The sequence below is a fragment of the Nitrosomonas sp. genome (assembly GCA_031316255.1).
Taxonomy (GTDB): domain Bacteria; phylum Pseudomonadota; class Gammaproteobacteria; order Burkholderiales; family Nitrosomonadaceae; genus Nitrosomonas.
In genome coordinates this window covers 3,575,412-3,690,754 of record JALDQW010000001.1, presented here as the reverse complement: position 1 = coordinate 3,690,754, position 115,343 = coordinate 3,575,412, and the positions used below count along the sequence as shown (strand labels likewise).

The 115,343-nt window shown below is 46.5% G+C and carries 115 protein-coding genes, 1 tRNA gene and 1 riboswitch (2 of these 117 cut by a window edge); of the genes, 47 read left to right on the top strand and 69 right to left on the bottom strand.

Features of this window, described 5'->3' with window-relative positions:
* From MRK00_16440 to MRK00_16355, 18 genes are all read right to left on the bottom strand, one after another.
* On the bottom strand, position 1 holds a 1-nt sliver of the coding sequence (locus MRK00_16440; protein ID MDR4518960.1) for a hypothetical protein. The gene continues 512 nt to the left of window position 1, outside the view; only 1 of the gene's 513 nt is visible here; its start codon straddles the left edge of the window (only 1 of its three bases is visible, at position 1); its stop codon lies off the left edge, out of view.
* 21 nt (positions 2–22) lie between these two features.
* Entirely contained in the window at positions 23–430 is a 408-nt protein-coding gene (locus tag MRK00_16435) for a DUF1320 domain-containing protein (GenBank protein MDR4518959.1), read from the bottom strand.
* 3 nt (positions 431–433) lie between these two features.
* Positions 434–634 carry a hypothetical protein gene (locus MRK00_16430; GenBank protein ID MDR4518958.1) on the bottom strand — a complete coding sequence of 67 codons (201 nt, stop codon included), beginning with the start codon at positions 632–634 and terminating at the stop codon, positions 434–436.
* A gap of 51 nt (positions 635–685) precedes the next feature.
* The gene (locus tag MRK00_16425) at positions 686–1,627 is read right to left on the bottom strand and encodes a major capsid protein (protein ID MDR4518957.1); all 942 of its coding nucleotides are present in this window, start codon (positions 1,625–1,627) and stop codon (positions 686–688) included.
* Between the two features lie 42 nt (positions 1,628–1,669).
* Complete coding sequence (locus tag MRK00_16420) at positions 1,670–2,011, bottom strand: DUF2190 family protein (GenBank protein MDR4518956.1); 342 nt, start codon at positions 2,009–2,011, stop codon at positions 1,670–1,672.
* Positions 2,012–2,063: 52 nt separating this feature from the next.
* Positions 2,064–3,116 (bottom strand): hypothetical protein, encoded by a 1,053-nt coding sequence (locus tag MRK00_16415; GenBank protein ID MDR4518955.1) that lies wholly within the window; start codon positions 3,114–3,116, stop codon positions 2,064–2,066.
* Between the two features lie 56 nt (positions 3,117–3,172).
* Positions 3,173–3,628 carry a phage virion morphogenesis protein gene (locus tag MRK00_16410; GenBank protein ID MDR4518954.1) on the bottom strand — a complete coding sequence of 152 codons (456 nt, stop codon included), beginning with the start codon at positions 3,626–3,628 and terminating at the stop codon, positions 3,173–3,175.
* Positions 3,625–3,786, bottom strand: a complete 162-nt coding sequence (locus tag MRK00_16405) for a hypothetical protein (protein ID MDR4518953.1) — start codon at positions 3,784–3,786, stop codon at positions 3,625–3,627. The genes MRK00_16410 and MRK00_16405 overlap by 4 nt, the downstream gene beginning before the upstream one ends.
* Positions 3,786–5,300 (bottom strand): hypothetical protein, encoded by a 1,515-nt coding sequence (locus tag MRK00_16400; GenBank protein ID MDR4518952.1) that lies wholly within the window; start codon positions 5,298–5,300, stop codon positions 3,786–3,788. Before MRK00_16400 ends, MRK00_16405 begins: the two co-directional genes overlap by 1 nt.
* 116 nt (positions 5,301–5,416) lie before the next feature.
* Complete coding sequence (locus MRK00_16395) at positions 5,417–5,815, bottom strand: M15 family metallopeptidase (protein ID MDR4518951.1); 399 nt, start codon at positions 5,813–5,815, stop codon at positions 5,417–5,419.
* Positions 5,815–6,036: a hypothetical protein gene (locus MRK00_16390; GenBank protein ID MDR4518950.1), complete on the bottom strand. Its 222-nt coding sequence runs from the start codon at positions 6,034–6,036 to the stop codon at positions 5,815–5,817. Before MRK00_16390 ends, MRK00_16395 begins: the two co-directional genes overlap by 1 nt.
* A gap of 232 nt (positions 6,037–6,268) precedes the next feature.
* A complete protein-coding gene (locus tag MRK00_16385) occupies positions 6,269–7,768 on the bottom strand; it encodes a DUF935 domain-containing protein (GenBank protein ID MDR4518949.1) in 1,500 nt (499 codons plus the stop codon).
* A complete protein-coding gene (locus tag MRK00_16380) occupies positions 7,758–9,320 on the bottom strand; it encodes a hypothetical protein (GenBank protein MDR4518948.1) in 1,563 nt (520 codons plus the stop codon). Before MRK00_16380 ends, MRK00_16385 begins: the two co-directional genes overlap by 11 nt.
* Positions 9,317–9,859: a DUF3486 family protein gene (locus MRK00_16375; GenBank protein MDR4518947.1), complete on the bottom strand. Its 543-nt coding sequence runs from the start codon at positions 9,857–9,859 to the stop codon at positions 9,317–9,319. Before MRK00_16375 ends, MRK00_16380 begins: the two co-directional genes overlap by 4 nt.
* Positions 9,860–9,871: 12 nt before the next feature.
* On the bottom strand, positions 9,872–10,186 hold the full coding sequence (locus MRK00_16370; protein MDR4518946.1) for a cytoplasmic protein: 315 nt from the start codon (positions 10,184–10,186) through the stop codon (positions 9,872–9,874).
* Positions 10,183–10,518, bottom strand: a complete 336-nt coding sequence (locus MRK00_16365; protein ID MDR4518945.1) for a hypothetical protein — start codon at positions 10,516–10,518, stop codon at positions 10,183–10,185. Before MRK00_16365 ends, MRK00_16370 begins: the two co-directional genes overlap by 4 nt.
* The gene (locus tag MRK00_16360) at positions 10,518–10,703 is read right to left on the bottom strand and encodes a hypothetical protein (GenBank protein MDR4518944.1); all 186 of its coding nucleotides are present in this window, start codon (positions 10,701–10,703) and stop codon (positions 10,518–10,520) included. The genes MRK00_16365 and MRK00_16360 overlap by 1 nt, the downstream gene beginning before the upstream one ends.
* 6 nt (positions 10,704–10,709) lie before the next feature.
* Entirely contained in the window at positions 10,710–11,240 is a 531-nt protein-coding gene (locus tag MRK00_16355) for a hypothetical protein (GenBank protein MDR4518943.1), read from the bottom strand.
* Between the two features lie 211 nt (positions 11,241–11,451).
* Here MRK00_16355 and MRK00_16350 point away from each other — a divergent pair, with 211 nt between their 5' ends.
* The 4 genes from MRK00_16350 (at position 11,452) to MRK00_16335 (ending at position 13,766) form a co-directional block, all read left to right on the top strand.
* On the top strand, positions 11,452–11,943 hold the full coding sequence (locus tag MRK00_16350) for a DUF1353 domain-containing protein (protein ID MDR4518942.1): 492 nt from the start codon (positions 11,452–11,454) through the stop codon (positions 11,941–11,943).
* A 7-nt stretch (positions 11,944–11,950) separates the two neighbouring features.
* The gene (locus MRK00_16345; protein ID MDR4518941.1) at positions 11,951–12,121 is read left to right on the top strand and encodes a hypothetical protein; all 171 of its coding nucleotides are present in this window, start codon (positions 11,951–11,953) and stop codon (positions 12,119–12,121) included.
* 136 nt (positions 12,122–12,257) lie between these two features.
* Positions 12,258–12,971 carry a PEP-CTERM sorting domain-containing protein gene (locus MRK00_16340; GenBank protein MDR4518940.1) on the top strand — a complete coding sequence of 238 codons (714 nt, stop codon included), beginning with the start codon at positions 12,258–12,260 and terminating at the stop codon, positions 12,969–12,971.
* 18 nt (positions 12,972–12,989) lie between these two features.
* On the top strand, positions 12,990–13,766 hold the full coding sequence (locus MRK00_16335; protein ID MDR4518939.1) for a hypothetical protein: 777 nt from the start codon (positions 12,990–12,992) through the stop codon (positions 13,764–13,766).
* Positions 13,767–13,860: 94 nt separating this feature from the next.
* On the opposite strand, the gene MRK00_16330 is transcribed toward MRK00_16335, so the two are convergent.
* The 18 genes from MRK00_16330 to MRK00_16245 all read right to left on the bottom strand — a co-directional run bounded on the left by MRK00_16330 (position 13,861) and on the right by MRK00_16245 (position 26,149).
* Positions 13,861–14,292 carry a hypothetical protein gene (locus tag MRK00_16330; GenBank protein ID MDR4518938.1) on the bottom strand — a complete coding sequence of 144 codons (432 nt, stop codon included), beginning with the start codon at positions 14,290–14,292 and terminating at the stop codon, positions 13,861–13,863.
* Positions 14,293–14,608: 316 nt separating this feature from the next.
* The gene (locus tag MRK00_16325; protein MDR4518937.1) at positions 14,609–14,857 is read right to left on the bottom strand and encodes a hypothetical protein; all 249 of its coding nucleotides are present in this window, start codon (positions 14,855–14,857) and stop codon (positions 14,609–14,611) included.
* A gap of 55 nt (positions 14,858–14,912) precedes the next feature.
* Complete coding sequence (locus MRK00_16320; protein MDR4518936.1) at positions 14,913–18,533, bottom strand: hypothetical protein; 3,621 nt, start codon at positions 18,531–18,533, stop codon at positions 14,913–14,915.
* A gap of 44 nt (positions 18,534–18,577) precedes the next feature.
* Positions 18,578–18,856, bottom strand: a complete 279-nt coding sequence (locus MRK00_16315; GenBank protein ID MDR4518935.1) for a hypothetical protein — start codon at positions 18,854–18,856, stop codon at positions 18,578–18,580.
* The gene (locus MRK00_16310) at positions 18,856–19,215 is read right to left on the bottom strand and encodes a hypothetical protein (GenBank protein ID MDR4518934.1); all 360 of its coding nucleotides are present in this window, start codon (positions 19,213–19,215) and stop codon (positions 18,856–18,858) included. The genes MRK00_16315 and MRK00_16310 overlap by 1 nt, the downstream gene beginning before the upstream one ends.
* The gene (locus tag MRK00_16305; protein ID MDR4518933.1) at positions 19,212–19,562 is read right to left on the bottom strand and encodes a hypothetical protein; all 351 of its coding nucleotides are present in this window, start codon (positions 19,560–19,562) and stop codon (positions 19,212–19,214) included. The genes MRK00_16310 and MRK00_16305 overlap by 4 nt, the downstream gene beginning before the upstream one ends.
* On the bottom strand, positions 19,559–19,993 hold the full coding sequence (locus MRK00_16300; GenBank protein ID MDR4518932.1) for a hypothetical protein: 435 nt from the start codon (positions 19,991–19,993) through the stop codon (positions 19,559–19,561). The genes MRK00_16305 and MRK00_16300 overlap by 4 nt, the downstream gene beginning before the upstream one ends.
* Positions 19,990–20,454 (bottom strand): regulatory protein GemA, encoded by a 465-nt coding sequence (locus tag MRK00_16295; GenBank protein MDR4518931.1) that lies wholly within the window; start codon positions 20,452–20,454, stop codon positions 19,990–19,992. The genes MRK00_16300 and MRK00_16295 overlap by 4 nt, the downstream gene beginning before the upstream one ends.
* Before the next feature lie 92 nt (positions 20,455–20,546).
* Positions 20,547–21,014, bottom strand: a complete 468-nt coding sequence (locus MRK00_16290) for a hypothetical protein (protein MDR4518930.1) — start codon at positions 21,012–21,014, stop codon at positions 20,547–20,549.
* Positions 21,011–21,229 carry a hypothetical protein gene (locus MRK00_16285; GenBank protein ID MDR4518929.1) on the bottom strand — a complete coding sequence of 73 codons (219 nt, stop codon included), beginning with the start codon at positions 21,227–21,229 and terminating at the stop codon, positions 21,011–21,013. Before MRK00_16285 ends, MRK00_16290 begins: the two co-directional genes overlap by 4 nt.
* Positions 21,226–21,876: a DUF3164 family protein gene (locus MRK00_16280; GenBank protein MDR4518928.1), complete on the bottom strand. Its 651-nt coding sequence runs from the start codon at positions 21,874–21,876 to the stop codon at positions 21,226–21,228. Before MRK00_16280 ends, MRK00_16285 begins: the two co-directional genes overlap by 4 nt.
* A complete protein-coding gene (locus MRK00_16275; GenBank protein MDR4518927.1) occupies positions 21,873–22,061 on the bottom strand; it encodes a hypothetical protein in 189 nt (62 codons plus the stop codon). Before MRK00_16275 ends, MRK00_16280 begins: the two co-directional genes overlap by 4 nt.
* Positions 22,058–22,228, bottom strand: coding sequence for a hypothetical protein (locus MRK00_16270; GenBank protein MDR4518926.1), 171 nt, complete (start codon positions 22,226–22,228; stop codon positions 22,058–22,060). Before MRK00_16270 ends, MRK00_16275 begins: the two co-directional genes overlap by 4 nt.
* Before the next feature lie 11 nt (positions 22,229–22,239).
* The gene (locus tag MRK00_16265; GenBank protein ID MDR4518925.1) at positions 22,240–22,479 is read right to left on the bottom strand and encodes a hypothetical protein; all 240 of its coding nucleotides are present in this window, start codon (positions 22,477–22,479) and stop codon (positions 22,240–22,242) included.
* Positions 22,476–23,195: an ATP-binding protein gene (locus tag MRK00_16260; GenBank protein ID MDR4518924.1), complete on the bottom strand. Its 720-nt coding sequence runs from the start codon at positions 23,193–23,195 to the stop codon at positions 22,476–22,478. The genes MRK00_16265 and MRK00_16260 overlap by 4 nt, the downstream gene beginning before the upstream one ends.
* A gap of 17 nt (positions 23,196–23,212) precedes the next feature.
* Positions 23,213–25,435, bottom strand: a complete 2,223-nt coding sequence (locus MRK00_16255; protein MDR4518923.1) for a helix-turn-helix domain-containing protein — start codon at positions 25,433–25,435, stop codon at positions 23,213–23,215.
* Between the two features lie 8 nt (positions 25,436–25,443).
* The gene (locus tag MRK00_16250) at positions 25,444–25,905 is read right to left on the bottom strand and encodes a hypothetical protein (protein MDR4518922.1); all 462 of its coding nucleotides are present in this window, start codon (positions 25,903–25,905) and stop codon (positions 25,444–25,446) included.
* A 10-nt stretch (positions 25,906–25,915) separates the two neighbouring features.
* Positions 25,916–26,149, bottom strand: coding sequence for a DNA-binding protein (locus MRK00_16245; GenBank protein MDR4518921.1), 234 nt, complete (start codon positions 26,147–26,149; stop codon positions 25,916–25,918).
* A gap of 143 nt (positions 26,150–26,292) precedes the next feature.
* On the opposite strand from MRK00_16245, the gene MRK00_16240 reads away from it, so the two are divergent.
* The 7 genes from MRK00_16240 (at position 26,293) to MRK00_16210 (ending at position 31,052) form a co-directional block, all read left to right on the top strand.
* Positions 26,293–26,811 carry a hypothetical protein gene (locus tag MRK00_16240; protein ID MDR4518920.1) on the top strand — a complete coding sequence of 173 codons (519 nt, stop codon included), beginning with the start codon at positions 26,293–26,295 and terminating at the stop codon, positions 26,809–26,811.
* Between the two features lie 880 nt (positions 26,812–27,691).
* Positions 27,692–27,779 (top strand) — tRNA-Leu (locus tag MRK00_16235).
* Positions 27,780–27,989: 210 nt separating this feature from the next.
* Complete coding sequence (locus MRK00_16230) at positions 27,990–28,229, top strand: Arm DNA-binding domain-containing protein (protein ID MDR4518919.1); 240 nt, start codon at positions 27,990–27,992, stop codon at positions 28,227–28,229.
* A 71-nt stretch (positions 28,230–28,300) separates the two neighbouring features.
* Positions 28,301–28,597, top strand: coding sequence for an IS66 family insertion sequence element accessory protein TnpB (locus MRK00_16225; protein MDR4518918.1), 297 nt, complete (start codon positions 28,301–28,303; stop codon positions 28,595–28,597).
* On the top strand, positions 28,585–28,935 hold the full coding sequence (tnpB, locus tag MRK00_16220) for an IS66 family insertion sequence element accessory protein TnpB (GenBank protein MDR4518917.1): 351 nt from the start codon (positions 28,585–28,587) through the stop codon (positions 28,933–28,935). The genes MRK00_16225 and tnpB overlap by 13 nt, the downstream gene beginning before the upstream one ends.
* 62 nt (positions 28,936–28,997) lie before the next feature.
* Positions 28,998–30,578: an IS66 family transposase gene (locus MRK00_16215; GenBank protein ID MDR4518916.1), complete on the top strand. Its 1,581-nt coding sequence runs from the start codon at positions 28,998–29,000 to the stop codon at positions 30,576–30,578.
* Positions 30,579–31,052 (top strand): hypothetical protein, encoded by a 474-nt coding sequence (locus MRK00_16210; GenBank protein ID MDR4518915.1) that lies wholly within the window; start codon positions 30,579–30,581, stop codon positions 31,050–31,052.
* A gap of 232 nt (positions 31,053–31,284) precedes the next feature.
* Here MRK00_16210 and MRK00_16205 read toward each other — a convergent pair whose 3' ends face one another.
* Positions 31,285–31,992, bottom strand: coding sequence for a polysaccharide deacetylase family protein (locus MRK00_16205; protein MDR4518914.1), 708 nt, complete (start codon positions 31,990–31,992; stop codon positions 31,285–31,287).
* Positions 31,993–32,142: 150 nt separating this feature from the next.
* A complete protein-coding gene (locus MRK00_16200) occupies positions 32,143–34,356 on the bottom strand; it encodes an iron-containing redox enzyme family protein (protein MDR4518913.1) in 2,214 nt (737 codons plus the stop codon).
* 594 nt (positions 34,357–34,950) lie between these two features.
* Here MRK00_16200 and MRK00_16195 point away from each other — a divergent pair.
* Complete coding sequence (locus MRK00_16195; GenBank protein ID MDR4518912.1) at positions 34,951–38,157, top strand: hypothetical protein; 3,207 nt, start codon at positions 34,951–34,953, stop codon at positions 38,155–38,157.
* A gap of 508 nt (positions 38,158–38,665) precedes the next feature.
* Here the strand turns inward: MRK00_16195 and MRK00_16190 are convergent.
* From MRK00_16190 to MRK00_16170, 5 genes are all read right to left on the bottom strand, one after another.
* Positions 38,666–40,516 (bottom strand): carbamoyltransferase, encoded by a 1,851-nt coding sequence (locus MRK00_16190; GenBank protein MDR4518911.1) that lies wholly within the window; start codon positions 40,514–40,516, stop codon positions 38,666–38,668.
* 245 nt (positions 40,517–40,761) lie between these two features.
* Positions 40,762–41,670 carry a sel1 repeat family protein gene (locus MRK00_16185; protein MDR4518910.1) on the bottom strand — a complete coding sequence of 303 codons (909 nt, stop codon included), beginning with the start codon at positions 41,668–41,670 and terminating at the stop codon, positions 40,762–40,764.
* A 163-nt stretch (positions 41,671–41,833) separates the two neighbouring features.
* Positions 41,834–42,460 carry a tail fiber protein gene (locus MRK00_16180; protein MDR4518909.1) on the bottom strand — a complete coding sequence of 209 codons (627 nt, stop codon included), beginning with the start codon at positions 42,458–42,460 and terminating at the stop codon, positions 41,834–41,836.
* 260 nt (positions 42,461–42,720) lie between these two features.
* Positions 42,721–45,147 (bottom strand): SAM-dependent methyltransferase, encoded by a 2,427-nt coding sequence (locus MRK00_16175; protein ID MDR4518908.1) that lies wholly within the window; start codon positions 45,145–45,147, stop codon positions 42,721–42,723.
* A 9-nt stretch (positions 45,148–45,156) separates the two neighbouring features.
* Positions 45,157–45,912, bottom strand: coding sequence for a protein-L-isoaspartate(D-aspartate) O-methyltransferase (locus MRK00_16170; protein ID MDR4518907.1), 756 nt, complete (start codon positions 45,910–45,912; stop codon positions 45,157–45,159).
* A gap of 294 nt (positions 45,913–46,206) precedes the next feature.
* Between MRK00_16170 and MRK00_16165 the strand changes: the two genes are divergently transcribed.
* The 3 genes from MRK00_16165 (at position 46,207) to MRK00_16155 (ending at position 50,492) form a co-directional block, all read left to right on the top strand.
* Positions 46,207–46,605 (top strand): hypothetical protein, encoded by a 399-nt coding sequence (locus tag MRK00_16165; protein ID MDR4518906.1) that lies wholly within the window; start codon positions 46,207–46,209, stop codon positions 46,603–46,605.
* A 373-nt stretch (positions 46,606–46,978) separates the two neighbouring features.
* Positions 46,979–47,986, top strand: a complete 1,008-nt coding sequence (locus tag MRK00_16160) for a hypothetical protein (protein ID MDR4518905.1) — start codon at positions 46,979–46,981, stop codon at positions 47,984–47,986.
* A gap of 652 nt (positions 47,987–48,638) precedes the next feature.
* Positions 48,639–50,492: an ATP-binding cassette domain-containing protein gene (locus tag MRK00_16155; protein MDR4518904.1), complete on the top strand. Its 1,854-nt coding sequence runs from the start codon at positions 48,639–48,641 to the stop codon at positions 50,490–50,492.
* Between the two features lie 47 nt (positions 50,493–50,539).
* Here the strand turns inward: MRK00_16155 and MRK00_16150 are convergent, their stop codons facing one another.
* The 9 genes from MRK00_16150 to fliL form a co-directional block, all read right to left on the bottom strand.
* On the bottom strand, positions 50,540–52,036 hold the full coding sequence (locus MRK00_16150; GenBank protein ID MDR4518903.1) for a DUF4139 domain-containing protein: 1,497 nt from the start codon (positions 52,034–52,036) through the stop codon (positions 50,540–50,542).
* A gap of 34 nt (positions 52,037–52,070) precedes the next feature.
* The gene (locus MRK00_16145) at positions 52,071–54,062 is read right to left on the bottom strand and encodes a hypothetical protein (protein MDR4518902.1); all 1,992 of its coding nucleotides are present in this window, start codon (positions 54,060–54,062) and stop codon (positions 52,071–52,073) included.
* A gap of 203 nt (positions 54,063–54,265) precedes the next feature.
* Positions 54,266–55,063, bottom strand: coding sequence for a flagellar biosynthetic protein FliR (fliR, locus tag MRK00_16140; protein MDR4518901.1), 798 nt, complete (start codon positions 55,061–55,063; stop codon positions 54,266–54,268).
* 98 nt (positions 55,064–55,161) lie between these two features.
* Entirely contained in the window at positions 55,162–55,434 is a 273-nt protein-coding gene (fliQ, locus tag MRK00_16135) for a flagellar biosynthesis protein FliQ (protein ID MDR4518900.1), read from the bottom strand.
* A 19-nt stretch (positions 55,435–55,453) separates the two neighbouring features.
* The gene (gene fliP, locus MRK00_16130) at positions 55,454–56,212 is read right to left on the bottom strand and encodes a flagellar type III secretion system pore protein FliP (protein MDR4518899.1); all 759 of its coding nucleotides are present in this window, start codon (positions 56,210–56,212) and stop codon (positions 55,454–55,456) included.
* A 30-nt stretch (positions 56,213–56,242) separates the two neighbouring features.
* The gene (gene fliO, locus MRK00_16125) at positions 56,243–56,569 is read right to left on the bottom strand and encodes a flagellar biosynthetic protein FliO (protein ID MDR4518898.1); all 327 of its coding nucleotides are present in this window, start codon (positions 56,567–56,569) and stop codon (positions 56,243–56,245) included.
* A gap of 123 nt (positions 56,570–56,692) precedes the next feature.
* Positions 56,693–57,187, bottom strand: a complete 495-nt coding sequence (gene fliN, locus MRK00_16120; GenBank protein ID MDR4518897.1) for a flagellar motor switch protein FliN — start codon at positions 57,185–57,187, stop codon at positions 56,693–56,695.
* Positions 57,188–57,203: 16 nt separating this feature from the next.
* Positions 57,204–58,181 carry a flagellar motor switch protein FliM gene (fliM, locus tag MRK00_16115; GenBank protein ID MDR4518896.1) on the bottom strand — a complete coding sequence of 326 codons (978 nt, stop codon included), beginning with the start codon at positions 58,179–58,181 and terminating at the stop codon, positions 57,204–57,206.
* Between the two features lie 12 nt (positions 58,182–58,193).
* The gene (gene fliL / locus MRK00_16110) at positions 58,194–58,673 is read right to left on the bottom strand and encodes a flagellar basal body-associated protein FliL (protein ID MDR4518895.1); all 480 of its coding nucleotides are present in this window, start codon (positions 58,671–58,673) and stop codon (positions 58,194–58,196) included.
* 388 nt (positions 58,674–59,061) lie between these two features.
* Between fliL and MRK00_16105 the strand changes: the two genes are divergently transcribed.
* Genes MRK00_16105 through MRK00_16095 form a run of 3 tightly spaced genes read left to right on the top strand, consistent with a single transcriptional unit; the run spans position 59,062 to position 63,674 of the window.
* Positions 59,062–61,260: a M20/M25/M40 family metallo-hydrolase gene (locus MRK00_16105; protein ID MDR4518894.1), complete on the top strand. Its 2,199-nt coding sequence runs from the start codon at positions 59,062–59,064 to the stop codon at positions 61,258–61,260.
* The gene (locus tag MRK00_16100) at positions 61,260–62,891 is read left to right on the top strand and encodes a gamma-glutamyltransferase family protein (GenBank protein MDR4518893.1); all 1,632 of its coding nucleotides are present in this window, start codon (positions 61,260–61,262) and stop codon (positions 62,889–62,891) included. Before MRK00_16105 ends, MRK00_16100 begins: the two co-directional genes overlap by 1 nt.
* A gap of 12 nt (positions 62,892–62,903) precedes the next feature.
* Positions 62,904–63,674, top strand: coding sequence for an N-formylglutamate amidohydrolase (locus MRK00_16095; GenBank protein ID MDR4518892.1), 771 nt, complete (start codon positions 62,904–62,906; stop codon positions 63,672–63,674).
* A 27-nt stretch (positions 63,675–63,701) separates the two neighbouring features.
* Here the strand turns inward: MRK00_16095 and MRK00_16090 are convergent, their stop codons facing one another.
* The 4 genes from MRK00_16090 to MRK00_16075 form a co-directional block, all read right to left on the bottom strand.
* On the bottom strand, positions 63,702–64,244 hold the full coding sequence (locus tag MRK00_16090; GenBank protein ID MDR4518891.1) for a hypothetical protein: 543 nt from the start codon (positions 64,242–64,244) through the stop codon (positions 63,702–63,704).
* Between the two features lie 16 nt (positions 64,245–64,260).
* A complete protein-coding gene (locus tag MRK00_16085; GenBank protein ID MDR4518890.1) occupies positions 64,261–64,839 on the bottom strand; it encodes a hypothetical protein in 579 nt (192 codons plus the stop codon).
* Positions 64,840–65,041: 202 nt separating this feature from the next.
* Positions 65,042–65,422 (bottom strand): hypothetical protein, encoded by a 381-nt coding sequence (locus MRK00_16080; GenBank protein ID MDR4518889.1) that lies wholly within the window; start codon positions 65,420–65,422, stop codon positions 65,042–65,044.
* Positions 65,419–65,625 (bottom strand): DUF2934 domain-containing protein, encoded by a 207-nt coding sequence (locus MRK00_16075; protein ID MDR4518888.1) that lies wholly within the window; start codon positions 65,623–65,625, stop codon positions 65,419–65,421. The genes MRK00_16080 and MRK00_16075 overlap by 4 nt, the downstream gene beginning before the upstream one ends.
* A gap of 206 nt (positions 65,626–65,831) precedes the next feature.
* Between MRK00_16075 and MRK00_16070 the strand changes: the two genes are divergently transcribed.
* The 4 genes from MRK00_16070 (at position 65,832) to MRK00_16055 (ending at position 70,344) form a co-directional block, all read left to right on the top strand.
* Positions 65,832–67,379: a PAS domain S-box protein gene (locus MRK00_16070; GenBank protein ID MDR4518887.1), complete on the top strand. Its 1,548-nt coding sequence runs from the start codon at positions 65,832–65,834 to the stop codon at positions 67,377–67,379.
* Complete coding sequence (locus MRK00_16065; GenBank protein ID MDR4518886.1) at positions 67,376–68,008, top strand: response regulator; 633 nt, start codon at positions 67,376–67,378, stop codon at positions 68,006–68,008. Before MRK00_16070 ends, MRK00_16065 begins: the two co-directional genes overlap by 4 nt.
* A gap of 83 nt (positions 68,009–68,091) precedes the next feature.
* Positions 68,092–68,616 carry a DUF4231 domain-containing protein gene (locus MRK00_16060; GenBank protein ID MDR4518885.1) on the top strand — a complete coding sequence of 175 codons (525 nt, stop codon included), beginning with the start codon at positions 68,092–68,094 and terminating at the stop codon, positions 68,614–68,616.
* A 45-nt stretch (positions 68,617–68,661) separates the two neighbouring features.
* Entirely contained in the window at positions 68,662–70,344 is a 1,683-nt protein-coding gene (locus MRK00_16055; GenBank protein ID MDR4518884.1) for a hypothetical protein, read from the top strand.
* A gap of 137 nt (positions 70,345–70,481) precedes the next feature.
* Here MRK00_16055 and MRK00_16050 read toward each other — a convergent pair whose 3' ends face one another.
* A complete protein-coding gene (locus MRK00_16050; GenBank protein MDR4518883.1) occupies positions 70,482–71,075 on the bottom strand; it encodes a hypothetical protein in 594 nt (197 codons plus the stop codon).
* A gap of 423 nt (positions 71,076–71,498) precedes the next feature.
* Between MRK00_16050 and MRK00_16045 the strand changes: the two genes are divergently transcribed.
* Positions 71,499–72,209 (top strand): dienelactone hydrolase family protein, encoded by a 711-nt coding sequence (locus tag MRK00_16045; GenBank protein MDR4518882.1) that lies wholly within the window; start codon positions 71,499–71,501, stop codon positions 72,207–72,209.
* 80 nt (positions 72,210–72,289) lie between these two features.
* Positions 72,290–73,375, top strand: coding sequence for a GGDEF domain-containing protein (locus MRK00_16040; protein ID MDR4518881.1), 1,086 nt, complete (start codon positions 72,290–72,292; stop codon positions 73,373–73,375).
* Between the two features lie 34 nt (positions 73,376–73,409).
* On the opposite strand, the gene pyrC is transcribed toward MRK00_16040, so the two are convergent.
* The gene (pyrC, locus tag MRK00_16035) at positions 73,410–74,465 is read right to left on the bottom strand and encodes a dihydroorotase (GenBank protein ID MDR4518880.1); all 1,056 of its coding nucleotides are present in this window, start codon (positions 74,463–74,465) and stop codon (positions 73,410–73,412) included.
* Positions 74,466–74,810: 345 nt separating this feature from the next.
* Here pyrC and MRK00_16030 point away from each other — a divergent pair, with 345 nt between their 5' ends.
* From MRK00_16030 to flhC, 3 genes are all read left to right on the top strand, one after another.
* Positions 74,811–76,529 carry a GGDEF domain-containing response regulator gene (locus MRK00_16030; protein ID MDR4518879.1) on the top strand — a complete coding sequence of 573 codons (1,719 nt, stop codon included), beginning with the start codon at positions 74,811–74,813 and terminating at the stop codon, positions 76,527–76,529.
* Between the two features lie 305 nt (positions 76,530–76,834).
* Positions 76,835–77,158, top strand: coding sequence for a flagellar transcriptional regulator FlhD (flhD, locus tag MRK00_16025; protein ID MDR4518878.1), 324 nt, complete (start codon positions 76,835–76,837; stop codon positions 77,156–77,158).
* Between the two features lie 29 nt (positions 77,159–77,187).
* Positions 77,188–77,724 carry a flagellar transcriptional regulator FlhC gene (gene flhC / locus MRK00_16020; GenBank protein MDR4518877.1) on the top strand — a complete coding sequence of 179 codons (537 nt, stop codon included), beginning with the start codon at positions 77,188–77,190 and terminating at the stop codon, positions 77,722–77,724.
* Positions 77,725–77,744: 20 nt separating this feature from the next.
* On the opposite strand, the gene MRK00_16015 is transcribed toward flhC, so the two are convergent.
* Positions 77,745–78,941: a pyridoxal phosphate-dependent aminotransferase gene (locus tag MRK00_16015; GenBank protein ID MDR4518876.1), complete on the bottom strand. Its 1,197-nt coding sequence runs from the start codon at positions 78,939–78,941 to the stop codon at positions 77,745–77,747.
* 83 nt (positions 78,942–79,024) lie between these two features.
* On the opposite strand from MRK00_16015, the gene uvrB reads away from it, so the two are divergent.
* The gene (uvrB, locus tag MRK00_16010; GenBank protein MDR4518875.1) at positions 79,025–81,055 is read left to right on the top strand and encodes an excinuclease ABC subunit UvrB; all 2,031 of its coding nucleotides are present in this window, start codon (positions 79,025–79,027) and stop codon (positions 81,053–81,055) included.
* Between the two features lie 2 nt (positions 81,056–81,057).
* On the opposite strand, the gene MRK00_16005 is transcribed toward uvrB, so the two are convergent.
* The 6 genes from MRK00_16005 to MRK00_15980 all read right to left on the bottom strand — a co-directional run bounded on the left by MRK00_16005 (position 81,058) and on the right by MRK00_15980 (position 85,564).
* On the bottom strand, positions 81,058–81,405 hold the full coding sequence (locus MRK00_16005; protein MDR4518874.1) for a hypothetical protein: 348 nt from the start codon (positions 81,403–81,405) through the stop codon (positions 81,058–81,060).
* 93 nt (positions 81,406–81,498) lie between these two features.
* Positions 81,499–82,326 carry an RNA methyltransferase gene (locus MRK00_16000; protein MDR4518873.1) on the bottom strand — a complete coding sequence of 276 codons (828 nt, stop codon included), beginning with the start codon at positions 82,324–82,326 and terminating at the stop codon, positions 81,499–81,501.
* A gap of 63 nt (positions 82,327–82,389) precedes the next feature.
* Positions 82,390–83,691 (bottom strand): histidinol dehydrogenase, encoded by a 1,302-nt coding sequence (gene hisD, locus MRK00_15995; protein MDR4518872.1) that lies wholly within the window; start codon positions 83,689–83,691, stop codon positions 82,390–82,392.
* 44 nt (positions 83,692–83,735) lie between these two features.
* On the bottom strand, positions 83,736–84,380 hold the full coding sequence (gene hisG, locus MRK00_15990; GenBank protein MDR4518871.1) for an ATP phosphoribosyltransferase: 645 nt from the start codon (positions 84,378–84,380) through the stop codon (positions 83,736–83,738).
* Between the two features lie 21 nt (positions 84,381–84,401).
* Positions 84,402–85,040 (bottom strand): superoxide dismutase, encoded by a 639-nt coding sequence (locus MRK00_15985; GenBank protein MDR4518870.1) that lies wholly within the window; start codon positions 85,038–85,040, stop codon positions 84,402–84,404.
* A gap of 92 nt (positions 85,041–85,132) precedes the next feature.
* Positions 85,133–85,564: a biopolymer transporter ExbD gene (locus tag MRK00_15980; GenBank protein MDR4518869.1), complete on the bottom strand. Its 432-nt coding sequence runs from the start codon at positions 85,562–85,564 to the stop codon at positions 85,133–85,135.
* Between the two features lie 159 nt (positions 85,565–85,723).
* Between MRK00_15980 and purE the strand changes: the two genes are divergently transcribed.
* From purE to MRK00_15965, 3 genes are read left to right on the top strand one after another with little or no spacing between them, the layout of a single operon-like run.
* Positions 85,724–86,212, top strand: coding sequence for a 5-(carboxyamino)imidazole ribonucleotide mutase (gene purE, locus MRK00_15975; GenBank protein ID MDR4518868.1), 489 nt, complete (start codon positions 85,724–85,726; stop codon positions 86,210–86,212).
* A gap of 32 nt (positions 86,213–86,244) precedes the next feature.
* Complete coding sequence (locus MRK00_15970; GenBank protein ID MDR4518867.1) at positions 86,245–87,375, top strand: 5-(carboxyamino)imidazole ribonucleotide synthase; 1,131 nt, start codon at positions 86,245–86,247, stop codon at positions 87,373–87,375.
* A gap of 5 nt (positions 87,376–87,380) precedes the next feature.
* A complete protein-coding gene (locus MRK00_15965) occupies positions 87,381–88,274 on the top strand; it encodes a phosphoribosylaminoimidazolesuccinocarboxamide synthase (GenBank protein ID MDR4518866.1) in 894 nt (297 codons plus the stop codon).
* Positions 88,275–88,470: 196 nt separating this feature from the next.
* Here MRK00_15965 and MRK00_15960 read toward each other — a convergent pair whose 3' ends face one another.
* Complete coding sequence (locus MRK00_15960) at positions 88,471–89,265, bottom strand: response regulator (GenBank protein MDR4518865.1); 795 nt, start codon at positions 89,263–89,265, stop codon at positions 88,471–88,473.
* Between the two features lie 286 nt (positions 89,266–89,551).
* On the bottom strand, positions 89,552–90,853 hold the full coding sequence (locus tag MRK00_15955) for a CAP domain-containing protein (GenBank protein ID MDR4518864.1): 1,302 nt from the start codon (positions 90,851–90,853) through the stop codon (positions 89,552–89,554).
* 632 nt (positions 90,854–91,485) lie between these two features.
* On the opposite strand from MRK00_15955, the gene MRK00_15950 reads away from it, so the two are divergent.
* From MRK00_15950 to cobO, 16 genes are all read left to right on the top strand, one after another.
* A complete protein-coding gene (locus MRK00_15950) occupies positions 91,486–91,878 on the top strand; it encodes a hypothetical protein (protein ID MDR4518863.1) in 393 nt (130 codons plus the stop codon).
* 68 nt (positions 91,879–91,946) lie between these two features.
* Positions 91,947–92,189 (top strand): hypothetical protein, encoded by a 243-nt coding sequence (locus MRK00_15945; GenBank protein MDR4518862.1) that lies wholly within the window; start codon positions 91,947–91,949, stop codon positions 92,187–92,189.
* A gap of 63 nt (positions 92,190–92,252) precedes the next feature.
* Positions 92,253–92,669: a cupin domain-containing protein gene (locus MRK00_15940; protein MDR4518861.1), complete on the top strand. Its 417-nt coding sequence runs from the start codon at positions 92,253–92,255 to the stop codon at positions 92,667–92,669.
* A 162-nt stretch (positions 92,670–92,831) separates the two neighbouring features.
* Positions 92,832–93,155, top strand: coding sequence for a ferredoxin family protein (locus MRK00_15935; GenBank protein MDR4518860.1), 324 nt, complete (start codon positions 92,832–92,834; stop codon positions 93,153–93,155).
* A gap of 30 nt (positions 93,156–93,185) precedes the next feature.
* The gene (locus MRK00_15930; protein ID MDR4518859.1) at positions 93,186–95,999 is read left to right on the top strand and encodes a PD-(D/E)XK nuclease family protein; all 2,814 of its coding nucleotides are present in this window, start codon (positions 93,186–93,188) and stop codon (positions 95,997–95,999) included.
* Positions 95,992–99,525, top strand: coding sequence for a UvrD-helicase domain-containing protein (locus MRK00_15925; GenBank protein ID MDR4518858.1), 3,534 nt, complete (start codon positions 95,992–95,994; stop codon positions 99,523–99,525). Before MRK00_15930 ends, MRK00_15925 begins: the two co-directional genes overlap by 8 nt.
* A 460-nt stretch (positions 99,526–99,985) precedes the next feature.
* Positions 99,986–100,792, top strand: a complete 807-nt coding sequence (locus MRK00_15920) for a methane monooxygenase/ammonia monooxygenase subunit C (protein MDR4518857.1) — start codon at positions 99,986–99,988, stop codon at positions 100,790–100,792.
* 186 nt (positions 100,793–100,978) lie between these two features.
* Positions 100,979–101,803 carry a methane monooxygenase/ammonia monooxygenase subunit A gene (locus MRK00_15915; protein MDR4518856.1) on the top strand — a complete coding sequence of 275 codons (825 nt, stop codon included), beginning with the start codon at positions 100,979–100,981 and terminating at the stop codon, positions 101,801–101,803.
* Entirely contained in the window at positions 101,803–103,065 is a 1,263-nt protein-coding gene (locus tag MRK00_15910) for a methane monooxygenase/ammonia monooxygenase subunit B (protein ID MDR4518855.1), read from the top strand. The genes MRK00_15915 and MRK00_15910 overlap by 1 nt, the downstream gene beginning before the upstream one ends.
* A gap of 126 nt (positions 103,066–103,191) precedes the next feature.
* Positions 103,192–103,842 carry a hypothetical protein gene (locus MRK00_15905; protein MDR4518854.1) on the top strand — a complete coding sequence of 217 codons (651 nt, stop codon included), beginning with the start codon at positions 103,192–103,194 and terminating at the stop codon, positions 103,840–103,842.
* Positions 103,843–103,893: 51 nt separating this feature from the next.
* Positions 103,894–104,523: a hypothetical protein gene (locus MRK00_15900; protein ID MDR4518853.1), complete on the top strand. Its 630-nt coding sequence runs from the start codon at positions 103,894–103,896 to the stop codon at positions 104,521–104,523.
* Between the two features lie 288 nt (positions 104,524–104,811).
* Positions 104,812–106,044, top strand: a complete 1,233-nt coding sequence (locus MRK00_15895; protein MDR4518852.1) for an alpha/beta fold hydrolase — start codon at positions 104,812–104,814, stop codon at positions 106,042–106,044.
* Positions 106,045–106,051: 7 nt separating this feature from the next.
* Complete coding sequence (locus tag MRK00_15890; GenBank protein ID MDR4518851.1) at positions 106,052–106,474, top strand: RNA-binding S4 domain-containing protein; 423 nt, start codon at positions 106,052–106,054, stop codon at positions 106,472–106,474.
* Positions 106,475–106,600: 126 nt separating this feature from the next.
* Positions 106,601–106,903: riboswitch (cobalamin riboswitch) on the top strand.
* A 109-nt stretch (positions 106,904–107,012) separates the two neighbouring features.
* Positions 107,013–108,905 (top strand): TonB-dependent vitamin B12 receptor, encoded by a 1,893-nt coding sequence (gene btuB / locus MRK00_15885; protein ID MDR4518850.1) that lies wholly within the window; start codon positions 107,013–107,015, stop codon positions 108,903–108,905.
* Between the two features lie 14 nt (positions 108,906–108,919).
* A complete protein-coding gene (locus MRK00_15880) occupies positions 108,920–109,519 on the top strand; it encodes a hypothetical protein (GenBank protein MDR4518849.1) in 600 nt (199 codons plus the stop codon).
* Positions 109,520–109,522: 3 nt separating this feature from the next.
* The gene (gene cobO, locus MRK00_15875; protein MDR4518848.1) at positions 109,523–110,137 is read left to right on the top strand and encodes a cob(I)yrinic acid a,c-diamide adenosyltransferase; all 615 of its coding nucleotides are present in this window, start codon (positions 109,523–109,525) and stop codon (positions 110,135–110,137) included.
* Positions 110,138–110,185: 48 nt separating this feature from the next.
* Here the strand turns inward: cobO and glgP are convergent, their stop codons facing one another.
* The gene (gene glgP, locus MRK00_15870; GenBank protein ID MDR4518847.1) at positions 110,186–112,759 is read right to left on the bottom strand and encodes an alpha-glucan family phosphorylase; all 2,574 of its coding nucleotides are present in this window, start codon (positions 112,757–112,759) and stop codon (positions 110,186–110,188) included.
* Between the two features lie 258 nt (positions 112,760–113,017).
* Positions 113,018–115,343, bottom strand: partial view of a nitric oxide reductase activation protein NorD gene (locus MRK00_15865; GenBank protein MDR4518846.1) — the 3' portion only. The gene runs 2 nt beyond the window's last position; only the last 2,326 of its 2,328 coding nucleotides appear in the window; its start codon straddles the right edge of the window (only 1 of its three bases is visible, at position 115,343); the stop codon is at positions 113,018–113,020.

Sequence of the window (115,343 nt, the reverse complement as noted above, 5' to 3'; positions counted from 1 at the left end):
TAGTCACTCCTTTACTTGGTAATCATGGCCAGTCTTGCGACTCGCCGAATACTTTTGAACCAGTTTCATATGCTACATCCCCGGCACCCGCGGACGTTTCACCAACATCAAGATCGATTTCGCCGTTAGCGATCCTTCTCAACAGCTTTATGGTTGCGTCGTACTTATCCTTGACATGCTCGGGCGCTCCGATATCGTGCAAATGATAACGCGCAATGTTGCAACACAGATTCGTGAGCACGTCAGGGACGGTAGATAGCGGCAGCGTGTAGCGCATAGCCAGGTACATATCGATATCGGCCGTGGCGTCCGCGATAGCCGCATCAAGCACGGCCGTATCGATCTCCCCGAGCTGGCTGCGGTCTGTCAGCTCGACCAGTTCGTTGTTACCAAACCGGTCGATCATGTTTTGCTGGGTGCAGTAGGGCATGGGTTACTTTGCCGGTTCTTTTGTTGGTTCTTTTGTCGGTTCTTTTGGTTTTGCCGGTTCTTTTGGTTTTGCCGGTTCTTTTACCAATTCAACCGCATCCAGCTCGAGAAGCTGTGCCGGGTCGTCCACTTCGATTACTGAACCTGGTTTGCGAAGCTTTCCATCATGCTTAAGCGAATCAATCAATACTTTTACTTTTGCCATTGTTCATCCTTTGTTACTAATAGTCACAGCTTGCTATGCAGGTTATGCCGGTTACGCTACCGCATTAACAATCAGGAATCCGGCATCCGCGCCCGCAATAACAGGCGATACGCTGTCCGAAGTCGGGTAAAGCCAAGATTTATGGCCGCCATCGTAATAGGCCGGTTCTGATAGCGGATAACCGCGCAGTCCGTATGTATAGCCGTAGCTGGGCACGCCCATACTGGATAATGGCGCTGTGTTGGTAAATGCAAGCACGGCATCCTTGCCCCAGACATCCTGCGTATTGCCGTCGGCATCTGTATAAATCGCATCGCCAACAACAACACGTTGCAAACCAAGAAGACTTGCCAACAGTTCAGGGGTAGCGGATTCTCGGCCGGTGTACTTGATCCGCTCGATAACTTTGGGATGGTTTTTAACTGCTTTAAACACTGGCGCACCCAGTTCAAGAGTATTGGGTCGCATGCCGGTTTTAGATCGGATCACGTCAATAAAATCTTCGATATCGGCGATCGGATCGGACGTGCCGGAATAATCAGACCATTGGCTGGTGCCGGACAAAGTGACTTTATTGCTTGCCGCATATGAAGCTGGGTTTCGCGCAATAGTCGCCTGGTCATATTCCTGGCGGAGCAATATAATGTCTCGTGCAAACTGTACGGCCCCAGAACCCATGTCGATACCTGGTGTTTGCGACGCTTCTTCCAGGTGCTCGATGGGAACCATACCGCTAATCGAGTGATCTTCCAGCGCATACGGTTGTCCTGAATAGCCAAATTGCGCAATAACAACCTTTGAACCCGGTGCACGCGCCGTGTTATACAACCGAAATGATTCCTTGCCGAATTCTATGATTCTGCCACCACGCACGCCAACCGGCACACGAGGAAACAATGCACTGCCTATATACGCCGGGTTTCTATAACCCCGCGCAACTTCCGTTAAAACCGGGTCGACTACGCGAACCGCTGAACCAGTCATCTGTGGCATGTTTTACTCCTGATAAATGTTTATAAAATCAAACCGTAGCGATTACGCAGCGGGCAGCGTCATGATTTCGATACGCTGTCCCGCACCGGTCGAAGCTTGCAAGGCAATGCCCGCTTTTGTGCCAACGTCATAGGTCAAAGCGCGTCCGTCAGCGCCGGATTTGACCGCTGCGCCAAGCGCAATTGCGCCACCAGCTTCAATAATCGCCGTGCCATGCGTGTCGACCGTCATTTTTTCGCCGGATGCAACAGTCATTCTGGAAACGCCAATAGCTGCAGCGCCGGCGGCAGAAACCTGAGCGCCCGCGCTGGTAACAAACCGCTCGGCGGTTACTGCGCCGGATGCGGTCATGGTGATGGGTAATAATGGATTAAACTGGGTCATTGCTTATGCTCCTGTTTGATTGTCAACCGTTTGCCGTTGTTGCGTGATCGGGTTACTGAACAGCCGTAACGGCGGCTATGTATTCAATACCGGGGTGGGATTCCATAAATGCCAGCGCCTTGCTGTGCAGCTCCGCAGCTTTCGGGTCTACGTCATAACCGGTTGGCACATTTGTCTTGCGTTGCGCGGTTGGTCCATCTTTTTCTGCCGAGTGTTCAGAGAAATCAACAACCACCGGGCTGGCCTGCAACGCGCCCTTGAATTTTTCCGCCGTTAGCGATGCCGCGACGCCGTCGCCTTCTGAAAACTCGAGCGGCTTTTCCTGAGCAGCGATCAAATCCAACGCAGCCACAGCAACAGCCTTGTTAACTGGCAACAGGCGGCCTTCTGTGACAAGCTTTTCGCAGAAAGCGGCGTGGCCTTCGTGGATGGCGGCTCGCTCACGCTCAGCCAGTGCCGTTTGTGCAGCAGTGGCTTGTTCCTGGAATTGAGTGGATTTGGTTTTAAGCTGTGCATTCTCCGCGAGAAGACGCGCATTTTCATTCTGGATTTCTTTGATGCGATCATCTTGATTGCTGTCTTTAGGGTCTGGCATAGGGTTGTTCTCCGTATAGTTAATGCTTTCCGTTTGTCCGGATTGCATGAGATTTATCGCGGGGTGAAAGTACATTTTTTCCTCAAAAACAATCGCCCCATCTTCTTCCGATAAATTGACCGATGGCAGACTTTTGAGCGATGGCGCTGCGGCACCCAGAAACCCGATGTGCCGTAAGTAATATGTGCCAGGCTTTGGGTTGCCTTGTTGCTGCGGATGGTAAAAGCTGGCGCTGATTTTTTTAAATTGCTTGTTGCGCACCAGCCCAACAAAATCATCATGGAGATCGCGCAGACTGGCCCATAGCGAACCATCGCGAAATGCGAGTTTTTGCGCCCAGCCCCAAGCGGGGTCGTCATGCTTGGGGTGTCCGATTACAACCGGCGCATCAAACAAATCAGGGTCATAGGCTTGTGCCATCGCCGATACATCGTCATCGGAAAATGTAATCGCGCTTCCCGTCATAGGGATATGCGTGCCTGGCTTGAATATAGGGATTTCGATATTCATACCGGACAGAATAGCCCGGTAGAATAGATGGTTACAGTTAAACCGGTTTAAAGCTTTTAACCGATTTCTTTTCGCAGATAATTGTTAAATGTATCGACGATCATTTTGCCGTCTTCTTCGGATATGCCGATAAACGGCCGGGCGGGGATATCGCCCCACAGGTTTGGAAATTCAGATTTTGCACCGCCAAATTGTTGCATGGCCGCGTAAATAGTTGGGCTGCCAACATCCAGCGTATCACTGCCGGTAAGCTGGTAATTGATCTGATCCATGAGCGTGCCGCCGCTGGTCAACGGCTGGTCGCGACCCTTGCGCTTGATCGTCACCGGGCTGTTGCGCGCCCATGCACTGCCATCTGGCGCAGATTCGTTTTCAAAACGCCGCTTTGTCGAGTCTAGCAACTCTTCGCCAATCTCCAACAGCGCCGGTCGCGGATTCCGCCCGGCATCGATCAGCCGTTGCAGCATTTGCGTGACAGCGCGGTCGTCGATTTCTATCTGGATTTTGATCATTCGTCTATCGGCTCAAACACGATGTCATTGTCCTGGTCTGGCAGCGGTTTTGAATGATCATTTCCACCTGTCAATATTTCTTCGGGTATGATCTCAAACGCCTGACACGATAAATCGCCAAGGTAGTTTTTGCATTCCAGGCATCTATAATTCTGCATCACTCAATCTCCTTAAACAGTTTTAGCATATCGCCTGGCACATCCTGCTCACCATTCAATCTATATTGGACAAACCATTCTGCCAGATATTCCTTGCTGTTTGTTCGGCCGTACTCGGATATGCTATTTTTCGGATCAAAATCGAAACGAGTAGTAATTCCGATATGCCTGTAATGTCTGTAATGGCCAAGCTCGTGCGTAATGGTAGTCTTCAGAGAATCTTCCGCGGTCTTCATAGTTGATGAAATAGTCCACGGCCGTGCCTTTTCGCCGCGTTTCATACGTTCTTCAATATCAATGATCCTGCTGTTGACGTTTCTTAAGCGCGCTCTGACGGTGCTCTGAGCGTACCGATTATCCCCCAGATATCCTGTTAACTGTTTTTTTATGTCATCCAGTTTCTTTAGCTGGGTTTCATATGAAACCGCCTCTGAAAAATTAACCTTGCTTGCATATGATAGATTGATTTTTACCCAATTCAACATTGGGGTATAACTTGCTGCAGCCCGCGACCTGGATGACCTGTATGTACTTAATTTATTTAATTTGATGGGCGCGTGTCTGCTTTCATTTTCCACAGCTTCAAGCACCGCGTTTGCTTCTGATTTTTTTAAACCTTTCAGGCTGACATCATCAACCCCAAGATTTTTTATTCTCTCTGTAGCTTCTGTGATGGTCTTGGCTGGCACAAAGGTATCCGGCAGAACGCCAACTGCGCTTAAATCGCGCTTGATTTTGTCGGCCACTGTATCTGGAAACTTCGGCAATTTACGACCGATCAGGTCTTTCAACTCCTTGTGCGCATTCGCACCAGGCTGATAATCAAACCCAAAATCAATCCCGTTTGGCACCGAATGCCGTTTACCCTGGCTGTCGATATGTGTAAACGATCCATCATCCGGCGCTTTCTCATTTTTAAATTCCGATTCGCGCACGGCTTTTACCCGGCAACGACAGCCCCAGCCGTTAGGCGGCATGTGCGTTTGCCACCAGGGGTCATCCTTGTGCAGCACCATGCCAGACCAACTCACATGCAGCGGGCGCGGGTGCTGTACAGTGTCGTTGTGAATGTACTTCCAGTACGGCCGAACAGCAACAAGGTCGGGATCGTTAAGCTGCTTGAAGCGTCCGGCCGCATAGCTGGTTGACAGATTGGTCTGATAAATTACGCGGGTTCGCCAGTCTCGACCGGCTTTACTGCCTGATCCTGTCCAACCCTCCCAGCCATGCTTTCTAACAATATCATTGAACCGCTTACGGAATGCCTGAATAGATTCACCATTAACAATCGCATTATCCACCGCGCCGCGCAAATCGTTGAGCAAATCGGCCTTGGCTGCACCGGCTACGATAAACGCCCGGTCGTGCGCGGATTTGACGATATCGTCCCATCGCTCTGTCGGCAGGTTGAGCTTGCCGCGAAAAAAATCAACCTGCGCCTGGAATGGCCGGTTAAATTTGCCATCCTCGCGCGCATTGAAGGCAATTTGCGTGGGCGAAAGCTTAAGCGGCATTTGTCCGCCATTTCGTAATCGATTCTAAGGGGTTCAATTGGGGTTCACTTTTTGTTATTTTGATCGAAGACATACCTTTATATGTCCGAGACAAAAATAATCGCTTAGAACGCGTTTTAATGCGTTTCATCTTTTGCCGGATATACTTGCCATGATAACTGCCAGTGAACGAAATCTTTAAACGTGCGCCAGTCGCCACCCCATTCCAGCTTTATGCCAAGCTCAGCCGCCGCGTGCTTCATCGCCCTGGCAATTGGCATGTAATGATCCGGTTGCCAACTTATAACACCGTTAACCATCGCCGCGAGATCGACTGCATGCCCCGTCAAATGTCGGCTTTTCATGGTTTTGGATTGCCCCAGACGCAGCAATGCGGCCTGCCGATCAAGAGAGCGCAAACCTTCCAGAACGGTGAAATCCGTTTCGGTGATTTCAATTGCACGCTTAACGACACGAACCAGATCAGGATGCACGCCGTTAAGCCGGTTTTTTGAGCGCTTGCCTAGATGAAACATTATATTGACGCCAGACCACCGCCAAGCAGCATACCAACGATAAATGCAAAACCTGTCCATAGTATGGTGTGATGCCATTGCGGGGTTTGGTATTGATGCCTCTTCGATTTTTCTGATTCCGTGTAGCGTATTGCATCATCAATACGTCTAACCGCAACCTCGACAAGATGCTTTGCATTTACCAAATGATAGCTTGCTACACTTTTTACGTCGTTTGTCATTATCTTCTCCTTTGGTTAGAAACTAGCTTGATTATGTTGTTAGCCGCCTTTTTGGCCTCACGAACATTTTTGATGTGCTCGGCCCGTGCTTTGCAACTCCAATCATGCTCACGATAAAAACGATTTAGTGCGGTCTGGAACTGTCGCTTATTTTTTACGCCAGTTATAAGCGACGATTCCGGGCAATGCTCGCACTTAAAGATAATCCTGCCGTCCTCAGCGTATATGAGCATTAATCGCCCTCTTGCACGTCATACCGCCCCGACAAATCCGCAGCGATAAACGCCATTTCCATAACGTTAACCAACTGACTCGAATCCAGTTCGCCGAAAGCGGCGAGCAGATCGTCGCGCAGTTGTTCGAGTGTGTCGGCTTTTCCGACAATGTCGCGCACTTTGTCCAGGATTACCGCGCCTGCTTTGACTGACTCAGCGGCCAGGATATCGGTTTGACTGTCTATCGATGTCGGGTCATGGTCGGCTTGTTCGCTTTCGGCAAATTGCGGATTTTGTTCTTTGCCGCCGGATTGCTTAAGATTTTCGTCAGGGTTTTCTGGCGCGGTGGCGCGTTCTTCCCATTCGCCTCCATAGGTCTCATGGATATATTTCAGCGTCGGCTTAAACCCCATGCCGGAAATTTTGGTATCTCGTTCGATGCGCGCGTCCAGGTCTTCATCACTAAACACCCGGTAAACGGTTGGCAATGCAGCACCCGGAAAATTCCACTCAACCAGCCACTTGACAATTGTCCGGTTAAACCGCTCTGACAGCATGTCGCTGTCTGCTTTCAGTATCGCGTCTTTGACTGTTTCACGCTCTGACTCATTGCCCAGCTTTCCAGCCGTGCCGCTGGCGGTTGCGGTTTGGCCCAGGCAGACCATTAAAATTGCGTCGTTGATCTGGTTAACAAAATCCTTGTGGTCGGCGGCTGATGCACGCAAGGCTTCAAGCAATGTGGCTTCCATTCCTTCCGGGATCGTTACCGCAGAATCACGCTGAATCGCGCGCAGTGCATTCAAAAGCTTTTGTTTTTCTGCTTCCGTGGTATTGCCTGGATACTTGCCAAGCGCTGTGGGCGTGCCGAATTTTTCGAGATACACCGCCCAAAACCGCGTCACATTGCGCTTGAGCCATACCAGCCAATACAGATAATGCGCCAGTCCCAGGCCATACGGCGCATCGTGATGATCCGCGCCGAATGCAACCACCCAGAATTTCTTGTCCGGCATCAATTCGCCCGGCATGGAATCATTAAATGTCTTGAGCCGTAAAGCGCCTTCGCCGTCAAATGCAAAGCGCCTGCGGTTGCGCACCCGGATATCGTCAATCACAACGCGTGAGCCGTCTTGTCCCCACATCGCCTCGGCAACAGAAAAACCGTAAAACGTGCCGTGCAGCATTTGCAGGGTGATTTTGTCAAACTCAAGATTGTCGATCTGATCTTTAATAAAATCTGCGGCCGCTTTATCAATTGCACGCTTGCCGCCCGGCATGACTTCCCACGGCTTGGCAATCACACCGTAAATGCGCTGGTTCACACCCGCACGCACACGGTCATCGCGCAGCACTTCTTCGTAAATCTTATAATCGCCACCGCCACGTTCGACAACAATCTTGTCGTCAATAGGCGCATGCATAAGCGCATTCAGCCAGCCACGGGTTATGTCGCGGCCGTCACGGCTGGTTGCGATTTCAGCCTTTTCTGGTTGCTTTGTTTTTTGTTCAGAATCCATTGAATCCACCCCAATCCGTTCTACCGCCACCAATGCCGCTATCAAAACTTTCACGCCCGCCAGCGCTCATAAATTCAATCGGCGCGCCTTGCATTTCGCGGCTGGCGTAATAAGCAAGAGCGACAGCCACCGCTGCATCGCCGTGGCGTTTCTTTTTATCCTGCCCGGTTGTTCGCGTTTCCGGTATTCTCGGCACGCCACGCACGACCTGCACAGCCCGCAAATCATCCAGGATGTCCGCATCCTTGGGTAGATCGTCCAGCGTGCCGTCTTCCAATGCCGCCTTGACCGGCGGCATGTGTTCCCGGTACCAGCCTTCTGACAACATGATTTGTTCGATGCGGGTTGCGCCGTAGCGTTGCATCGCTACTTCAGCCAAAAACTGGCCATTACCTCTGGCATCAAACGCGCCACCGCGAAAACGCGGCAGGTTGTCGATCAGGTAGAAACAAACCTGCTCTTGTTGCCGGAAAGGCACATTGCGCAGCTCGATCACAAACGGCGACTTGCGCACAAGGTTTTGTTGCTGAATTAACGGCACGAGCACTGTCAGATCGCCAGACCGCCCAAAATCCTCGCCAACAAACGAGATGAGTTCTTTAAACAAGCCCTCAATTTGCGGTTTCAGGTTGTCATTAATCCAGTCCTGGCATTGCGCATGTCTCACAGAATCCGGCAGCAGCTCGAAACCATCCTTGCATTCCCAGCGTAAAACGGGCGTATCCGGTGACATGCGCGATTCAATCAATGCTCTGGACAACCATGCGCCACTGGAATTTGACGGAATGCAATCCAGTTCCTCGGTCGCGCCGTCGCCATAGAATGCATAAACGCTTGCAACCCAGGCAATCTCGTCGTCCTTTGACCATGGCTTTCCAAGCCGGTAACACACGCGGATAAACAGACCATCTGAAACGGCCTCTTTGAACGTTACCCGGTGGACCGTACCGGAACGCTTGCCAGCCCGGATATCGGTAATCAGTTCGTTAAATGGATTGTCCTGGCCGTTATGGGTTGAGATTACTCTCACTTTTCCGCCCCAGATCAGCATCGCCAGCGCAGCTTTTAACAGCTCATCCAGTTTTTCATGGAATGCGGCCTCGTCGATGACGATAATCCCCTGACGGCCGCGAAGGTTTGACGGGCGGCTGGATAATGCAACGATACGAAAACCGGATGCCGGAAAGCGGATGGTGTAGGTCTTGATGTGCTTGTCCGCGTCGTCTTCCGAATCCCACATGCCTTCTTCGATTTCGGATGCGGCGTAGTTGAATACCCGCGCCCACATCGCACACGCCTGGATATATTCAATCGTCATGTCCTGGTTGTAGGCGATGTAATACACGTTTTGACCGCCAGCCGTTCTGGCGGATGCTGCGGTCAGAACGTTGTCGGACGCCTCAGCCCAGGTCAGGCCGGTGCGGCGCGATTTTTCGATAACTTTTAACGGTGAATCATCTGCCACCCAGCGTTTTTGATAATCCATTAACACCGCAGGGGCGTTGAATTCCCCTGCGGCAGTGTCTGGAATAACAACCGGAATATCGCTCATTCGACAATCCCGAGTATCTCACGGCGCAGGGCGTCAACCGATTCGGGGGATAATCCCCCTTTTCTGGCAATTTTTTCAGCCGATGCGGCTGCGGCTTCAGTCCTTGCTCGAGCTTCATCCTGCCATTTGCGGTGTATCACTTTGGCTCTTGCCAGGTTGGATATCGCCAAAGCTGCGCGGCTTAACAGCTTGACGCGCTTTGCCGGGTCGTTCTCAGCTTCCGCTTCCTGCAAATCAACCATCACATCAAACAATTCCGATTGCGCCATGCGAATAACCGACGCGCTCAGTTCATCAGACTGATCCGGCGTGTTTTTTGCGAGCATCTGTGCGGCTTCAGTGGCTGCCCGGATTGCGGCCATGCGTTTTTCGATCTTCTGTCCGTATCGATGCACGGACGCATGAGAAATGTCATACCCGCGTGTTTTCAGTTCTTCGGACAGTAATTGATAGCCGCTGAAATTATTCTCTGCAAGCGCATCATCCAGCCAGGCTTTGACCGGATCTGGCAGGGCGTCTATTTTGGTTTGGCGGGCCATATCAATTTATTGTTACCACTTTGGTGGCCTTGCCACACCGGCAGGCGCATCAGCGCGATAATCGACCACATCTTCGCCTTCGGCGGTGATTTCTGCGTGCCACATGGGTTGGTTTTCGGATACAGCAACCAGCCCCCGGCCTTTCAGATAGTGCAGCGCGTTGCGAACCATGTCGGATGTTACGCGCAATGGAATATCATGCGCCGTTCTCAGTAAAACATGCTCGCTAGTTCCATATGGCCGCGCATACCAAAGCGCAGACAGTATTATCCAGCGCAACGTCTCGCGTTCAGCGCGCGCGACATCAACAACATCTTGACTAATCATTTTTCTTGTTCCTTCCAGGTTACGAGTATTTCATAGATGCGATCAAGCTTTGCATTCATTGCCGTTGTCTCCCGGATTGAGTCTTCGCGCCGCTGGTACTCAATTGGCAGTTGCGCGATCAGGCGTCTCAAATCAGCATCGGTTCGCTTCAGACTGGCGTCGACTTGCGCCCATTTGGCGTTGCATTCGTCTGCGCTGACCACAATACGACGATCCAGATTACGGATCATGCCCCCGATCAGTAATTTGATAATGCCTATCAAAAACCCAGTCCACGCGCTCACAAGACCAATCAACCAGGCTACCATTTGCCATGTAACCGTAATTTCCATTACTGCCGCACCTCCCAATCATCCCGGCATTCCGGCGAGCACCAGCGCACGCCATCTTCAACATCGTCCCCACAAAACAGACAATGGCCGGTTGCTTCGGCGGCCTTGTGCAATTTTCTGGCGTTCTCTATTGCGCGTTGCGTGTCCATTTGTTCGCGCTCGTTCGCGATATCAATCTGATCCATTATCAATCAACGTCTGGCCATCCCGTTATCCCATTCGGCGATAGCTTCAACACGCCCCCGGCATTGGTCGTAGAGTCCGCTGACGGTTGCGATCCAGTCGGCGATATCTGCGTCTGTTGTTGCCCTGTTGCGGGTATCTTCGGCAGTTCCGGCAACGGTTGTATCAGCGCTTCGGGTATTCTTGGGCACGCGTTGTTGCTCAAACGCTGCGGATTGCTCGAGCACCCGGCGAGCATTACCAGACAGGCAATCGCGGCCAGTCGTATGATTTTTAGCTTCATTCCTTAATTCCTCGGCTTGTTGTTCTGCGTCGATGATGCGGTTCATGGCGTATGCAAATGCGTTTTGCGTCGATTCCTCTGCAACCTGCATTCTCTCGCTTGCCTCACGCTCAGCGCCAAGCAGCATGGTCGACTTGTCCAGCTCGCATTGTTTGAGATTTCCGGCGGCAATTTTTGAAGACAGGGTATAGCCTCCGGCAAAACCGGCACCGAGTATCACGGCAACGGCCATCGCATAAAGTGCAGGTATTGGCATAAGTTCTCCTTAAACAATCCCGCCAGGGTACCGCGCCTCGATTACCTGGCTAACGGATAAAGCCCTGGCGGGCTTGCAGTGCTTGCTTGTGAGACTCCAGTATCTTGCATATTTTGATAACCGTATAACTAAACCGGTTTAAATATTTAGTTGATTGGCGTTATGGTGTAATGCAGGCGTTCCAAGCTTTTTAGACAAGGAGATTAAAAACATGGACATGCCCAAGCTCGAGCCCATTCCGATTTACACCAAAAATTACCCGGCCTGGGCGCGAATCTGGCGCTGGTTGACGCACATCCGCAAGTGGAAGGTGGTCGAGGACTGGCACTGCCAGCTGCCGGACGGCTCGATTGCCGTGATACCGGCGGGGTTTATTTTTGACGGCGCATCGATCCCGCGCCCGCTGTGGGCGATCATGTCGCCAACCGGGCTGCTGTTCATCCCAAGCCTGATTCATGATTTTGCTTACCGTTATGATTATCTTTGGCTCGAGTCCAGCATTCCAAGCGGACACACGTTCATCAAAGGAAATTACGGCGCAAACCGCAAGCACTGGGACAACCTGTTCGAGCAAATGTGCGTCCAGGTCAACGGCCTGGCATACGTCGACCAGATTGCCCGGGTATTGGTGCGCGCCTTCGGCTGGATCGCCTGGTATCAACACCGCGGCCGCAAGTACAAAGAGATGATTCCTGGCGCTTAGTCGTTTAGTGTCTGTCCTCAACAAGCCGGAAGACTACCGGCGCGGCTATCGATTTTGCGATTGCGGCTACAAGATATTGCTTGAAGCCGGTTTTGATTTTCCCAAAACAGCATGGGTAATTTGCAAGCAGTGCAACCGCTGGGCGATTGATCCCAAGCGGGAAAACAACTCTGAATAACTCAAAATTATGTCGAAAAATTTTACAGTCAAATTGCGCCACAATTTCAACTCATTGGCACATAATTGATTTTTGTTTTGGCACAGAACTTGCATGCATTTTCCAAATGGGTAAAACAAACTAAAGGGGAGATAATATGAAAAAGATTGTGCTTTGCCTGTTCGCTTCCGCATTTTGGATTTCAACCGCGCATGCTGAGCTTATTGTAAAGATCGAAGACTTGTCGAGCGGCACTACGCACACCTATACCGACAGCACGGCATCGTCATCAAGACAGGTCTCTACAAGGCTATTGCTCCCGAACTTTTCAATCATTTTTAGCGCAACAAGCACTAATCTGTTCGGAACGGCAAATACAGGGCCATCGGTATCGCCTTATCCTTTTTACCCATCGCTCGGGTTTAGCAGTCGAGTCCATTCGCTAGGCGAAGCGGTTGATCTGAGAATCAGCATTACCGATACCGACTATGGGTTGCCATCCTGGCTTTTTTCACCAAATTTTGTTGCGTTGGCCACCCCAGTTAATGTAAATACAAACCACATTGAATCCGACTATTACTTCAACCTTTCAAATATTGCATTTGATACCAATGGCGCGAGCGTAATTAAATATAATTCAGACGATGGTTTGCAAAATATATTTAGTAACATCGTGGAAATATTGCCGCTAGGGTTTGGCCAAAACTTTCAGCCATTCTCATTGACCCAAATCATTAACATTCACGTTGACCCCGGTCTTTCGTTGAATTCAGACATTGGCTCGCGGGTCATGCCAGAGCCTGGTGTGCTGTTTTTAATCGGTTTAGGGGTGGCTGGATTGATGCTATCGCGCGCACGGCGTTCATATTAAAATGAATTAGGCTTATCAATGGGCGAAGAAATAACACTGACGATAGAAATAAAAAACGAGCGTCCAATTGAGCTACTAGACTTAGCCAAAAGCTTGATTAGCATGAGTAATGAATACAGACACTTCCTAGCTGAACACGACCCTTTTATTGCAGCTGATGATGTTAAGCTATATATAAAAGAAATACGAAGTGGAAGTATTATTGCTGAACTCGCGGCTCTTTCGCCCTACGCACTGCCGTTAATAGATCACGCAGAAACCATAACTGAATATATAAAACATATTAAGGTATGGTATAAATGGTTAAGCGAAAGTGACAAAAAGCCCGAGAATATTAACAAATCCACCCTGGAAAATCTTAATAATATCCTTGAACCAATAGCAAAAGATAATGGGGCCCAAATGAATATTGCATCTCTTAACATACAAGGAGATATGAAAATCAACTTAACCATTGGTTCAAACGATGCCAATGCAGCTCAAAATGCTATTAGAAGAGCGTTAAATGCGCTGAAAGAACCAGTTACCGGAATCCATCAAAGCGTTGTTATGTACTGGGCCCAGGCCAGAAATGACCCTCACAGTAATAAAGCAGGTGATCGAGCTAAAATTGAAAGTGTATTTAGTGGCGATGTTAAGGTAATGTTCATCAATGATGAATTGAAAGTAAAAATGTTGTTCGATGAAGCTCATCCTTTTAATAAGGCTTTTATTGTTGATGTGGCTGTTGAAACAATTAACGGAAAGCCGGCCCTATACAAAATTATTAAATTACATGATGTTTTTGATAAGTAATAAAAGTCGCAGCCATCTATCTGTGAATTATAAAGCCCGGACTCTTAAAACTGCCGGGCTTTATTATGTGGCACTACAAGTGACTTGTTAAATATTAGCCAAGCCATGAATAAAAGTCTGGATCGTATGGAATACGCATATTGCTAGTTTTAGGACACTGTGGATCAACAACAAAGCTTGTCTGATCGAACTTGTTCCACGCGCCGGTTCCAGCGCCGTCTATTGCTAAAATCGAAATCAGGCCAAAATCTATAAAAATACCGAGCAATGTGGTCGCGTCAAAAGATTTTGATGCCGGAACGCTTACTTCATTACAACCTTCCATGCGCGCAGTTATTATGTAATCTTCTTTCTTCTTAAACGTTGTAACAGTATTTCCCTTGCCAACATATGCTTCATTGACATACAGCTCGGCTTCCGCCTGGTTGCTCCTGATTGCTATCTGTTGAGTTGACCCATTAAACATGGTTGCGCAACCAGTCAAAAGATATGCAAAAACCAGCACAATTAAAATTGTTTTTTTCACTTTATTCCCCTTTTTTATTTAGAGCCCTTTTGGACTGGACAAGATTAACACAGTAAACAACGAGTTACATAAGTTTTACACCACCACCCACCAAACCAGCGACACACCCACAGCCACCGACACCCCAACAGCCAACCCGACCGCCAGCGATATTTTGAATATGTCGCTGGCCAATGTTTCAATGATTTCGTTTCTCATGCTTTCACCTCGTGCTTGAATTTAATCCTAAACCCTGACAATCCCGTGCCGTTATAACAATTGATCTTTATGATCATTTCCTATCAATAGGACTGGCCCGTGATGGGCCAGTTTTATTTCAGCCTGGCTTGTTTTCTTCTTTGTTAACCGCTATTGCCTTGTACCGGTGTTCCATCATGTTTCCCAGCGAAAACGCACCGCCAATTGCGCCCACGCCGAGCGTAAAATTAAACATGAATGAATCGGGTGGCGTCGCACCCTGAAACCCCATTAACAGTAAATATACCGCCGTACCTATTGCGTAAATTATCAACATCCATTTGGTCATGACCACCTTGCGGCTGCCGGTTTTTTCTTCACCCATCATGATTATTTCTCCATATGCGGATGCGGTTTCCCGCACCCGATTTAATTGTTTAATATTAAGGCACAACGTTACAGTTGGTTGTATTCAACCGTATGTCTGTCGCGCTGAGCGGCTCTATTGTGGCAATACATGGCAGTGGATCGGTTACAACGACCTGGTGCGTTCCGATCAGGTGCTGGCCGTCTTCATTGATCGCATAGCCTGTTACGGTGTATGTGCCTGCCAGGGTGTAGGTGTGCGTTAATGCATTGTTACTGACAGCATCGCCCCAGTCTACAAAATACCCTGTAACCAGGTCATCTCCCGGGTCGGTTGTAATAAACCCGATTGAGTATTGCTGATTCGTTGTTGCCTGCCCGCTGCCGTCAACAGTACCCGTCGGCGCAACATCGTTTGTTGTCAAAACAAAGTTTCCTGTTGCTGTGTTGTTTCCGCTGTCAGAAACAAGCACGGTTACGGTTTGCACTTTGTCGCCATCGGGCATTAGTCTCGATATTGAGAAATCTGCCGCACCGTCAGTGATGGTTCCGCTTTCAAGTGTTGCGCCAGTTTCCCATTCAATATCGTATGTGCGCCCGGTTCCGGTGCCGCCCGATACAGTTATCGTTCTGGAAAATGTAGCGCCTTCGTTGATCGCAGCATCAGCACCAACGTTGATTGTTAATGGCGGCGGCGGTGGATTGGACCCGCCTGAAACGTTAAACCGCATTAAATACTCTGCGGTAAATTCCAGTTCGGTGGTGTTGCCCGAATTATCTGAGACGCTTGCACGAATCAGAGTGGCAGGATTGGTGATTGGCGCAGCCAGATTTACAACCGATACGCCATCCAAAACGGGTGTTGTGATCAGGTTGTCGCAGGTAGTTCCAACGATGCACACCGATACGCTTGCAGGATTGATGCCGGACTTGGAATCCGTAACGCCAACGCGCAGTCCGTCAATCTGTGAACCATTATGATCTGCGACCAGCGTTAATGTAGGGCGCAATCGATCATTCTTCTCCTGAGTTCCGCCAGGCGCACCAAGATCGATCCAGCGTCCAAGCATGCCAAGTTCTTCTGTAGTTAGATTGACTGTTGGGTGAGCTGGATTAAATGCAACGCCCATCGTTAAATCGGCATCTGCTCTGTTGTCGGTACGCTCATTCGCTGCATACCAATAGACAGGGCTGCAGGCGGCACACCAGCGATGCAGGAATTTACTGGCCCATGGCGATTTTAATCCGGTGCTGCCAAGGTATGTCGCTTTGTTGATTATCCCGGTCTGCTGGTTGTTGTGCGCAAGCCGATGCCAGGTATTGTCTGTGGTTGCCCAGCGGTTTGTCGGGCTGTTGTCGTTTGACAGATTCAAGTCACCGGCTGGCGTAGCGCCGCTGTGACATGCTGCACAATGTGTCTGAAATATCGGATACACGTCATCAAAATCATATGCAACAGACCTTCCTGCAACAGTGCGCGTAATCGGGTTGCCCTGCGCGTCAGCGCCGTCAATCAGTGTGACATTCGGGCCGATACCGATTGTTTGCACGTTGTAGCTTGGCGTTGCCGCAAAGGATTGAGAAAACTGGCGTCTTGGCTGACCGTCATGAATGTGACAGCCTCCACATGTTTTTTCTTCACCGGGTTTTGTTGCCTGTGGCGAGAAATCCGTGAAAAGGGTTCGCCCTTTTTTGTCCAAAGCCTGCACAATGAACGGCATATCTGCGGGCAGCCTGACAGCAAAGCTGGTGTCTTCATGAATTCCGTCTTGTTCCATGACCGGTGTTCCGTCCGGGTTTTTGTTCCTGACCGGAATTTCACCAATCACACTCAGCGACATGCCCCAATGATTTGTAACAGTTGCTCTGGATACTTTTGGCGGTGTTGATGAAACCAGGCTGCCGTCATTTGGTTCCGGTACAAGTATACGAACAGCAAAGATGTCGCTATCAACGATCGGGAACATTTCTGTGCCACATGCATGCAGCGACGTCAATCCCGTTGCAAATCCGTCGCAAGGCGCAGCCTCCCGGTCTTCTGTTGATGCTGCACCAAACAGGCCAAATGGAGAACCCGCTTCCTCAGACAGCACAATGGTTGTAATTTCGTCCGGCCTTGGTAGCTGGGCCGGTTTTTGCACACCATGAATCGCTGAATACGGCACGGCAGGTGATGCCATAATAAAGTGCCAATTTGGATCGGTTTTTAACGGCGTCATGTCGCTTGGCAACAAAGACGGTATTGCTGTCAATTTGTATAAATCAACGTTACACCCGACAACGCCTGGACGATGGTTTTGCAATTCCTCGTAAAACTGCGCTTGACGCATACCGCCACCGTTTTGAATGTGCGGCGGGTATGGTATGCCAAGTGCCGTAAACGGCTCGGCGGATAGTATAGAAGAGCAGCCGCCAGCACCATAACTCAGACCAATCCCGTTGCCTGTTAATGGAAATGGATGGCCGGTCTTGCCATAAAACAGGTCTGTAAAATTTACATCTACAGTTGCTGTTTTATCGCCAGCTCTGTCCCATGTTGCCAGGCGTATAACATCCGTTGGCAAGTACGTTTCACCGCCATTTGCAGTGTTACGAACGCCTTCTCTGCCAAACTGCTCTGGAGTAAAGCAAAAAGACTCACCCAGGCCGTAGTTGTTTCTACGGTAATATGACGTCCCGCAAGCGCGGCCATCTGATATCTGTTTCGGCCAGCGCAGCGCATTCCATTTCGACCCGTAGCTGGTAACCGTGGTTTGCTCTACGTGCTGACCGAAAACAGCAAACTGTTGCTCGCCATAAAATCCTTGTCTCCAGTATGCAGTATGGTTATCCAGTGTGCCAAAATTGCCAGGGGTTGAATTATCGTGCCTGAACGGATACGCGCCCCAGAATAAATCCGTTGGAAACAACAGGTGTCCTTCAGACATAACTGTGCCGCGCTGCTCGATCGCGATTTGGTGCGTTGAATCCAGGCGCAAATTATTGCCGTCAGTGTCTATCGAATACCATAAAACAGTCGGATTTGCTGCTGTCGTTTTAAAAATAATAGGGCCGTACTGGTTTTGTTGCGTTGACAAGAAAGCCAGCCTGTTATCGTCTGTATAAATCGGCCCGAAATTAAACACCCACGGCGATTGCTGCGTTACCTGCGTTGTTTGTTGAGTGGCGATGTCGTACTCATAAATATCCGCTCTTGTCGCCGACAGGTGCTTGGAAGGCAGATACTCATACCGGATAAAGTTGTTCGGCGTGTCTGCATTCGGATCAAGGTCTTTCTCGTATAGCGGCACCGGATACCCTGTTATCGAACCTTCAAACACCGAAAACGCGATTTTTGATCCATCAAACGACATATTCCCGTCAAACGCCGCACAAGACGCGCTATCCGGCCGCGTTGAGCAACTGTAAATAACCGTCTCATTGCCGACGCCGTCGTCATGCACAAGATCGCAAGGCGCTTTGAATAACGCGTTTGGCGCGACATTGCCAAGTTTCCTTGATACATCGACAAGGAAGTCAAATGCATCGATGCCGCCAAACGTCTTTGTGATCGACTGAGTTACACCGCCGACGGTTACGTCCGCCGTTATATCGTGCGTTCCGGTAGTTCGCTCGCAACGCGTAAAAATAAGCGGATCGGCGGACAATACTGGCATCGATACAATGAGCAGCATGGCCGTAAATAAAAGTTTCTTCATGAATCATCCTCTTTGGTTAGTTTTAGCCGGTAGCCCGGCACCGATCACAAGCAAGCATTGATTTGTTTTTGACGCCATCTGTTGGTTAACATCACCAAAATCCAAAGACGGTGGTATTTGAAAGTTTCTTTTTTTCTGCGTTCTTCTTCTGTTCGGGCTTTGTCAAATTTTGCACAAAGCTCTTCTACAGTTATTGACACAAAAAGCTTCCTTCTTCCGTTGTGTCTAATTTTTTTAGACGGCCATTTGTTTTTCTTGACAATTTTGCGTGCAGCAGACATATCAATATTCGCAATGTCGCTGATTTCTTCAATTGTTAACATTAGATATCCTCAAACAAATTCCCTTGCACCTCTTTGCTTTTTATGAGCTGCATTTTTTTGATAATTTTGTAGACCCATTGCGCGCTAATGTTGTATTTGCGCGCAAGATCGTTGTGATTACTGCCGTTGAATTCGCTCCAGATTTCCTCGTCCCGGCTGTGCTTCAAAAAATTTTCAGCAGACGGTACATAAACAACCTGCTTTGCATAAACCTTGGCAAAGCTGATCGCGACCTCGTGACCAATATGACCGGCCGTTTGCTCATCTAAACCCGTACATTCACGTAATGTTTTTGCTGTTGTGTCTGCAATGCAAACCAGCAACTCAGGCATTTCGTGCTGTTTCGGCATATCGGTCATAGGCCCACAATTTCCTTTGCTTCTTTGATTGCTTGCATTGCGGCCCGTTTGCCGCAAGCAGGGGATACAAGTTTTAATGGTTCCGGCCTGGATGGCAGGACTAGCAGCAACGCTTTCGGCGGTGGCCAGCGTTCCGATCTGGCTGCCAATTGCCTAAATGCCTCTGCGATTCTTGTCTCATCTAATTCGGCGTCCCAGCGCCTCGTTGGCCACAGAACATCGATCCAGGTTGATGCGGTTAGCGTGATCGTTTTTGATGCGGGCGTTCCCTCAAGGCTCAGTGATAGAAGTCGCTGTATGCCGCTTATGATCGAATCTCGAAACCATTTTTCAGGCTGCTTGTTCACTGCTTCATTTTCTCCAAGTCAATGTAAGCCTGCTCTGTCTTTCCGATATTCTTGCCGCCGCCTGTTGTCCCAATAATCACTTGTGTTTTTGGTGTTTTTTCCATGCCATCAATTACCCGCTTTAAGTAATTGTGATTTTTGAGCGGCCCGCCACCTTTGCTGCGGATTAGTTCAACTGTCTGAGTCAGCGCTGCAGCAAGATTTTGCTTGTCGGAAGTTAAATCAATAACTTCCTGAGCCAGCCTTAAAGCCCGGTCATTTGCCAGGTCTCGCTTTTCCGGCCTGAACAATCCAAGATAAGAAATGAGCGGGCGCGCCAGATCGGCTTCCATTGAAGCCAGCATGGTTGCCAGTTTTCCGATGGCTTCATCCTGCATGACGGCTTCTAGCTGAATATGGCTGTGGCAATTTGGGCATCGGCCGATTTTCATAAATCCTCCATGCCTTGTTTTGTCTGTATCTGCTTCAGCCAGCGACGCAATCCTGATATCACGTCTGTTGCCTGCCAGCGCATCAAAAATTTTATGTTTTCAACTTTGGTTGTACGCTCTACAAATGCATTCAGGCGGCTGTCATCAAGCCCGTCGGTCCACCCGAATTGCAGCGCAAGTTGTTGTATCTCGCCAAGTTGCCTCCCAGACGGTCTGTCCCAGCTTTTGCCGCCTCTGCGTGGTGGATGCGGTATTCCGATTTGTGCGCCAATGCGCTTTAAGTGCCAGCACCAGTCGAGCAATTCGTTATTACTCATGTCTTTCAGCGATTCCTTGCCGGTTTTTTGTCTTTGCATGCATTTGCGAGTATCTTCATCCCAGCCAAGCTGCTTTGCACCCATATGCGCAAGGCCAAGCAACGCGCCGCGATTAACGCTGCTGTCAGTCGTTCTTTTCTGCATAGTCGTTTTTCCCAATGCTGTGTACAGCAACCAGGCACAATGCAATAACAAACCCAACACAAGCGCCTATGAACAGGCCGATTAAGAGAGCGTTAGTGTCTATTGCTGCTAACATTTTTATGCGCCTCCCATGATATGTCTGCCGTGTTGCGCAATGCGATGCAACGTCTGACCGCATCAGAACGCTCGTCGTCTGCATTACACGCAATTCTTGATAGCTTTCTGTAATCAACAAATCCATACTGATCAATAATTGCTGACAGGTCGTTGTTGAGCGCAGAACTAAGGCCGGAAAAATCTGTTATTTTGATCGTCATCATGAAGGTGACGTGAACCAGTCCAAGTTCGCCATAAATGATAATGTTTGTACCAAGCGCCTCCTTGATAACCCGGTTTGCCGCCGCTATATAATCTTTGCGCTCAACGCCATCGATAATGCGCCGCAGTCCTTCGTGTACGATTTCAGATATTTCTCTATCAACCGGGTACGAATCATTATGTTGATTCATCATCATGTACTGCGAAACCGGCTTTCTGAATGGCATTACTTTTGCTGTCATGATTGAATTCCTTTATAAGAAGTAATTTGACGCACCCTGACGGCAACGGTGACTTTTGCGCGCTGGTTATTTAATGCGATGTGCTGAGCCGCTTCGTGCGCTCTTTCCATTGCCTCGCATCCCTCAAAATTCGATACCGTGAAACATCCTTTTTCTTCTACAATTACAATATGAGGTTTGCCTGCAAGATCGTCTATAGTTATTTCTCGTCTCATAGCTTTGAAAAATCCAGTGAAAGTTGTTCGTATTGTTTACTTGTGCCTACACGCTTATAAATCCGCATGTACGTTGTTGTTCCGGATACCTGCATCGAGTCGTACACTGCCTGCATTGCCGACACCCATTGATCGTCTTTGATATCTAGCCGGGTCAAGCCAAGTACGCGCCCGATCGATATCTTGCCTTCCTTGTCGGTTTGAAATGCGTGCTCTACCAGGGCGCGAATTTCAGCACCGCTACCCGCAGACCATTTATGAATGCATTGGTCGATCAATTCCTTGGCGATTTGCAGGCGTTCATCAAACACAATGCGCTCTGCAACATCGATCCTGATCTTGCATGCGCCGTCATAGCTCATCAGGGTGATATTGCCCTTTTGGCCGCCCATCTTGACGCCGTACTTCTCCGCAGACAGATCGATAAATGCATACAGATCGCCCATGACGCGCCGCTTGAATTCTGCGATCTGCTCGCGCATGCGCTCTGCGTCACCAATGATTTCCTGTACAAGTTCATTGCGCGCCTTGTCGATTTCTGGAACCATTTCTTCAGGCACCATGTGACCCTGTGAGTTACGCATGTATCCTGGCGGTGAATTCGGGCGCAGGTTTGTTTGTGTGATTTCCTTTGTTTCAATAGTCATTTATCAATCACCTCGAATTCGTCAAGCATGCATTCAGAATCAATAATGTTTTGTTCCGATACATAATCTCTGGCCAGTTCGCCGGGGTCGTCCGAATTTTCAATTGCCTGGATTTCGTCATCGCTTAAGTCGCGATAAATGCTGTGTGTCAGCGTTTGCCTGATTAACATTCTTACTTTCTTCATTGATCACCCCCAATACGATCCGCAGCAAAATACTCCTTAAGTTCAGCAATAAATTCAGGAATCATTTCTGCGCGGATCGCGTATAAATTTACATCGCCTGTTTCTTGCGAATACCTGCTCAGAATTTGAGCAAGACTTGGGTTGTCGCAACACCATCTTTGGTTCATGTCACCCTCCGTTATAAATCAATCAATTCAGCCAATCTGCACCCGGTGCAATCATCGCGCGGGCATGCTGCGCATATGCTGTCCGGATCATTTTTTGCGCCGCTTTCGCTGGCAACCCTTTCAACCACATCAAGCAAAGCCCGGTATTTAGAAACCGTTTCTGGCGCTGTATATTTGCCGTTCTTGAGCGCCGATGCGGTTGGTTTTGCTACGCCAAGCACCGCAGAAATCTCATTTAATGTGAGACTCATGCTGCATCGCGTCGATTTGCAAACCAGTTGAGCGCAGCATCTAAAATAGCCATTGTGAGAATCTGGCTGTTATTCAGCCGGGCCAGTCTCAAACATTCTCCAGCCAGTTCCACAGCTTCGCCCCAGTTACCGCGCCTGCATCCTGTCCAGAACCGGGTTACAACTTCTTTGTCTACCTCACCGAATTTAGGCATAAGCACATAGCGCGCACACTCGGCACGGTCTAAATGCCCCATACGAACACGCTTGGCACCGATTCGGCGTCCAAGCTGCAACAACAGTGGCCGCGTTCTGGCATTTGAAAATTGCCGCTCGTACAGTTCGGTACCAACGAGCATCACAGCAAAGCCGCATTCATCGGCAAGAAAGCGCAACACTTCCAACGCCTGCCACTTCAACTTGTTGGCTTCATCAACAACCAGCAATGGCCGCATTCCCGATCTTTCCTGATACGCAGACAGCAACTCAAGCCAACGTGTTGACGGCCCTTCAATACCAAGACCGCAGACAATTCGAGATACAAGCTGGTAGCGCGTCATGCCCTCATGACAACAAATTCTGACGCCGTCGTAATGACTCATAACCGCATGCGCCGCTTGTGTTTTTCCGGTTCCGGTTTCGCCGACGATTTCTCCAACTGAAGCGCCCTCTGTTTCGACTAACAGCTCAGCAAGTTGTAATGCGTCGTGCACAGATTTTGTTTCTTCTATTTCCATGTCGCCCCCATGACTTGTTAATCATCCTCATACTTGGCCCGCCATACATCCATTTCTGGATCATCTTTCGGCTTCCATCGTGTAAGATCGCTGCCGACAGCCTTTTTAGCTGCCTCGTTTAATGTGTCCATTGTTTTTTGTTCCAGCGCTTTTTTCTTAGCTGCAAGGATTTTCAGTGCTTCATCAGACAGTTGTACTTGCTCTGCGGATTTATGCGCTTTTGTGACGGTTTCATCGACGCCCATGAGCTTGCCGCGAGAACCGATCGCGCCTGATACTTGTATCGTTTCAACCTGACCGGCCATGTTTTTGATTGCTTCGCGAAGTACTGCGCGCCTGCGCCCGGCTTCAACCGCGCCAGCGTTATCAAGCAGACCGAATTCCTGCTCGGGCAATGCAACGCCCATAAACTTTCCCTGATCGAATACAAACAAACATTGAGGGTCGTGTTTCGGGTATCTGACCTCGACTTTTTTGTTCAACCCAACTAGGAAATCCGCGTACCATTCGCGCCCGCCGTGGTTGATTATGCCGCCACGAACAGTGCGTTCTCTTTGGTCGGCAAACGCAAGCAGCAACACCTCTTTATCCACTCGCGTCGGTCTCCAGCCGTTCTGCAGGTGTGCATCTAGCGCTTCCTGTGGTGATTTGCCGTTCAGGTGCCCGCCTTGTGGCGTTGCGTGATAGTCGGCCATTGCGGCCGCCAAAAATTGTTGAAGTTCTTCAAAAGGCACTGGCTTGACCGCTTCACCGAGATTGGCGCAACGCTTTGCCATTCTGTTTCCACCTTGAAACGCTGGATGCCAGCCAAAGAAATAACGCAAATTACCGAATGCGCCCTCGATCAGTTTTCCCCTGGGTTGAAATGGAATTGACCGCACAATTTTTCCGGCTGGTGGCATCTGAGACATGATCTCAACATGCGTCTGGTTTCCGGTTAATCTGGCCAATTCTGACCAGGCTTTTAGCATGTCTTCCCACTTGTACTCAGAACCGTTATCCAGGTAGAGTCTTTTTGCCATGCCGAACGGCGCTGATTCGCACGAGCTGCTAAACGATAGCGCCACGTGTTCTTGTCGCACGCCGGTTGCGGGTGGGCATAAATAAAGCGATGTAAACAGCCAGTTAACCGCTGCATCCATCCATGCAATCATGCGCGCATACGCTGTGCTGCCATCCGGACGCAATACCGGGATATCAACCGGCGAAACATCGCCGAATACCAGATCGCCCGGCAACAAGTCTTTGCGTGATCGAGATACTGCAGGTCTGTGTTTGTCGTACACCTCTTTAGCATTGCGATCATTGGTTGCAACCAACCTGTAATGCGCTTCAGCTTCAACAAACCGTTTAGGATGGCTTATTTTCGCGATTGCACGCGCGGAAATCTCATCCATTCCGTCGTCTATCAGTTTCAACCCAAGCATTGCAACAGCTTGACTCCATACTTGCGTATGCGATGTGCCGCCCGCAGCCCAAAGCGCGCGCACTTTTTGCAACAACCACTCAGCACAATTTGCGACCTGGTTTGACTTCATTCCAAGTCCCTTTAGAACACGCTCAAACTGCGCGGACACAAGCACGCGAGCCTGGCCAAGATCGGCTCTATTTTTGTCAACCAGCGCCAAAAAACCACCAGCCCTATAATCTTTAACCCATCTATAAATTGTCGCTGGCGATGTTTTATTTTCCCTGGCAATGCCTTCAGCAAATGCACGCCTGCCTGGAAAACGCTCAGGAAGTTTTAATATTGGCGTTATGATTTCAAGCCTGCGCTGCGCTTCTTTAATGCGCGCATCGTGATTGGCATCTTTAATCGTATCCATCACCATACCAATCTTGCTTTCCAAAAAGGTTCCGGTATCTGCGGCAGAGAGAGAGACCGCAGAACCGGATAACACAGGCTCGTCATCAACCTGTGTGGAGGAAAGACACGATGGCAACGCGCTTCCGCTGAACCCACCCGCCGACTCATGGATGTCGGCATCGACGGGCAAGGGCGAACCCGCCTGGGTGGATTCAGCGCAAGCGGCTGATTCAGATTCAAAACACAAGCCGTTTTGTGCAATGTAGGATTGGGTGATACGGGGTAGGTCGAGAAGGTGGTATTCAATCGCTTTACTTCGCAGTTTTTTGCGAGTTTTGATTAAATTTTTTTTAGCCCACCTTATAACTCCAGACGGAGTCACTGGCATGCCGATAAGTCCGGCCAACTCTTGAGGAGAAAACCATTCTTTCATGATTGCACCTAAACGCTGATTTGCTCGCTGGTAATTGTAATCACAAGACCTGCGGGCGTTTTTAACGTTATCCTGAACGACTCGGGCACCGCGATCTGGCCAAATTGCTGTTGTTGATCGGCGACGGCTTTGTTTTGCTGGTTTTCTTGTGGCTCGTGATTTGCCACGATTTGTTTCTGTTTTTCAGGTTGTTTTTTAACGGCTTTATGTTCTTTTTTGCCTGCGCCAATATTAACCTTGCAGCGCTCAAAGTCGTCAGTGGCTTTATTGACATGCAGAAAAACAAAACCAGCGCCATCGGTTTTTTTCCGTGCAACCTCGCCGCAGTTGAATAAAGAATTCATCACTGCATACACGGTACCGATATTTTCCAGCTCGTCATTGCTATCGAAAACATCCCTGCTGGTGAACGGTTCATCCTGCTCGGCCACCCAATCAGAGATAATGCTTTGTGCTGTACTTTTTTCCATAATTTCACCCTTATGCGCGTTTTAATTCACGAGTATCGCTATCGTTTTCTGCGATTTCCCCATGTTTCATGCCAAGCAGCACAGCAGCTCTATGAGCTTCCCCATATTGCCCCTGCAGATCGCCTTTCAAAACAGCATAAACCACAGCCGGTGATAAACTGTTTTTGATCGACCATTTTGCAATAGTCAATCCGGTTTTGTTGATTTCAGCTTTTGCCTCTTCTGCCGTTTTTAATTTTCCCATTTTGCTATATCATCCAATTAGAACAATTAAGATATGCACATTATTCGCGAAATATTGCGAATAGTCAAGCGTCATATCGAAAAAAATTGCGATTTATGATGGAAATTATCAAATATTAATAAATACAATAGGTAACAAACAAAATGACCAAAAAGGATGCGTCAAATACGCCAGGTCATATAGACGACGCAAAAAACTCACTAGCTGCCCGTGTTAAAGAATGCATGGGCAACAAGTCTGTATCTGCTTTTGCTAGAGAGTGTGACGGTATGAACGAATCTACATTACGTTATATATTAAGTGGCTCATTTCCCAGAACTGACCACTTAACAGCCATTGCAAACGCTTCAGGAGTAACTATCGACTGGCTGGCAACAGGAAAAGGAATAAAAAACAAATCTTCGCTAAAAGAAGCACAGAATCGCTTGTATGGCGCGCCGCCATCCGTTTTAAACAATTTGCCGCAAGACTTGGAACCGTACAGAAAACGCCTGGATGCACTACTTGGTTATATAGCGCAAATCGATGATGAAGAGGATCGTGATCGTATAATTGAGGACTTTATTTTGCGCGCGCACGATAAAATAAAGCTGTCCGAGCTGGAACATACAGTGCAAGAACTACGCGCCGCATACAAGAAAAACCACAATAATTCACGTTAAATTTTAAACACAAATCTCATATAATTCGACCTGCATTTAATTTTTCACTTCTATATATTTCAACAACTTACAAATCACACTTTTTCACGTCTCATCACGCTCAGTCTCATATAATTTGAACGTCTCTAGCAACTAGATGTCGCAATTTGTCATGATGATGATAGCACGGCTGTTCGGTCGGATTATTGGCCCGACGACCATAAGAAGTTTGAAGTTGATGCTATATTTATAATGATAGCGCATAGAATTTATTGTCTTTAATCTATACTGTGGTTGAAACTTAGATTGACCGAATCATTAGCTTGCGTAATATCGTTGGATACATGAGTGTTCAAGTACACCGCTGTATTACAGTTGGTAAAAATAACTTTTGATTTTCTATATTCTTATATAAAAAAGCCGCGCCATAATCAAGAATCGATTACGGCGCAGCCCAAGGGTGTTACAAAAAATATTATTAAAATTATTTTTCTTTTTGCAGTGGTCATCGTTCCTTTATGCAATCGCACCCATTTGATTAACTAGGAATTCATCACACTACAGAAAACATACTAATATGTTAGGGGAACCATGTTCAATGGTACTTAGGTACTGGCCGGATAGAATCGCAAATATATATGAATAAACTTGAAAAGTTCCGACATGTTATCTTCTCAGAATTTTTGCTAGAAAATTTGAAGGTCGACTGCACTAGAGATAAAGCAGGGTATACCTCCTCCATGGCCCCATCAATTCAGGTATAATCGCTGCTGTGATGATAAGCCTATTCCAAACTGTTCACAATAAAGCTGCTAAAACGCTTTTTTTGAGAGTATAATCACACCCTTCACAGAAGTCATAATTAACACTAACGTGCTGTAAGTAAATAAAATATCTATTTGCCCGGGTGGTGAAATTGGTAGACACAAGGGACTTAAAATCCCTCGGACATTGCGTCCGTGCCGGTTCGATTCCGGCCCCGGGCACCATTCCCGACTTTCAGAAAGTCTCACAAAGCATCAAATCCATTGTATTAATTAAGTATTTTTAGAATACATTGTCTCAAGAAATCGCCTAACATCTTTTGGCATACCATCAATTTGTTGGTACTTTTTGCTATAAGCAAGTGAGGTACCATCAAATGTTGACAGATACCGCAGTACGTCAGGCTAAACTGAAGGACAAGCCGTACAAAATAGGTGACAGGTGACAGTGGCGGGCTGTATTTGCTGATCAAGCCGAACGGCAAATACTGGCGCATGAACTACCGGTTTGCAGGTAAACAAAAAACTTTGGCCATTGGCGTTTATTCTGCTGTCGGTTTAAAGGAAGCCAGAAAAAAACGTGATGAAGCGAAAGAACACCTGTCAAACGATAGCGATCCTTTACTGATCAAAGCCATCAAGAAAGAAGCAATTCGACATGCGGCTGAAAAGTAAGCGTTTAGCCCTACCATCTAGAAAGCAGATCTCATTCTGGTTAACTTCAAATATTTATTGGAGGATAACCAATGACAACCCAAGAACAACAGATACGTCATATCAAAGCGTGGCAGGCGAGCGGTTTGTCGCAAGTGGCTTATTGCCGTGATCATGGATTGAACAGCAAGACATTTGGGAATTGGCTACGGGTTTATCGTGATGTGCAAAAAGACAATCAACGAACTTCGTTGATACCGGTGACGATCAGAACAACCACAACACCATCGGATTATCTGAAACTGCGTTGTTCAGGCGGTCATACACTCGAACTGCCGGCAGATGTATCACCACAATGGCTCGGTGAATTGTTGAGATGTCTGGATTGATTGCGCATTCTGGACAAATCTGGATGGTTGTGGAGCCTGTGGATATGCGCCGGGGTATTGACGGATTGTCGCTTATTGTCCAACAGGCATTGGGGCATTCACCCTGTGCGGGTTCAGCTTTTGTATTTTGCAACCGCGCACGCAACCGGATGAAGGTGTTGTTGTGGGATGGCACTGGCGTTTGGTTATGTCAGCGCCGTTTGCATCAGGGCTGGTTTGTGTGGCCGAAGCTGGGAGATCGTTGTTTTGAATTGAGTCAATCACAGTGGCAATGGCTGACAGCAGGTGTGGACTGGCAGCGTTTATCGGCATTGCCACCTGCTCATTTGCGCGCATAAAATCAGTCTGATAATTCAATATTTACAGCAAGTTAGGCTGGTTTTTTGGTATAATAACAGCCATGAAATCACTGGCGCAGCTTGATCAATTAAACCTTGATGCGGATACCAAACAACAGGTCACCGGTATTGTTCAAGCATTACTTGATCAGGCGCAACAAGAGATTCGTGCACAGGCATGCAAGATCGAGGCATTGACCATGGAGCTGGCGCATTTGCGCCGCATCCGTTTCGGCAAGAAGAATGAATCGTTGTCAGTGGTGCAGCTCAGTTTATTTGAAGAATCGGTGCTGGCTGATATTGCAGCCGTTGATACCGAAATCGAGCAGATTGAACCGGCTGTAAAAACAACACCGGCAAAACCGCCGCGTTCCCGTGCAGGCCGCCAACCGTTGCCTGATCATCTGCCACGCATCGAACACCGCCATGAACCGGAATCCTGCCAATGCGGACAGTGCGGCAACACGCTGCTCAAAATCGGTGAAGACGTCACCGAACAACTCGACGTAGAACCGGCCAAATTCTTTGTCCATCGTCACATTCGTCCGCAATATGCATGTAAGGCCTGCGAAACCGTCACCGCAGAACCGGTGCCACCGGCAGTCATTGACGGCGGCATAGCGTCACCGGGGTTATTGGCCTGGGTGATCAGCAACAAATACCTTAATCACCTGCCGCTCTATCGCCTGGAACAGATGGCTGCACGTGAACAAGTTATACTTTCGCGTTCCACATTGGCCGAATGGGTCGGCCGTACCGGTGTTGCGCTGCAACCCTTGGCAGACCAACTGAAATGGCATCTTTTGCAAGGAAACACCCTTCACGCCGATGAGACACCGGTTGCGCAACTGGAACCCGGCAACGGTAAAACCCGCAAAGCCTACCTGTGGGTCTACCGCAGCAATGACCTCGATCCCGGGCCGCGCATTGTTGTCTTTGATTATCAAATAAGTCGCAGTGGCCGGCATACGCAAGACTTTCTGCAAAACTGGCAAGGTCATTTGCTGGTCGACGACTATGGCGGGTACAAAGCCTTGTTCTCTCGAGAAGAGTCGCCTTGCATTGAACTGGCATGCTGGGCACACGCCAGGCGCAAATTCTTCGACCTGCATCAGGCCAATGACAGTCCGATGGCATTTGAAGCATTGCAGCGTATCGGCGAACTGTACGCAATCGAGGCCGAAGGCAAACAGCTGACCATCGAAGCGCGTCAACAGCTGAGAAAACAGAAAAGTCTGCCGGCACTCGATGCCTTGTACGACTGGCTGATGCAAACTCGAATGCAAACTGCCAACGGCGGCGCATCCGCCAAAGCACTCGACTACACACTCAAACGCTGGCCTACTCTAGTACGCTACGTACACACCGGCCACCTACCGATCGACAACAACCCGGCGGAAAATGTCATTCGTCCCATAGCTGTCGGCAAGAAAAACTGGCTCTTTGTCGGTTCTGAACGTGCCGGTCAACGCGCTGCCACTATTCAAACCCTGCTTGGCACCGCACAACTCAACGGCCTCAACCCAGCCGCATGGCTCAAAGAAACACTCGACAAACTTCCAGCCTGGCCTAATAGCCGTATCGATGAGTTGTTGCCACTCGCGCCGGAATTTATCGAGGCATTAAAACGAGAAAAATTCTAGATGGCCGTGCCGGACGCATACGCTGAAAACACCTTCAAAGCCATTGCAATTGAATGGCACACTAAAAACCCAAACACATGGACAGCATCAACCGCGCACAACATCAAGCGGTTTCTTGAAAAAGATATTTTCCCGTGGCTGGGCAATCGCGTCATCAAGGATATAGCCGCACCGGAACTATTGGCCGTTCTGCGCAGAATAGAAAGCCGTGGGGCGCACGAAAAAGCTCAGCGTTGCCGTGCCCATGTCGGACGGGTGTGTTTAGGGTATGCTGTTGCAACAGGGCGTGCTGAGCGTTATCCTAGCGGTGATTTAAAGGGTGCGTTGACACCCGTTAAAGTAAAACACCATCCCAGCATAAAAAATCCTAAGGGGTTGGTGCTTTATTACGGTCAATTAATGGTTTCAGGGGTTCATATATCACCAAGTGCGCGTTACAGTTTGCCCCGCTGGTTTCTGATGATTAATTTCTGACAGTGATGGGCGCTGAAACTGGAAAATATTGGATGCTGAATAACATTTTCCGCCAGACTGCATAAAACAGCTCAAAAACGAGCATGCTGATACCTCTCAAGAATAAATAAATCCTAAGGGATTTTTGGTACCTTTATGCAGTTGTGACCAACATTGGCAGGTCTGATTGATTCAGTGAGTTGTTTGATCATCTCCTGATGATTTGCAGTTTCCATGAATTACCTTTAATGATCTATTGATGACGAACTCGATAGCCAGCGACAACAGCGCGAAGCATCAGATTGGAAAACAGGTGATTTACTGGCTGCCTCCGTATATCGTGTGGGTCAAAATTTGGTTGATTCACACCGCCATATGCTGAAAAACAAAAGTCGACTCCATTAATGGAGAATTGCTCAGCCAACTCACTCTTCATATTTTGTGGCCGGCCAAACGGGTACGCCAACCAGTATTCAGGACCTTTCTTGCCCAGTCTGTGAACTATATCCCGCGCTGCACTGTGGATCTCCTCCAGAGAATCCGCAACTTCTAATTGGCCCATGTCGACATGATTGACGGAATGATTGGCAATATGAAATCCCCAAGATGACATTTCAATCACCTGATTCCACGACAAAGCCGGAAGCCAACGCTTCAATCGCAAATCCATTGGGAATAATTTCACGGTTCCAACAATTCCAGTACAAATGAAAAATGTACAAGGTATTCCAGCATCTCTCAATATTTTCGCTGCTTGAAAATTATCTTCGTAGCCGTCATCGAAGGTAATTATAACGGCCGGCTTCCTACGAGGGGCATTCCGTCTAGCCAGAAACTCAGTCATATCGATCAATTCATAATTTCGCTTTAAGATAATTAAATGTTGGAAGAACTGTGACGGTTTGACCGTGACCGAGTCGATATTCATATTGCTGATGCGGTGGTAAAGCAGGATTGTCACATGACAAGTTCCGGATCTGGCCCGCCAGAAATCACGTATCTGCGCGTAAATATAGACATAACACCATAAGCTTATTGTCTTTAGTATCGATCTGATATGTTTACAAAATATTGACAGATTCATGTGTCGTTAAGTGCGCGTATCGGGCCTTCAACCGGAAAATATTCTAGGGGGTTCGTCTACTTTTTTGCCGCGCAATCCTGCGCTGATTGCATGTGCGATTAACCATGCAAGGCTAGGTTGCGGCAGTGTTGACCGCACGCCTGACCATATGCGACGCCAAGTAGAGTCCAAGTTGTGAGGTCCTTCTCGCGCCGCAATTTGATCCATATAGAGCTTGATCGCGAGCAAAGATTTCGCTGTATGTCCTTGAGATATATTGTCGGCGGCAAGGTGGATGTCCACAAAAAGTGTTGGCAGTTTGAAGTGCCGAAGGGTATCGCGGGCCTGCATATATGGTCCACCAACTCCGGCAAGTTCGACTGCAAGGTTTAGTCCGAGAATTTCAGGCATGAAGTGACGTGGAAAGCAAGAAACGCTCAACCAAAAGACTGGGATTTCAAATGATGAATCCAATAAGCGAGTCCACTGTATGAACTCTCTTGTCTCAATTGCGGGTAGTTTTATACCCATTTCGTGTAGCAGTTCGCGATAAACATTGGCATGATGCCGTGTCGCATTTCCTTCTCCCGTCTCCTCATATAATATCTGAAACAATATGCGACCATATTCCGAATGAATACAATTTTGAGTGAGCATGCCCTGTAGCCAAGCGCCATCTATAAGAATGAGAGGAGCAAGCTGTACCAAACTATTGATAAAAGCTTCCTTCGTTATCGATGGCTCCCCTTTGAGCGATTGATAGGCATTTACTTGTTTTCGATGCTGCGTACTTACCCAGTTTTCCAGAATCTCTGGACAATAGTGCTGGGACGGAATTGGCCGTATGCGACTGTTCAGTGCAGCCATCGAACGAGAGAATCTGTTGTACGCAAATTGCTCCGCATAAGGGAGTATCTCAGGGTATTGCTCAATGTTCAATAGGCAATGATAGATCTCACGGACGGAGCATTTTCTAAGATTTTCTTTACTACGTCGCACAAATTCTGACTTCAATTGCATCACGCCATCAGTGCTGCCATCCAACGACAGGTTATTGTTCGTACAACTAATTTCCGGGGCATCCGTTTCGTGTGTTTCGTTGACAGGTGATAGCGTGAGAATCCATGCAGAAATGGTTTCTAATTCTGTTGGAGAAAAAACCATATGCATGGGACCTCCCCATCTGACCAAGCTGGTGTAAAACAAGCTGTCTTCAGGTTTGCCTGGCACAATGAATTCGGACTTGGCCAATCTCTCCAGAATTTCAGCGGGTCTAAAGTTTTCAGAAGATAAAAGGGAGTCGATCTGCGCCCCGTCAATTAGTTTGTTGCCATGATACCCGATGGCATGCGGGGCCTTTTGGCAGAGTATCCTGATCATGTCTGTTTTGATTGCAGCAACGCAATTTGAGGTGCGACAATCAGTATTGCTTGCCCAATCCTGCCAGATATTGGTAATCAGCAGGGCGCCGACACAGATGCGGGAAAAAAATGTGTCGCGGTCTTTATTTGATTGCTCCGCCAGCGTTTTTATTGCCGCATCCAAAGCGAGTTCACAGTCCAACGTGACCCGGTCCCAATATTGAATACGAGTATCGTTCTTTGTTGAGGAATGACAGTGCCGCCCCTTCTGGACGAGGATAGGTCCGACGGCGTTTAGCCCAGAAAAGTGCCAGCCCAGATTTACTCCCAAAAGCTCCGCAAGATAAGTTCGTGGAAACTGCCCGATGCTTAGTAGAAATAATGGAACTTCAAAACTGGATTCTTCAAATAATGGATTATCTGCAAAGGAGCGAGAAGAGACATCAGGCAGAGTAAATGCCGATAGCCTATGTGCTTCGTGGTATTCACTAAAGAAATTATTTTCTTCGTAAAATTTCTGCTGCTGGTATTTGTAAATTTTGGCAAGCATTGCACCAGTAGGCGTTGCTGCCATTGGAGCGCGAAGGACATTCTGGAGCCAACATCCTACCAACAGTGCTGTCGGCGCGAATTGCGTCAAAGAATGTTTTACTGAAGATTGGCTAAGCTCTCCAATTGATTCATGCCACGGTGTTACATACATCGATCGAAACCTGTCAAGTATGGTTATGAGGTCAGGTAAGGATTGAGGCGTTTGTTCAATCCATTCGGATTCGGAAGCGTGAGCTAAAAATTCCTCTGCTTCCTCGATATGCTCAGTGATGATACTTCTCGCAATTGAGAGCGCTTCGGGATGTTCGTCGATATTGGTAAGCAGGTAAAAGCTTGAGCGGAGAGACACAAGTCGAGTCCGATGTCGCAACATTTCGATGGTTTCAGAAATGAAAGTTTTGAAACATTGACTTCAGGTTGGAAGGTAAATTCCAGTCGACAATTACGATGAACGACTAGAAAAATGGATAAATATCCGGATCTTTCTTTTTGGATTGGCGGCGAAACTTCGATTGTACTACCCTCAAGCACCGAGCAATAAACCCGGATTGATTCCGGTCCGCTGCATTTAGCTCGTGTTCCAACGATTCAGCAGCTTTTTTTGGCGTGTTTTTTTTTGTAGATTTCATTTTTATTCTCACCTTCTGCGATTTTTCTGGCTTACATTGTGCCGTGTGCTAAGCTAAGTATTAGCTATTCCACACACAAATATATTTCAGACTTGGTGCGTATGACCTGTCGGAGTATACTATATTCAAGTGGTTACCTGCAAAGTGGCTGTAAGAAGACTAAGTTTCCAGTTAGTGCCGACTCCCGAACCGCGCATGTTTCCCAGGCACCTTCTGAGTATAAGTACTTACGATACTCTTCGTAAGTGATATTGTATAATTGCTAGTTCCTCTCGCGTTTTTCATGGAATTATCTACAGTTTCGGAATGCATCAATGTTTCTTCTTAACGATTCCACTCATCGAATGTTGATGAGATTTGATCCTAAAATTGGCCACCGTTATGTTTCAAATATAGTCGCTCGAGTACCTCATGAGACTGGAGGCTATCTGGTTCGCACCAATTCCTCTGGCTTTCGATCAGACCTGGAATTTAAAGCGGAAAGAAGCTCTGTACCTAGAATATTGGTATTTGGGGACTCATTTACAGCTGGTGAAGGTTGTGCGGGTCAGCAGCGTTACCCGGAACTTTTAGGTCAGGCTTTAGGTGCCGAGGTGTATAACTATGGTGTGTCTGGGTCGGCGCCGGATCAGCATTTACTTTGTTTTCGCGAATTTGGTAGAGAAGTAGAAGCGGACCTGATTATCTGGGGAATACCGTTACACAATATCGAGCGGATTAAGCTAACTCACAGACCATCTAAGGACAGAATCTCGGAACAGATGGTCTTGGTACCTAAGCCGTACTTCACATTTGAGCAAGGCCGCCTTAAGGTACATCATGTGCCAGTTCCTAGACTACGTCCCGAGCCTTCACAAAGCGACAGTCACCAATACACTGAGTCTGTTAATGAGGCGCCGATTTTGGAGCGACTATTAAGGTTGTCGGGATTGGAAAGATATCGGGGTTTAGTACAGCACCTGTTACCTGGAATGAAAGAGCGTTTACGAGCATTGGCGTACCAGATTTCAAACACGCAACTTTATGAAGATTATCTTGATGAAAAGAGTGCTGGTTGGACACTTCTATCTGCTCTAATTAGGCAATTGAGGGCAGAGGTTCCAGACATACCGATTCTTGTGGTGCCATTACCGACATATCACTATTACATCGATCGATTAGCGCCAGTCCATGACGCCCTCTACAAGTCTTTGGAAGACCCTGCCGGAGGGCTCTTTGTTAGTGCTATCACGAATGCGTTACATGCTAACAAGACGCTTGCAGAACGGAAGGCGATTTGTTTTCCTGTGGACACGCATTACTCCCCATTTGGGCACCAAGAAATCGCGCGAATACTTGCTGCGGATATTCGGGAAAGGAAATTGTTGGGCGAGCATTCCATTACCGAACTACGAAACATAAGCGGAGTGGAGAAAAAAAAGTTCGCTGGCAAATTTGTACTTGGATTGGCATTTGGTAGCGCAGATGCATTCGCAGCCCTTGTGCTTGACGGTAAAATAATTGCATTCGCCAAGGAGAGTAGCTTTAAGCGCGGTATAAGCGAGCGAGGGTTTCCAAATCTGGCCGTTAATTACTGCCTTGAAGAGGCGCAGATTAGCCAAAACGATCTTTCGGCCATTGTTTATGGCTGTGAACTATCTTCGGATTTCAAGCTAGAGACAAAGAAACTCTTTTCAAACACCAGCAGGAGGGCGTGGATTAATAAAATGTCTGATTGGGTATCGCGTGAACTCAATGTCTATCCTGTAATTCGAGAACATCTCAAATATGATGGTCTAATGCTAGAGAGCGCGCGCTTTGCATCGCAATGTGCGAACGCATTTTACTCTTCACCATTCTCTAACGCCACAGTGATAAATTTTGGAGATGAATCAATAATAATCGCGCAGGGAGGCAAGACAGGGATAAAATTGCTTAAAGAATATTCTGCATCACACGCATTACAGACATTCAAATCGGCCATGGCGAATCTCATATCAGGCGAAAACACTGGCGCCAAGGAGCCACTATGGAGTCTGGCGCTGCGTGGCGACCCCGTTTTTGTGCAAAATATTTTCAGCAATTTATTGGAAATGAAGGACAACGGTTCGATCGAATTGAATCCCGACTATTTTTTCGATGCTTGGAATGAAAATGCAACTATGTCGCCATTGGAAAGATTTTTTGAGATGAAGAGCAGAAAATCCAAAAATGATGATAAGTTGAGAGCGAACCTGGCAAAATCCACGCAAATTGTGATTTCAAGTGTAATAGTACAAGTAGCAAAATATGCCCACGAGCTCTCAGGACTCCGGAACTTGTGCGTAGCTGGCCCGTTGGTCAACGATCCAGATGTCCCTAAGGCACTGGCGGAGGCCAATATGTTTGACAATATCTGGTATCAGCCATTTGATGGCAATGCAAGCTCAGCAGTAGGTGCTGCTCTTCTAGCGTCGTTTGAATACTTGGGTGTCAATCGAGCATCGAGTCTTTCTAGTGAGTTCAGTCGATCACCCGGGATATTAGGCCCAGAGTACTCAAATCAGGAGATTGAGGCATTTATAGATACCTTCGGTTACCCATCCAGGAAATATTGTGTTGAGGAGCGCACAAATCAATTGGCGGCGATGATTGCTGATGGAAAAGTGATAGGCCATTTTTCTGGACGTTTAGGTGTGAGTTCCGAATACGCTGGAGATAGACTCATCCTGGGGAGTTTGAAAACTGCGCAAAATCCCCTTCGCTTGTTATCCAACAACTGTCATCAATCAGATTGGGAATGGACGGTCGCAATTCCAAGTGGAAGCCCTTTCTCGAGCCACATGCAGTGTTGGGGTAAAGCAACGTTACCTCTTGCTGAATCGAAGTTGGAACTTGCGCCAAAAAAGCTGGGTAGCCAGAGTAATTATACCTCTGACGATAATACAACGCTTGAGGGAAATGCGGTATGGGGGCGAGTAATCCACGAGACAGCAAGTCCAAATATTTACGCTATTATCCGGCGTTTGGAGCTTCTCACTGATAGCGAGGTTGTCGCCACAGCCAATTTTGAATCATCTCAAGGTTGTACTGTATGTACGCCTTTTGATGCATACAGTACTTTTATGAAATATAACATAGATATCCTGGTCCTAGGGGAACACATCCTTCTGAAGGAAGATCAGCAGCCCTGGCCCCAGAAGCTAAAGACGATGACGCCTAAGGAACAATTTCATGAGACAGGTGCTGTGTCAAAAAAACTGGTTGATGGCCTAAACCAACTGTTCAGAAAAAAAATTATGCCCACTGTGTTCGAATCTCAAAAAACTAACTCAGCAGGCATGCCTTTGAGGATTAAGCAGCAATGGCAATCAGCGCAAGCGTGTGTTGAATCACCATCGAATAAATTGGTGTGTCAAGTGACTTCGGAATTAGAGCACAAGCATATCAGGGCGAAACTGCTGGCTAAGTTGCTCGCACGCAATATTGAACCTAGGTGTTCACGAGAGCTTTTCCAGGAAATAATTGCTGAGATTATTCGACTCAATAGGCAGTTTTACTAAAGACGATATTAGAAATAAGTGATATGTACAATTAAAGGCTGTAATTGTCAGTTTAGTCTCCATAATTCCTTTGAAAATTTCAACCCTTAGAATGACCGCTCCATGTGTTTTGGTTTTATCTGGCGGGAAGGAGTTCGATAGGTTCTTGCTCCCTTGATTAGTTTCCGGTGCATAGGGTCTATGAATATCCTCATTAACAAACCAGCAGGTAGGAAGAAAATGAAGAAAATGAGATACAGTATAATGTACATACTGATCCAGCCAATTGTTTTTGTAGACCACAACCAGACTGCATGTAATCGGCCGAGTGAGGCAGGAAAAAGAAGAGCAATTGCAGCCAGAAGGCACGATGTAATAAAAGGCCATTTCGGTGTCACCACTTCCAATATCCAGGGGACCAAGAACCCAAAAAAAAGCGCTAGGGTCCCTGCTAAGCCTAGTCCAAACTTACGAAGTTCTTTAACGTTCCGTTTCCTCTCTATTATATGCTCCAGTGGCGATTGCATTTTTAGTCCAACTCAAACACTTTCATCCAGGTTTCGTCCTTTGCCTTCTTAGGCTGCTTGGATTTTTCCAGCAGGAAATTCTCGATCACCAAGAAGTCTATTCCAGTTCGCATAAAGCAGCTGTATGCATCTTCGGGAGTACAAACTATGGGTTCGCCGCGCACATTAAATGATGTATTAATAAGAACACTACACCCCGTCTTTTCTTTGAAACAGGAGATCAATCGGTGAAAGCGCGGATTTGTATCGGAATGAACTGTTTGAATTCGAGCCGAGTAATCAACGTGCGTAACCGATGGGAGCGTCGATCTCAGAATTTTTAGTTTCTCGATGCCAATCAACTTTGATTGTGCTTCGGTCATTGGGATTTTAATTGCTTCGGCTATCGGTGCCACGATTAACATATAAGGCGATGACCTGTCTTGCTCAAAATATTGCTCGACATCTTCATTAAGTACCGATGGAGCAAATGGGCGAAATGATTCCCGATACTTGATTTTGAGATTCATGACCGACTGCATAGTGGCCGAGCGAGGGTCGCCGATGATTGAGCGCGCGCCTAGAGCGCGGGGACCAAATTCCATTCTACCTTGAAACCAACCTACCACCTGCTCGTCAGCGAGTATGTTGGCCAAGATGGGCATCAAGTCAATATCCTCCAGTTCTTGGTAGACAGCCCCCTGGTGGTCCAATCGTTCACGAATTTCATTTCTCGAGAACATGGGTCCCAAAAATGCGCCTTTCATGCTATCTTTGCATTTCACCGTGCGATCCGCATTATGTCGACTATGCCACGATGCCAGCGCGGCACCGATTGCACCGCCCGCGTCACCCGCAGCAGGATGAATCCAGATATCTTCGAAGATTCCAGATTGCAATAGTTTTCCATTCACAACGGAATTCAAGGCCACACCTCCGGCTAGGCATAAAAATTCACAATCAGTTTCTATGCGGATGGTTTTTGCCAGTCGTAATACTATTTCTTCTGTCACTCTTTGAACTGAAGCCGCCAGATCCATCACGTGTTGAGTGAGCTCTCCTTCGGGTTTGCGGCGTGGAGCACCAAATAGTTGGTCGAACTTTTTATCGGTCATAGTCAAGCCGGTGCAAAAATTGAAATATTCCATGTTCAGCCTAAAACTACCGTCATCCTTGAGATCGATAAGATGATCCAAAATTAAATCGACGTATTTTGGCTCGCCATAAGGGGCTAATCCCATCAGTTTGTATTCGCCGGAGTTAACCTTGAAACCTGTGTAATAAGTAAATGCAGAGTAAAGAAGGCCCAACGAGTGCGGGAAGTCGAGTTCCCAAAGCGGTGTGAGAGAGTTACCTTCACCGAGCCATGCAGTGGTCGTTGCCCATTCGCCCGCGCCATCCATGCATAATACTGCAGCTTTCTCAAATGGGCTTGGATAAAATGCTGAAGCTGCGTGAGATTGATGGTGTTTAGTGAAAAGTAGGGTGGGCAATTGTTTTCTATCAAGATTGGCGAATGTTGCTAGTTCTCTCTTAAGAGTGTTTTTTAGATTAAGCTTTCCATTAAGCCACATTGGCATTGCCGTCATGAATGAATGTAATCCCTGTGGTGCATAAGAAAGATAAGTAGCCAAAATTCGTGCAAACTTGAGCAGAGGTTTATCATAGAAGACGACTTCATCGATATGGCTCATGGCCAATCCAGCTTCAGCTAAGCAGTAGTTGATAGCGTTTTTAGGAAATGCAGAGTCATGTTTCTTTCTTGTGAAGCGTTCTTCTTGTGCAGCTGCCACAATTTCGCCATTCACAATAATTGCAGCGGCACTATCATGGTAATAGGCAGACAAACCCAGGATGGTTTTCGCGAGTTTCATGGTGGACAATCTCTGTAATGGTCAACTAAAATCAGACAGAATTTTAAGCAGTTTTTCTATAAAGTACACGTTTAAATTCCAAGGGTGATGGGTAATCTAATTTTGAGCGTGTGCATTTTTCATTATAAAAAGCCGGATAGTCAATGCGGTGGTTCGATAAGTTTCATCGGATGATTGAAATTGCCATGTACACTGACAGGCTCACCAAAAGCGGCAATATCAAATTGGTAAAGCGCTAAAATTTTCTAGTGTTGATAAAATTTGGATAGGTGTTTGGAAATTTTTAGGTCAAGATCTTTTTTCCAGCCATCGGGCATGATTTGCTCAACCTTTTCCAGCATTCTTATCGTATCGTTCAGTTCATCTTCGTTTCTTGACAACTGCCGTGTCGTGGATAGCCATAAATAGGCCTTAGCCAGGTTTTCGGCAGTTGGCATTTGTGTTTCTTCCGATACTGGTGCATTGAAATAAAGTTGAGCCGTTGGAAAATAGGCGGGTAAAAATCCCTGACTCGCGGCTGATTCAAACCAGTATAGTGCGCGTGCAAGATCGTTGAGGTAATTTAGGTTGATCACGCCCAACTGGTGAAATGCTTCCAAAGCGCCTTTTTCTGCAGCGTAACCAAACCAGACCTCAGCCTGGTGTGGATCGTGAATCGCCTCATTGCCTTGCAGAAAAAAATAGCCCATTCTTAACTGGGCGGGAATCGAACCGGCGGAAGCAGCCTGTTGGCAGTATTTTAGTGCGCGTTGTGGGTCTTTAGGCACGCCTTTGCCCTGCATTGTTAACTCGGCCATGGAACACAAGGAGATGAGATGTCCCTGATCGGCTGCTTCCCGATACCACTTCATGGCTGCGACATAATCGACAGGTTGATGTGTACCATTTTGCAGGCATTCGGCATAAAAATGACTGGCGGTTGGAATGCCGCCGTTGGCTGCTTTTTCAAACCAGTGACAGGCCGTTTTTTGATCAATTGCCACTCCCCATCCATTCTGGTGGAAAAGACCCAAGCTAAACTGCGCCAAATGATCTTGTTGTTGCTCTGCCAGCAAATGAAAGGCTTCATAGGCTTCCTGGTATTTGCCAGCTGTTAGCCATTGCTGCGCTTCGGCTATATCTTTGCGGGTATCGATTATTTGCTGAGCGCACAAACCCGAAGTTGCTAATAATCCAACGGAAAAAAGTGCTAAAAATTTTAAAATTTTACATATGATTTCAGAACAATGCATTTTATTCTATGAATCCAATACCGCATTAGAAACAGGCTGCCGGAGTTTTTTCCGGCGGCCTGTTTGGATTATAAAGAAAAAAGGATTAGTTGCGTGACGGGAAAATGCCCTGAAGCGCGATAATCCAGTTCATTGCAATAAATGGCGAGCGGTTTTCATGGCTTTGTCCACCGCCAAATGAATTAATTGTAACGGTTGCTGGATTCATGTCGACATTCGGTGCAGAGCTCGAGTAAATATTCTGACGGCTGAGCACGGCCCAGGTATTGCTGGTCGGGTCGGAACTGCTGCCGTCCCCACTTTGTGCATGAACAGTTGCCGTTGGTGTGATAACCGGAAGTTGAGCTTGATTGAGTGTAACCGTTTCAAGTCCACCCTGTTGTCCGAGAGGATAATTGGTTAATCCAGGCCCATGTCCTGCGCCGATGACAGAACGGCCCCTTGTGTCCGGCAAGGCAAATGTTGTCCTGCCGTCGCCGCCGTAAGTTGTGCCCAGAATCGAAAATAGCGCTTGGTTTTCGGATATGGGTATTTGCTGGCCATTCGCCAGAGCCCAACCACGAGGTGCGAAATTACCGGCAAAAACACACATGCCGCCCAGCATGGGCTCAGTGCCAGCACAGGCCTGAGCTTTGTTGCTGGCTATGACTCCGAAGATGAATGAAACAGCAATTGCAATGGATAAAACAGTACGGCGGATAGGATATACCATGATAACTCCTGTCTTAGTTATGCACAAAATTGATTCTAAGCGTGTACTCAATCAAATGAATAGAGTAACTTGATATATCCAAAAAAACTGGCATGGCAGCATGCCAGATTATTCAGGATATAACGCCCAGGCTTTCATTCTGCGCCAAAATGTAAATCCAAGCAAGACTGTGTTCATCAAAACTGGAATGCCGGGTCCAGGCGCCAGTGTTGGCGGTTTGCGGGGATCCTCACCAGTCTGGGCTGAGATAATGAGCGGATTCAACTGCGCAGGCTATTTGCAGGAAAATTAACCCAAGCCAGACCATAAAGTATCAGCGCCAGCAATATGACAGCATTAAAACCGATTGAGATTGCGAGCAATGTGGCCAGTACTGCGCTGACAACCGAAGCGCATCCGTTAATTCCCCAAGCCCACGGGATCATGCCCGGTGCGATTTTACTCAATTTTGCCAGCGCCAGCGGAAAAGGCATGCCCATAAAAAAAGCCAGCGGGGCGATTAGTAGTATTGTCAACGGAATTTTGAGCATGATTGCGGATGACATGAAATAACCAAAAATTTTCGGTAACAACAGCATATACAGCATACCGAATAAGAGTATTCCCGTTATCGAAAAAGTGATGGCAAACCGGGATTTGTCTGAATTCAATAGTTGTCTGGAAAAACCGCTGCCGAGACCCGCAAAAATAAGAAAAGCCGTCAATACCAAAGCGACCGCGTAAAGTGGGTGGTGGAGGAACAGAATAAATTTCTGAATAAACGCAATTTCGATAAACAAAAACGCCAGTCCGATTGCCGAAAAATACATGACCGTCCGGATTTTGCTGACTGTGTTTTCTGGGTGTGTATCTTTTGCAATGAAGCGCAATGGCAGCAAAATCAGAATAATGCTTGCAACGATTGCCTGAACAAGCGTAGCGACCAGTACCAGATAGCCGCCTTCCAGCAGTGACACCCCCCCGCTTTCCCGAAGCGAGAATATTTCCGGTAGTACAGACCATTTAAAAAAATGGAAAAAGTAGGGGCGGTCATCGGTGGCAGGGTGTAATACAAACTTATAGCGTTCGAAAAAAGCTTCGCGCGCATCGCCGAGTATGGCTTTTGCAGCCAGATAAAAATAAGAATCTGCCAGACGGTTGAATCGGTTGGTTTCTTCCGGATGAATGCCGGGGTACCAGTCAATATCAAAGGAACGTGCATGAGCAAATGTTTTAAGCGCCTCTATTTCGTCTGGGACAATCGGGTTGTTTTTTATCAATAACGTGCCGGTTTGCCAGCTGCGCAGAAACATGAGCCGCTCACCTGGATTTTCTACACCGGATTTTTTTAACGCATCAACTGCTGTTGCAAATAGTTTGAGACTGTCACGTGGCGGCAGCTTAATCCAGCGTGTAATGACCAGAAAGCCGTCGGGTTCCAGTCTTTTCAGCATGTCCTGCAGCGCTTCAACGGTATACAGATAGCTTTCATTCAATGCGAACAAACCAGCCGAAGATGCTGCAAATGAATCCAGCAACGCGATTTCGATCAGGTCATATTGTGTGCCTGAATCGCTTACAAATCCGCGGGCTTCTCCCTGATAAAGACGTATATTTTCAGTGTTCAGCAGATTGCCTGTGAAGTCGACATAATCGTTGCGTAGCAGGTTGATGAGCTGCGGATTCAGTTCCACCGCATCAATGCGGGGTACTGCATGATAGCGCGCCTGCAAAATACTGCTGCCACCGCCTGCCCCGAGCACCAGAACATGTGCGGGCTGAAAAAGGTGGTAGGGTGCTGCCGAAGTGATTTGATCGAGGTAGGTGTAATCAGCCGGGTTGCCGGTTTCCCGGGTAATGGCCGTCATGCCGCCGCCATCGGTAAAAACGCCAATTTGCTCGGGTGGCTCGCCAGTGGCGTTCAAACTTAATCCGGGCGCATGACGCAGGGGTATGGTGTGGCTTTGTATGACCGAGAGCAGTCCCAATGGACTGGAATGCTCGCTAACAACTTCCGTGCCCTGGATACGCAGCATTTGCGTCAATTCTTTGTAGGGGGACAGCTGTAATTCAATGTGATGATCAACGGCGGCCATTGCGATACCTGTCAGCATCAATGCGGCAACAATCCGGCTGCGTGCTTTAATCTTTAATTCCCATGCGCCCAAGGCGGTGGCTGCCAGCCCCATCAAGCCGATGAACAGCAAAGCCTGCAGGGGCATGGCAACAAAGAGCAACAGAATGATGCCCAGACAGCCCAGTCCGGCGCCAAACAAATCAAAAGCATAAATACCTGCGACACGCCGATGGTAACTGGTCAAGGTCAGCGCAATGGCATTGGCGGCAAAGAAAAAGGGCAGTGCAAGCAATAGATAAATTCCGAACAATTGCAACGATTGCTGCTTATCCCAAAGAATTTCATCCGGGTTGAACGGTACGGATTGTGCTGCAAGAAAGCAACCCATGCTGCTTATTGCAAACAGCGTGGTGTTGGTGAGAAAAAAAACCGAAAATCGTTTTGTGAAAGCTTTCTGGAAGATGGAAATAAAGGTGCCGCTGGCGCCAAAACCGAGCAACGCCAGACTGATAATCATATATGCAAAGTGATGCCACTGAATAATGGAAAACAGTCGCATGAGCAATATTTCATACGCCAGCATTGCAGACGACAGCACTGCGATTGTGAAAAACGGTGGTCGTGATTCCATTGAAATGAACTAATGTTTTCCAGTGAGCGGCACAAATGCAACAGGCAGTAATTGCCGTGTACTGACTTCGCCGTGTTTTGATTTTTCGATCAACAACAATTCCTGAATTGCGAACCGTGAACCAACGGGAATCAGCATCCGTCCACCTGGTTTGAGTTGATTGATCAAGGGTGGCGGGATATGGCTGGCAGCCGCCGTTACCATAATGGCATCGAAGGGCGCGTGTTCTTCCCAGCCATAATAGCCATCACCAATTTTGAGTTCAATATTATCGTAACCGAGTTGTTCCAGACGGGTTCTTGCCTGCTCGCCAAGCGGGGCTATGATTTCTATGCTGTATGCCTTTTTAACCAGTTCGGCGAGTACGGCAATCTGGTAACCTGAGCCGGTACCGATTTCCAGGACACGATCATTTTTTCCGACTTTCAATAAGTTGGTCATAATGGCCACAATGTAAGGCTGCGAGATCGTTTGACCATGGCCGATTGGTAATGGCCTGTTTTCATAGGCGACATGTCGTAATCCTTTCGGCACGAATTCGTGGCGCGGTACCTTGCCCAGGGCCTTAATGACATTTTCGTCCAGGTCGTCTTTTTCCAGATTGCCGTAACCTACACGTACATCCGCTTCGATTGCTTGAATCATTCCTGTTCTTTTAATCGTATAAAGATCTTCGGCTATGACCGGGCTAACGATAAAAACTGAAAACAAACAAGTCATTCTTGCCAGAAATGACGGGTAGGGTAAAAAAAGATATTGATTCATGTTGACCCTCGAGTTTTTTGAAATCTTTTCATTGATGTATGGCCGTATTGATTGAATTCAATTCGGGGTTGTGTTGTAGAATGGCTTGGCGTTGTTGAACGTTTAATTAAACTCTGGTAATTTGAATGAATCTGATGTTTTGTAAAAATTCATCGATAGAAGAATGCTTTGGTGTCACCCAGTACTGACGTTATTGGGTCAAGATAATCGCATTTATATCAACATTTGAAAAATCAAAACTAAATATTTTGCTTCTATCGCAGCTAAGGGCTTGCGATACGCACAAAAACTGTTATGAGAAAACTACTGATCATTCTGGCGTTTATTCTTCCCAGTACTGCTGTGCTAGCTGAATGGACCCAAATCGGCGAAAGTGATGATAATGGGGGGTACACCGTCTATGCTGATTTAACATCGGTGCAGAAAGCAGGCGGTCGGGTCAGGATGTGGGTTTTGTATGATTATCATACTGAACAAAAAGCTTCCGGAACCCAATTTTTGTCTAAAAAAATTCGGCGTAACTATAACTGTAAAGAAGCAGGGATAAGAACATTGACATTTTCTTTATACAGCTGGAACATGGAAAAAGGGGACTTGCTTCGCTCCTACAATCAGCCGCAACGGTGGGAGAGAGTGCAGCCGGAGAGTATGGATGAAATTGAGTGGAAAGTGGCCTGCGATGAAGAGAATTAACTAGAAAATTATATCCGTTGCTGGATCTTAACGCGAATTGTTATGAATTGAACGCGCCTACGGTTTTAGATGCAGTTTTCTGCGGCTAGGAGAGCATCTGTAGTGCGGATTGACGGCTAACTCTGCATTGTTACAATTCTTTGTTGTTTGCAGAAAACGGCTTCTGGCATGGCAAAGATATGCCGTGTCAACCTGTTTTGTTCTTGCCTTGATTGATTTAAAGCGCTTAATTTTAGAGTTCACTGATTTTTGATCGAATAACCTTTGCCGAATCGAAGCAATCCATCAAAAAACAACTGGATATCCGATGTCCGATCAGATATTCTTTAGGCTATAAAAAGCATCATCCGGTTTAGCGAGTAGAGGAGTTGAAATGGAAATGCTCGAAATCATTATTGCAATTTTCCTGATTTATGCGTTGTTTTCCAGCCTCGTTAGTGGTGTCAACGAACTGATCGTTCAAATACTTGCAATGCGTGGAAGGATTTTATTCGAAGGTATACTCATGATGCTCGGAGAGTTACCTGATGAATCCGGAACCGGTGTTAAAAAGTGGTTCAAAAAAGCGCAGCGTAAACTTGGATTTGGAGCGATTTCCGAAGCGCAATTAACACATTCTTTATACAAACATCCGTTAATCAATACGTTATCACCGCCGGGCAGTTCAAGGCCATCCTATATTTCACCTTCGACCTTCTCCACGGCGCTGGTGCAAGTTTTATCCAGCAATGGTTCTCCAGAGTCACTGCGCCAAAAGTTGTCCGACCGGACTTTACCGCTGGGGCAATTGCTCGGTCCTATGCTCGACGAGGCGAATGATGATCTGGAAAAGTTCAAATCCAAGGTTGAAAACCATTTTAATGCGGTTATGGACAGGGTGGGTGGCTGGTATAAACGCCGAACCCAGATGATTATGTTTATACTCGGATTATTGCTTGCTGCTTTGTTTAATGTTGATTCAATCTATATTGCACAGCAATTGCAAAGAAATCCCGCGCAGGTTGATGAACTCGTGCAAGTTGCAGAAAAACTTTCTTACAAGGCGAATGAATTTGAAATGAGAAGGACGCAAGCCATTGATCAAATGAGTACAACCCAGAAAGTGAATGCCGATGACTCAAGTAAAACCATAGAGGATGAATTTTTACAGGAAGTTAAATCAATTAATCTTAAAATTGATGAATTTAGACACTTGGGGCTACCAATCGGCTGGAACATCTCTGAGCAATCAAGTTCGCTATTACTACTACAGCAAGATACACGTTTCTTCTTGCTCGGCTGGCTTTTGACGGCATTAGCCGGAACACTTGGTGCGCCATTCTGGTTTGACGCTATTTCAAAACTATTTACGATACGTGGATCAGGTAAAAGACCGGAGTAAGTGACGATGGCAAAATTTCCCGTAACAGAGTGAATGTCTTAGCATGGTCAGATACACAATTAGCGTTGGGAAGAGACGGATTGTTCGCACTGAGGACAAGATCGCATACTAAAAGAAAACGCTCTAGCCCCCTGTATTTGGGTGGAATCAAAATCGGTTTGTTCACAATTTATTATAAAAAAACAAAAAATGATTTTATTGAAATGGTTTGTCCACAAAATCTGTGGATAACTTTGTGGACAGGATGTAAATTCTGTCATTAACTTACCCGTTCATAACGGTTTTTTTTAATCCGATTAATTTTTGCACTATTTATTTATTGATATAAATCAATGATTTATTATAAATGCCAGTATTTATCGGTGTTTGCGGTAAATCATGAAAGTAAATCATAAAAAATGTGGATTCTTTGCAATTGTCAAGTCATTTTTGCAGTGAAATGACTTTTTTTATGCTCCCGACCCACAAAAAATTTCAACAAAGAAGTGAAAAAAACGGGGTAAATTACTGTTGTTTATCGTTTTATATTTGACATAATTGTGACGACAAGATGACAAAAATTTTTTCCTCTGATCCATTTTAATCAATCGATTTTCTTAAACTTAACTGGTTGATCTATTAGAATAGCTGTTTTTTTCGTTTTACCTATCCAATGCTGAATATCCGATCGCTGACTTATCTTCAGGGGGGCGCGCCATTGCTGCAAAACTGTGATCTACAGATTTTTGCGGGACAGCATGTCGGGCTGGTTGGCAAGAATGGGTGCGGAAAATCAACGCTGTTCCGTTTGATACGCGGGGAGATCAAACCGGATGCCGGGGAAGTGGACTTTCAGGCGGGTAAAACCATTGCCTTTGTCGAACAGGAAATCGCCAGTTCAAATCAGCCAGCGATCGCGTTTGTTCTTGATGGCGATGTGGAATTGCGCCGTCTGGAAACACTACTGGCGCGGGAAACGCATGATGCGGTCTGGTTTGAAGCGCAACAGCGCTATGAAGCAATAGATGGTTACGGCGCACAGGCGCGGGCGGCGCAATTGTTGAATGGGCTTGGGTTTGGCAGCGATATCATGCATAAACCGGTCCATGAATTTTCCGGCGGCTGGCGCATGCGTTTGAATCTGGCGCGCGCCTTAATGCATCGCGCAGATTTGTTATTACTCGATGAACCGACCAATCATCTGGATCTGGAAGCGATACTCTGGTTGGAACAGTACCTGATGCGTTATCCGGGTAGCTTTATCGTCGTTTCGCACGATCGCGAATTTTTGAATGCCTGCGTTGACCGCATCGCTTATATCCATAACCGGCAGATCGATTCCTATACCGGTAATTATGATGATTTCGAGCGAGCACGTTCCGAGCGCTGGCAACAACAGACTCAGGCCTATCAGCAACAGCAGAAGCAGATTGCGCATATGGAGGATTTCATCCGCCGCTTTCGCGCCAAGGCGACCAAGGCGAAACAGGCGCAAAGCCGGATCAAGGCGCTGGAGCGGTTAACCCGTATAACGCCGGCGCATATTGAGAATGGTCATTTTGCTTTGCAGATTGACGCGCCCGAACGCAGTCCGGATGTGTTGCTACGGGTTAATCATGTCAGTATTGGTTACACAGGCAAGCCGCTGCTGGAGAAAGTTCAGCTGATTTTACAAGCGGGCGCGCGGATAGCACTACTGGGGCCAAACGGCGCTGGAAAATCCACGCTGATCAAGTTACTCGCCGGTGAAATCATCCCTGTTCACGGTACAGTAGAATTGTCGCCAAATATCAGTATCGGTTATTTTGCACAGCATCAGCTGGATAATCTGGATGCCCGTTCAACGCCGCTTCAGCACCTTCAGCAGTTGGCGCCAAAAAGGACCGAACTGGAATTACGCAGTTTTCTGGGGCGTTTTGGGCTGGGTGGCGATGCCGAAAACCGACCGGTGGGGACTTTCTCGGGTGGTGAAAAAAGCCGTCTGGCGTTAGCGTTGCTCGCGTGGAAAAAACCGGATTTACTGTTGTTGGACGAACCGACCAATCATCTGGATCTGGATATGCGTGATGCGTTGACGCTAGCGCTGGAAGCGTATACCGGTGCAGTGGTGCTGGTTTCACACGACCGCAGCCTGGTGCGCGCCGTTGCAGATGAATTATGGCTTGTTGCCGATGGTCAGGCGCGGTTGTTTGAAGGTGATCTGGAAGACTATAAAAAATGGATCGATAAACGGCGTGCAGCCGAAAAACCGCAATTGCAAACGGCTGCGGCAAAAACCAAACACAAACCGCTCGTGCGGCCCAACAGGAAAGCATTGCTGTCCAAACAGTCAAAACTTGAAGCAGCACTCAATGTTGCCCAGAAAGAACTCGCCGAAGCAAGCCGGCAACTCGCCGACCCGGCAACCTATGCGCAGCGTACGCGCGAAGAGATTGATCAATTAGGTGTCGTGCATGCCGAACTGGAAAAGAAAGTCGCTGAATTGGAAGAAAGCTGGCTCGAGCTTGAAATGGCTCTGGACGAGTAGGGCGCTACCAGTCACGTTCCAATAACTAAATTGTGGCGCTCCAGTTTTTATAACATGGTACGGACACGGTACGTTAACTCAACATTGCTTTCGGCAGGCAACTCGATTGTCCATTCGACCAGATTGGACGTAATTTCTCGATGCCGTTGCGATTCGCTAAGCATATGCCAGTCACCCGGTATCGGCTCGCGGACAATTACTGTAACGGTTTTGTTCTTTGCATTGCTCAGGGTGATCTGATGCGCTGATTCAAATTGACGGATATTTTGATCGGGCGACGGGATTTTTTTGAAATCGGTTTGTTTTTTCTCGGCCGTGACATCGAAAGCGTGACCGAGTTTTAGTTGAACTATGTCTTTGTTGGCGGTATGTGTAATCGTGTCCTCGCCGACAAAATGCAGATCGTTCTGTTTCTCCTGGGTGTATGCACGTATTACACCTTTTGGTAAAGGGACGCCAAGTCCTTTGCCGCTATTGCGAAAATTGATGAAAACTTCGACGGACTGCTTTTGTTCCGATGGATGATAGTAGCTTGAATAATAATAATTCTGTCCGGTTAGAACCAGAGTTTTTTCTACAGGTATTCCGTTTGCGGACATGAATACAATTTGCTTGCTTTGTTTGTCCATTAAGTTGGTTTTGCCAGGCAGGGTATAGCGATGCAATTCAGAAAGCGGTTCGGTATCCAGGTCAGCGTATGTTGCACTCATCAATTCCATTTCCCTGTTTAACCGTTTTGCGGCGGGTGCCCTGACGGTTCTGGCCTGATTAATATCTCCTGCAATGAGCTGAATTTGTGCATTATGATAGTCAATGCCGCTTTGGTTGGTAAGTGTGGCAAGCCCCAGTAGATCAGCATGGGTTTCATTCGAACCGAGTTTTAAAATATAATCGGCTTGCCATGACAGTCCGTGCGTCAGATAGGTCAACTGAAATGTGTGTTTTTCTTGTTTTTCAGTTGCCGAATTGTTCAGCAGAATAATCATTGCCGGCTTGTCATGCAAATTACCGGGTATTTCTGGAAAAGCCAGGCGTCCCGGTATGCCGGTTTCAACCCGGTCCTTAAATTGGAGTACAACTCCGCCGTTTGTCGTCAGCACAGTAGCCGATTCCCTGAGTTCTTCGCCGGTGACAGGGTTGGTGCGAATGACGATAATCAATTTTCCAACAAAGCTTTCCAGCAAATTCTGTGGTGTCAGCGGTTCTAAATCAAAGTGCCGTGCGATGATACTGATTTGTTCAGAACCGGCTACATGACTGAGCCATGCAGTTTCAGGTTTTGTTTGGGTAGAAATTTCCTGCCAGGACAGGGTATTTGCGCCGTCGTTAAGTGTTATTTGGCGCGTATCCTGGATTAATGCAAGATCCTGCTGATAGAGTGAGAGCGCTATTCCTGTCTGATTTTCACGGGTTACGATTGTTTCACTGGACGCGGAAGCAGCCGGTATACGGGTGATTGTCAGCAATGCAAACAATCCGGTCAACAGGATAAAGCAACTCAAACTAATTAAATTAGGTTTATAGCGCGAAAGAATTCTTTTCATAACCATTCTTTACATGTGATCAGAGGGAATTCTGTTAATTCTTGCGCGAATTTCGGGTAATTGCAATATCGATGGAAGGTTCCGAATTGTTTTCCAACAAGCTGGATGTTGTATTGGAAGCTAACCCATCAGTCATTTGATGGGTTGACTTGATTTCGTTTTCTGGCGATAGTGTTGGAATGTTTGATTGTGTGCGGGAATATTGTGCTGCAGCCAGGGCATCACGTATTCTCATTGTTGCTGCTGCAGTTGCTCTTTTGTCTTCCTCGGTTCTGGCGATGAGTGCTTCATTGGCCATACGTTCGACTGCCTCACGTTGAGCGGCTTCTTCAAGCGCTTTTGCCTCCAGGGCAACGCGTTCTTCAATCATTGTCAGTGCGGCAGTTTCGGCATTGGCCTTGGCAATTGCGATTTCGGTTGCTTTTTTTTCCGCTTCAAGCTGTGCTTTTGCCTTATTGGCGGCAGCTATTTTTGCTTGCGCGCGAGTAACCGCAAGTTCGGTAATTTTTTGTTCTGTTTTTAAACGTTCTGCGGTTGCCTGCTTTGCATCGGCAATTACCCTGGCGCGAAGTTCCGCATCGGCAGCGAGGCGTTGATCGATGTCTGTTCTGGCGTTGATTTCTTCGGCGGCCAAGAGGTCTGCCTTGGTTTGAGCTTCCGCTGCTTCACGGGCGCGTGCTTCAGCTTCAGCTTTTTTCCGGGCTGCGTTTTGGGCAGCAATATCTGCCTGTGTACGTGCATGTGCTTCCGCCATGGCTTTTTGATTGGCTTCATAGCTGGCTTGTGCCGCCCGTGCCGCCTCAATTTCAGCAGTTTTCCTGTGTTCAACAGCAGAGCTGGCCTGCTGCTCGGCGTGAAGTTTTGCTAGAGCAGCTGATTTTTCATCCAATTCTGCCTGCATCCGCCGGTTTGCTTCCTCTAACAACTGTGACTTGATTTGAATCCGCGATTTAATGGCTTGAGCAGCAATGGCTTCTTTTTCCAGAATCGAAGTGGAAATTTCCATCGCAACTTTTTCAGCATCTTTTTTGTCCCGTGCTGCGATAGTCGCTTCAGCGTCCATTTGCGCGCGTTTCTGCGCGGCTTCTACCGCTTGAGACTCCTGTTGTGCTTTTTCCAGTGCAATTTGCGTGGCTTCGGTTTCCGCTTTCAGCTTGGCTTCTGCTGCTTCTCTGGCTCTGGTTTCTGCTTCAAGGCGTTTTGCGATTTGTTGTTGTATTTCAGATTCAAGATTTGTACGTTTTTGTATTTCCTCTAATTTTTTTTGCTCAGTTTCAGCGTTTGTTTGTGTCAAGGCGAGCAGCTTTTCATTTTCCTGGATTTTAGCTTCAGCCAGTCTCTTGGCTTTGGTTTCGGATTCGATTAAATCCAACGCTATGAAGCGTGCTTCTTCGGCTTTTTTCAAACTCGCTTTGGCAATTTCCGCTGCTTTTTTTTCTGCAAGCAGTTGCTCGTTTGCTTTGTCCAAAGCGATTGCTTCTTGTTTAACGCGCTCTTGAGCTTCTTCAACAATTGCGGATTCCGTTTTAACTTTGGTATGAAGCAATACCGCCAGTTCCTTTTCAGCCTTTATTTTTTCTTCAGCAAGATGCCTGACTTGACTGTCCCGTTGCCTGTTAGTATAGGCTTCGTTTCTTGCGAGTGTGTCCGCCTGTACGCGAGCCCTGGCTTCCTCGGTTGCTTTTGTTTCCTCTCTCAGCCTTTCTTCGGCCGCCAAACGGGCATTGGCTTCTGCTCTTGCTCTGGCTTCTGCTGCAACCTTGGCTTTTGTTTCAATTTCTAACCGTTTCTGCGCTTCTTTTATGGCCTGGTCTTCGGCGATCAAACGCTCCTTGTGAACTGAATTGTATTCCTCGTCGAGTTCAGTAACAGTCATGCTGTAGGTTGAGGCGGGATAAGAAGACGATTTAGGCGAATCCAAAAAATATAAATCATTGTTGGGCACATCAGCAGCCATGCCGTCCAGGGAATCCTGAGTCGGTGATTTTTTTCGCAATGTTTGTAGTAAGCGAGACTTGAATGTCATTTTATTACATGCCGTTAACCGCAGTAACCCATTTCCGGAATTATTGATTATTTAAAAACATTCTATCAGTTTTAAAAAAAGCTACTGTTACGATAAAAGACAAAATGCAGTCTATTTCTTATTTTGAAGGACGAGTATATGAAATGAAAAAAACCGTAGTATTACTGTTCAAAATCTATGAATTTTCAGGATGAGAGTAGGAATCAGGGGATGTCGATACTCGATACATTGACCATACTTGACATGAATTCAAATCCTTCAAGAATCAATGTTTCCAGAATCGGCGTGTAAAAAGTGATGCTTAAAGCAAGCATCAGAAAACCAATCGATAATGTGAGCGGAAAACCAACTGCAAAAATGTTAAGTTGTGGTGCGGCGCGCGTCAATATGCCGAGTGCGAGGTTGGTGATCAACAGCGCCGTTAGAACCGGCAAGGCCAATTGCAACCCGGATTTGAAAATTTCACTGCCCCATTCGGCCAAAAGGCTGAATGTCGGTGCTGTGATGCCGTCTGGACCGATGGGCAGTGTATTAAAGCTTTGTGCAATTAAAGCGATCATGAGTAAATGGCCGTCGATGGCCAGAAACGCAAGGCTCGCAATAATGCCCAGGAAACGACCGATCAGGGCAACCTGGCCGGAGCTTTGTGGATCGAAGAAGATGGCAAACGCCAATCCCATCTGCAAACCGATAATTTCCCCTGCCATTTCCACTGCGACAAATACAATGCGCATGACAAATCCGATCGCCACACCTATGATGATTTGCTGGATCAGAATCATGAACCCCATCCCGGAGAAAGGGTCGATTTGAGGCAGTGGCGCTTCAATTGTTGGTGCAACCAGTAAAGTAATCAATATGCCAAGGCCGATTTTAACTCTGACAGGAACGCTTGGGTTTCCCAAAATCGGTGCGCTGGCAATCAGTGCGAGTATCCTGAACAGTGGCCAAAAAAAAGATGCCATGACGGTGTTCAGTTCGGCGGTAGTTATACTGATCATTTAACGCGTGATGTATAGTCTTATCAGTAAACAGTTTTAATAGAAATTTTGCGTGATACGAATAATAGGTTTATGTATTGAAGTATTCGAAATCACATTTAACTGACTGCCAGCCAGGGAATGCCAGTGAATAGTCTTTGCATATAATCCATCATGATATTGAGCATCCAGGGGCCTGCTATCGCCATAACCAAAAACATTACCAGTAATTTTGGAATAAATGATAATGTCATTTCATTGATTTGAGTTGCGGCCTGGAAGATGCTGACTATCAAACCTGTGATCAGCGCAGCCAGTAATAATGGTGCGGAAATCATGAAGGTAATTTCTAGCGCCTGTCGGCCAATAGTCATTGCATTTTCCGGAGTCATGGCGTGTCCTTTATTCTTGTCATGTAAAAAAACTTTGCGTCAACGAACCAATCAATAAGTGCCAGCCGTCAACCAGAACAAACAACATCAGCTTGAACGGGAGTGAGATAATCATGGGGGACAGCATCATCATACCCATGGACATCAACACACTGGCAACAACCATGTCAATGATCAGAAACGGGATAAAGATGATAAAGCCGATCTGAAAAGCCGTTTTTAACTCGCTGGTGATATAAGCCGGAACCAATACCTTGAAAGGCACATCTTCAGGCGAATCAATATCATCATGATCTGAAATTTGCAGAAACAATGCCAGATCACTTTCCCTTGTCTGGTGCAGCATAAATGTGCGCAGTGGAACGCTGGCGATTTCTGCGGCTTCCATAATATCAATTTTGTCTTCCGAGAAGGGAATATACGCTTCGTCATATACCCGATCGATAACGGGTGACATGATGAAAAATGTTAAGAATAGGGCAATCCCGATAAGCACCTGGTTCGGCGGTGAGGATTGTGTGCCTAATGCCATTCGCAATAGCGACAGGACGATAATGATGCGCGTGAAACTGGACATCATTAACACAACTGCCGGTAAAAATGTAAGCGAAGTCAGCAGTATTAACGCTTGCAAACTGAGTGTGTACGTTGAACTGCCGTCAGTGCCCGGGGTGCTGGTGAACGCGGGAAATCCGGATTGTTGCGCAAAAGCTGGCAATGCCCCGCAGCAAAGGATAAGGACGGTAAATTTTAAAAACTGACGTATTTTATTGTGCATGTTGATTGATCAAAACCACAAGTGAAATATTTAATTTTTTGTGTTTTTTTCGATACTTTTGTTCAGCGCTTCCGAGAATTGCCCGCCTGCAATTTTTAGTGTTTTGTCGCTTGAAATCGATGCGGATTTTTCCATGCTGTGTAACGTGTTGACCTTCCCGGGCGCGACGCCCAGAACCAGCCAGGTATCCTCGATTTCGACAATAACAACGCGTTCACGTTGACCTACACTTGCGGCGGAAACAATTTTGATAGGGCCTGTTGCTGTTGTCGGGATAATCGCAAAGCGCTTTAACATCCAGGCAATAGCAATGATAATAACAAGTACCAATACCAGACTGAAAATCATTTTAGTCATGCTTTCGGCTGCGAGAACAGAACCTGTGGGTATGGGACTTTTCTGAGCAGTTTCAGCAAATACCTGTAATGGAAAGGTGAGTGTAAAAAAAATGCAGAGTGGTTTTAACATGGCATGCCGGTGCTATCGGTTAAGTTTACGAATTCTTTCGCTGGGTGTAATAATATCTGTTAGCCGAATACCGAATTTATCGTTTACAACCACCACTTCGCCTTGGGCAATAAGACATCCATTGACCAGTACATCCATCGGTTCGCCTGCCAGTCCATCCAGTTCGACAACCGAGCCCTGGGCCAGTTGAAGTAAGTTTTTAATCGCGATCTTGGTGCGTCCAAGTTCTACAGTGAGCTGAACCGGAATATCTAGAATCAAGTCGATATCGTTTGGCGTGCTGCTTAAGACACCGTCCTTGGAAAATTCTTTGAAAACAGTTGCGTTGGCTGTTTGCGCACCCGGGAAATCGTTATTTTCACCTTCTGTGTCACCGGGCTTGTTCTCCTCCGATGCGTTATCATCGGTTTGGCTATTTTTAGCCGCCTCATTTTCGGCCGCTTCCTGCTCGGCCATTGCTTCCGCCCAGTCGTCGAGTTCGGTTTGTTCTTCTGCGTTATCTGACATTTAAGTCTCCGGTTGGTTATTCAGTTTCGGTTTGGGCAAGCATCGCGTTGACCTTGAGCGCATATTGGCCATTGATGATGCCGTAGCGGCAATCCATAACCGGAACATTGTCAACTTGTGCGATTACTGTTTCCGGAATAACAATTGGGATCACATCGCCGACTTGCATACTGAGGATTTGTTCGAATGTCACCTTGGCTTGCCCGAGGTTTGCAACCAGTTCAACTTCGGCGCCCTGGATTTGTTTTGACAAGGACCTGACCCAGCGATTATCGACTTCCATATGTTCACCTTGTAATGAGCTGTAAAGTAAATCGCGTATCGGTTCAACCATTGAATACGGAATGCATACATGAAATTCCCCGCCATTGCCGCCCAAATCAAGATCGAAGGAAACACAGACAACCACTTCGTTGGGTGTTGCAATGGATGCAAACTGTGGGTTCATTTCTGATCGAATGTATTCGAACTGAATCGGATATACCGGTTTCCATGATTTCTCATATTCTTCGAAAACAACATTCAGCAGGCGTCTTATAATGCGTTGCTCGGTTTCGGTAAAGTCCCGCCCTTCGACGCGTGTATGGTAACGGCCATCGCCGCCAAACAAGTTATCGACAATTAAAAAAATAAGATTCGGCTCAAATACCATTAGGGCGGTTCCGCGCAACGGCTTCATATGAATCATGTTCAGGTTGGTTGGAACCACCAGGTTGCGTATAAACTCACTAAACTTGATTACCTTTACCGTTCCGACTGCAATATCAACTGTCCGGCGAATAAAGTTAAACAACCCAACACGCAATTGGCGCGCAAAGCGCTCGTTGATAATTTCATAGGTGGGCATGCGGCCACGGACAATACGCTCTTGCGTTGCGAGATTGTAAGTCCGGATACCGGAATTATCGTCTTCTTGTTTCTCTTCATCTTGTTCACCCGTTGCACTTTTTAACAGTGCATCTACTTCGTCTTGTGAGAGAAAATCTTCAGCCATGATGCCTGGGTTTTATTGAATAACAAATGAAGTAAATAATACTTCCAGAATTTCTTCGCGAAGCATTTCGGAATCCATTGATTTTCTGATTTCGTCCGCTATTTCTGAACTCAACAGTTGTTTACCGACCAGCGTGGTGATATCGTTTGAAGTCTTGCTGGTCAGTAACAACAGAATCCGGTTGCGGATTTCAGGCATTTTGTGATCAATTTCGCTGGACACATCGGTGTCACGAATTTTCACAGTAAGCCCCAGTTGCAGATACTGGCCTCTTTCCTCGGGTTGCAAATTAACCGTAAAAATATCCAATTCCTTGAATGCGGTAGGTATTTTCTTAGGGCGTGCGGGTTCGTATTCATCTTCCGGCTGTCCCTGCATAAAAAACCATGCCCCACCTGCGCCCGCACCAATTGCAATGATTGCGATCAATGCCATAATGATGATTCCTTTTTTACCGCCACCCTTATTTTCTGCTACAGCTGCGTCTGACATATTTTGTTTTCTCCTGATTTTGATGACATGCATTATGAAAGATGTCTACATTGCGTGATATGGTAAATAACAAGCAATTTTTGGGGTTTTTTTGAAATACCGCGTCGGAAGGCATCGAATTTGGGTAGAATTAATTTGCAGAGGCGTTAAATCCAGAGCGCAAATTGCAACTGAAATTTATGCTATTGATTAACTGGATATATTCTGGCGAATTCCCCTGTGTTAAACACTTCCCGTTTTTTTTGGTATGGACTGATTGACAATACAGAGAATTCCAGTCTTTCCCGGCAAAGCTAATAGCGGATTCATTGAAGTGTTTGTAATGAATAGCTGAGTGCTATGGTTTCCAGTTGACTCGGTGCATGGATATTATTATGGAGACAGTCGTATGAAAGTTGCAGTTATTTTCAATAAGCGCAAAAAAACCGAAGGAGAAGGAGTCATCAATGTTTTTGGGGCTCAGAATCAGGAGACGTATAATCCCAAAACGGTTGAGCGCGTTGCTGCGGCGCTGGAAGAAGGGGGCCATAATGTCCGCATCATCGACGGCAATATCCATGTCATCGAGCAGTTGCAGGAATTTATGCCGCGCGTGGTGCAGGGCGATCAGCCCGGAATGGTGTTTAACATGGCCTACGGCATCCAGGGTGTCAGCCGTTATACCCATATTCCTTCGCTGCTGGAAATGCTCGGTATTCCTTATGTCGGTTCAAGCCCTGCTGGTCACGGTATTGCACTGGACAAGGTAACCACCAAGGTGATGATTCAGGCAGCCGGTTTGCCGACAGCGCCTTACTGGGTTTTTCATAATGCAGACCAGATTGAAGAAGAGTTGCCTTTTCCCGTTATCACCAAACCCAAAATGGAAGCGGTTTCGCTTGGCATTCAGGTGATTCATGATATGAATTCATTACGAACTGCGATTGCCGGGCTGGTCGATCAGTTCAAGCAACCTGTTCTGGTCGAACAATTTATTCCGGGCAGGGAGTTTGCTGTCGGTTTACTGGGTAACCAGGATCCAGAAATCTTTCCGATTGTGGAAATCGATCTTGAAGGCGATCCGTTTGGCATTCAAAGCCTGGAAGACAAACTAAAAAAACCCAAAAATAAAATTTGCCCTGCGAAAATCGACGACAAGCTTGCCAATGAGTTACGCAGATTAACCAAAGAAACGTTCAAGGTATTGGGTATTTTCGATTTTTGCCGCGTTGATTTTCGCATGGACCGGGAAGGGAATCTGTACATACTTGAATTAAATTCAATGGCCAGTCTGGGTATGACCGGTACTTATGTACATGCCGCAAAAACTGTAGGTTACACCTATGAATCCCTCATTAACCGCATGCTTGATGTCGCCGTGGAACGTTATTTCGGTAAGGAATTTAAGGATTCCGCTTTAAACCGGCAGGAAGATGTATCAAAAGCCAGAAAAGATCCCTTGCGTGTCAGACTCAGAAGTTTTTTGCGCAGCAATATCGATACCATGGAAGACTATTTGTCGAAAATGGTGGATATCAATTCATTTATCGAGAATATCGATGGCGTCAATTTACTGGGAAGATGGATTTCAGGTCAATTGTCCGGTTTGGGTTTTGACCGGCAGGTGTTTCCGATGTCCGAAGTCGGTAATGTGCTTTATTTTTCGAATCATGGCGAGGATACCAATGACGTGCTGATCGTCGGTAACCTCGATAATCCGGTAGATTACGAAGATTATATTTCGTTTTCCGAAGAACGGGGGCGGATCTACGGCACGGGTGTTGCAAGGGAAAAAGGTGGGATCGCGATCCTGTTAGGCGCGCTAAAAGCATTGCGTTTTACGCGCGCACTCAAGCGCGTTAAAGTGGGCTTGTTATTTATAACGGACGACTCAAAGGGCGGCGGGGCATCGCGCAAGATTATGCATGAACTCTCTTCGAAATCCGACTATGTGCTGGGGTTGAATGGGGCCGGGCTCGGTGGTGAAATTATGATCGCAAGCTTTGGCTCGACCAGTTTTAATATTGAGATCAACCGTATACAAAGTAAAGCGCATATTCAGTATTTTTCGGATGAAAACGATCCTGTTTTGTATTGTGCGCAAAAGATCGGTCAACTGAAAAAATTAAACTCGGAAGAAAACGGTGTTTATGTCACCTTGACAGGATTGGAGACGCGCAGCAACGAGGATCAGCCTGCGTATCATGCTGGACTGTCGTTTGTTTTACGCTACAAGAACCCTGAACAAGGCAAAAAACTGGATGATCAGGTCACACGCATTTTTGAATCCCGTGCGCAAACGGCTGTTCGAGTAAATATCACCAAAGGGGCGCAGAGAAAACCGTTTTTGCACAATGAAAATTCGTTGCAGTTTTATGAGCAGATAGAGAAAATCGCGAAAGCCGTTGAGGTGCACATTGCTATAGAAGCCGTTGGTATTTCTTCTGTGTTAGCCAATGTGGCGCCAGGAACGGCCGCGGTGGACGGGTTGGGACCAAGGACTGGTGGCTATGGATCGAAAGATAAATATATCGTGCGCGACAGTATGATCGACCGCAGTGTGCTATTGGCCTATCTGATTTACAAAATCGGAAAAAAATTCGCCTGATGAAACTGGATAAGATTGAAGGGCGGTTTGTCCCATCCGAAGACGGCAAATGTGCCGTTGCGAAAAATGGAATGGTTTCGACCGCTTTTCCTGCGGCGACTGAAGCGGGTGTGGAGATGTTGCGCAAGGGCGGCAATGCGATTGACGCCGCCTGTGCAGCGTCCTTTGCATTGAGCGTCTGTGAGCCTCAGGCCAGCGGAATGGGTGGGCAATCGCATGCGATATTGCATTTTCAGGGCAAAACGATTGCCATTGATGGCTCAAGCCGTGTGCCTTCGCTGGCACATCTGGACCAGATTTCCGACAGTAGAGAGCTGGTAAAAGGGTATCGCGCAACAACTGTACCGAGTACGCCGGCAGTACTCGGTTATCTGCATTTTCGTTATGGTTCATTGGATTGGCAGGAAATACTGAAACCGGCCATTCTAATTGCGTCAGAAGGTTATGCGATTACGCAGTTGCAGCATGATTTGCAACAACGTGAATTGGACTATTTTTTAAAGACCCCAGGATGTTCTGGCGCACAATATTTTCTCAAGGATGGTAAACAGCCTTATGATGTCGGTGATTTTTTTAAGCAACCCGATCTAGCCAGATTGCTGGAAAAAATTGCCTGGCATGGCATCAAGGCGTTTTATACAGGTGCTGTCGCCAAACAGATTGATGACGATATGCGGCAAAATGACGGGTTTTTAAGAGCGGAGGATCTTGCGCATATCCCGTGGCCCGTGGAAAGAAAACCGTTGCGCAGAAATTATCGCGGTGTCAAAGTGTATACCTGTCCGCCGCCCTCGGCGGGCAGAACGTTGCTGTTAACATTGCAGGTGCTGAAGTATCTTCCGCCGGAGCTGTTGCGGGAGCGCGACCCAAAATCGTTTCATTTTATCGCAGAAGCATTCAGGAAAGCACTGCTCAATCATAAAGAGCGTCCGTTTGATCCCAATGTTTATCCGCAATTGCCGGATGACAAGAAACTGCTGAGCAGCAGCTACGCCAAAAAACTGTCTGCGTCGATCTGCGATGTCATAGATACCACGTTGCCGTTGAGCGATATCTTTCCGATACAAAACGACACCACGCATCTTTCAGTGATGGATAATCAAGGTAACGCTGTTGGCATTACCCAGTCGATTGAACTTGTCTACGGTTCCAAAGTGGCAGCTTCAGGGCTGGGGTTTTTATATAACAACTACATGAGCTCGCTTGAATTTAAAGATCCTTCTCACCCTTATTATTTGCGTCCGAATGCGATACCGTGGAGTTCTGTAGCGCCGATTATCTGTTTTTACAGAGACAAATTATGGCTAGTGGCGGGTAGTCCGGGCAGCGCACGGATTTTTTCCACGATGAGCCAGTTCTTGTGTCATATTATCGATGGCAACATGCCGATCAGCAAAGCGATGGCACATCCGAGATTTCACTGTTCCGTTGGCGGCACATTAAGCATCGAAGCTGAACGTTTCCCGGCAGAAGTAATCGACTATCTGCAATCTGTGGGGTACAAAATGGATTTGCGCGAGCCGTATTCCTTTTACCTTGGCGCCGTGCATGCCGTGCTCAAATGTCAGACCAATGAACAGTTTCAAGGCGTGGCCGAAATCAGGAGGGACGGTCTTGCTGGCGGGATATAAATATAAAAGACGATGGGTATGACGCCATTTCCCGTTTTACTTTCTATTCCGCATGGCGGCGATCAAATCCCGCCGGAACTCGACGGCTTTGTCGTCATTTCAGAACACGATATGCTGGCTGACAGCGATGCGTACACACGTGAAATCTACGGTATTCAGGATGACGTCGCTTTTGTTGTCGAAACATCGATTGCGCGCGTTTTTGTTGACCTGAATCGTGCTTTGACGGACTTGCCGCCGGCCAATCGGGATGGCATTGTCAAGAGCCAAAGCTGTCACGGCGTACAAATCTACCGTAAGGAGATATGGCATGATCAGCGGCTCGTTAGCATGCTACTGGAAAATTATTATCATCCATACCATCGACAAATACAGTCGATTCTCGCGCAGAATAACACTCTGGAATTAGTGCTCGATTGTCATTCCATGGAGGCAATCGGTCCAGTGGTTGGTCCTGATCCGGGTGTTGAACGACCGGCAATTTGTCTGGGCAGCCGTCATGGGCAAAGTTGTAGTTCTGCCATGATAAAGCACATGGCCCGCGCAATATGCCGCGCCTTTAATCTCAAAAAAGAGCAGGTTACGATAGATCAACCGTTTGCCGGGGGGTATATAACCCGGTGTTACGGCAATAATCCGCTGCCGTGTATTCAGATTGAGCTAAACCGTGGGCTGTATCTTGAAACTGGATGGCTTGACAGGCAAGCCATCCGGAACAATCTACAAGTCATCGCTGAATTTCGATACAAATTCAGAGAAGCGCTTGCGCTTTTTTTTGCTTGATGACCCGGTTTGAATTGCATCGCACCATTAAGATAATGGAACTAACTCTTGTTCCCACCCGTCCCGATAGCGGAAATACAACCGGTTCTGCTCGATAAAAAAACCGGGTTGATCAAGTCTGTTGCTCAAGCGCAGTGTTGCTTCCAAACGGTAACGGAGTAATTCACCTGCGCTCTGGACTGAAATTGTGCCATCCGTGTGTAACTGCAATTGCGTTTGCAGCAGGGTGCGAACCTGATCGCGCAACTGAATCATGTCGTGTGCGCAAGGCTTGCAACTGTTGCTGGAAACCGTCCTGATACCGGACGAATAACTGACCGTTCTCGTCAGTAAAGGGGAGGCGTCGGCCGATGGCTGCCCCGGAATTATTTCCATTGCCGGCTCCAGACACATGCGTTCACCCGACGGCGATTCTATTTCAAAACGGTTTCTGAACCATTCCATGTTTATCCAGCGCTCACGTAACAGTGCGCCAATAGCCGCAGGCTCGTCATGAAATGCATTGCGTAACTGAATTTGTAGACCCGCACGCGTGCGCAGCCGCAATTGTCCATCTTTGGTTTTTTCCATTCACGGCAAATTTGTTCTAACGCATTTTTGCCGAATTTTTGGTTATTTTCCAATAATCAAGCACCATTCGCACGTTCATTGATAATACTGCTTCAAGCGCATCACCCCAGTCAACATAAGCGACCTCTTCAGGGGCGTTGATGCCATCTTGATCAGCTGACCAATCATTTGCCGTGACTTTCTGCCAGAATATGCGTGAGACAGCTTCACCTTGACAAGATGCGCCGGGTGCCGTACACGCAGCTGCATCCAGATAGACGCTCGGTTTCTCCACATCATCCACACAAGAAGTATTCGGGTAGTTGAACTGACCCACCGACTGAGGTACGTTGCAACCATAAGAATAATGTACGCCAAGTGTAGGGTCTGCTGGTGGATTCCAGTACGCATCAATAAATGTTGAGGATTCTGTCAACACTGCCGGCAAAGAAAGATTGTTCCCTGCTTCCTCTTCACCGCCGCCTGGTCCACCTTTGCACGGAGGTCCCCCGCTATCGATACACCATTGCGGTGCGGCGCTGGTAACGCTGCTAAAACCAAGTGCAGCGGCAATTGAAAGGCAAAGTATCAAACTTTTTTTCTGTCTCGGTATCATGTGTAGTTTCCTTGTTTTTTATTGTAATTAACGTCTTAAAAAAATGATTTTCAGTCTGTAATCCCGGCTGTTGACTGACAAGCACTCACGTCAGCTTAGAAATAAAATTGTAAATTGCCTGTGTCACTCGATATTTGTTTCTACTCTTGATTTCTCATTTATTTAACAATTCAATGGCTTGAAATCGAGATTACATCAACGATTAATGATAGATAGGGTAGATCATAAGAATGATAAGATGCTGATCGCGATGGTTGATGTCACTGAAACAAAGTTCGCCGGAGAAATTCCTGCCGGTTATGCTGGTTACTTCGAAATGGTGGCCAATTCGGGAAAGAAAGCGTAAATAAGGGTTAACGCGTTCGTGTTCTTTTTCCACAAGTTCGATATTCGATAGAAAAGGAATTAATTTTGAAATATGCATTTTGTTCGTTGTATATCCGAGCAGCATTTGTCCTCTACTGTTTGATTCCAGTATCATGCCATTGTCTGAAAGCATGAAAATAGCTGGATTGCCTTGTTCGTTACTGCGTTTTAGACGGTCATGTGGTGTTTTCAATGCTTTTCTAAATTGCATATTCATTGCTTAATCTCCTTTTCTGCGGTCAGCCAGTCATCCAGTTCATGTCCGGGGGTAAATCCGCGGGCCTGGGCTTTGTAATAGGCCGCAACCGCAATTAAAGATTGCATATCAGATTTGCTTTTGGTGGATTTTGTTTTGGTCCTCGTGCGCTTTGCCGTTGACCTGCTGTTGCTGGATTTAGATTGAGATTCGATTGTATCCATCTAAGGCTCCTTTTGAATTGCCGCTTGCGATGTCCAAGCATATTTGAATAATTTGGAATTTTTATTCAAGTCTATACTTGCGGGTTGAAGAAAAGAATACGTATTGACACGTACGGGTTTATACTTATAGGGTTATCTTTGGCTTTGAAGTCTTTGCCCGGTAACGTTTATTGACATGATTTGATTGCGTTTTTTTTGAAACCTGAATGGCCCGTACAACCTGTGAAAACTTATTTACTGAACAGTCAAGGAATGAACTGATCGATAGCATCCGTTTTGAGGAATTGTTTAATGCAGTTGCCGATGCCATGTTACTGGTTGATTCATCGGGACATGTCGTACTTGCCAATCCTGCCGCGTTGCGCTTGTTTGGGTACGCGCAGGAAGAAATATGTGGTCAGCTTGTGGAAAATCTTATGCCAGACCGTTTCCGTAAACATCACCGCCAGCATCGAAAACGGTTTAATGCTGAACCACGAAAAAGACCTATGGGTAATTCCTGTGAGCTGATCATTTTAAATCGTCACGGTGAAGAAATTGCTGTCAATATCAGTTTGAGTCCAGTAACAGTCGACGAAAATGACCATGAGCAGGTATGTGTATTGGTGACTTTCATCGTGCTGGACCGGCGTCGGCAGGCTGAGTATGCACTGCGTGAGAGCGAAGAACGTCTGTGGTTGATCAAGCAGGCAGCAGGTGCGGGCATTTTCGATATCGACTGTGTCAACGGCCGAATTTACTGCGATGAACGCATGCGCGAACTCTGGTGGAATCAGGCAGAAGAAATCATGACGCTGGCACATTTTTTTGCAGCGATTCATCCTGGCGATCGGATTAAATGCCGGAAAGTATTTGACGAAGCTGTCAATCCTGATAAGGAAGGTAGATGCCGTTCAGAATTTCGTATTTTACGCTCTTCGGATAATTCGGAGCGATGGATTGCCACTTTGGGTCAGACGCAATTTGAAAACGGATTGGCAAAAAGAATTGTCGGTATCGCGCGCGATATCACTGAACGAAAAACGCTGGAATTGTCGCTTCAGCAGCAGCGGAATGAAACCGAGGCGCTGTTTAATCAGCAAGTTGCTATTCTTACAGCTGCCGCTATTGCACATGAGCTTAATTCCCCGTTGACCGCAATTTCTGCATACAGCGAAGTTGCGCATCGGGCGTTAAGCGTTTCACCCGTTGACTATGATCAAGCCAAAGAAGCGTTTGACGGGTGTTTTAATCAGGCCCAGCTTGCCGGGAAAAAACTCTATGAGCTGGTTAGTTTTCTACAGGGCCGTGAAGTAGAGACTGAAGCCGTGAATCTGAATCGTGTTGTGGAAGACACCTTGTTGCAGGTACGGAGCGATGGTTACGAAGCGTATCATTTAACACTGGATCTGGAACCGGATCTTCCCGCTGTAAAAGCTAACAGGACGCAAATACAAAGAGTTATGGTGAATCTGATCAGGAATGCGGTGGAGGCTATGCGTGCGGCGGATATCGCCGATTCGGAAATTTCCATTGCAGTGAAAACACTGGGGAGCGAGAACACCGCAATGGTAACGATCAGTGATAACGGTCCGGGTGTTGATCCTGAAGTGATCAGCAGAATATTCGAGCCTTTTTTTACCACCAAGCCGACGGGATTTGGCATGGGTTTGTCGATCAGTCGTTCTTTGATTGAGACAAACGGCGGACAGCTTTGGGTTGACCCCGATTTCAGGCAGGGCGCGCAGTTCCACTTTACGCTGCCTTTCGTATGATGACCCCGGAAAATTTTACGGTTTATATTGTTGACGACGACGCCGCAGTTCGCCGCTCGTTGATGCTCATGATCGAGCAAGAAGCGATTGCTGTAAAGGTGTTTGACAGTGCGGAAGCGTTTCTTGAGCAGTGTCGACCGCAGCTAAAGGGATGCCTTATCGCTGATATCCATATGCCGGGTATGGATGGATTGCAACTTCAGGAGATGCTTGCTAACCGATGTACATTGCCGATTATTTTTCTAACCGGTTATGGCACTATTCCTCAAAGCGTCAGAGCAATCAAGGCGGGCGCCGTTGACTTTCTGACTAAACCGGTTACCCGAGAAAAACTGATTGCATGTGTCCGTTTGGCATTTGCTGAATGTGAGAAACTGATGCAGGCAAGTCAGCATCATCATAATGTACAATCGTTGTTGTCAAAATTGACCGAGCGCGAGAGAGAAATCCTGAGATGGATTGTTCAGGGGCTTTCGAACAAGGAAATCGCATCGCATCTGGGTATTAGTCATCGTACTGTAGAAATTCATCGCAGTCATGTCATGCAAAAGTCGGGCGCAACGAATTTACTGGAACTGGCGCAATTTGTGAATGAAATCGATTTGGAGAAGCATCGGCTGTCGAATTGAAGATTCCTACGGTGACAACCGGAATGAACGATGCAAAGAAAACGGGACTGCTGCGATACAAACAAAGAGAGAAGGAGTGTGTGATGACAATGACCTCTGTTTTGCCGGCATTAACCACTGAGCGGCAGCAACGTGCGGATGAATATTTTCAGGTTCATTTAAACGGTCAGCGCGAGTGGTATAGTAAAAAAGCGACTTCCTATAAGAAATGGGGACAGATTCTAAGTGTTGTGGTGATTGGTTCCGGGGCGCTGGTGTCTGTAGTTCAGTTGGTGCCGGTAGATACCGATGTCGGTGCGCGTGTGATCGCAATGCTGACAGCGTTTCTGGGTTTAATTATAACACTGGCTAAAGGTATTGATCGTATCGGCAAATTTGAAGAGTCATGGGTAAGTTATCGCAAGGCTTCGGAAAGTATGAAGCGCGAATATCGTTTGTATATCAATAATGCTGGATCGTATGCTGAGATGGACAACGAGGAACAGGCTTATCGGCGTTTTGTTGAACAGACCGAACAAATTATTGCCGAGGAACAACAGCTTTTCTGGCAGCATCGGGATGCTGCAAATAATGAACAAAAACTGCCAGCCAAAACCGTTGCGGAATAATCACCGCTATGCTTGTGGATAGAACGGCACGGTAATAACACTAAAATGCAGAATGATTTTTTTGTCACATTATTGACGGGTCAGTTGCCTTTCATTCTGATTGTTTCCGCTGTACTGGCGCTGCCGTTGTCCGGAGTGTTGCTCTGGCGTTATCGTAGAGCGGTCAACCGGATTATGTCTGAGCGGATCGGTCACAATCAACCTGGCAAATCGCACGATCAATATCCGGAGCCAATTTCGAAAATACATGGAGATACTCAGGTTGGCGAATCACGACTGCGTCTGCATTTCGTGGATGCAAAGCATAATCCCGATACCGGGAAAGCACTGTGGCGGGAGTTTTCCACGCTATTCCGGCGGGCCGCAGGAATTCATTTGTTAGCGGGCTTTATGTTTGCATTGATTATGGCGCTGGCCTATGTGATTTCCGGTATCGACGAGATTGTCATGATGCAAATTGTCGTCATGGGTTACATTTTTTTCTGGCCTGCGGTGCTGGTATTTAATCTGTTGACGACGACTGTTTCAACACGCGTTATCTTATACATCGTCGGTTATTTCATTATTTTTCTGATAATTAATGGCATTGTGTTGATACGTAATCCACATATGGGATCTGTGGATCTTTTCATCGTCTGGGCAACGTATAATCTGCCGCCCACGCTGTTATTGATGGCGTTCATGAACCAGCGCATACGTGCAGTGGGGCCGATGGTATGGGTTTTTATGTTTGCCGCGATCACGGGCAGTCTGTTCGTCTTGGGGGTGACCGGTGCGAGCGATTTGCTTTTGGGTTTCTTTATTCAGTTGGGTGAGGTGACTTCGCTCGATACAAGTGGAATTTTCATCGGCATTCTGCTTGTCGGCTTTGTTATTTTTTCCGGAATTGGATGGATGCTGCTTGGATTTGTCCGGCGGGCGTATGAATCCAGAGTGGTTAGCGATCAGTCTTTGGCAGTGGATTCTGTGATACTGATCTTCGCCCTTTATTATGCCATTAATCTGGTATTTGAGGGTCTTGTCTGGTTTCTTTCAGGGTTGATAGCTTTCGCGGTTTTTGTGTTCACTGTCCGGTTGGGCATGAAATATGCAGCCGTCAGCTCTTTTGTGGCAAGACCCTTGTTGGTGCTGCGTGTTTTTTCGTTAGGCAAAAAGAGCGAGGCGCTGTTTAAGGCTATTTCCCAACGATGGCGGTATATGGGGCATGTGCAGTTAATCGCGGGCCCCGATCTCGCAGCAGCGACGATTGAACCGCATGAGTTTCTGACTTTTCTCTCAGGACAGCTAAGGCAAGAGTTTATTCACGATGACAAAACATTGCAGCAACGGATGGCGACCTTGGAAACTCGAAAAGATTTCGATGGCCGTTTTCGGATTAATGCGTTGTTTTGCTTTGCAGATACTTGGAAGCAGGCTTTGGCCGCACTGGTCGGCAAACAAAATACTGTATTAATGGATTTGAGAAGTTTTACAGTCAGAAAACCTGGCTGTATTCACGAATTGAATACACTGGTCAGTGTTGTGCCGTTGAATCGAATTTTGTTGATTGTCGATCAGACTACAGATCAGGAATTTCTGTCGCATGTATTGCAGCAGGCATGGGAACAATCCAGCAATAAAAAGAATGCAACCGGAAGCTGTGATGCTGTGATTAATGTGTGCAGGATTCCTGCTTCAGTGGATCCGGCTGATGCACTCATGCCGTGGCTTTGCGGTGCGTCTGAATAAAATATTTGCCGGAGAAGCCAGATGGGTTAGGCGCAGTTTACGTTGACCCAGTAGTCGTACCGGCATATATCAAGATAGCGCAATCGTCGGGGATTTGACCGCGCCATCTTAATACCTATATTCTGATTCTAATACAGTTAGTTGTCATGACGATCGCGACGATTACGATGATCGTCATCATCATGGTGGTCATCGTCATACTGGTGTTTGTTGTAGTCATTCATATGGATATTTGCCCCGAGAAAGGTAACTTCCCAGTTATCTGAATGACCGCGACGATCCATATGCACGGTTACGTATGAACCATTCACTTCAACACATGGAATGATCATTAGTCCCTGGCGGATATCGACTGTAGAAATACATTGATCGACGGTAACGTTTTTAACTTCAAAACAGTGGGCCACATCAACAGTGACGGTGTCGACGAAAGGATTGCCTTCACTATCCAATGGATGGATTGTGACAATCGCATAATCGTGTTTAATAACAACATCAGTCGCTGTGTTAAGTAAATTAGTGACATCGTTACCTGCCGGATCAAGTAATGGCGGAGCCGTACATTGGTTGAGCGCGCCGGTTTGTAGATTCTTTACAATTAATCCCCCGTCGGCGATGAAAATGCGATCGCGCTTGATTGTTACGCTATCAGCAAAGGCCAAGCTCGCTGTACATAATAAAACAATAATTGCTAGTGCTGTCGAGAACCATTTGTTATTTTGAGGCTTCATTTTGTTTGTCCTTATTTATATCTTTATCTTATCTTATAAATCACTTTTGTTCTTGTTGGTCAGTGATTTGAGTTGTCACTTAACAAACAGTGACATAGTTTGATTTTTGGATATCGAATAACCCAAAATCATATATATTGAGAATATACATGTGTATAAATTTCCCATGTTTTAATTATAGCGAAGTCATCTAACGTTTGCACGTATCTTTTGCAAATATTTGTATTCTGGTATCTAGATATTTTGGTAGCTTTAAGTTTTCTTATGTTATCAAAGTGTTGTGTTGGTAACAAATTGTTTATTTAAAAATATGCTTTAAAACGCTTGGCAAAACTGGGACAATTGAATAACCTTATATTGAGTACGGGAGATATCCAATTAATAGATTATTGAATGCGTGATCGCATAATGGATTGAGACGATATGATTACACAAGAAATTGATTACCAGGACGGCGATACGTTGTTAGAAGGTTTTCTTGCCTATAAAGATACGGGGATACCCAAGCCCGCTGTGCTCGTTGCGCATGATTGGAGCGGGCGTCGTGAATTTGCCTGCAAGGCCGCAGAAAGAGTTGCCACCATGGGATATGTTGGTTTTGCACTCGATATGTACGGAAAAGGAATTTTTGGCCGGGATGGTGATATTGAAGGTAACGGTGCGTTAATGAGCCCGTTTGCTTCCGACCGAGCGTTTTTACGACAAAGAATCAATGCAGCTGTACAAGCCGTGCGCAGTCTGTCACAAGTAGATGCAACGCGTATCGCAGCGATGGGGTATTGTTTTGGCGGTATGTGTGTATTGGAATTGGCGCGTTCCGGTGCCGATGTGAAAGGTGTGATCAGTATCCATGGTATCTTTGCACCGGGAAATGTGACCAATGAATCGATAACCGCAAAAGTTTTGTGTTTGCATGGTCATGACGATCCTATGGTGCCCCCGGAACAGGTGCTTGCTTTTGAACAGGAAATGACCGATGCCAGGGTGGATTGGCAGATGCATGTTTATGGCGGTACAATGCATGCGTTTACCAATCCGGTGGCTAATAATCCTGATTTTGGTACAGTTTATAAAGAAACCGCAGCCAATAGGGCCTATCAGGCTGTTGCAAATTTCTTGGATGAACTATTTTAATGATCACAAGGCAGCTTTTAATTGCTTAAGTCATACCTTCCTCGTTTGAAAATTGGCGCATGATCTAGGATTCCTCCAAAATGAACGATCAGAAAGAAAAAAGAGTGCCTTCTCTACTGAACAGATTGGTCAGTTTAACGACGATACGAGACATTGACTTGTTTGAGGTCAGCCTGCTTAAGACAATGGCTGAACTGTTAAAAATTGAACAGATTTCGATGTACAAGTTAAATCAAGCAAATACGAGTTGCTGGTTAATGACTTATTCAACGCAATGCATAGAAGAGGGTAATCGAAAGCAGCTTTCGGAAACCCGGGAAGTTTATACTTCTGAAATCAAAATACCTGAAGAAATTGATACTGCGCAATTATGGATCAATACTACCGGCAAACCCCATATCAACGTACAAAATGATGAATTCTTAATTGTTTATCCGGTTTTCGGCGCCGGTAAGATAGAGCGTTTGCTCTCGTTCAAGTTGTCTCATAATTTAACTGAGAGTGAGATGCTGATCATAACAAGCCTGCTGAGTATTGCGCATAATTTTCGTAATTTGCTGGACGAAAATCAGAAGGATAAATTGACCGGGTTGTTAAACCGCCATACATTTGAAGAGAGTATTCAAAAAATCCAGGCACTGTCATTTAATTCTGATCACCGGAATGAACAAGCTTGGAGTGGGGAAAATAGACGAAAACTACACGACGACGCACTAAAATTCTGTCTTGCCATTATTGATATTGATAATTTTAAATTGATCAATGATCGCTACGGTCACATTATGGGCGACGAAGTATTGCTATTGCTTTCTTACATCATGAAGCAAAATTTTCGTGCCAAAGATTTACTTTTTCGTTTTGGGGGCGAGGAGTTTGTGGCTATTTTTCGTGTTCAGGATAAAGAAGAAGCACAGATTGTTCTGGAGCGGTTCCGTGTGGTGATCGAGAATTACAACTTTCCACAAATGAAAACCGTTACAGTCAGCATTGGCGCTACATTTATCAGCAGAGAACAACGGGTTGCCGCTGAAATTATCGGTCGTGCTGATAAAGCGCTTTATTATGCGAAAGCTCATGGAAAGAACCAGATGCATTTCCATGAAGATCTCCTGGAAAGTGGCCATATCGTTGAGCAACAAGAAGCAGGATCGATTGATTTTTTCTAGTTTTTTTGTTCGTAAAAAGAGTATTTTATAATTTTCAAATCAATTTCCATTCGAGTGTGTCGTTTGCGCACAGCGGAACTAACGTATCGTTGGCAAACTTAATTCTTCCAGGAATTTTCCAGTTTTCTTTTTTCAGTGTGATCAATGATGTGTTGCGGGGTAAGTTGTAAAAATCGGCGCCATTAAAACTCGCGAATGCTTCCAATTTGTCCAGGGCATTGGTGCGCTCAAAAGCTTCTGCATACAATTCGATGGCGGCATGGGCGGTGAAAATGCCCGCACATCCGCAATCAGTTTCTTTCATACTGTGTGCATGCGGTGCGCTGTCAGTCCCAAGAAAAAATTTTTTATTGCCGCTGGTGGCAGCTTTGATGAGTGCCTGACGGTGCAGCTCACTTTTTAGAATGGGCAGGCAATAATAATGTGGGCGGATGCCATTCTGGAAAATGGCGTTGCGATTATAGCGCAAGTGATGCGCGGTGATGGTGGCTGCAATGTTATCAGAAGTGGTCGAAACAAAATCAACGGCATCCTGGGTCGTGATATGTTCAAATACAATGCGCAAATTTGTAAAACGTTGCGCAAGTTGCGCTAATACCCTGTCAATAAACGCTTTTTCACGATCAAATATATCAACAGCGGGATCCGTGACTTCGCCATGCACTAATAATGGCAAATTGATTTTTTCAAGTGTTTCCAACGTGGCATAGCAGCTTGCAATGTCGGTCACGCCATCATCGGAATTTGTTGTTGCGCCAGCAGGGTACAGTTTTACACCGTGAATCACGCCACTTTTTTTTGCACGAATGACTTCTTCCGGTTTGGTATTGTCTGTCAGATAAAGGGTCATTAATGGTGCAAAACTATTTTTGAGGTTTTCCGGTAGTGCTGCCAAAATGCGTTGCCGGTATGCCAGTGCCATGTCGGTAGTTACGACAGGGGGTTTTAAATTGGGCATGACTATGGCGCGTGCAAATTGTCTGGCGGAATAGGGTAGAACGGCGTGCATCTGCTCATTATCGCGCAGATGCAAGTGGCAATCGTCGGGACGGGTAATTGTGATTGTTTCTGACGCTATGAGTGTTTTCATGAACTGGGGTCAAGATTGACTGAATGATCCAAAAAGTGTATTTATTTAGGCTGTTGATAAATTGTTATAGAATTTACTTTAATTGTAATGTTCTCAGGAATGGCTATTGTATTGTCAATTCAAGAAAGGCGTTCAAACGATTGAGTGAAGCAACCGACAAAAATTCATTATTAGTATATTAACAAAGATTCAATCATTTTCGAGAGTAAAAAATTTAACGAAATATATGCACGTATCAAAATGAAGGAGCAGGCAATTTGTTTTTCTTGAATCGTTGCGCCTTATTAAAGTTTGTTTCTTTTAGGACGTAAAAAAGCAAGATGAAGAAATACTTTAAAACAAATCATGTTGCGAAATAATTTGAGGATATTATTAGTCGGATACTCGGAAACAGATGCCACTCTTTTGGGCACCGATCTGGGAAAGATGAATATCAAAACAAGTTACAGGGCAATAGCGGATGTTCAAGAAATTAGGGCTGCATTTTATGAGTGTGACTGGCATATTCTTATTTGCAACCATGAGGTGCATACTTTCAACTTTATGGATGCGCTTGAAATCTGGAAACAAGTTGGCCGCGACATTCCGTTCATCATTTATTCTGATGAAATAGATGATGATATGACCATTTCGGCAATTCATCATGGTGTGCATGATTACATTCGTAAAGGTCATGTTGTCCGGCTTGCGCTCTCAATTGAAAGAGAACTGAAAGATTTTGAAACCCGACGGGCAAAATTGCAAGCTGAAAGCAGAATTTACCGCCTCGCATATTTCGATAATTTAACAGGTTTTCCAAAGCAGAATTTATTTTCTGAAAAGGTGGCCGACATATTATCCAAACAGACTGACCCGGATAAATTGGCAGCAATTTATTTCATAAAAATAGGCCGTATTCCTTATATCAATAGTACCTATGGATATAATGTTGGCGATATGTTGATTCAACAGCTATCGTATCGAATGTCCGTATATACGAACAGCAAATGTCTGGTGACTCGGATTGAAAGCAGTAAATTTGCATTCTTTAATAGCGATGTTAACAATTTAGAAGATATTCAAAAATTTGCAGACCGGATCATGAAAATGGTTTCGACACCTATTATGATCAACAATCTTGTGTTTTATGCGACACTTAATATTGGTGTCAGTGTGTACCCGACGCACGGCAACACTATATCGAAGTTGCTTGCAAATGCTGAGAATACGCTATCTGAACCCTATAATATGCGTCGCAATAGTTGCCGGTATTTTATGAATAAGGTCGGAGAAACTTCAACAAGATATTTAGCACAAGGGGAAGCATTAAGAAAAGCGGTTGTAAACAATCAATTGGTTTTATATTATCTGCCCATCATTGATATTGAAACGGGTAACTTAAAGGGAGCAGAAGTTATATTGCGGTGGAATCACTCTGAATTTGGTTTGTTGTCACCGAGCAAATTTTTTTCACTTGTATACGAAAACGGATTGACACTCGATATTGGGAAATGGATGCTAAAGCAAGCTTGCATACAAGCCAAGCTGTGGCATGAAATAGGATATGAGATGCTATCAATTACGGTGGGTATTTCATTCATTGAATTTGATCAAAGCCAGTTTGTAAAAAATGTCAAGGAAGTTCTCGGCGAAGTTGGACTTCCTCCTTATTTGCTGGAGTTAGGGATAGCTGAGTCTTTCTTGCAACAAACTGAATTTAATACGAATAGCCTAGAAGAACTGGGTGATCTGGGTGTGCAGTTTTCAATCGATAATTATGGTATTGGCGGTTCGTCAATTAAAAGTTTAAAAAAATTACCTATTAAAAGTCTAAAATTAGATGCTTCATTAACTTCAGATCTTGGTCCAGATACGGAGAACTTTGCTATAGTTACTGCAATTAATGCGTTAGCAAAAAAACTGGGATTTTTACTTAGTGCTGAAAATGTTGATACAGAGGAACAGTTGAAATTATTGTATGAAGCACAATGTGACTATGCTCAAGGTAAAATTATCAGTAAGCCAATCAATGCTGAAGATTTCCTCAAATTGCTTGAACAGCGGAAAACGGGAACACTCGCTTGATCTTCATTATTTATGGTTTTCAGAATCCTGTAATCATCTTATTCTGCCATAATTAATCCAATATTAGGAATACCACTAGAAAATGTTGTTATTTCCCAATAAACAGCATTAACTATTTATAATAACCTATTAAATTTAAATGTTTCTCTTATACATGTAGGAAAAATTCTTACAGTGTGATTGGGTGTTTTCCTAATCATGTTTAAGTTGAGTTTCCATTTACTTATATCCAACCAAGATTGAAAATTATCACCTATTCGTTGTATTGTATCGTTTGTTGAGTTTTTTAAACAGGAGAGTTTAAAATGGAGACAAAGCAGCTTCTAGATGAGATTAGAGAAATCAATTTAGGTTATTTGCTATTAGCCCAACAGTTGTTACGTGAAGATAAAGTTGCGGCGATGTATCGTCTAGGTATCAATCAGGATGTTGCGGATATTATTGAAAAACTGACCACAAGTCAGCTATTGAAAATGGCTTCTTCAAATAGTTTGCTTTGTCGTTTTCGATTCAATGATGCTTTAATTGCGGAATTGCTATCGGGGAATAATCGTGACGATAATAGTGCAGTATCACAGTCGCATGCTGCAATATTGATGGCAGGGCAACCTGCTGAGGCAATTTCATAAACATTTGGCCTTTCTTAAGGAAAAATAAAATGCGTAATCGAAGTATACTGACTGAAGCGAAACAGATTCAGTTGGCATCTGAATTAATCAGATTAGGCGCACGTTTACAGGTATTGGAAGTCAATTCTAATTTAAGTCGTGAAAGGCTTGTGAAACTTTATAAGGAAATCAGGGGGGTGTCTCCACCTAAAGGAATGCTGCCGTATTCTGAGGATTGGTTCATGAGTTGGCAGCCCAACATGCATTCATCGTTGTTTATCAATATCTATAATTTTATAACCATAAATTCTGATGTTAAAGGAATTGATGCGCTAATTAAAAGCTATAAGTTATATCTGGAACATATTGAGGCAAATGGACTCGAGCAAGTGCTAAGTCTTACACGTGCATGGACATTGATCCGCTTTGTAGAAAGCGAAGTATTGTGCATAACGCCTTGTGTACAATGTGGTGGGAAGTTTTTAGTACATTCGCTTGATATTCATTCCAACCATGTCTGTGGATTATGTAATATTCCTTCCCGTGCAGGAAAAACCAAGAAGGCAGCCGAATCGAGCATGCATTAATAGTGCTGTGAGCGAAGAATCTACCCACTCACAGCCTGTTTTATACGATCAAGCGCCTTTTCCAGATTCTCCATAGAGGTGGCGAAAGATAAGCGCATATATCCTTCACTGCCAAACGCAGAGCCTGGGACTACTGCTACGCCGGATTTTTCTAACAGGTATTCGCAAAATGTCAAGTCATTGTTTCGCTGAATAATTTCATTGGAATATAATTTCTCAATTGCTTTACGTGCATCTGCAAATGCATAAAAAGCGCCTTCCGATTTTAAACATTGAATGCCGTTACACTGATTCAGTTGAGTGGTGACAAAATTATTTCGCGCAATGAAAGCCGTTATCATCGGTTTGATGCAAGACTGATCACCATTAAGCGCCATTTCGGCAGCTGCTTGTGAAACAGAGCTTGGGTTTGAAGTGCTTTGAGACTGAATATTTTCCATTGCGGTAATTATTTCAACGGGGCCACCGCAATAACCAATTCGCCATCCAGTCATCGAATAAGCTTTGGATACACCATTTAGAACAATTGTACGAGAATATAAATCAGGGCAAGCATTCAAAATATTGACGAATTGATTATCAGATAACAGTATATGCTCATACATGTCATCAGTGACAATCAAAATCTGCGGATGTTTTTTTAAAACTTCTCCTAACGCTTTAAGCTCATCCAGTGTATACACAGCACCCGTAGGATTGCTGGGGCTGTTAATAACGAACATTTTAGAATTGGGCGTAATCGCTTTTTCGAGTTGCTCCGCTGTAATCTTGAAGCCTTGCTCGATGCCGGCATCAATAAAAACCGGCTTGCCTTCAGCGATCAAGACGATATCGGGATAGGATACCCAGTAAGGAGCGGGAATAATAGCCTCATCGCCAGGGTTGAGCGTGGCTAAAGCAAGGTTAAAAAAGCTTTGCTTGCCGCCACACGAAACCAGAATCTGCTTGGCTTCATATTCAAAGTTATTTTCACGTTTGAACTTGGCGATAATGGCTTTCTTCAGACCAGGAGTTCCACCGACCGCAGTGTATTTTGTCAGTCCTTTATTTATGGCGTCAATAGCTGCATCTTTGATATGTTGCGGTGTATCGAAATCCGGTTCGCCTGCGCCTAAACCGATTATGTCTTTACCTTCCGCCTTTAACTGTGCCGCCCTAGACGTGACAGCAAGAGTTGGAGAAGGTTTTATGGTTTGTACGCGGTTAGATAGTTCCACAACAGATTCCTCACTCTAAAATATGCAGACCAGCATGTTAGAATATGCTGATCAAAAGATGATTCAGACCTAAAATTATACCTGTGATTGAAACCTTCCCCAATAGTTTATATAAATTACATCAGTCGTTTGAACCCGCTGGAGATCAGCCAACTGCAATTGCACAATTGATTGAGGGTATTAATGATGGGCTCGCATATCAAACTTTGTTGGGTGTAACTGGTTCAGGGAAAACGTTTACCATTGCAAATGTAATTGCACGACTGGGCCGCCCGGCGATTCTGATTGCGCCGAATAAAACGCTAGCCGCGCAGCTTTATGCAGAAATGCGTGAATTTTTTCCGGAAAATGCTGTTGAATATTTTGTTTCCTATTATGATTATTATCAACCCGAAGCCTATGTGCCGTCGCGGGATCTGTTTATCGAAAAAGATTCCAGTATTAATGCGCATATCGAACAAATGCGTTTGTCAGCGACAAAGTCCTTGTTGGAGCGCGAAGATACTGTAATCGTGGCGACAGTCTCGTGTATTTACGGTATCGGCGACCCTGTCGATTATCATGGCATGATTCTGCATTTGCGAGTAAATGAAAAATACTCGCAGCGCGAAATTATCAAGCGCCTGACCGAGATGCAGTACGAGCGCAATGAAATCGAATTCACACGCGGAATGTTCCGTGTCAGGGGAGATGTGCTGGATGTTTATCCGGCTGAAAGTTCTGAAGCGGCCGTGCGGATATCACTATTCGATGACGAAGTCGATGATTTATCTTTATTTGATCCATTGACCGGCCGTGTATTGCAGAAATTGTCGCGTTTTACCGTATATCCTTCGAGTCATTATGTGACGCCGAAAAGTACGACTTTACGCGCCATGGAAACCATTAAAGCCGAGCTGCGGGAACGGCTGGACTATTTCTACCAGGATCATCATTTGGTCGAAGCGCAACGCCTTGAACAGCGTACCCGTTTTGATTTAGAAATGCTCAATGAATTGGGATTCTGCAAAGGAATTGAAAATTATTCACGTCATCTTTCTGGAAAAAAACCCGGAGAACCACCGCCCACATTAATAGACTATCTGCCAAAAAATGCATTGATGTTTATCGATGAGAGTCATGTGACAGTACCGCAAATAGGCGGCATGTATAAAGGCGACCGCTCCCGTAAGGAAAATCTGGTTCAGTATGGTTTTCGCCTGCCTTCCGCACTGGATAACCGTCCGCTGAAGTTCGAGGAATTTGAGAAAATGATGCCGCAGACCATCTTTATTTCCGCAACGCCGGCAGATTACGAACATCAGCACAGCGGGCAAACGGTTGAACAAGTGGTGCGACCGACAGGGCTGGTTGACCCGGTTATAGAAGTCCGTCCAGTTACAACTCAAGTGGATGACTTAATGTCCGAGGTGAATCTGCGTGTCGCCAAAAATGAGCGTGTGCTGGTGACGACATTGACCAAGCGCATGTCTGAGGATTTGACCGATTATTTTTCTGATCATCAAATTAAAGTGCGCTATCTGCATTCAGACATTGATACCGTTGAGCGTGTTGAAATTATTCGCGACTTGAGGCTGGGCGAGTTCGATGTGCTGGTGGGCATTAATCTGTTGCGCGAGGGACTGGATATCCCCGAAGTCTCACTGGTTGCGATACTCGATGCGGATAAGGAAGGTTTTTTGCGCTCTGAACGATCTTTAATCCAGACCATAGGCAGGGCAGCCCGTCATATTAACGGGACTGCAATTCTTTATGCAGACCGGATAACCCGCTCGATGCGAGTTGCGATTGATGAAACCAATCGCAGGCGTGAAAGACAACTTGCATTCAATCAGCGGCATCAGATCACGCCGCGGTCTGTACACAAGCGCATTAAGGATTTGATTGATGGCGTCTACAGTCTGGATACGGCACAGAGAAAACTTAAAGCCAGCGAAATAGAGGCACAGTATAAGTCAATGGATGAACGTCAGATCAGCCAGGAAATTCAACGTCTCGAAAAGCAAATGTTGAAAGCCGCCAAGAACCTGGAATTTGAGCAGGCCGCAACTTGTCGGGATGAAATCAAACGACTAAAGAATCAGTTGTTTATTGGGACGGCTGAGATCGAGTAAATTTATTTTTTGATCATGGTGGATGATACAAAAATTACGCGTCTAAATGTGCGATTTAAGGTCTTGCTGGTGAAGTTTTCCATCGACATACTTTCCACAAAGCGAATATGATCACCTAGATTGACTTTTGTCGTTGGTGCTGCAATCCAGAAACGTCTGTCGCCATTTTCCAGTTCCATATAGGTATACCCCGTTGTGTCCAGAATCTCTAAAACCTTGCCTTCATCATTTGGGTATTCTTTGCCGGCTGCAACGGGACGACTCTCTTCATGATGTAACGCCAGTACATTCAAGGGGTAAAAAAGCAGACCACATATTACAATCATGATTGTTACAACAATAAATCTCATTATCTCTCCATTTGTGTATGAACGAAACCAATAATGATACACCGCAACGATTGTAAGTTCCAATCGGGTTTTCAGTTGATCTATTTTGAAGAGCTATGATTCCGAGTGATAAACCTGTTGGTCCTGACGAACTTTTTCAAACAAGCAAATCGCTGTAGCGGCAGCGGCGTTAAGTGATTCGGTTTTTCCAGGCATTGGAATAGAGATTATTTCATCTGCCGCATGCAGGATTTCATTTGATAAACCCGTGCCTTCATTTCCGAAAATAAAAGCGGCAGCGTTATTCAAATTCATCTGGTAAAGCGTTCTGGATGCATAGGGTGAAGTGGCTAATACCTGGCCTTGAATACAATTGGCAATCTCTACAAGATTGCAATCAGCATAAATGTTTAGAAAGAAATGTGCGCCCATAGCGGCGCGCAGCACTTTGGGTGACCAGGCATCCACACAATCCTGTGATAAAAAAATATCGGTAATATCGGCTGCTGCGGCGCAGCGGATTATGGTGCCTAAATTACCGGGATCCTGAATTGTTTCCAGTAAGATACAGAAATTTGGGCAATTGTTTGCGAGAATGAATGGATTATCTGGTTCTGGAATAGCGACGCACGCGAGTATGCCGGTAGGTGTTTTTACGGAAGAAATTTTTTGAAAGAGATTGTCGGTCGCGAAATAAAACTGTGTTTCGTGATGTCGGCTGCAAGCTTCCTGTATTGCTGTGATTTCCTTGTTTTTTTGTCCGGATTCACTGATGACAAGGCTTTTTAGTCCTGAAGGTACATGATAAGCAGAAAGATATGATTGTATGAGGTGTATGCCGTCCAGAATTGTGACTCCCGATTTTCTTCGAAACCGGGCTGATTTTTGCAGCTTAACCAGTTGTTTGACATAAGTATGCTCGGTCGATGTTATCCGCTGCATGTTCTGTTATCTGAAGAGTTTCAGCGAAATGGAAAAACCATTTGATTTGTCGGATAGTGTTTGCTATGAGGTGTAGCGATATTCTGCAGATTTGGCATGTGCCGGCAATCCTTCGCCGTTTGCCAGTATAGATGCGATTCTGCCTAGTTTTGCAGCGCCTTGCGCAGAAACTTGAATGAGGCTGCTGCGTTTCTGGAAATCATAAACACCGAGCGGCGATGAAAAGCGTGCAGTACGTGAAGTTGGCAACACATGATTCGGACCGGCGCAGTAGTCTCCCAATGCTTCACAGGTGTGCCGGCCCATAAATATGGCGCCGGCATGTCTTATTTTTTCAACCCATAACTCAGGATCGTCCACTGAAAGTTCCAGATGTTCGGGGGAGATTTTATTGGCAATCACACATGCTTCCTCGATGTCCTGAACCTGAATTATGGCGCCCCGGTTTTCCAAAGAAGTGCGAATGACATTCTTGCGGGGCATGGCTTCGATCTGTCGATCGATACTTTGCATGACTTTGTTCAAAAAAGCGGCATCCGGCGACAACACAATGGATTGTGCCATTTCGTCGTGCTCGGCTTGGGAGAATAAATCCATCGCAATCCAGTCCGGATTGGTTTTTCCATCGCAGATTACCAGAATTTCAGATGGGCCTGCGACCATGTCGATTCCGACAATACCAAAGACGCGCCGTTTGGCAGCCGCGACATAAGCATTGCCTGGGCCGACTATTTTATCGACCTGTGGGATAGTTTCGGTGCCATAAGCCAGTGCGCCAACCGCCTGTGCACCACCTATAGTGTAAACGCGGTCAACCTGACTGATTGCTGCTGCGGCCAGCACCATGTCATTTTTTTCGCCGCGAGGCGTTGGCACCACCATAATGAGTTCTTTGACACCGGCGACCTTCGCAGGAATGGCGTTCATCAGCACTGAGGACGGGTAGGATGCTTTGCCGCCGGGAACATAAAGTCCAACCCGATCCAAAGCGGTGACCTTTTGACCAAGCATCGTGTTGTCCAGTTCATGATAATGCCAGGACTCGGAAACCTGTTTTTCATGGTATGTTTTGATGCGTTCTGCGGCCTCTTCAAGCGCCTGGCGTTGCTCAACCGGTAAAGACGACAAGGAGCGCTGCAAACGCTCCTGAGTTAACTCCAGTTCCGTCATTGAATGCACGTTTACTTGATCAAAACGATTGGTGTATTCAATCAGCGCCTCGTTACCGCGAACTTTGATTTCAGCCAGAATCTGCGCAACGGTGGCGTCTATCGATTCGTCCATTGCATTTTCAAATGCCAGTAGTTGTTGCAGGGCTTGATTGAAATTGCTGTCAACCGAGTTGAGTCGTTTTATTTGAACCATGAATAGATATCCGGATAAGTAAAAATGCGGCGGAATGCACTGGTTTAGTGTTTGATTGCGCTTGCAAACGCATTCAATATGGGTTGAATCGTTTTACGTTTCAGTTTCAATGCCGCCTGATTGATGATCAGCCTTGAAGAAATCGGCATGATTTCTTCGACTGCACGCAGGTTATTGGCCTTTAACGTGCTGCCCGTCGAAACAAGGTCGACGATGGCGTCCGCCAAGCCGACCAGCGGTGCAAGCTCCATGGAACCGTAAAGCTTGATCAGGTCAACATGCACACCTTTGTCGGCAAAATGTTCGCGTGTTGTTTGCAGATATTTGGTGGCGATTCTTAACCGCGCGCCCTGGCGAACAGCAAATTCGTAGTCAAATCCTTCAGCTACGGCAACCATCATGCGACACCGTGCAATGTTTAAATCCAGCGGCTGGTACAACCCACTGCCGCCATGTTCAAGCAAGACATCTTTGCCTGCAATGCCCAGATCAGCAGCGCCATACTGAACATAGGTTGGCACATCGGATGCGCGTACAATCACCAACCGCACGTTGGCGCGGTTGGTGGCCAGAATGAGCTTGCGTGAAGACTCCGGATTATCCTGGGGAATAATTCCGGCGGCTTCGAGTAACGGGGCAGTGTCGTCAAAAATTCGCCCTTTTGACAGCGCGATGGTGATATCAGTCATAAATGCTGTAATTTTGTGTGATCACCCAAGATTTGCTTGCGCAAATTCCCAGTTGATCAGTTTATCCAGAATTGTATTGACATAATCCACGCGACGATTCTGATAGTCCAGATAGTAAGCATGTTCCCACACGTCAATGGTTACAAGTGGTCTCACATTTTGCGTGATGGGTGATTCGGCATTGCCGGTTTTGGCGATAGCAATTTTATCGCCGTCTTGCACCAGCCAGGCCCAGCCGCTACCAAATTGTGTCATTGCGGCGTTTGCAAATTCTTTTTTACAGGCGTCCACGCTGCCGAATGATTGTTCGATTCTTTGCTTAAGGTTTGCGGGCGGTTCGCCGCCGCCATTGGGGCTAAGGCTATGCCAGTAAAACATATGATTCCAGACCTGCGCGGCATTATTGAAAATGCCCGCTTTGTCCGTTTTGCCGGCGACTGCGTGGATAATGTCTTCAAGCGACTGGCCTTCGAGTTCTGAACCCTTGACGAGATTGTTCAGGTTGTCGACATAGGTTTTATGGTGCTTGCCGTAGTGAAAACTGAGTGTGTTTGCAGAAATGACAGGTTCCAAAGCATTATCCGCATAGGGCAACGGCGCTAATACAAATTGCGAACCCGACACTGCAGTGCTGGAAAAATTATCAAGATTAAGTGACATGCAAGTCTCCTTTCTATAAATGGTTGAATAAATGGGTGACGAAGTTTTTCATATTATATTGCAGGATTTTTGATCCTGATTTTGTGGAAATTTTAATTTCCAGGCTTGATTTCTGAAACAAATGTTATTTTATTGTACCCGGCAAGACGGGCGGCTTCCATAATTGTGATCACCGACTGGTGCGTTGCTTTTGCATCAGCGTTGATAATAATCAGTGGGTCTTGCTGATCCTTGGCGGCATCGCGCAGTGTGTCGCGCAGGTATTCAATACTCACCGATTTGACCGGCATTAAATTGATTGTGTATTCTCCCATTGTATTGACGGTAATATCAATGGCCTGAGGGCGTTCAATATTTTTATCGACTTCTTCCGTGCTGGCTTCGGGCAATGTTATTTCAAGTTCGGCAAACTTTGAGTAGGTTGTGGTAACCACCAGAAAAATTAGTATCACCAGCAAAACATCAATCATGGGCACCAGATTGATTTCCGGTTCTTCCTTTTGTCTGCCTCGTTGAAAATTCATTGTTTGTGCGCTTTTGTACTGAGATATGGTTTAAAATTATATAACTTGAACCGGGTATTATAAACAAGCTAGGCAAAAGAAAGTATTTTCCATGTCTGAATATGAGCAGAAGCAGCTTCTTTTTTAACATTTTCCAAAATCTTTTTTAATCCTGTTTAAATGAAAAATCCGTTGATCAGCGTTGTTATGGGCAGCAACAGCGACTGGAATGTCATGCAGCATGCAGCAGCTATTCTGAAGGATTTCAATATTCCGCATGAAGCGCGCGTGGTATCAGCACACCGTACGCCTGATGTCATGTTTGAATTTGCCGAGACCGCCGTCAAGCGGGGGATACAATGTATTATCGCCGGTGCCGGAGGCGCGGCGCATCTGCCGGGGATGATAGCCGCCAAAACCACTGTCCCGGTGCTCGGGGTTCCGGTCAATTCCCGCTACCTAAAAGGGCTGGATTCTTTGCTGTCGATTGTGCAAATGCCCAAAGGTATTCCGGTAGCGACTTTTGCGATCGGCGAGGCAGGTGCCGCGAATGCTGGGTTGTTTGCGGTTGCAATTCTGGCGAATACCGATCTGCAAATAAAAAAAAGATTGGATTCTTTCCGTGAACAACAGACAAAAAGTGTTGCCGCTATGCAACTGCCGGAGTAAACCGTGTCGCACATGTTAACACTATCAACCCAATGAAGCCGATTTTACCTGGTTCAATGCTGGGTTTATTGGGCGGTGGTCAGCTTGGCAGAATGTTTGTCATAGCAGCGCATCAAATGGGTTATCAGGTCACCGTTCTGGATTCAGACCCCGGCAGCCCGGCAGGCCGGATAGCCGATCAGTTTATCTGCGCCGATTATGCTGATCAGGCTGCCTTGCAGCAAATGGGCGAGCAGTGCGCTGCAGTTACAACCGAATTTGAAAACATTCCGGCCGAAGCGCTTGCAAAACTGGTGTCTTATTGTAGTGTCAGCCCGGATGCACACAGCGTTGAGATTGCGCAAAACAGGATTTCTGAAAAACAGTTCTTGCAATCGAAAGGTTTTCCGGTAGCACCGTTTGCAGTCATTGAACAGAGCACGGATTTCGAAGTGGTGTATGACTTGTTTCCGGGAATACTGAAAGTCAGTCAATTTGGCTACGATGGTAAAGGCCAACGGCATGTAAATCGTGCGGCGGAATTGAAGACGGCATTTTCTGATCTCGGGTCAGTATCCTGTGTGCTGGAAAAAAAATTGCCCTTGAAATGCGAAGTTTCTGTTGTACTGGGGAGAGGACATGATGGGAATGTGGCATGCTTTCCGGTTGTGGAGAATCAACATGTTAACGGCATACTCGATATCAGCATAGCGCCAGCCAGGATTCCCGAAACGCTTGTTGAAAGCGCGTATGATGTCGCCAGAAAAGTGGCAGATGCCTTGAATTACCGGGGGGTGCTTTGTGTCGAGTTTTTTGTTCTGCAAGATGGCCAGTTGTTGATCAATGAAATTGCACCGCGTCCGCATAACAGCGGACATTTTTCCATAGACGCGTGCGTGACATCGCAGTTTGAACAGCAGCTGCGTGCATTGTGTCATTTGCCGCTGGGTAATACCGATTTGCATCAACCCTGTGTCATGGTCAACCTGCTTGGGGATGTGTGGCGGAAGGGTGAACCGGATTGGTCCCAGGTACTCGGACAGCCCTCGGTCAAGCTGCATTTATATGGTAAAACAGTAGCGCGGCCAGGACGTAAAATGGGTCATTTTACAGTGCTTGATGTGACTGCAGACGAAGCGTTGGCGAGAGCGCGTTCTATCAAGCAGCTTTTGGAATTCAATTAAATAAAATGGAAAAAGAATCGGCATTATTTGAAACGAACATCAAAAGCCTGCCTTTTGTGCACCGCGGTAAAGTACGCGATATTTACGCCGTCGATGATGACAAATTGCTGATCGTGCAAACCGACCGGCTGTCGGCATTCGATGTCATCCTGCCCGATCCGATACCGGGCAAAGGCAAGTTGCTGACCGCGCTGTCGGCATTCTGGTTCGAAAAACTGGCGCATATCATACCCAATCATTTAACCGGCATTACGCCCGAATCAGTCGTCGCTGAAAACGAACGCGAGCAGGTTCAGGATCGTTCCTTTGTCATTCGCAGACTCAAACCGCTGCCGGTTGAAGCGATCGTGCGCGGTTATATCGTCGGCTCAGGATGGAAGGACTATCAGGCGACGGGTGCAGTTTGCGGTATTCAATTGCAGCCGGGATTACAGCAGGCCGAAAAAATACCTGGTGGCGCAATTTTTACTCCATCGACCAAGGCCCAGGTAGGCCTGCACGATGAGAATATCGCCTTGTCCGAAGTCGAACAGCAAATAGGTAAAGACCTGACTACCAGGGTCAAGGAAAAAGCGGTGCAGTTGTATACTGAGGCGGCTGATTATGCCGTGCAACGGGGTATCATCATCGCCGATACCAAATTCGAATTTGGACTCGACGATAAAGACGAACTGTATTTGATTGATGAAGTGCTAACACCCGATTCATCCCGCTTCTGGCCGGTCGACCAATACCAAACTGGCATCAGCCCGCCGAGTTACGACAAACAGTTTGTGCGCGACTGGCTGGAGACGCAAAATTGGAACAAAAAACCGCCAGCACCGAAGTTGCCCGAAAATGTCATTCGTCAGACAATGGAAAAATATGAGGAAGCGTTGCGGCGGTTGACTGGGGTTTGAATGGTAGCCATCCAGGAAAGAAGAAATTTTCAGGGAAAAATATATGGGTATAGAATATAGGCCTGTCCCTGTGCTTGCAAACTGACACAGAATTCTGAACACCCTTAACTTGACTTATTCTTGGCTAAGTAAAACCATTATATTCGCTCGTGGCCACTTATTTGATCAATCTTAACTCAGCAAGTTATACTCATTCTTAACTTGCTAATAGCTCTGAAATGACATGTGTAACTTTGTCTGGATGATAAGGTTTGAGGATGTAGCTTTTTGCTCCGGCTTGTGTCGCCTGCATAAATTTATCTCGACTGGCGGTGGAGGTTACCATCACTGCCTTTATTGTCGGTGTTTGTTTGTGTATGATTTTTAATGCTTCCAGTCCATTCATCACGGGCATCTCGTAATCCAGGCAAACAATATCGGGACGATGTTTGCAAACTAATTCTATCGCCTGTTTACCGTCGCACGCTTCTGCAACTACTTCAACCCCCATGTGCGCCAGAATTGCCGACAATAAACGACGCAACGTCACGCTGTCATCCGCTACCACGGCAGTGGCGCGCGAGGGTTTTTCTGCAAATGGATTGCGTTTTTTTTCGGCCACCAGTAGCAATCGCTGCGCATACGCAACCTTTTGCAGTGCCTTAATAATCTGTTCCTGAGTGAATGGTTTATGTAAAAATCCGGCCGAGCCGGCATCAGCTGCCGCATGTTCCAGTTTTTGGTCATTGCTTCCGGTAATCATGACAACTGCGATATGCGGATACACATCCTGAATCTTTTTAAGTAGAGAGAGTCCATCAGTACCTGGTAAATAATAATCGAGACAAATAATATGTGGCATTAAATGATTGATTGAATTCAGCAATTTCGAGCCACTGCCCAGCTCGCCAACAACGTTATAGCCATTTTCATTTAATAGAGTACGTAATACGCTGCGTACGGAAATTGAGTCGTCAACAATTAGAACACGTAATTTTTGATTGGATTGCATATTGAACTTATGGTTATCTAAAGACTATCAATGATGTGTTCTTTACGACAGAATCTGTAGCAAATTTAATTCATCAAATGCACATGCACATAACTGGTTCAATTTGAACAAAGTGAGGGTTTATAAGAGAGGGAGGAGCCATACCGGGATGAGTTGCCATTTATGCCCGTGTTTTGTTTTTGCTTAGATTCGCTTTAGTCCATTTGGCCTATTAAATTGTATTTACAAAAACAAGAAGATTCGGGCTACCTTACTCGTTTTCAGGAAGCGCGCGAGGCGCAAGTTATCAGATCACAACAAAATCGACATATGTGAGATTCAGTCCTGGTGATAACAGCGCAAATTGTACTGTTTCCGTTACGCCTGTGGCATCTGCATCATAATAAAGCGCACCAGATTCTGCGTCGTAGATGATCATATCTGTTGTATCCCGGGCTTTAGTGCCTGTAGTGAATGCTGCAGCATTCAATCTGCCACTGTTGAGCGCGCTGAAAATGGCATCATCAAGAATGATTTTGTCATACCCATGCTTGAAGTCGGTGATGACGTCAATCGCATCGGCAAAAGGTGCGTCGAGTATAAAATAATCCCGTCCGGACCCACCTGTTAATATGTCTGCATCTTCACCGCCAAATAATAGATCTGTTCCGCCGCCGCCTTTGATTACGTCGTTTCCGGCATCGCCAAACAAGATATCATTGCCACGGAATCCAAGAATCTCATCGTTGTTGGCCGTACCGGTCAATCTGTCAGATCGTGATGTGCCGGTAATTGTGTTCAATTCCGGTGCCGGTTCTGGGGTCGGTTCGGGAGTGGTTTGCGGCGCTGGATCGGGCTCCGGTTGGGGAGCGGAGTCGTTATTGCTGGCTGCCGGATCAATTAAATCCAGTTTTAGGTTACGGCTGCCGATGTTGACTACCTGACTGGTTGTAGAAATGCCAGTGCCACCAGTGCCACCAAAGCTGACCGTGTAATTTCCTGTTGTTAACTCCAGCGTATATCCGCCTGCCTGATTTGTTGAAGTTGTGCTCACCACACCCGTGGCGTTATTTTTGGCCGTGATGATAATATTGCCGAGCCCTTCATTGATATCATAAAACCGGTCGCCGTCCTGATCGTCGAAAGCAACCCCGGTCAGGAAAGCGTTTGATGCAGTGCGGGCGAAATTTTGCGTTGCAAACGCACCTTCAAAATTTTGAAATTCACCGACTTCGAATCCGACACCGATTTCCCGAAAGGAATCATTCAGTATATTTGCACGATGACCTGAGGAATTCATGAGCATCGTATGGAGCTGTTGCACTTCGTCTGCCAGGCCAGTTGGTGCACGCGTACTCATCCACGCGATATTTTCACCCCAGGTCCATGAGCCTGAAAAATTATAACCCGCGGCGGTCATTCGATCACCCGGACTGGACCCTCCGGCACCCGTATGCGAGAAAGTATCCGTTGAAATCATCCACGAACTGTGAGTTTCGGACGATTCATTCAGATCGCCGTTAAAAGCAAGTGGTTGAGCACCAGCTTTACTGCGTTCGGCATTAATCAATTCCAGCATAAATTGTTCGTAAATATTTGCTTGTGACATAAAATAAATTTACTCCTGCCTAAATTTGTGGGTTGTCTTTAAAGGTAAATTGTTTTAACAAGAAAAGTTGTGTGACTCATCTGTAAAGCAAATTGACGTTATTTATTAAGGTGATTCTTTGATACGTTGACTATGATTTTTAATAAATGGCTCATACCACTAAAGTTAGCAAATTTCATGCCAGACTGATTTATTCTATAAAACAGAGTGTTATGCGAGCAACAGTGACTTGAGTGTCGCTTATTTTTGTATAAATGAACCCGTTTTTTGCAATACTATGAATAATAAATGCTTTTGTTGTCGCAAATCAGAGACAACGGGTATTACGGATTGACAAAATTTGTTACAGTGAATGAATGACGTGAGCATTCATGTAAATGAACATATCGTTTCTTTAGTACATGCATCATTGTCGTAAATCAGATACAACGAATATTACGGTCAAAAGGTGCCCCAAAATTCAAACCGGATGAATGCGCTCGATGGTACATCTGTAGTACTTGATGCGTCTGGAAACAGTTACAAACTCGGGCACCCGTATCGACCCTCTCGCCTATAATACACATGGATTGCGTACAACTAAGCCGACGCCAAACGGAACCACGGTCTTTTGCTAAGATCTGAGTAGTCAGTTGATTGCCGAAACTACAGAAGTTGGCGCATTTTCAAAAAGACGTACAACAGCACTGAAACGCTACACACAATTTGGGGCGCAAGGGATAGCACAGGAATCCATCTGGCGGCATTTAAACCGGCAAGTATTTCCAGGCGACGATCAATTTGTTCAGAAAATGCAAAAAAAGATTAACGGCCTATCTGAAGATAAGAATAGACCTAAAGCCCAGCGCTGCCCGCCTGCGCCCAATCTAAAAGCCATAGCGGCAATGTACGCAACCGGCGAATACAGTTATTTACAAATCGCGGCTTTTTATAATCTGCATTTCACGATTGTTGGAAAAGTCGCCCGGTTGGCAAAAGAAAAAAATAGGAAGGCATCATTCTTTTTGGCTTTTAAGGTTTCATAGGACTTTTGTTGTAATTCGTTTTGCATTAACCTTTGTCCATAAGAACAACAAGCGTGGAGTATTAATCTATGTCAGAACAGCAGAATGAGCTGCAGCAAAAAACGCTGCTGAACAATCTGATAAATAAGCGTACTACGTTTAATTCGATCATCATTGTGGTAGCAATCATCATGCTGTGGCGCGGTGTCTGGGGTCTGTTGGATCTTTATCTTTTTCCCGGAGTGCCGACTTTAAGCTATCTGGTTTCAATCGCAATAAGTTTATTGGTGTTGTATCTGAATGATTTTCATCTGGACAACCTCAAAAGATAGACCGGAAGCAGTTGATGTATTATTTATGTAAATCCCGATGGGTATACGAAGGAGGTATTGCAATTGACAACGGACAAACAAAAGATACAAGCGGTCCAAGCAATCCGGCCGGATCAGGAAGTGACGACTTTGCAAAAATTGCCGTATTTTCTCGGCATTTCCGGGCAGACGGTTGGCGCTACAGGGCTTTCAATGCATGTTGTCGTTATACCTCCGGGCGCAAAAGCTGAGCCGCATATCCATGTGGGTTATGAAACCGGCATATACGTTCTGGAAGGCGAAGTTCTCACGCGATGGGGAACGAATCTTGAAAATGAAGTCGTTAGTACGAGCGGTGAGTTTTTGTTTGTTCCGCCGGATGTTCCCCATGACGCCACGAATCTGAGCCAATCCAAACCCGCGCGCGCCATCGTTGCCCGTAACGATCCTGCCGAACAGGATAAAGTCGTGCCATACCCATACCGTATATCAGACAAATAATCTGTTTTTAGCTTGAATGATAGTAACCTGAAGTCATTGCACATACTGTCATGACAGACGGACAACAACTATTTTTATTTTCAGATTGTGTAGCAATAGCAGTGAAGAATAAAACTCTGCTAAAATATCGGATTCTATAAGTGTCATGCAAGGGAAAAATTAATGGCTTATGTAGTAACTGAAAACTGTATTAAATGCAAATACACGGATTGTGTTGATGTCTGCCCGGTTGACTGTTTCCGTGAAGGCCCCAATTTTCTGGTGATTGATCCGGATGAATGTATCGATTGCACATTATGTGTTGCAGAATGTCCGGTGGAAGCGATTTATGCGGAAGATGATGTGCCTGATGCGCTGGCGGACTTTATTGCCATGAATGCTGAGTTATCAAAAGAATGGCGGCCGATTATCGAAAAGAAGGATCCATTGCCTGATGCAGACGAATGGGCTGGCGTCACTGAAAAGCGGGATCAACTGCTACGTTAACCGGGAATGTGGCATTGAATAAGAATCTCTATGCCGCATGACAAATCCAATCATTTTTTTCAACTTCCATATAACGAGCTTTTTGAGCGTCTGGATGCCAGTGCGGCGGTAACGACAGTTGTTACACCCAACCAAAGACTTGCCCGGGCGCTTAAAGATCGTTTTGTCCGGTACCAGACTGACCAACAAAAAGCAGTCTGGCGTACGGCCGATATACTTCCATTTGCATCCTTTGTTGAACGCATTTATCTGGATGCGCTCTACGCCAGTTCGTCAATTGAAATTCCGCTGTTATTAACTTCCAGTCAGGCGCAACTGCTTTGGCAAGAAATTATTCAGTCTTCTGAAATTGGGCAAGGATTGCTGGCCGTTGCACGGACTGCAAGACTGGCCTACGAAGCCTGGCAGTTATTGCATGCATGGCAATTGTCATCAGAAATCAATAATTCTTTTCTGAATGAAGACTGTAGTGCTTTTCAAGACTGGGCGGCGCATTATGCTGAATGTTTGACGAGAAATCATCAAATTGATCCGGCATGTCTTGTGGACTTTATTGCGGAGCACTATAACCAGATGCCTGTAACAAAACCTAATTATCTGTTTTGTTATGGTTTCGAGATTTTAACACCCCAGCAAGTTACTTTTCTACACAAGCTCCAGGCGTCGGGGTGTGATGTGGTTTGCGTGCAGCCTCCGGCGATGTTTAGAGGTCAATCAAGCGGCACGGTTTTTAGCCCATCACGCCTCGGCTGTGTTGATCGTCATGAGGAGTTATTCCGATCAGCGCTATGGGCGCGATCAAGGCTTGAAGCCAATCCAGATGTATCGATCGCTGTGGTAGTGCCTACTCTGGCGAATGAGCGAAAAGCTGTTGCACGAATTTTTGCTGAAGTGATGCAACCGGACGTTCATGCGGCGTTGCCGCAAATGCATTCGTCGCAGCATCATCAGCCATTCAATATTTCTTTAGGTTTGTCGCTGACTGCCTACCCTTTGGTCGATACCGCTTTATCGCTACTTGAATTGATTACGCATGGACTGACTTATGATCGTGCCAGTCATCTGTTGCGTTCTCCTTTTTTGGGTGGCGGTGAATCAGAAATGAATCAGCGTGCCCTAATGGATATGCGAATGCGACGCTATGCGGCACCATTTGTTACTTTGGAGGATCTTGTGGCACTGGTGCAACGGTTTGACCATAAAGGCGATAATAATGATGAAAACGGTGAAACTCAAAGTCCGGTTTTGAGCAAAAATTTATCAGCGCTGCATTCTTTTTGTCAAAATCATTTGCCAACCCAGGATCATCATGCGGTTTATGCACAGTTGTTTTCCCAGGTACTTCGGATTATGAGATTTCCCGGGGAGCGCGCGCTTGATTCCGTAGAGTATCAGACGCTGAAAAAATGGCATGAAGTTGTGGCTGATTTTGCTTGCCTTGATAGTGTAATCGCGACCACACATCTTGAAAGTGCAATCGGAAGGTTGAAATTTATGGCCGCAGATACCGTGTTTCAGCCGGAGACACCATATGTGCCAATTCAAATACTCGGTGTACTGGAAGCAGCAGGAATGGTGTTTGATCATTTATGGGTCATGGGTTTGTCTGATGATCAGTGGCCGCTGCAACCGCATCCAAATCCATTCCTGCCTTATTGTGTCCAGAAAAAAGCCCGGATTCCAATGGGCTCGGTCACTGAAGCATTAAGCTATTCACGGCAATTAAAGGATGGCTGGTTGCACAGTGCTAAAGAGGTTGTTTTGAGTTATCCAAGATTTCGAGACGGCCTTGATGCGCAGGAAATAATGCCCAGTTCCATGATCCGGTCAATACCGGAGGGTGCTATTGAGTTGCCGCAATTCAGGCAACACCGCGATTTAATCATCGAATCGGCAAGTCTTGAACGTTTGATCGATGATCATGTGATGCCGGTAGCCCAACAGACCGTAACGGGCGGTGTTGCGGTCATAAAGGATTATGCGGCGTGTCCGTTTCTCGCGTGGGCGCGTCACCGTATGAAAATAAAAGACAGGGAAATTCCGCATGCCGGACTGAATGCCATGGAGCGAGGGATATTGGTGCATCAAGCTTTGTGTTTGATTTGGCGGCAACTGAAAACAAAAGAAGCGCTCGATAGGCTACAGGATGGTGATTTGGTGAAAACGTTGACAAATGCAGTCGAGCAGGCAGTTGCACAAGTAGAAAGATTGCGGCCTTTTGCATTAGCAGGCCGTTTTGCCGCTATTGAACGGCGGCGCCTGATACAGTTGCTACGGGCATGGTTTGATGAAGAAAAGAAACGTGACAACTTCAGTGTGATTGCGACAGAGGAAAGTCACACGATTCAGGTCGGAGAGTTGACGTTACAGGGACGGCTGGACCGGCTCGATCAGCTGCATAACGGGCAACTGCTCATTATTGACTACAAAACGCGCAAATTCAAAATTGAAACAATGCTGGGTAAACGTCCTGATGAACCGCAATTGCCGTTGTATCTTGTGATGATGGAATCGATTGCATCGACAGCTGCGGGTGTTGCATTTGCGTCAATAAAAAAGGGGCAGATGGGTTTCTCTGCGATTCTCAGCGAGCAGAATGTGTTGCCGGATGTGGGTGCGTTTAGCCAGGCAAAATCGTGCGCATACTTCCAGACATGGGATGAACTGGTTGCTAGATGGAAACAGGACTTGACGCAGCTTGCTTCCGGTTTTTTAAGTGGTAATGTCAGTGTGTCGCCCAAACATTATCCGGTAACCTGCCAGTATTGTGATATGCAATCATTTTGCCGTATTCATGAGCGTCTCAGGTATGTCGCCGAAGATCAGGACATTGAAAGTGACTGATTCTCAAAGTATCCCTGATGCAGAAGAACGGCTGCGCGCAATCGATCCGTTAGTTTCATTCATTGTTCAGGCGCCAGCCGGGTCAGGCAAGACGGGATTGCTGATTCAGCGCTATCTAAAGCTTTTGGCCTGTGTTGACGAACCTGAAGAAATTGTTGCCATTACATTTACCCGCAAAGCCGCTGCTGAGATGCGCGAGCGGATCTTGAAAGCACTTGATGCGGCGCAAGGCAATGTCGACAATCCCGAGAATCAATTTGAACAATTGACGCATAAACTTGCTGCAGCAGTGTTGCAGTGTGACCGGCAGGCCGGGTGGCATATTCTCGACAACCCCATGCGGTTGCGAATACTGACCATAGACGCGCTTTGTGCCGCTCTGACGCGTCAGATGCCGATATTGTCAAAATTCGGTGCTCAACCTGAAACAACTGAAAATGCGCAGACGCTTTATCAGGATGCTGCGCGTGCAACAGTCAAGTTGCTCAATCAACAGCATGAAATTGCAGATGATATAGAGTTGCTGCTCGAATACCTCGATAACGATCTGGCACGCCTTGAAAATCTGCTTGCTGCGATGCTGGCGCGGCGTGATCACTGGCTGCGGCATATTCACGGTAAAACAAGAGAAGAGCTGGAAGCATCGCTTGAAAATGTGCGCGGGTATGCTGTTGGCCGACTTTGCAATTTGCTTTCCAGTGAACTGCACGAAGAGATTGTGGCTTTGGTACGTTATGCCGCAGCAAATCTTTTGGCCGAACAAAAGACTTCGGCAATTACTGTTTGTGCAGATATGGACAGATTGCCGGATACTGTTGATGCATGGTGCGGTATTGCTGAATTATTGCTCAAGGCGGATGGTGAGTGGCGTGACAAAATTGATGCGAGGCAGGGTTTTCCAGCGGGTAAGACAAAAACTGAAAAAGAAAAAGCCCAGGTATGGAAAGTCCGTTTTACGCAATTTATTGAACGGATCAAAGCAGATGTCCATTTGCACCGCGCATTGCAGGAAATCCGGCAATTGCCTTCACCCGTCTATATTGAAAATCAATGGCAAATACTGGGTGCGATAACGCGGTTGTTGCCATATGCTGTGGCGCAACTGAAAATAATTTTTCAGTTAACCGGGCAGGTGGATTTTACCGAGATATCGCAAAGCGCGCTTTTAGCGTTGGGCGATGCCGATGAGCCTACAGATTTATCGCTGGCGCTGGATTATCGTATAAAGCATCTTTTAATTGACGAGTTTCAGGATACTTCAATCAGTCAGTATCAGTTGATTGAAAAATTGGTGGCTGCATGGGAACCAGGCGATGGACGAAGTTTGTTTCTTGTAGGTGATCCAATGCAGTCAATCTATCGTTTCAGGGAAGCTGAAGTGGGATTGTTTTTGCAGGCGCGTCAAAGCGGGATAGGGAGTATCGATTTGCGCGCCATAACATTAAGTAGTAATTTCCGTTCGCAACGCGGTATTGTGAATTGGGTAAATAGTACCTTCAGCCGGATTATGCCGGACTTTGAAGATGTCGCTGCTGGCGCTGTAGCTTATTCCGCTTCCATCGCCGTAAGTGCCGATCTTGATGGCCCGGCAGTTTCAATTCATCCCGCATTTGAAAAAGACCGTACTGCTGAAGCAGAAAGGGTTGTGACAGTGATCAAACTATCCAGACAAAGGTATCCGGCAGATACAATCGCTGTTCTGGTACGCAATCGCAGTCATTTAAGCGAAATCGTCGCATTGATGCAATCGGCAGGTTTACGTTTTCATGCGGTGGAAATTGAAGCGCTCAATCAAAAGCCAGTTGTAGAGGACTTGCTGATGCTAACGCGCGCATTGCTGAATCCTGCCGATCGTCTGGCCTGGTTTGGGATTTTACGCGCACCGTGGTGCGGGATGCGGCTTGATGACCTGCAGGCGTTGGTATCCCCGCAGATGTTCGATCACTGTGAGCAGAAGAAGCCTCAAACCCGCACAGTATGGGAAATGATTAACGACGAGAAATGCTGGCATACGCTTTCTCGCGATGGCGCCAAACGGCTCGGGCGTGTCCGGAGAGTATTTTTGCAATATATGCTGAATCGTTACCGTCAGTCGTTACGCACAACTGTTGAGGCTGCCTGGCAAGCACTCGGTGGGCCGGGTTGCATCGGCGAAAATAAGAAAAGTATTGTTCAAAATGGCAATCGGGATGTACACGGTATTCAGAAAAAGCATAATGCCAGTTCACTGAATGACGCAATGACATTTTTTGACTATCTTGAGCAACATGAAAGCGCGGGTAATATTGTGGATTTTGCTGCTTTTGAAGAAGGGATGGCCAGGCTTTATGCATCTACAGACTTTGATGCAGACAAAAGCTTGCAAATCATGACCATTCATAAATCGAAAGGGCTTGAATTTGACACGGTATTGCTGCCAGGACTTGGCTTTTCACCGAGAAACAGGGAAAAACAACTGCTGAAATGGATGGAGTTGCCGCGTTATGACTGTAAAGACGCTTCAGGTTGGGATGCATTTGATATCAGTGAATCAGATCTGTTTCTTGCGCCAATTCAGGAAACCGGAAAAGAAAACGATTCAATCAATCGCTGGCTGGAATCGCTTGAGCATGCGAAAGAAAACTATGAAGCCGAACGTTTGTTGTATGTCGCGGCAACGCGTGCCAAAAAGTTTTTACATTTGTTTGGACATACAAATTTCAGTGAAAAAAACAGCGAACAAGTACCTCTGCAACCCAGATCAGGAAGTCTATTAAAAAGGCTCTGGCCGGCTGTAGAACCGGAATTTGTTAATGCTGCAAGGCATCGCGCATGTCAGGGACAGCAACCCGGTCAAAGTGCAGAGACGATTCAACAGTACAAAGAACCATTGATTGATCAGTCAATTTTGAGACTGGTTTCAGACTGGCAGCATCCGGCAGCGCCTGATCCGGTGAAATGGAAATCAATGGATGTAATTGCAAATATGCATGAAGAAATTGAGTTTTCATGGGCCGGAGAAATGACTAAACATGTCGGCAGTATTGTACATCGTTGGTTGCAGCAAATTGCCGAAGAGCAAATGAAAGGATGGGATGTACAGCGCATACAATCCATGCGTAATAAATTTGCGTTTGGATTATTAAAAAATGGACTGGGTTCAGAACATGCAATTGTGAATCAGGCGGTTGAACGCGTTGTTACCGCATTGATTAATACCATTACAGATAATCGTGGCCAATGGATTCTGGGCGAGCAAATTGACGCTCAGAATGAGCTAAGGTTGACCGGAATCATCAACGATATAGTGGTTGAAAATGTCATAGACCGGACTTTTTGTGATATGCACGGAACCCGATGGATTATAGATTATAAAACAAGCAGTCATGAAGGCTCCGGTATTGGACAGTTTCTCGATAGAGAGCAGGAGCGGTATTGTCATCAATTGAATGGCTATGCTGAGTTATTTAGCAAGATTGATTCGCGCCCCATATGTTTGGGTTTGTATTTTCCAATATTGAGAGGCTGGCGTACCTGGAAATACTGACCAAATTGTATTAACAATGTGTATTAACAATGAGTGAATTATTTCAGGAATAACTCGAATGGCAGCAGTTTATTATTGAGAATGCTTTCTGCGATTAAAAGTCAAAAGTTACAATAAAAACAGCGTGGTTTGTCCAGGAAAATTAAAATTTCCAAACGGGGAAAAGAATTTAAATTTGAAATTTTTATAATAAGGATGTTTTCGGATATTGAAAACGAAAATATTATCTATTACTATTACGTAAATCTCCCCACGAAGTATGTGGAGATTTTTGGGCAAATGACTTGACTTTATAGTGTAAGGTCGACTAGCCTTTGGTTTACAGTAGCAGGAGCGATTATGAAGAAGCGCAACTGAGCTGTTAAAAAGAGCAGTATTAAAGAGCAGTACTAATTAATTAGTATTAAGGACAAGAGAGAAGTAGTAGTAATAATTAATACGAAAGTAAGGAGGAATAAAGATGGCAACAACGATGGGAACGAGTAGAGCAGCGAGTGCTGACTATGACATGTCATTGTGGTACGACTCCAAGTACTACAAGCTGGGCATGGGCATTATGCTGGCGGTAGCGATATTCTGGATTTGGTATCAGCGTACATTTGCGTATTCACATGGTATGGACTCAATGGAGCCGGAATTTGACCGTGTATGGATGGGCTTGTGGCGTGTACACATGACCCTGATGCCATTGTTTGCGTTGGTAACCTGGGGCTGGATTCTGAAGACCCGTGACACCAAGGAGCAACTGGACAACCTGGATCCAAAGCTTGAAGTTAAGCGTTATTTTTACTGGATGATGTGGTTGGGTGTCTATCTGTTTGGTGTTTACTGGGGCGGCAGCTTCTTCACCGAGCAAGATGCATCCTGGCATCAGGTGATTATTCGTGACACGAGTTTCACGCCAAGTCACGTAGTTGTGTTCTATGGTTCATTCCCGATGTACATTGTATGTGGTGTAGCGGCATACCTGTACGCGATGACCCGTTTGCCACTGTATAGCCGTGGCACATCATTCCCGCTGGTTATGGCGATTGCTGGTCCGTTGATGATTCTGCCGAACGTTGGATTGAACGAGTGGGGTCATGCATTCTGGTTCATGGAAGAGCTGTTTAGCGCGCCATTGCACTGGGGTTTTGTGATTCTGGGCTGGGCAGGTTTGTTCTCAGGTGGTATCGCGGCACAGATTGTGACCCGTTACTCTAACCTGACAGACGTGATCTGGAATGGTCAAAGCAAAGAAATTCTAAACAACCGGATTGTTCCTTAATCTAAGCTAGACTATACATCGCCCAAGCGAGAAGCCTGGGCGATGCTCTGTGAGGCTACGGGATGCAGATAAAGGGAGTAATAATAATGCATTCTGAGAAATCTCGAGGAGATGTAGTGAAAGGCAGTGAAGGAATCGTCATGTTATTAAATTAATATCACACGAAACAAACGAAGGGAGAGTCTAGTGAGCAGAACAGACGAAATTATAGCGGCGGCGAAGATGCCGCCGGAAGCGGTTAGGATGTCCAGATACATTGATGCGGTGTATTTTCCAATTCTGTGTATACTTTTGGTAGGTACATTCCACATGCACTTTATGCTATTGGCAGGTGACTGGGATTTCTGGTTGGATTGGAAAGACCGTCAGTGGTGGCCGGTAGTGACACCGATTGTAGGCGTTATGTATTGTGCGGCATTGATGTACTATCTGTGGGTAAACTACCGTTTACCGTATGGTGCGACCTTATGTATTGTTTGCCTGTTAATAGGTGAATGGCTGACGCGTTACTGGGGTTTTTACTGGTGGTCACACTATCCGATCAACTTTGTATTGCCATCGACAATGATACCAGGCGCATTGATGCTTGACACGATCTTGTTGTTGACAGGAAACTGGTTGGTTACAGCATTGATTGGTGGCGGATTCTGGGGATTGTTCTTTTATCCTGGCAACTGGCCGATATTTGGTCCAACCCACTTACCGGTGGTTGTAGAAGGCGTATTGCTTTCAGTAGCTGACTACACGGGATTCTTGTATGTACGTACAGGTACACCGGAATATGTTCGATTGATTGAACAAGGGTCACTGAGGACATTTGGTGGACACACCACGGTGATTGCGGCGTTCTTCTCGGCCTTTGTATCCATGCTGATGTTCTGTGTATGGTGGTACTTTGGCAAAATCTATTGCACCGCGTTTTACTATGTTAAAGGCGAAAGAGGCCGTATTTCAATGAAGATGGACGTTACGGCATATGGTGAAGCAGGATTTGCAGAGAGGATCAAATAATGAAAATAAAGAACATCTTTAAGCTTGGCGTCATGGGATTGTATGGCGCAGCGATAGGAGCCGCGACACTGGCGTTGACAGTAGCGGTAGACGTGACACCGGTAGCGGCGCATGGTGAACGTTCACAGGAGCCATTTTTGCGTATGCGTTCCATCCAATGGTACGACATGAGATGGGAGCCTAAGGTCACCAAGGTGAACGACATTGCGACCATGTCAGGAAAGTTTCACCTGGCGGAAGACTGGCCCCGTGCGGTTGGCAAGCCGGAGCGTGCGTTCTTCAACGTTGGTAGTCCGAGTCCGGTATTTGTTCGTTTGAGCACCAAGCTGAATGGCGAACCGATGTTCATATCAGGGCCGTTGGTTATTGGTCGTGACTATGAATTTGAAGTCAAGCTGAAAGCGCGTATACCTGGCCGTCATCATATGCACGCGATGGTTAACGTAAAAGACGCAGGACCGATTGCAGGGCCTGCATCGTGGATGAACATCACAGGCAACTGGGATGACTTTACCAACCCTATCAAGACACTGACAGGCGATACTATTGATACAGAGACCTTCAACTTTGCCAATGGTATATTCTGGCATCTTGTATGGACGGGTCTGGGCATATTCTGGATTGGCTATTATGTAGCACGTCCGATGTTTTTGCCACGTAGCCGTGTATTATTGGCGTATGGTGATGACCTGTTGTTGGATCCAATGGATCGTAAGGTAGCGTGGGCGGTAGCGATACTGACCTGTACGTTGGTATGGGGTGGTTATCGTTATACGGAAAGCACCTATCCATATACGATTCCGATTCAGGCTGGTGAGTCCAAGATAGATCCACTGCCGATTGAGCCAAACCCGGTAGCGATCAGAATAACGCATGCTAACTATGACGTACCAGGGCGTGCATTACGTATTACCATGGACGTTACCAACAATGGTGATACAGCGATCAACATTGGTGAGTTCACGACAGCGGGTGTACGTTTTGTAAACGCGCTGGGCCGTGAGCATCTTGATCCTGATTATCCGAGAGAGCTGGTTGCAACAGGCTTGACATTGGATAATGACGCAGCGATTGAGCCAGGCGAGACCCGTGAAGTCAAACTGGAAGCTAAAGACGCATTGTGGGAAGTGCAGCGTTTGATGGCTTTGTTGGGTGATCCGGAAAGTCGTTTTGGTGGATTGTTGATGACATGGGATGAAGAAGGCAACCGTTACATCAACAGTATTGCTGGAGCGGTAATCCCGGTCTTTACGAGACTCTAAAAAGTAGACAAGCAACAACGCCGGTACACCACTGTCGCAAGACAGCCGGTGTACCGGCTTTTTTATTAAGAAGAAGAGCACAAGAAGACTCAGGGCACCGCATTAACAATGCAGGGAAAGAGAGAAATGAAAGATAAGCGGAGTGCGGCAGGCGAGAAGAAGCGGGCGAAGTACTCTGATCAGGAGGTAATGGATGTGTTAAAGCGAACCATGAAAATGGGCGCAGCAGTTACGGTATTAGTTGCGGCATTGTATACAGGCGCGGTATTTGGGCATGGAGCAGAAGAACTGGAAGATGACAGTTGCATGCGCCGTATAGGTGAGAACATGATACATTTAAGTGTTTATCAGCCGCAGGTTGACGAAGCTGGGCATTATTGTACGGACATACCTGCGACGGGCAATACGGTGCTTGTCGTGGATCTGGTTGACCCGATATTGCGTGAAATGCCGATAGGGGTGAAACTGGTGCGAGGCAGCAGAGAAGAAGACGGCGAAGTACTGGCAAATATAAGGGCATCCGTATATGCCGATGGTGTAATTAACACGCATCAGGTATTGGAGCAGGGGAGGCATCTATTGGTCATAACTGTCGATGGCGTTCAACCGCTGAAGTATCTCTATCATTTGCGCGTTGAGATGGTCAATTATGCAGAAGTATTCAGGGCTTCGATAGGCCCTGTTGTTGGATTGGTGTTGCTGACTTTAATTGGCTACAAATTATTCAGATCCAAGCGTTTCAAAAACTGGATGGCTACAAAAAAGAAATCTTTGTAAACATTATTCTTAATAAAGATTTATAATAATATTTTTGCAGGGGAATATAGAATGAGTATTAAAACGATAAAACAATTATTCATATCAATAGTAGTTGCATCTGGAATTATATTTTCAGGACAAGTGCATGCGCACGGTGGATTGGCGCTGGCCGATGATTTATGTATTCTGACAGTCGGCCCATATACCATTCACTTTACAGGTTATCAGCCATTGTCTCAGGAAGAAGAATTTTGCGAAGATATCCCGGAGATTGGCAAAACAGTCGTTGCCTTGGATTATATTAATGATGAACTTCGTCCATTTGAGACAGAAGTGCGGATTGTGCGCAGTACGGACTCCCTTAATATCACTACCCGTACCACATCAAAGGATTTGGAAAAGGTATCGGGTGAGGATTTAGAGAAAATGACAATTTATCACCTGCCGCCTGAAGTTTATCCAACTGCTTCTATTCTGATTGATCATACATTTTCAGAGAAAGGGATGTTTGCCGGTGTTGTAACCGTGAAAGGCAATGATCAAGAATGGGTTTCAGTATTTCCGTTTTCCGTCGGTGAAGGGCTTCCAATTAACTGGCTGACAGATGTATTACCCTATGTTGCCATTGTTGTTTTTGCAGCGTTCTTTTTCTTACGTAGCCGTAAGAAACCTGAGCAAGAAGGTACATCTGCTGCATAGTTAAAGTAAATTATTGAATGTGAGTTGTTGAGTTAATAAATAACAATAAATTTAACTACTCGCTGATTGACTAAAAACACGGCAGATTCTGCCGTGTTTTTTTGTTTGTACTTGACGGTTTTTGTTAAAACCAAAATAGTCATTATTTATCGTAAATCCCAATGGGAATTGTTAAAATTCAGAGTGTTGGCTAAAAGCAAGAATGTTGATGTAATTTATGATAGATACCAATGTACTGGTGCAAAATTCAGGTTAAACTATTTTCCTGACTGTTAGAGAAGAGATGCAATGGCGAGTATAAAAGCTATTTTTAAGAATAAACACGGCGAAGCGTTATCCGGATTGCTGGAAATGCCTGAGGAAAAAGCAAAGTATTTTGCGATTTTTGCACATTGCTTTACATGTTCCAAAGACAGTCTGGCTGCCGTACATATATCCCGTGCATTAGCGGAAAAAGGAATAGCGGTTTTGCGGTTTGATTTTACCGGTCTTGGGAATAGTACGGGCGATTTTTCAAATACCAATTTCTCTTCGAATATTCAGGATATCATCGCTGCGGCAGCATTCCTTGAAAAGGAATTTGCGGCACCCAGTTTACTAATCGGACATAGTTTGGGTGGTGCTGCGGTATTGGCGGTTGCGCAGCAGCTTAAAGCCGTTAATGCTGTGGTTACAATCAGTGCACCTGCGGTGGCTGATCATGTAAAAAATTTGTTTGCTGACTCGCATCAAGAAATTCTCGAAAAAAATATCGCACAAGTTCAGTTAGGCGGCCGAAGTTTTACTATCCAAAGGCAATTCATCGACGATCTAGAAAACCATAATTCACTGGATCATATCAAGCAACTGAATAAAGCATTACTGATTTTTCACTCACCCCTGGACAAAGTGGTGTCAATCGATGAAGCAGCGCGCATTTATACGGCTGCCCGGCACCCCAAAAGTTTTATTTCGCTCGATCATGCGGACCATCTTTTATCACAGCCCGAAGACGCCAGATATGTTGCATCGGTATTATCGACTTGGGCGAGTCGTTACCTGGATGACAAAAGTGAGCAAACTGTCTATTCAAAACCTGCAGCCTCCGAAGTCAAGGAAGGTACTGTAATTGTCAGGGAAGTCGACAAAAATTTTACCCGTGAAATTGTTACTGCACACCACCGGTTAATCAGCGATGAGCCAATCAAAATGGGGGGTGGAGATCTGGGTGTTAATCCTTATGAGTTGTTATTGGCGGCCCTGGGTAGTTGTACATCCATGACTTTACGTATGTATGCCAATCATAAAAAGCTGGATTTGCAGGAAATAGAAATAGAGCTTTATCATAGTCGGGTACATGCAGAAGATTGTCTAAACTGCGATAAGCAGGAAATACCTGTTGATAAAATTTCGCGTATCATCAAATTAAAAGGGCAATTAAATGATCAACAACGAAAACGCATGTTGGAAATAGCGAATCAGTGTCCGGTTCATAAGACACTGGAAAACCAAATCGTTATTGAAACCAGATCATTTGAATAGAGTTTGCATGCAAGATGCAAAAACCACAGAAAAATTTCGTATAGATAAATGGCTTTTTGCAGCCCGTTTTTTTAAAACACGTTCGTTGGCAGCAGAAGCCATTGAACGTGGCAGAGTCATTTTGAACGGCGACCGGGTAAAGCCGGCCAAGACACTCACAATCGGTGACGCTATGAAGATTCGTATTGGGAATTATCAATATGAAATCAAAGTATTGGCGTTAAGCAATAAACGGGGATCCGCATCGATTGCTCAGCAACTGTATCGGGAAACTGAAGAAAGCTGCAAACAGCGTGAGATTATCTCTGAACGTTTAAAGACGCAACCGAAACCCTTTTATAGTAAAGGAAGGCCGACAAAACGTGACCGGCGGCAAATTATGCGGTTGAAGAAAAATGAAAAAACAGATCAAGGTGATGATTCATTCTGAATTGAATGCAGTGTCCAACATCGCCATCTTGCCGCAGTCAATGTTTGATACCCGCTGCTTCCGGTATCAGATACTTACCACCCCGTTTTTTAATATCACTTGACAGGTTGTTATTGGTTCTGTAGTCTGCGCACCCTTACCTCGGGTGCCTTTTGAATTTTTCAAGAAGTTAAACGGGAAGCTGGTGCGTTAAATTGCATTGATGTAATTCGTCCATGATAAGTGGCAATAGTTATGGCGATCATAATTGCAAGACAACAAAACCAGCACTGCCCCCGCAACGGTAGATGAGTCAAGAAAAGATGGATTAACACTTTTTCTTAAAGATTTGCAAGATGCCACTGTGTCGATATATCGCATGGGAAGGCGCAAGTCTGGATTAATTTCCGCTCATGAGTCCGGAGACCGGCCTGAAGTAAAACAATGGTATTGCGGAGGGCGATATATGGTATTGGCGTTTCCTTTCTGATTGGGTCGTTTTTGTTTTTCCTCTGCAATTCTTTTAAACGGATATCGCGCGGGCGGCGCGGAGGAAAAAATGTTACAACAAAGCCATTTACCGGCAATTGCGAAGCTCACTGTACTGGGGTTTTTCAGCATATTAACAGCACCGGTCTGGGCCGGAAACAGTTTTCCGGTTCACCATAAAGAACCGATTGTTGTCACAGCGACACGCACAGCGCAAACGGCCGATGCATCGCTGGCGGCGACGACGGTTATAACGCGCGAAGATATTGAACGCCAGCAAGCACGTTCAATTCATGATTTATTGCGGGGTACGCCCGGCATTAGTATTGTCAACAATGGCGGTCCCGGAAAAAGTACCTTTATGCAGATGCGCGGGACAGAAACCGATCATGTCCTGGTTTTGATTGATGGAATCAAAGTGGGCTCAGCCACTTCTGGCACTACGCCATTCGAAAATATTCCGATTGAGCAGATTGAGCGTATCGAAATTGTTCGTGGCCCGCGTTCGAGTCTGTATGGTTCCGAAGCGATTGGCGGCGTTATCCAGATTTTTACGCGCAAAGGCGACGGCAAACGCGGTTTAACACCGGTATTCAGTTTTGGCGGCGGCAGTTTCGGTTCGCTGAATGGTTCTGTGGGATTGTCTGGAAACAATGGGCAAGGTTGGTTTAATCTGACAGCGAGCGGCAGGGAGACAAAAGGTTTTAACAGTTGCACCGGGTCGGTTTTTGCAGGATGCTTTTCAAGTAATCCCGATCCCGATCGGGACGGTTATCGCAATGTGTCGGGTTCTGCAAATGCGGGTTACCGTTTTAAGAATGGACTTGAAATCGGTGGAAATTTTATGCAATCCGATGGCAGAACCGAGTTTGACGCCAGCGATCCATTCCCCGGGTTTATTTCACCGAATAAATCAGAACTCATGCAGCAGGTTTTCGGCGGTTCATTAAAGTATGCTCCGGTCGATTTTTGGCGGTTAAACGTCATTGCCGGGCGCAGCAAGGATTATCTGGACAGTTTCAGTGGTCGTGATTTGACATCACGCTTTAATACCATGCGCGATACCATTTCAATACTGAATGATTTTACGCTGCATGAGAATCACTTGTTGACAATTGGTACGGATTATCAGCATGACGCGGTTGACAGTACAACAGCATTTACGGAGACTTCAAGGCACAACTGGGGTGTTTTTGCGCAGCATCAGGCGAAAGTTGCTTCATTTAACAATCAACTGTCCGGCCGGATCGATTTAAACGAACAGTTTGGGACATTCATGACTGGTGGTGTTGGAACGGGGTATAAGATTTCAGAAAATATACGGTTGACGGCGAATTTCGCGACGGCATTTAAAGCGCCGACATTTAATGAGCTTTATTTTCCACCCCCATTCTCGGGTAATCCTGATCTGAGTCCTGAAAAATCGCGTACCCTGGAATTCGGTGTACGTGGCAGAGCCAATTGGGGTAACTGGTCGTTGAATGTTTATGAAACCCGGGTAAACGATCTGATTGCATTTAACATTGCCAATGGTAAAGTTGACAATATTGATAAGGCAATTATTCAGGGACTGGAGGCGGTGCTCAGTACACACATCCGGGGCTGGGTGCTCAATGGCAATCTTACATTCCTGGATCCGGAGAATCGCGCATCAGACACAAATAACGGTAACATATTACCCAGACGCGCGCAGCAGTCGTTTCGTCTCGATGCAGACCGCCAGTTCGGTAAATACAGGCTTGGGGCAATATTTCTGGCCGAAGGCGAGCGTTTTGACGACCTTGGGAATACGCTTAAATTGGATAGTTACGTCAAGTTCGACCTGCGTGCTGAGTATGCGCTGAGCAAGCACTGGCGATTACAGGGACGCATCGAAAACCTGTTCAATGAACATTATGAAACAGCCAGATTTTTCAATCAACCGGGACGCAATTTTTTCGCCACTTTACGCTATCAACCTTAACAAGGAGTTAACACATGTTTTCATTATCGACTGCATTGACTTTATCCACTCGCAATCAGTTGCTGATTGCATTCATGCTGGTAATATTGATGATTATCACGCGCGGTCATCATTTTGCCGATATGCATAACCTTCCGGGTGCGTCATGGGCAGTATTCTTTCTAGCCGGAGTCTATTTGCGAACAATCTGGTCTTTGCCGGGTTTTCTGGCATTAAGCTGGTGGCTTGATTTTGCCGCGTATACCTGGGGTGGGGCCAGCGGTTTCTGTTTGACGCCTGCGTATGTTTTTCTGTTACCGGCGTATGCTGCGTTATGGCTGGCAGGGCGCGGGTATGCCGGGCAGTATCAATTCAACTGGCGCACCTTACAGCCGTTGTCGTTGTGCATGTTGGCCGGTTTAACACTCTGCGAATTATTTTCCAGCGGCGGTTTTTATTTTTTCTCGGGCCATTTTACTGACACCACATGGATTGAATTTGCCGGCCGTTCTTTGGAATATTTTCCGTTGTATGTTGAGTCATTTTTGTTTTATACCGGTATTGCAATCGTGGTGCATGCCGCTTACGTTTTGATTTATCGGCAATCCAATATGCACGGAAAAGTAGCCGGTTAGTCGATGACCGCTTCAGGAAATGCGGATAAAGCCGCGCGTTACCGCAACCGTATGCAGCGTAAAAAAAATGTTGTCGATGCTGCAATTGCGCGTGCTGATCAGGCAAAAGGTCTGCTGCTGGTGCTGACTGGCAATGGCAAGGGTAAATCGAGTTCGGCGTTCGGTATGGTTGCGCGCGCACTGGGACATGGCATGCGTGTGGGCGTTGCGCAGTTTATCAAAGGCCGTTCGGATACCGGCGAAGAAGCTTTTTTCCGGCGGCAGGCCAATGTCGTCTGGCATGTGCTCGGCGAAGGCTTTACCTGGGATACGCAGGATCTTGAACGTGACAGTGAGACAGCACGCCAAGGCTGGCGGATTGTCCAGGAAATGCTGCGCGACCCTGAAATTGATTTGGTGGTTATCGATGAGCTGACCTATCCGCTTAAATACGGTTGGCTGGAGATGGACAGCGTGCTGGAAGATCTGAAAAGCCGTCCGGTTATGCAGCATGTCGTGATTACCGGGCGTGCTGCGCCAGAAGCCCTTTGTGAAGCGGCCGATACGGTGACCGAGATGCGCGATGTCAAGCATGCATTTCAAGCTGGAATAATGGCGCAAAAGGGCATTGATCTGTAATCACGCGTAATCGTTTAAACTTGTCAAAGAATGCCTGAACAACTCCACCTAAACAACACTGCTTTCAAGCACTTTATCGCCTGACCACCATAAGATCAGATTATTTTCAGCCGGTATCAACGCATCGGGCTGGTACGCCACGACGCGGGGCGTAAAATCACTGAACGGACGGATAGTATTTACCTTGCTTTTATACACATACCCGTTTGCGGTGCCGGGGATGCTGGCATGTCGCTGCATGTTCAGGCAGACGGGGGCAGCGTCCGATTCAATCGGATCAGCGTAAATCTGTACTTGGATGGAATCAGGAGAAATTTCTCCGAGATAAGCCTGTAATTCAAATATCCAGCCATTGTTTTCCGCGGATATCGACCAATTACTCAAATGAATGCCATGCCAGTGTTGTATGAGTGTTTTATTCCAGCGGTGCAGCGTTTTGCCGATTTCGCCACCTTGAGCGGTTCGATTCTGGAATGCAATGGCTGCGGGAATATACAGTTCCTCGACATATTCGCGCACCATACGGTTGGTGCTGAACTGCGGTGCAAGTGCTGACATGCTGGCGCGCACTCTGGCAACCCAAGCACGGGGGATGCCGATTGCATCGCGGTCATAGAACATGGGTACAATCTCATTCTCCAGTACGCTGTACAATTGTTCCGCCTCGATATGATTCCAGTCCGGTTCATCATGCGCCATGCCGTCTCCCAGCGCCCAACCGACTTCCGGCGTGTACGCCTCGGCCCACCAGCCGTCCAGTTCCGAAAGGTTCAACCCGCCATTGACCAGTACCTTCATGCCACTGGTGCCGCTGGCTTCCCAGGGACGACGCGGGGTATTAATCCATAGATCAATACCTTGCACCATTTCCTGTGCAAGCGCGATATCATAGTCTTCGAGAAATACCACCCGCATGCGAACTTCCGGGCGTGCGGCAAATTGCGCCCATTGTTGAATAAATCGTTTGCCTTCGGTATCGTTCGGATGTGCTTTGCCGGCAACGACAATCTGCACGGGACGTTCCGGATTGAGCAGCAAGCGCATGAAGCGTTCGGGATCGTGCAACAGCAGGTTAGGGCGCTTGTAAGCAGTGAAGCGGCGGGCAAATCCGAGTGTGAGAATATTGGGATCAAGAATCTGCTCCACTTGTTGGGCGGTAGTTGCCGCGACGGCGTGGTGTCCAAATTGTCGGCGCAACCGCTGGCGTGCATGGTATACAAGGTCGGCGCGTTCTTGCCCGCGGAAATTCCATAGCGCTTCATCGCTCAGCGTTCCAATTGCCGATGCCAACGCGTTTTCCGTACTCAGCCAGCGGTCTTTTCCGCAGGAGCGGGTCCAGATCTCGTCAGCCCAGGATGAGTCCCAAGACGGCACATGCACCCCATTGGTGACATATGTCACTGGTACTTCACATTGCGGCCAGTATGGATACAGACCCTGGAAAATGTTTTGGCTTACCGTACGGTGCAGACGGCTCACACCATTGATCCTGGCGCAGGTGCGTGCTGCCAGATACGCCATATTGAACGGTTCGTTACCGTCATTTTCGTTGCGGCGACCCAGGGCAATCAGTTCTGCAGGCGCCACTCCCAGGGCTTTTGCATAAATGAGTCCGTATTTAGCCAGTAAATCGCGGTGATAGGTATCAAATCCGGCTGCCACAGGCGTATGGGTGGTGAACAGATTGCCGGGCCGGGTCGCCCAGAGCGCCTGCCAGAAATCCACTTGATTCTTTTCTTTAAAACAGCGCGCGCGTTCCAGAGTCACAAATGCAGCGTGTCCTTCATTCAAGTGGCAGATGTCAATCTCGAGTCCCAAGGCCTGAATTAACCGCCAACCACCTATGCCCAATGCTATTTCCTGCACCAGGCGCATTTCTTCACCGCCGCCGTACAACTTGCTGGTGATGCCGCGGTCGAGCGGATTGTTCAAGGGGTCGTTGCTGTCGAGCAGATACAATCGCACCCGGCCTACCTGCACTTCCCAGACATGAAAGCGCGCAGTGCGGCCAGGAAGCTCGATGGGAATAGCCAGCCAGCTGCCGTTATGCGCCAGTACGGGTCGAAGCGGCATTGTGCTGGAGTCGTTGTAGGGATACACTTCCTGCTGCCACTTCGATTCATCGAGTACTTGCCGAAAATAACCTTCCTGATAAAGCAGGCCGATTGCGGTTACCGGTACTGCGAGATCGCTCGCCGCCTTGAGGTAATCGCCCGCCAAAACACCAAGCCCGCCCGCATACAAAGGCAGTGCTTCGCCCAGACCAAACTCCATACTGAAATACGCCACACCCTTTAACGGCGCATCCCCATGTACCTCGCCGAACCAGCCGCAACAATCGCAGTAACTGCTGCGCGCATTGACCAGGTTTTTCAGATGACGTTTGAATTGCGTGTTCCGGTTAAGTTCTTCAAGGCGTTCACGGGGCAGATTCTGCAAAACGACCAGTGGATTCTCGCTTTGCTCCCATAATACAGGGTCCATCGCTTTCCACACGGTATCGCCTGCATGACTCCAGGTCCAGCGCAAATCAGTGGCCAGTGTTGCGATTTGTTCGACCAAGGGAATCAGGTCAGCGGGTAAGTCCTGCAGGTAATGAATCATTGAACGCGGTATTTTCATGATTTTTACGGGGAAAATTAGCGAGTATTTGATTATCCTGTCATGCTTGATAATAATCAATCCAGCAGCTGTTAATCCTTTGCTGGACAATATGAAAAAAACAAAAAACCCGCTGTTAGGCAGGTTTTTTGAATTTAGGGCGTCGCTAAGTGTCTATGTTTGCGAGCATCCGTATCGCGGATTGCTTGCTTACCTGCTTCTCTGTTTCGCCACGTTTGTTTAAACGCTGAATTTTTAGAGGTGACTTATAGAGAGTATTTATCTTGTCAGTCCTGCATACAACACCGGCAGTTTTTCAGGCAATCGCTCGACATGATCAATCACCATATAATTGCGCTCTCCAAAAATGCGCGATACATACTGATCGGCTCTTGGGTCAAGACTCATGCAATAGGTGACTACGCCTGATCTGGATGCTTCTTCGACAGCTTTCTTGGTGTCGAAGCGCAGATATTGCGGGTCACGTACGTCGACGTCGGCAGGTTCGCCGTCGGTGATGACGAGCAGCAGTTTTTTCGACGATTTCTGCAATTTCAGATAGTGGCTGGCATGACGGATGGCCGCGCCCATGCGCGTGGAGAGTTGCCCTGTCATGCCCGCCAGCTTGGCCTTGGGTATTTCATTGTACGGTTGTTCAAAGTCCTTGTAGCGGTAATATTCCACGTCATGGCGGCCATCGGAGCAGAAGCCGTGAATCGCAAACGGGTCTCCGATTTTGTCGATGGCGTTGGCCAGCAGTACGCAGGCCTGGCGCGTGAGTTCCAACACAGTGAATTCCTGTCCGGCGACTTTTTCGTTGGTTGATTCGGACATATCAAGCAGTACCAATACCGAAATATCACGGATTTTACGGATCGAACGCATCATAATGCGGGGATCAGGCTGCATGCCCATACGAATGTCGGTCATCGAGTGGATTGCGGCGTTGATGTCGATGTCATCGCCGTCCTCGAGTTTGCGGATGCGCCGCGTGCCTTGCGGTTGCATGGCGTCGAGCAGGAATTTCATGCGCGCAATTTCACGTTTGTATTGCGTGGCGATTTCGTCAATGCATTGCATGTCGCCCATTTTGGCGCGTTTTTCCTGTACCGTTGCCCAATCGGGACGCTCCAGCTGGATCTGGTAGTCCCATTCTGAGTAATGGAAGGGCGGCGATACGGGTTCCTTGCCTTCCATGTCGTTGAATGAGACGCCGTTGTCTTCATACGGAAAAAATTCTGAGCCCATCACCCAGATTTCCTGCGCGTCGTCACCGGCGGTTTCGACTTCTATCTCGTTGGCCAGTTCCATCACGTTGACATATTTACGCACCTGTTTGGGTGCTTCGAAACCGGCACTCAGGGATTTGTTGAAATCAAATTCCTCAAACTCCCAGAAATAACGGTTGTCGTCACGATACGGCGCGGTTAACACATCGGTGCGCGGGTTATACGGCAGGTTTTTATCGCGGATACTGTGCGCGAGCTGCACGCCGATATCCCAGGAAATCTGGTGACTGCCGAGTTTTTCCTGTGCGGCTTTAAACAAACGGCGGCCTTCCGTGATCCATTTGTCATTATCTTTATAGCAAGGATCGACGAGTGCGCGCGCTAATCGGTTAAGATAATTCCCTATGCTGGCGCCCATATCTGGTGTGGCGGTGTGCAGGCTGCCCCAGGTTTTACGCAAACCGGGAAAACGCCGGATTGACAGTTCTTCCACACGCGCGTCTTCAATGACGGAAATCACAGCCATTTGCATGGGATTGAGCCCTTCAGCAGAGATGGGTTGCTTTGTTTCAACCAGGTGTGCTGCGGTATGCGCAGCTGCAGCGCGATAAACCTCGGTGGCTGAGACATCGCCATAATTGTCAAACGCGTCCGGCAAATGAATGAAATAGTTTTCGATAAACGGCTTGTAGCCTTCGCGTGTTTCAAAATCGCCGGATGTCGGTTTCATGAAAAAATCCCGCGCCCAGAGCGCGCGCAGATACATGTTGATGCGACGCTGTACGTCAACAAACAGCGTGCCTTTGCGCTCTTTCTGCAGAACGGCCAGTGATTCCTTCGATTCCAGGCCAAAATATTGAACTTGTTCTTCGTAATCGGTACGGTGCGCATGTGCGCCCCACATGGCCCAACGGCGTAATCCACCCAGCGTGAGTTGCTCGAACAAGATTTCCAGTTTGTCGAGCATCGGACGAATACCGCGTGGCGCTTGTGCAATCAAGGTGTTGAGAAATTGCAGATAATTCAGGAACAGATTCGCATCACCCAGACGCCTGGCTGCCGTAGGTGCGGTAGCCAGTACCAATTCGATGACTGCCCCTGATGTTTTTGAAGCTAATGCCAAAACCGATGTCGCAAGTTCAACGATCACGTCCTCGCCAATTTCCTTGGCAACCTGTGGAATTTCGTCGATCCAGCAGTCAACCAGGTTGCGTCCCCGTCCCAGGTTGCGCAGCGCGGATACCCCTTTAAGGTAATTATCCAGCCCGCGCGGTGAAAAAACCTTGACCGCTTCGGGCCAGGCATTCTTGAGCAGTGCTGTTGATTCAGGCTCCAGATTTTCCAGTAATTCTTTGTAATCATCAAGATGAATACTC

Coding starts and splice junctions, on each gene's coding strand:
- MRK00_16435 (MDR4518959.1), bottom strand. CDS start 430: ATGCCCTACTGCACCCAGCAAAACATGATCGACCGGTTTGGTAACAAC.
- MRK00_16430 (MDR4518958.1), bottom strand. CDS start 634: ATGGCAAAAGTAAAAGTATTGATTGATTCGCTTAAGCATGATGGAAAG.
- MRK00_16425 (MDR4518957.1), bottom strand. CDS start 1,627: ATGCCACAGATGACTGGTTCAGCGGTTCGCGTAGTCGACCCGGTTTTA.
- MRK00_16420 (MDR4518956.1), bottom strand. CDS start 2,011: ATGACCCAGTTTAATCCATTATTACCCATCACCATGACCGCATCCGGC.
- MRK00_16415 (MDR4518955.1), bottom strand. CDS start 3,116: ATGAATATCGAAATCCCTATATTCAAGCCAGGCACGCATATCCCTATG.
- MRK00_16410 (MDR4518954.1), bottom strand. CDS start 3,628: ATGATCAAAATCCAGATAGAAATCGACGACCGCGCTGTCACGCAAATG.
- MRK00_16405 (MDR4518953.1), bottom strand. CDS start 3,786: ATGCAGAATTATAGATGCCTGGAATGCAAAAACTACCTTGGCGATTTA.
- MRK00_16400 (MDR4518952.1), bottom strand. CDS start 5,300: ATGCCGCTTAAGCTTTCGCCCACGCAAATTGCCTTCAATGCGCGCGAG.
- MRK00_16395 (MDR4518951.1), bottom strand. CDS start 5,815: ATGTTTCATCTAGGCAAGCGCTCAAAAAACCGGCTTAACGGCGTGCAT.
- MRK00_16390 (MDR4518950.1), bottom strand. CDS start 6,036: ATGACAAACGACGTAAAAAGTGTAGCAAGCTATCATTTGGTAAATGCA.
- MRK00_16385 (MDR4518949.1), bottom strand. CDS start 7,768: ATGGATTCTGAACAAAAAACAAAGCAACCAGAAAAGGCTGAAATCGCA.
- MRK00_16380 (MDR4518948.1), bottom strand. CDS start 9,320: ATGAGCGATATTCCGGTTGTTATTCCAGACACTGCCGCAGGGGAATTC.
- MRK00_16375 (MDR4518947.1), bottom strand. CDS start 9,859: ATGGCCCGCCAAACCAAAATAGACGCCCTGCCAGATCCGGTCAAAGCC.
- MRK00_16370 (MDR4518946.1), bottom strand. CDS start 10,186: ATGATTAGTCAAGATGTTGTTGATGTCGCGCGCGCTGAACGCGAGACG.
- MRK00_16365 (MDR4518945.1), bottom strand. CDS start 10,518: ATGGAAATTACGGTTACATGGCAAATGGTAGCCTGGTTGATTGGTCTT.
- MRK00_16360 (MDR4518944.1), bottom strand. CDS start 10,703: ATGGATCAGATTGATATCGCGAACGAGCGCGAACAAATGGACACGCAA.
- MRK00_16355 (MDR4518943.1), bottom strand. CDS start 11,240: ATGCCAATACCTGCACTTTATGCGATGGCCGTTGCCGTGATACTCGGT.
- MRK00_16350 (MDR4518942.1), top strand. CDS start 11,452: ATGGACATGCCCAAGCTCGAGCCCATTCCGATTTACACCAAAAATTAC.
- MRK00_16340 (MDR4518940.1), top strand. CDS start 12,258: ATGAAAAAGATTGTGCTTTGCCTGTTCGCTTCCGCATTTTGGATTTCA.
- MRK00_16335 (MDR4518939.1), top strand. CDS start 12,990: ATGGGCGAAGAAATAACACTGACGATAGAAATAAAAAACGAGCGTCCA.
- MRK00_16325 (MDR4518937.1), bottom strand. CDS start 14,857: ATGATGGGTGAAGAAAAAACCGGCAGCCGCAAGGTGGTCATGACCAAA.
- MRK00_16320 (MDR4518936.1), bottom strand. CDS start 18,533: ATGAAGAAACTTTTATTTACGGCCATGCTGCTCATTGTATCGATGCCA.
- MRK00_16315 (MDR4518935.1), bottom strand. CDS start 18,856: ATGTTAACAATTGAAGAAATCAGCGACATTGCGAATATTGATATGTCT.
- MRK00_16310 (MDR4518934.1), bottom strand. CDS start 19,215: ATGACCGATATGCCGAAACAGCACGAAATGCCTGAGTTGCTGGTTTGC.
- MRK00_16300 (MDR4518932.1), bottom strand. CDS start 19,993: ATGAAAATCGGCCGATGCCCAAATTGCCACAGCCATATTCAGCTAGAA.
- MRK00_16295 (MDR4518931.1), bottom strand. CDS start 20,454: ATGCAGAAAAGAACGACTGACAGCAGCGTTAATCGCGGCGCGTTGCTT.
- MRK00_16290 (MDR4518930.1), bottom strand. CDS start 21,014: ATGACAGCAAAAGTAATGCCATTCAGAAAGCCGGTTTCGCAGTACATG.
- MRK00_16285 (MDR4518929.1), bottom strand. CDS start 21,229: ATGAGACGAGAAATAACTATAGACGATCTTGCAGGCAAACCTCATATT.
- MRK00_16280 (MDR4518928.1), bottom strand. CDS start 21,876: ATGACTATTGAAACAAAGGAAATCACACAAACAAACCTGCGCCCGAAT.
- MRK00_16275 (MDR4518927.1), bottom strand. CDS start 22,061: ATGAAGAAAGTAAGAATGTTAATCAGGCAAACGCTGACACACAGCATT.
- MRK00_16270 (MDR4518926.1), bottom strand. CDS start 22,228: ATGAACCAAAGATGGTGTTGCGACAACCCAAGTCTTGCTCAAATTCTG.
- MRK00_16265 (MDR4518925.1), bottom strand. CDS start 22,479: ATGAGTCTCACATTAAATGAGATTTCTGCGGTGCTTGGCGTAGCAAAA.
- MRK00_16260 (MDR4518924.1), bottom strand. CDS start 23,195: ATGGAAATAGAAGAAACAAAATCTGTGCACGACGCATTACAACTTGCT.
- MRK00_16255 (MDR4518923.1), bottom strand. CDS start 25,435: ATGAAAGAATGGTTTTCTCCTCAAGAGTTGGCCGGACTTATCGGCATG.
- MRK00_16250 (MDR4518922.1), bottom strand. CDS start 25,905: ATGGAAAAAAGTACAGCACAAAGCATTATCTCTGATTGGGTGGCCGAG.
- MRK00_16245 (MDR4518921.1), bottom strand. CDS start 26,149: ATGGGAAAATTAAAAACGGCAGAAGAGGCAAAAGCTGAAATCAACAAA.
- MRK00_16240 (MDR4518920.1), top strand. CDS start 26,293: ATGACCAAAAAGGATGCGTCAAATACGCCAGGTCATATAGACGACGCA.
- MRK00_16225 (MDR4518918.1), top strand. CDS start 28,301: ATGACAACCCAAGAACAACAGATACGTCATATCAAAGCGTGGCAGGCG.
- tnpB (MDR4518917.1), top strand. CDS start 28,585: ATGTCTGGATTGATTGCGCATTCTGGACAAATCTGGATGGTTGTGGAG.
- MRK00_16215 (MDR4518916.1), top strand. CDS start 28,998: ATGAAATCACTGGCGCAGCTTGATCAATTAAACCTTGATGCGGATACC.
- MRK00_16210 (MDR4518915.1), top strand. CDS start 30,579: ATGGCCGTGCCGGACGCATACGCTGAAAACACCTTCAAAGCCATTGCA.
- MRK00_16195 (MDR4518912.1), top strand. CDS start 34,951: ATGTTTCTTCTTAACGATTCCACTCATCGAATGTTGATGAGATTTGAT.
- MRK00_16190 (MDR4518911.1), bottom strand. CDS start 40,516: ATGAAACTCGCGAAAACCATCCTGGGTTTGTCTGCCTATTACCATGAT.
- MRK00_16180 (MDR4518909.1), bottom strand. CDS start 42,460: ATGGTATATCCTATCCGCCGTACTGTTTTATCCATTGCAATTGCTGTT.
- MRK00_16175 (MDR4518908.1), bottom strand. CDS start 45,147: ATGGAATCACGACCACCGTTTTTCACAATCGCAGTGCTGTCGTCTGCA.
- MRK00_16170 (MDR4518907.1), bottom strand. CDS start 45,912: ATGAATCAATATCTTTTTTTACCCTACCCGTCATTTCTGGCAAGAATG.
- MRK00_16165 (MDR4518906.1), top strand. CDS start 46,207: ATGAGAAAACTACTGATCATTCTGGCGTTTATTCTTCCCAGTACTGCT.
- MRK00_16160 (MDR4518905.1), top strand. CDS start 46,979: ATGGAAATGCTCGAAATCATTATTGCAATTTTCCTGATTTATGCGTTG.
- MRK00_16155 (MDR4518904.1), top strand. CDS start 48,639: ATGCTGAATATCCGATCGCTGACTTATCTTCAGGGGGGCGCGCCATTG.
- MRK00_16150 (MDR4518903.1), bottom strand. CDS start 52,036: ATGAAAAGAATTCTTTCGCGCTATAAACCTAATTTAATTAGTTTGAGT.
- MRK00_16145 (MDR4518902.1), bottom strand. CDS start 54,062: ATGACATTCAAGTCTCGCTTACTACAAACATTGCGAAAAAAATCACCG.
- fliR (MDR4518901.1), bottom strand. CDS start 55,063: ATGATCAGTATAACTACCGCCGAACTGAACACCGTCATGGCATCTTTT.
- fliQ (MDR4518900.1), bottom strand. CDS start 55,434: ATGACTCCGGAAAATGCAATGACTATTGGCCGACAGGCGCTAGAAATT.
- fliP (MDR4518899.1), bottom strand. CDS start 56,212: ATGCACAATAAAATACGTCAGTTTTTAAAATTTACCGTCCTTATCCTT.
- fliO (MDR4518898.1), bottom strand. CDS start 56,569: ATGACTAAAATGATTTTCAGTCTGGTATTGGTACTTGTTATTATCATT.
- fliN (MDR4518897.1), bottom strand. CDS start 57,187: ATGTCAGATAACGCAGAAGAACAAACCGAACTCGACGACTGGGCGGAA.
- fliM (MDR4518896.1), bottom strand. CDS start 58,181: ATGGCTGAAGATTTTCTCTCACAAGACGAAGTAGATGCACTGTTAAAA.
- fliL (MDR4518895.1), bottom strand. CDS start 58,673: ATGTCAGACGCAGCTGTAGCAGAAAATAAGGGTGGCGGTAAAAAAGGA.
- MRK00_16105 (MDR4518894.1), top strand. CDS start 59,062: ATGAAAGTTGCAGTTATTTTCAATAAGCGCAAAAAAACCGAAGGAGAA.
- MRK00_16100 (MDR4518893.1), top strand. CDS start 61,260: ATGAAACTGGATAAGATTGAAGGGCGGTTTGTCCCATCCGAAGACGGC.
- MRK00_16095 (MDR4518892.1), top strand. CDS start 62,904: ATGGGTATGACGCCATTTCCCGTTTTACTTTCTATTCCGCATGGCGGC.
- MRK00_16090 (MDR4518891.1), bottom strand. CDS start 64,244: ATGGAAAAAACCAAAGATGGACAATTGCGGCTGCGCACGCGTGCGGGT.
- MRK00_16085 (MDR4518890.1), bottom strand. CDS start 64,839: ATGATACCGAGACAGAAAAAAAGTTTGATACTTTGCCTTTCAATTGCC.
- MRK00_16080 (MDR4518889.1), bottom strand. CDS start 65,422: ATGAATATGCAATTTAGAAAAGCATTGAAAACACCACATGACCGTCTA.
- MRK00_16075 (MDR4518888.1), bottom strand. CDS start 65,625: ATGGATACAATCGAATCTCAATCTAAATCCAGCAACAGCAGGTCAACG.
- MRK00_16070 (MDR4518887.1), top strand. CDS start 65,832: ATGGCCCGTACAACCTGTGAAAACTTATTTACTGAACAGTCAAGGAAT.
- MRK00_16065 (MDR4518886.1), top strand. CDS start 67,376: ATGATGACCCCGGAAAATTTTACGGTTTATATTGTTGACGACGACGCC.
- MRK00_16060 (MDR4518885.1), top strand. CDS start 68,092: ATGACAATGACCTCTGTTTTGCCGGCATTAACCACTGAGCGGCAGCAA.
- MRK00_16055 (MDR4518884.1), top strand. CDS start 68,662: ATGCAGAATGATTTTTTTGTCACATTATTGACGGGTCAGTTGCCTTTC.
- MRK00_16050 (MDR4518883.1), bottom strand. CDS start 71,075: ATGAAGCCTCAAAATAACAAATGGTTCTCGACAGCACTAGCAATTATT.
- MRK00_16045 (MDR4518882.1), top strand. CDS start 71,499: ATGATTACACAAGAAATTGATTACCAGGACGGCGATACGTTGTTAGAA.
- MRK00_16040 (MDR4518881.1), top strand. CDS start 72,290: ATGAACGATCAGAAAGAAAAAAGAGTGCCTTCTCTACTGAACAGATTG.
- pyrC (MDR4518880.1), bottom strand. CDS start 74,465: ATGAAAACACTCATAGCGTCAGAAACAATCACAATTACCCGTCCCGAC.
- MRK00_16030 (MDR4518879.1), top strand. CDS start 74,811: ATGTTGCGAAATAATTTGAGGATATTATTAGTCGGATACTCGGAAACA.
- flhD (MDR4518878.1), top strand. CDS start 76,835: ATGGAGACAAAGCAGCTTCTAGATGAGATTAGAGAAATCAATTTAGGT.
- flhC (MDR4518877.1), top strand. CDS start 77,188: ATGCGTAATCGAAGTATACTGACTGAAGCGAAACAGATTCAGTTGGCA.
- MRK00_16005 (MDR4518874.1), bottom strand. CDS start 81,405: ATGAGATTTATTGTTGTAACAATCATGATTGTAATATGTGGTCTGCTT.
- MRK00_16000 (MDR4518873.1), bottom strand. CDS start 82,326: ATGCAGCGGATAACATCGACCGAGCATACTTATGTCAAACAACTGGTT.
- hisD (MDR4518872.1), bottom strand. CDS start 83,691: ATGGTTCAAATAAAACGACTCAACTCGGTTGACAGCAATTTCAATCAA.
- hisG (MDR4518871.1), bottom strand. CDS start 84,380: ATGACTGATATCACCATCGCGCTGTCAAAAGGGCGAATTTTTGACGAC.
- MRK00_15985 (MDR4518870.1), bottom strand. CDS start 85,040: ATGTCACTTAATCTTGATAATTTTTCCAGCACTGCAGTGTCGGGTTCG.
- MRK00_15980 (MDR4518869.1), bottom strand. CDS start 85,564: ATGAATTTTCAACGAGGCAGACAAAAGGAAGAACCGGAAATCAATCTG.
- purE (MDR4518868.1), top strand. CDS start 85,724: ATGAAAAATCCGTTGATCAGCGTTGTTATGGGCAGCAACAGCGACTGG.
- MRK00_15970 (MDR4518867.1), top strand. CDS start 86,245: ATGAAGCCGATTTTACCTGGTTCAATGCTGGGTTTATTGGGCGGTGGT.
- MRK00_15965 (MDR4518866.1), top strand. CDS start 87,381: ATGGAAAAAGAATCGGCATTATTTGAAACGAACATCAAAAGCCTGCCT.
- MRK00_15960 (MDR4518865.1), bottom strand. CDS start 89,265: ATGCAATCCAATCAAAAATTACGTGTTCTAATTGTTGACGACTCAATT.
- MRK00_15955 (MDR4518864.1), bottom strand. CDS start 90,853: ATGTCACAAGCAAATATTTACGAACAATTTATGCTGGAATTGATTAAT.
- MRK00_15945 (MDR4518862.1), top strand. CDS start 91,947: ATGTCAGAACAGCAGAATGAGCTGCAGCAAAAAACGCTGCTGAACAAT.
- MRK00_15935 (MDR4518860.1), top strand. CDS start 92,832: ATGGCTTATGTAGTAACTGAAAACTGTATTAAATGCAAATACACGGAT.
- MRK00_15930 (MDR4518859.1), top strand. CDS start 93,186: ATGCCGCATGACAAATCCAATCATTTTTTTCAACTTCCATATAACGAG.
- MRK00_15920 (MDR4518857.1), top strand. CDS start 99,986: ATGGCAACAACGATGGGAACGAGTAGAGCAGCGAGTGCTGACTATGAC.
- MRK00_15910 (MDR4518855.1), top strand. CDS start 101,803: ATGAAAATAAAGAACATCTTTAAGCTTGGCGTCATGGGATTGTATGGC.
- MRK00_15905 (MDR4518854.1), top strand. CDS start 103,192: ATGAAAGATAAGCGGAGTGCGGCAGGCGAGAAGAAGCGGGCGAAGTAC.
- MRK00_15900 (MDR4518853.1), top strand. CDS start 103,894: ATGAGTATTAAAACGATAAAACAATTATTCATATCAATAGTAGTTGCA.
- MRK00_15895 (MDR4518852.1), top strand. CDS start 104,812: ATGGCGAGTATAAAAGCTATTTTTAAGAATAAACACGGCGAAGCGTTA.
- MRK00_15890 (MDR4518851.1), top strand. CDS start 106,052: ATGCAAGATGCAAAAACCACAGAAAAATTTCGTATAGATAAATGGCTT.
- btuB (MDR4518850.1), top strand. CDS start 107,013: ATGTTACAACAAAGCCATTTACCGGCAATTGCGAAGCTCACTGTACTG.
- MRK00_15880 (MDR4518849.1), top strand. CDS start 108,920: ATGTTTTCATTATCGACTGCATTGACTTTATCCACTCGCAATCAGTTG.
- cobO (MDR4518848.1), top strand. CDS start 109,523: ATGACCGCTTCAGGAAATGCGGATAAAGCCGCGCGTTACCGCAACCGT.
- glgP (MDR4518847.1), bottom strand. CDS start 112,759: ATGAAAATACCGCGTTCAATGATTCATTACCTGCAGGACTTACCCGCT.